The 112,225-nt window shown below is 67.7% G+C and carries 100 protein-coding genes and 1 tRNA gene (1 of these 101 cut by a window edge); 33 read left to right on the top strand and 68 right to left on the bottom strand.

The annotated features are described in order from the left end of the window. Together lolD and FHT32_RS28855 are read right to left on the bottom strand one after the other, a co-directional pair. Positions 1 to 488 carry the 5' portion of a lipoprotein-releasing ABC transporter ATP-binding protein LolD gene (gene lolD / locus FHT32_RS28860; protein ID WP_176667990.1) on the bottom strand. The gene continues 190 nt to the left of window position 1, outside the view, so 488 of the gene's 678 nt are visible here — the first part of the coding sequence; its start codon is at positions 486 to 488; its stop codon lies beyond the left edge, outside the window. After that, positions 481 to 1,737: a lipoprotein-releasing ABC transporter permease subunit gene (locus FHT32_RS28855; protein ID WP_176667989.1), complete on the bottom strand. Its 1,257-nt coding sequence runs from the start codon at positions 1,735 to 1,737 to the stop codon at positions 481 to 483. Before FHT32_RS28855 ends, lolD begins: the two co-directional genes overlap by 8 nt. 55 nt (positions 1,738 to 1,792) lie before the next feature. On the opposite strand from FHT32_RS28855, the gene FHT32_RS28850 reads away from it, so the two are divergent. The 10 genes from FHT32_RS28850 (at position 1,793) to FHT32_RS28805 (ending at position 19,208) form a co-directional block, all read left to right on the top strand. After that, positions 1,793 to 2,761: a hypothetical protein gene (locus FHT32_RS28850; RefSeq protein WP_176667988.1), complete on the top strand. Its 969-nt coding sequence runs from the start codon at positions 1,793 to 1,795 to the stop codon at positions 2,759 to 2,761. Then, the gene (gene recJ, locus FHT32_RS28845) at positions 2,758 to 4,479 is read left to right on the top strand and encodes a single-stranded-DNA-specific exonuclease RecJ (RefSeq protein ID WP_176667987.1); all 1,722 of its coding nucleotides are present in this window, start codon (positions 2,758 to 2,760) and stop codon (positions 4,477 to 4,479) included. Before FHT32_RS28850 ends, recJ begins: the two co-directional genes overlap by 4 nt. A gap of 189 nt (positions 4,480 to 4,668) precedes the next feature. Beyond that, positions 4,669 to 5,703: an SDR family oxidoreductase gene (locus tag FHT32_RS28840; RefSeq protein ID WP_176667986.1), complete on the top strand. Its 1,035-nt coding sequence runs from the start codon at positions 4,669 to 4,671 to the stop codon at positions 5,701 to 5,703. Between the two features lie 31 nt (positions 5,704 to 5,734). Beyond that, positions 5,735 to 6,562 carry an SDR family oxidoreductase gene (locus FHT32_RS28835; RefSeq protein ID WP_176667985.1) on the top strand — a complete coding sequence of 276 codons (828 nt, stop codon included), beginning with the start codon at positions 5,735 to 5,737 and terminating at the stop codon, positions 6,560 to 6,562. Positions 6,563 to 6,749: 187 nt separating this feature from the next. After that, positions 6,750 to 7,928 carry a GGDEF domain-containing protein gene (locus tag FHT32_RS28830; protein ID WP_176667984.1) on the top strand — a complete coding sequence of 393 codons (1,179 nt, stop codon included), beginning with the start codon at positions 6,750 to 6,752 and terminating at the stop codon, positions 7,926 to 7,928. Positions 7,929 to 8,112: 184 nt separating this feature from the next. Continuing rightward, on the top strand, positions 8,113 to 12,294 hold the full coding sequence (locus FHT32_RS28825) for a WGR and DUF4132 domain-containing protein (RefSeq protein ID WP_176667983.1): 4,182 nt from the start codon (positions 8,113 to 8,115) through the stop codon (positions 12,292 to 12,294). Between the two features lie 8 nt (positions 12,295 to 12,302). Continuing rightward, positions 12,303 to 13,460 carry an AAA family ATPase gene (locus tag FHT32_RS28820; protein WP_176667982.1) on the top strand — a complete coding sequence of 386 codons (1,158 nt, stop codon included), beginning with the start codon at positions 12,303 to 12,305 and terminating at the stop codon, positions 13,458 to 13,460. Continuing rightward, positions 13,460 to 15,916, top strand: a complete 2,457-nt coding sequence (locus FHT32_RS28815) for a DUF5682 family protein (RefSeq protein WP_176667981.1) — start codon at positions 13,460 to 13,462, stop codon at positions 15,914 to 15,916. Before FHT32_RS28820 ends, FHT32_RS28815 begins: the two co-directional genes overlap by 1 nt. Beyond that, positions 15,913 to 17,037 carry a VWA domain-containing protein gene (locus tag FHT32_RS28810; protein ID WP_176667980.1) on the top strand — a complete coding sequence of 375 codons (1,125 nt, stop codon included), beginning with the start codon at positions 15,913 to 15,915 and terminating at the stop codon, positions 17,035 to 17,037. Before FHT32_RS28815 ends, FHT32_RS28810 begins: the two co-directional genes overlap by 4 nt. Then, positions 17,034 to 19,208 carry an SWIM zinc finger family protein gene (locus FHT32_RS28805; RefSeq protein ID WP_176667979.1) on the top strand — a complete coding sequence of 725 codons (2,175 nt, stop codon included), beginning with the start codon at positions 17,034 to 17,036 and terminating at the stop codon, positions 19,206 to 19,208. The genes FHT32_RS28810 and FHT32_RS28805 overlap by 4 nt, the downstream gene beginning before the upstream one ends. 61 nt (positions 19,209 to 19,269) lie before the next feature. Here the strand turns inward: FHT32_RS28805 and FHT32_RS28800 are convergent. The 7 genes from FHT32_RS28800 to FHT32_RS28770 all read right to left on the bottom strand — a co-directional run bounded on the left by FHT32_RS28800 (position 19,270) and on the right by FHT32_RS28770 (position 24,581). After that, positions 19,270 to 19,345: transfer RNA gene (locus FHT32_RS28800), tRNA-Thr, on the bottom strand. 67 nt (positions 19,346 to 19,412) lie between these two features. Then, the gene (locus FHT32_RS28795; RefSeq protein WP_176667978.1) at positions 19,413 to 19,988 is read right to left on the bottom strand and encodes a ClpXP protease specificity-enhancing factor; all 576 of its coding nucleotides are present in this window, start codon (positions 19,986 to 19,988) and stop codon (positions 19,413 to 19,415) included. A gap of 41 nt (positions 19,989 to 20,029) precedes the next feature. Further along, entirely contained in the window at positions 20,030 to 20,641 is a 612-nt protein-coding gene (locus FHT32_RS28790) for a glutathione S-transferase N-terminal domain-containing protein (protein ID WP_007835362.1), read from the bottom strand. A gap of 96 nt (positions 20,642 to 20,737) precedes the next feature. Further along, positions 20,738 to 21,514, bottom strand: coding sequence for a cytochrome c1 (locus FHT32_RS28785; protein ID WP_176667977.1), 777 nt, complete (start codon positions 21,512 to 21,514; stop codon positions 20,738 to 20,740). Positions 21,515 to 21,550: 36 nt separating this feature from the next. Further along, on the bottom strand, positions 21,551 to 22,987 hold the full coding sequence (locus FHT32_RS28780) for a cytochrome bc complex cytochrome b subunit (RefSeq protein WP_176667976.1): 1,437 nt from the start codon (positions 22,985 to 22,987) through the stop codon (positions 21,551 to 21,553). Between the two features lie 14 nt (positions 22,988 to 23,001). Continuing rightward, positions 23,002 to 23,619 carry a ubiquinol-cytochrome c reductase iron-sulfur subunit gene (gene petA / locus FHT32_RS28775; protein WP_176667975.1) on the bottom strand — a complete coding sequence of 206 codons (618 nt, stop codon included), beginning with the start codon at positions 23,617 to 23,619 and terminating at the stop codon, positions 23,002 to 23,004. A gap of 170 nt (positions 23,620 to 23,789) precedes the next feature. Next, complete coding sequence (locus FHT32_RS28770) at positions 23,790 to 24,581, bottom strand: response regulator transcription factor (protein WP_176667974.1); 792 nt, start codon at positions 24,579 to 24,581, stop codon at positions 23,790 to 23,792. Positions 24,582 to 25,354: 773 nt separating this feature from the next. Here FHT32_RS28770 and FHT32_RS28765 point away from each other — a divergent pair. The 3 genes from FHT32_RS28765 (at position 25,355) to mscL (ending at position 30,887) form a co-directional block, all read left to right on the top strand. Continuing rightward, positions 25,355 to 27,742, top strand: a complete 2,388-nt coding sequence (locus FHT32_RS28765; RefSeq protein ID WP_371132270.1) for a beta strand repeat-containing protein — start codon at positions 25,355 to 25,357, stop codon at positions 27,740 to 27,742. Positions 27,743 to 27,906: 164 nt separating this feature from the next. Further along, positions 27,907 to 30,396 (top strand): tetratricopeptide repeat protein, encoded by a 2,490-nt coding sequence (locus tag FHT32_RS28760; protein WP_176667973.1) that lies wholly within the window; start codon positions 27,907 to 27,909, stop codon positions 30,394 to 30,396. 59 nt (positions 30,397 to 30,455) lie between these two features. After that, positions 30,456 to 30,887 carry a large conductance mechanosensitive channel protein MscL gene (gene mscL / locus FHT32_RS28755; protein WP_176667972.1) on the top strand — a complete coding sequence of 144 codons (432 nt, stop codon included), beginning with the start codon at positions 30,456 to 30,458 and terminating at the stop codon, positions 30,885 to 30,887. On the opposite strand, the gene pdxA is transcribed toward mscL, so the two are convergent. From pdxA to FHT32_RS28740, 3 genes are read right to left on the bottom strand one after another with little or no spacing between them, the layout of a single operon-like run. Further along, positions 30,888 to 31,928: a 4-hydroxythreonine-4-phosphate dehydrogenase PdxA gene (pdxA, locus tag FHT32_RS28750; protein ID WP_176667971.1), complete on the bottom strand. Its 1,041-nt coding sequence runs from the start codon at positions 31,926 to 31,928 to the stop codon at positions 30,888 to 30,890. It abuts the gene before it with no gap. Positions 31,929 to 31,959: 31 nt separating this feature from the next. Next, the gene (locus FHT32_RS28745; protein WP_176667970.1) at positions 31,960 to 32,733 is read right to left on the bottom strand and encodes a Nif3-like dinuclear metal center hexameric protein; all 774 of its coding nucleotides are present in this window, start codon (positions 32,731 to 32,733) and stop codon (positions 31,960 to 31,962) included. Continuing rightward, positions 32,730 to 34,085, bottom strand: a complete 1,356-nt coding sequence (locus FHT32_RS28740; protein ID WP_176667969.1) for an MFS transporter — start codon at positions 34,083 to 34,085, stop codon at positions 32,730 to 32,732. The genes FHT32_RS28745 and FHT32_RS28740 overlap by 4 nt, the downstream gene beginning before the upstream one ends. A 294-nt stretch (positions 34,086 to 34,379) precedes the next feature. Between FHT32_RS28740 and FHT32_RS28735 the strand changes: the two genes are divergently transcribed. Then, the gene (locus tag FHT32_RS28735; RefSeq protein ID WP_176667968.1) at positions 34,380 to 35,546 is read left to right on the top strand and encodes a trypsin-like peptidase domain-containing protein; all 1,167 of its coding nucleotides are present in this window, start codon (positions 34,380 to 34,382) and stop codon (positions 35,544 to 35,546) included. A gap of 54 nt (positions 35,547 to 35,600) precedes the next feature. Here FHT32_RS28735 and tatC read toward each other — a convergent pair whose 3' ends face one another. The 9 genes from tatC to FHT32_RS28690 form a co-directional block, all read right to left on the bottom strand. Next, the gene (gene tatC, locus FHT32_RS28730; protein ID WP_176667967.1) at positions 35,601 to 36,419 is read right to left on the bottom strand and encodes a twin-arginine translocase subunit TatC; all 819 of its coding nucleotides are present in this window, start codon (positions 36,417 to 36,419) and stop codon (positions 35,601 to 35,603) included. A gap of 70 nt (positions 36,420 to 36,489) precedes the next feature. Next, positions 36,490 to 36,951, bottom strand: coding sequence for a Sec-independent protein translocase protein TatB (tatB, locus tag FHT32_RS28725; RefSeq protein ID WP_176667966.1), 462 nt, complete (start codon positions 36,949 to 36,951; stop codon positions 36,490 to 36,492). A 16-nt stretch (positions 36,952 to 36,967) separates the two neighbouring features. Continuing rightward, complete coding sequence (tatA, locus tag FHT32_RS28720) at positions 36,968 to 37,216, bottom strand: Sec-independent protein translocase subunit TatA (protein ID WP_093196339.1); 249 nt, start codon at positions 37,214 to 37,216, stop codon at positions 36,968 to 36,970. 65 nt (positions 37,217 to 37,281) lie between these two features. Continuing rightward, positions 37,282 to 37,641: a histidine triad nucleotide-binding protein gene (locus FHT32_RS28715; RefSeq protein ID WP_176667965.1), complete on the bottom strand. Its 360-nt coding sequence runs from the start codon at positions 37,639 to 37,641 to the stop codon at positions 37,282 to 37,284. After that, on the bottom strand, positions 37,631 to 38,020 hold the full coding sequence (locus FHT32_RS28710; protein WP_176667964.1) for a hypothetical protein: 390 nt from the start codon (positions 38,018 to 38,020) through the stop codon (positions 37,631 to 37,633). Before FHT32_RS28710 ends, FHT32_RS28715 begins: the two co-directional genes overlap by 11 nt. A 13-nt stretch (positions 38,021 to 38,033) precedes the next feature. Beyond that, entirely contained in the window at positions 38,034 to 38,429 is a 396-nt protein-coding gene (locus FHT32_RS28705; RefSeq protein WP_126023016.1) for a phosphoribosyl-ATP diphosphatase, read from the bottom strand. After that, positions 38,426 to 38,824 (bottom strand): phosphoribosyl-AMP cyclohydrolase, encoded by a 399-nt coding sequence (gene hisI / locus FHT32_RS28700; protein ID WP_176668147.1) that lies wholly within the window; start codon positions 38,822 to 38,824, stop codon positions 38,426 to 38,428. The genes FHT32_RS28705 and hisI overlap by 4 nt, the downstream gene beginning before the upstream one ends. 58 nt (positions 38,825 to 38,882) lie before the next feature. Beyond that, positions 38,883 to 39,668, bottom strand: a complete 786-nt coding sequence (gene hisF, locus FHT32_RS28695) for an imidazole glycerol phosphate synthase subunit HisF (protein WP_019654398.1) — start codon at positions 39,666 to 39,668, stop codon at positions 38,883 to 38,885. A gap of 25 nt (positions 39,669 to 39,693) precedes the next feature. Continuing rightward, complete coding sequence (locus FHT32_RS28690; RefSeq protein ID WP_176667963.1) at positions 39,694 to 40,527, bottom strand: D-hexose-6-phosphate mutarotase; 834 nt, start codon at positions 40,525 to 40,527, stop codon at positions 39,694 to 39,696. Positions 40,528 to 40,696: 169 nt separating this feature from the next. Between FHT32_RS28690 and FHT32_RS28685 the strand changes: the two genes are divergently transcribed. Both FHT32_RS28685 and FHT32_RS28680 read left to right on the top strand, forming a co-directional pair. Further along, the gene (locus tag FHT32_RS28685; RefSeq protein ID WP_176667962.1) at positions 40,697 to 42,001 is read left to right on the top strand and encodes a dicarboxylate/amino acid:cation symporter; all 1,305 of its coding nucleotides are present in this window, start codon (positions 40,697 to 40,699) and stop codon (positions 41,999 to 42,001) included. Positions 42,002 to 42,035: 34 nt separating this feature from the next. Next, on the top strand, positions 42,036 to 42,944 hold the full coding sequence (locus tag FHT32_RS28680; RefSeq protein WP_176668146.1) for an amino acid ABC transporter substrate-binding protein: 909 nt from the start codon (positions 42,036 to 42,038) through the stop codon (positions 42,942 to 42,944). A 9-nt stretch (positions 42,945 to 42,953) separates the two neighbouring features. Here FHT32_RS28680 and FHT32_RS28675 read toward each other — a convergent pair whose 3' ends face one another. From FHT32_RS28675 to FHT32_RS28515, 33 genes are all read right to left on the bottom strand, one after another. Further along, positions 42,954 to 44,126, bottom strand: coding sequence for an AAA family ATPase (locus FHT32_RS28675; protein ID WP_176667961.1), 1,173 nt, complete (start codon positions 44,124 to 44,126; stop codon positions 42,954 to 42,956). A 19-nt stretch (positions 44,127 to 44,145) separates the two neighbouring features. Continuing rightward, the gene (gene hisA, locus FHT32_RS28670; protein WP_093196354.1) at positions 44,146 to 44,886 is read right to left on the bottom strand and encodes a 1-(5-phosphoribosyl)-5-[(5-phosphoribosylamino)methylideneamino]imidazole-4-carboxamide isomerase; all 741 of its coding nucleotides are present in this window, start codon (positions 44,884 to 44,886) and stop codon (positions 44,146 to 44,148) included. A 63-nt stretch (positions 44,887 to 44,949) separates the two neighbouring features. Then, positions 44,950 to 45,609, bottom strand: a complete 660-nt coding sequence (gene hisH / locus FHT32_RS28665; protein ID WP_176667960.1) for an imidazole glycerol phosphate synthase subunit HisH — start codon at positions 45,607 to 45,609, stop codon at positions 44,950 to 44,952. A gap of 19 nt (positions 45,610 to 45,628) precedes the next feature. After that, on the bottom strand, positions 45,629 to 46,255 hold the full coding sequence (gene hisB / locus FHT32_RS28660) for an imidazoleglycerol-phosphate dehydratase HisB (RefSeq protein WP_176667959.1): 627 nt from the start codon (positions 46,253 to 46,255) through the stop codon (positions 45,629 to 45,631). Next, positions 46,252 to 47,349 carry a histidinol-phosphate transaminase gene (gene hisC, locus FHT32_RS28655; RefSeq protein WP_176667958.1) on the bottom strand — a complete coding sequence of 366 codons (1,098 nt, stop codon included), beginning with the start codon at positions 47,347 to 47,349 and terminating at the stop codon, positions 46,252 to 46,254. The genes hisB and hisC overlap by 4 nt, the downstream gene beginning before the upstream one ends. Then, entirely contained in the window at positions 47,346 to 47,696 is a 351-nt protein-coding gene (locus FHT32_RS28650; RefSeq protein ID WP_256099205.1) for a hypothetical protein, read from the bottom strand. Before FHT32_RS28650 ends, hisC begins: the two co-directional genes overlap by 4 nt. 5 nt (positions 47,697 to 47,701) lie before the next feature. Continuing rightward, entirely contained in the window at positions 47,702 to 48,565 is an 864-nt protein-coding gene (locus FHT32_RS28645) for a hypothetical protein (protein ID WP_176667956.1), read from the bottom strand. A 38-nt stretch (positions 48,566 to 48,603) separates the two neighbouring features. Further along, complete coding sequence (gene hisD / locus FHT32_RS28640) at positions 48,604 to 49,974, bottom strand: histidinol dehydrogenase (RefSeq protein WP_176667955.1); 1,371 nt, start codon at positions 49,972 to 49,974, stop codon at positions 48,604 to 48,606. Positions 49,975 to 49,992: 18 nt separating this feature from the next. Next, a complete protein-coding gene (gene hisG, locus FHT32_RS28635; protein WP_019654410.1) occupies positions 49,993 to 50,634 on the bottom strand; it encodes an ATP phosphoribosyltransferase in 642 nt (213 codons plus the stop codon). Continuing rightward, positions 50,631 to 51,935, bottom strand: coding sequence for a UDP-N-acetylglucosamine 1-carboxyvinyltransferase (gene murA, locus FHT32_RS28630; RefSeq protein ID WP_176667954.1), 1,305 nt, complete (start codon positions 51,933 to 51,935; stop codon positions 50,631 to 50,633). Before murA ends, hisG begins: the two co-directional genes overlap by 4 nt. A 42-nt stretch (positions 51,936 to 51,977) precedes the next feature. After that, positions 51,978 to 52,220 (bottom strand): BolA family protein, encoded by a 243-nt coding sequence (locus FHT32_RS28625; RefSeq protein ID WP_019654412.1) that lies wholly within the window; start codon positions 52,218 to 52,220, stop codon positions 51,978 to 51,980. A 21-nt stretch (positions 52,221 to 52,241) separates the two neighbouring features. Continuing rightward, positions 52,242 to 53,006, bottom strand: coding sequence for an ABC transporter permease (locus FHT32_RS28620; protein ID WP_176667953.1), 765 nt, complete (start codon positions 53,004 to 53,006; stop codon positions 52,242 to 52,244). After that, the gene (locus tag FHT32_RS28615; RefSeq protein ID WP_019654414.1) at positions 53,003 to 53,950 is read right to left on the bottom strand and encodes an ABC transporter ATP-binding protein; all 948 of its coding nucleotides are present in this window, start codon (positions 53,948 to 53,950) and stop codon (positions 53,003 to 53,005) included. Before FHT32_RS28615 ends, FHT32_RS28620 begins: the two co-directional genes overlap by 4 nt. Before the next feature lie 86 nt (positions 53,951 to 54,036). After that, a complete protein-coding gene (locus FHT32_RS28610; protein WP_126182675.1) occupies positions 54,037 to 54,312 on the bottom strand; it encodes a lipid asymmetry maintenance protein MlaB in 276 nt (91 codons plus the stop codon). 16 nt (positions 54,313 to 54,328) lie between these two features. Continuing rightward, complete coding sequence (locus FHT32_RS28605) at positions 54,329 to 54,985, bottom strand: phospholipid-binding protein MlaC (protein ID WP_176667952.1); 657 nt, start codon at positions 54,983 to 54,985, stop codon at positions 54,329 to 54,331. 161 nt (positions 54,986 to 55,146) lie between these two features. Next, positions 55,147 to 55,881: a VacJ family lipoprotein gene (locus FHT32_RS28600; protein ID WP_176667951.1), complete on the bottom strand. Its 735-nt coding sequence runs from the start codon at positions 55,879 to 55,881 to the stop codon at positions 55,147 to 55,149. Positions 55,882 to 55,907: 26 nt separating this feature from the next. Beyond that, positions 55,908 to 56,396 (bottom strand): outer membrane lipid asymmetry maintenance protein MlaD, encoded by a 489-nt coding sequence (gene mlaD / locus FHT32_RS28595; RefSeq protein WP_093196378.1) that lies wholly within the window; start codon positions 56,394 to 56,396, stop codon positions 55,908 to 55,910. 136 nt (positions 56,397 to 56,532) lie between these two features. After that, a complete protein-coding gene (gene mlaE, locus FHT32_RS28590) occupies positions 56,533 to 57,315 on the bottom strand; it encodes a lipid asymmetry maintenance ABC transporter permease subunit MlaE (RefSeq protein WP_093196380.1) in 783 nt (260 codons plus the stop codon). Beyond that, positions 57,312 to 58,142 carry an ABC transporter ATP-binding protein gene (locus tag FHT32_RS28585; RefSeq protein WP_176667950.1) on the bottom strand — a complete coding sequence of 277 codons (831 nt, stop codon included), beginning with the start codon at positions 58,140 to 58,142 and terminating at the stop codon, positions 57,312 to 57,314. Before FHT32_RS28585 ends, mlaE begins: the two co-directional genes overlap by 4 nt. A 163-nt stretch (positions 58,143 to 58,305) precedes the next feature. Next, complete coding sequence (locus tag FHT32_RS28580) at positions 58,306 to 59,784, bottom strand: glutamate synthase subunit beta (protein WP_176667949.1); 1,479 nt, start codon at positions 59,782 to 59,784, stop codon at positions 58,306 to 58,308. 170 nt (positions 59,785 to 59,954) lie between these two features. Next, positions 59,955 to 64,721: a glutamate synthase-related protein gene (locus FHT32_RS28575; protein ID WP_176667948.1), complete on the bottom strand. Its 4,767-nt coding sequence runs from the start codon at positions 64,719 to 64,721 to the stop codon at positions 59,955 to 59,957. A 186-nt stretch (positions 64,722 to 64,907) separates the two neighbouring features. Next, positions 64,908 to 65,603, bottom strand: a complete 696-nt coding sequence (locus FHT32_RS28570) for a transposase (RefSeq protein WP_176667947.1) — start codon at positions 65,601 to 65,603, stop codon at positions 64,908 to 64,910. 41 nt (positions 65,604 to 65,644) lie between these two features. Continuing rightward, a complete protein-coding gene (locus FHT32_RS28565; protein ID WP_176667946.1) occupies positions 65,645 to 66,523 on the bottom strand; it encodes an SAM-dependent methyltransferase in 879 nt (292 codons plus the stop codon). Continuing rightward, a complete protein-coding gene (locus FHT32_RS28560; RefSeq protein ID WP_176667945.1) occupies positions 66,520 to 67,095 on the bottom strand; it encodes a DUF1415 domain-containing protein in 576 nt (191 codons plus the stop codon). The genes FHT32_RS28565 and FHT32_RS28560 overlap by 4 nt, the downstream gene beginning before the upstream one ends. Continuing rightward, positions 67,092 to 68,354 (bottom strand): CynX/NimT family MFS transporter, encoded by a 1,263-nt coding sequence (locus tag FHT32_RS28555; RefSeq protein ID WP_176667944.1) that lies wholly within the window; start codon positions 68,352 to 68,354, stop codon positions 67,092 to 67,094. The genes FHT32_RS28560 and FHT32_RS28555 overlap by 4 nt, the downstream gene beginning before the upstream one ends. Next, a complete protein-coding gene (locus FHT32_RS28550) occupies positions 68,351 to 69,481 on the bottom strand; it encodes a deoxyguanosinetriphosphate triphosphohydrolase (protein WP_176667943.1) in 1,131 nt (376 codons plus the stop codon). The genes FHT32_RS28555 and FHT32_RS28550 overlap by 4 nt, the downstream gene beginning before the upstream one ends. Next, entirely contained in the window at positions 69,478 to 70,590 is a 1,113-nt protein-coding gene (aroB, locus tag FHT32_RS28545) for a 3-dehydroquinate synthase (RefSeq protein ID WP_176667942.1), read from the bottom strand. Before aroB ends, FHT32_RS28550 begins: the two co-directional genes overlap by 4 nt. A 35-nt stretch (positions 70,591 to 70,625) precedes the next feature. Continuing rightward, positions 70,626 to 71,174, bottom strand: coding sequence for a shikimate kinase (locus FHT32_RS28540; protein WP_176667941.1), 549 nt, complete (start codon positions 71,172 to 71,174; stop codon positions 70,626 to 70,628). A 23-nt stretch (positions 71,175 to 71,197) separates the two neighbouring features. After that, entirely contained in the window at positions 71,198 to 73,351 is a 2,154-nt protein-coding gene (gene pilQ / locus FHT32_RS28535; RefSeq protein ID WP_176667940.1) for a type IV pilus secretin PilQ, read from the bottom strand. Then, positions 73,348 to 73,887 (bottom strand): pilus assembly protein PilP, encoded by a 540-nt coding sequence (locus FHT32_RS28530; RefSeq protein ID WP_093196402.1) that lies wholly within the window; start codon positions 73,885 to 73,887, stop codon positions 73,348 to 73,350. Before FHT32_RS28530 ends, pilQ begins: the two co-directional genes overlap by 4 nt. Continuing rightward, positions 73,884 to 74,561, bottom strand: a complete 678-nt coding sequence (locus tag FHT32_RS28525) for a type 4a pilus biogenesis protein PilO (protein ID WP_176667939.1) — start codon at positions 74,559 to 74,561, stop codon at positions 73,884 to 73,886. Before FHT32_RS28525 ends, FHT32_RS28530 begins: the two co-directional genes overlap by 4 nt. Before the next feature lie 6 nt (positions 74,562 to 74,567). Beyond that, the gene (locus FHT32_RS28520) at positions 74,568 to 75,188 is read right to left on the bottom strand and encodes a PilN domain-containing protein (RefSeq protein ID WP_176667938.1); all 621 of its coding nucleotides are present in this window, start codon (positions 75,186 to 75,188) and stop codon (positions 74,568 to 74,570) included. Beyond that, positions 75,185 to 76,264, bottom strand: coding sequence for a pilus assembly protein PilM (locus FHT32_RS28515; RefSeq protein WP_093196407.1), 1,080 nt, complete (start codon positions 76,262 to 76,264; stop codon positions 75,185 to 75,187). The genes FHT32_RS28520 and FHT32_RS28515 overlap by 4 nt, the downstream gene beginning before the upstream one ends. A gap of 241 nt (positions 76,265 to 76,505) precedes the next feature. Here FHT32_RS28515 and FHT32_RS28510 point away from each other — a divergent pair, with 241 nt between their 5' ends. Next, positions 76,506 to 78,914 (top strand): penicillin-binding protein 1A, encoded by a 2,409-nt coding sequence (locus tag FHT32_RS28510; protein ID WP_176667937.1) that lies wholly within the window; start codon positions 76,506 to 76,508, stop codon positions 78,912 to 78,914. Between the two features lie 28 nt (positions 78,915 to 78,942). Here FHT32_RS28510 and cyaY read toward each other — a convergent pair whose 3' ends face one another. Continuing rightward, complete coding sequence (cyaY, locus tag FHT32_RS28505) at positions 78,943 to 79,275, bottom strand: iron donor protein CyaY (RefSeq protein ID WP_176667936.1); 333 nt, start codon at positions 79,273 to 79,275, stop codon at positions 78,943 to 78,945. 12 nt (positions 79,276 to 79,287) lie between these two features. Between cyaY and FHT32_RS28500 the strand changes: the two genes are divergently transcribed. Beyond that, positions 79,288 to 79,590, top strand: coding sequence for a lipoprotein (locus tag FHT32_RS28500; RefSeq protein ID WP_176667935.1), 303 nt, complete (start codon positions 79,288 to 79,290; stop codon positions 79,588 to 79,590). Beyond that, entirely contained in the window at positions 79,587 to 80,867 is a 1,281-nt protein-coding gene (gene lysA, locus FHT32_RS28495) for a diaminopimelate decarboxylase (protein WP_176667934.1), read from the top strand. Before FHT32_RS28500 ends, lysA begins: the two co-directional genes overlap by 4 nt. Positions 80,868 to 80,882: 15 nt before the next feature. On the opposite strand, the gene FHT32_RS28490 is transcribed toward lysA, so the two are convergent. The 5 genes from FHT32_RS28490 to FHT32_RS28470 form a co-directional block, all read right to left on the bottom strand. Beyond that, positions 80,883 to 81,527: a protein-methionine-sulfoxide reductase heme-binding subunit MsrQ gene (locus tag FHT32_RS28490; protein ID WP_176667933.1), complete on the bottom strand. Its 645-nt coding sequence runs from the start codon at positions 81,525 to 81,527 to the stop codon at positions 80,883 to 80,885. A 139-nt stretch (positions 81,528 to 81,666) separates the two neighbouring features. Beyond that, a complete protein-coding gene (msrP, locus tag FHT32_RS28485) occupies positions 81,667 to 82,692 on the bottom strand; it encodes a protein-methionine-sulfoxide reductase catalytic subunit MsrP (RefSeq protein WP_176667932.1) in 1,026 nt (341 codons plus the stop codon). A 118-nt stretch (positions 82,693 to 82,810) separates the two neighbouring features. Next, entirely contained in the window at positions 82,811 to 84,127 is a 1,317-nt protein-coding gene (gene ccsB / locus FHT32_RS28480; RefSeq protein ID WP_176667931.1) for a c-type cytochrome biogenesis protein CcsB, read from the bottom strand. Between the two features lie 14 nt (positions 84,128 to 84,141). Further along, positions 84,142 to 86,304: a cytochrome c biogenesis protein ResB gene (locus FHT32_RS28475; protein WP_176667930.1), complete on the bottom strand. Its 2,163-nt coding sequence runs from the start codon at positions 86,302 to 86,304 to the stop codon at positions 84,142 to 84,144. Positions 86,305 to 86,427: 123 nt separating this feature from the next. Continuing rightward, positions 86,428 to 87,102, bottom strand: a complete 675-nt coding sequence (locus FHT32_RS28470; protein WP_176667929.1) for a cytochrome c — start codon at positions 87,100 to 87,102, stop codon at positions 86,428 to 86,430. Positions 87,103 to 87,174: 72 nt separating this feature from the next. On the opposite strand from FHT32_RS28470, the gene yihA reads away from it, so the two are divergent. Continuing rightward, on the top strand, positions 87,175 to 87,924 hold the full coding sequence (gene yihA, locus FHT32_RS28465) for a ribosome biogenesis GTP-binding protein YihA/YsxC (RefSeq protein ID WP_176667928.1): 750 nt from the start codon (positions 87,175 to 87,177) through the stop codon (positions 87,922 to 87,924). Between the two features lie 88 nt (positions 87,925 to 88,012). Then, on the top strand, positions 88,013 to 88,927 hold the full coding sequence (locus tag FHT32_RS28460; protein ID WP_176667927.1) for an alpha/beta fold hydrolase: 915 nt from the start codon (positions 88,013 to 88,015) through the stop codon (positions 88,925 to 88,927). A 12-nt stretch (positions 88,928 to 88,939) separates the two neighbouring features. Here the strand turns inward: FHT32_RS28460 and FHT32_RS28455 are convergent, their stop codons facing one another. Then, on the bottom strand, positions 88,940 to 89,824 hold the full coding sequence (locus FHT32_RS28455) for a lipid A biosynthesis acyltransferase (RefSeq protein WP_176667926.1): 885 nt from the start codon (positions 89,822 to 89,824) through the stop codon (positions 88,940 to 88,942). After that, a complete protein-coding gene (locus FHT32_RS28450; protein WP_176667925.1) occupies positions 89,821 to 90,711 on the bottom strand; it encodes a lysophospholipid acyltransferase family protein in 891 nt (296 codons plus the stop codon). The genes FHT32_RS28455 and FHT32_RS28450 overlap by 4 nt, the downstream gene beginning before the upstream one ends. Positions 90,712 to 90,929: 218 nt before the next feature. On the opposite strand from FHT32_RS28450, the gene metK reads away from it, so the two are divergent. Further along, positions 90,930 to 92,114, top strand: a complete 1,185-nt coding sequence (metK, locus tag FHT32_RS28445) for a methionine adenosyltransferase (protein ID WP_176667924.1) — start codon at positions 90,930 to 90,932, stop codon at positions 92,112 to 92,114. Positions 92,115 to 92,137: 23 nt separating this feature from the next. Here the strand turns inward: metK and FHT32_RS28440 are convergent, their stop codons facing one another. The 4 genes from FHT32_RS28440 to FHT32_RS28425 form a co-directional block, all read right to left on the bottom strand. After that, positions 92,138 to 94,300 (bottom strand): TonB-dependent receptor, encoded by a 2,163-nt coding sequence (locus FHT32_RS28440; RefSeq protein WP_176667923.1) that lies wholly within the window; start codon positions 94,298 to 94,300, stop codon positions 92,138 to 92,140. Positions 94,301 to 94,363: 63 nt separating this feature from the next. After that, positions 94,364 to 94,570 (bottom strand): hypothetical protein, encoded by a 207-nt coding sequence (locus tag FHT32_RS28435; protein WP_176667922.1) that lies wholly within the window; start codon positions 94,568 to 94,570, stop codon positions 94,364 to 94,366. Further along, entirely contained in the window at positions 94,567 to 95,769 is a 1,203-nt protein-coding gene (locus FHT32_RS28430; RefSeq protein ID WP_176667921.1) for a PepSY domain-containing protein, read from the bottom strand. Before FHT32_RS28430 ends, FHT32_RS28435 begins: the two co-directional genes overlap by 4 nt. Before the next feature lie 30 nt (positions 95,770 to 95,799). After that, positions 95,800 to 97,914, bottom strand: coding sequence for a TonB-dependent siderophore receptor (locus tag FHT32_RS28425; RefSeq protein WP_176667920.1), 2,115 nt, complete (start codon positions 97,912 to 97,914; stop codon positions 95,800 to 95,802). A 177-nt stretch (positions 97,915 to 98,091) separates the two neighbouring features. Between FHT32_RS28425 and FHT32_RS28420 the strand changes: the two genes are divergently transcribed. Next, positions 98,092 to 99,693 carry a phospholipase D family protein gene (locus FHT32_RS28420; protein ID WP_176667919.1) on the top strand — a complete coding sequence of 534 codons (1,602 nt, stop codon included), beginning with the start codon at positions 98,092 to 98,094 and terminating at the stop codon, positions 99,691 to 99,693. Between the two features lie 13 nt (positions 99,694 to 99,706). Here the strand turns inward: FHT32_RS28420 and FHT32_RS28415 are convergent, their stop codons facing one another. After that, positions 99,707 to 100,648, bottom strand: coding sequence for a LysR family transcriptional regulator (locus FHT32_RS28415; RefSeq protein ID WP_176667918.1), 942 nt, complete (start codon positions 100,646 to 100,648; stop codon positions 99,707 to 99,709). A 135-nt stretch (positions 100,649 to 100,783) separates the two neighbouring features. Between FHT32_RS28415 and FHT32_RS28410 the strand changes: the two genes are divergently transcribed. From FHT32_RS28410 to FHT32_RS28395, 4 genes are read left to right on the top strand one after another with little or no spacing between them, the layout of a single operon-like run. Beyond that, positions 100,784 to 102,049 (top strand): aromatic ring-hydroxylating dioxygenase subunit alpha, encoded by a 1,266-nt coding sequence (locus FHT32_RS28410; RefSeq protein WP_176667917.1) that lies wholly within the window; start codon positions 100,784 to 100,786, stop codon positions 102,047 to 102,049. A 1-nt stretch (position 102,050) separates the two neighbouring features. Beyond that, a complete protein-coding gene (locus FHT32_RS28405) occupies positions 102,051 to 102,521 on the top strand; it encodes an aromatic-ring-hydroxylating dioxygenase subunit beta (RefSeq protein ID WP_176667916.1) in 471 nt (156 codons plus the stop codon). Between the two features lie 8 nt (positions 102,522 to 102,529). Then, positions 102,530 to 102,847: a non-heme iron oxygenase ferredoxin subunit gene (locus FHT32_RS28400; RefSeq protein ID WP_176667915.1), complete on the top strand. Its 318-nt coding sequence runs from the start codon at positions 102,530 to 102,532 to the stop codon at positions 102,845 to 102,847. 22 nt (positions 102,848 to 102,869) lie between these two features. Then, complete coding sequence (locus tag FHT32_RS28395; RefSeq protein WP_176668145.1) at positions 102,870 to 104,090, top strand: NAD(P)/FAD-dependent oxidoreductase; 1,221 nt, start codon at positions 102,870 to 102,872, stop codon at positions 104,088 to 104,090. Positions 104,091 to 104,411: 321 nt separating this feature from the next. Here the strand turns inward: FHT32_RS28395 and FHT32_RS35155 are convergent, their stop codons facing one another. Continuing rightward, a complete protein-coding gene (locus FHT32_RS35155) occupies positions 104,412 to 104,648 on the bottom strand; it encodes a hypothetical protein (protein ID WP_256099204.1) in 237 nt (78 codons plus the stop codon). Between the two features lie 157 nt (positions 104,649 to 104,805). On the opposite strand from FHT32_RS35155, the gene FHT32_RS28390 reads away from it, so the two are divergent. From FHT32_RS28390 to FHT32_RS28365, 6 genes are all read left to right on the top strand, one after another. Beyond that, entirely contained in the window at positions 104,806 to 106,665 is a 1,860-nt protein-coding gene (locus FHT32_RS28390; RefSeq protein ID WP_256099203.1) for a LamG-like jellyroll fold domain-containing protein, read from the top strand. Between the two features lie 190 nt (positions 106,666 to 106,855). Beyond that, positions 106,856 to 108,322, top strand: a complete 1,467-nt coding sequence (locus tag FHT32_RS28385) for a HAMP domain-containing sensor histidine kinase (protein WP_176667914.1) — start codon at positions 106,856 to 106,858, stop codon at positions 108,320 to 108,322. Beyond that, positions 108,307 to 109,653, top strand: a complete 1,347-nt coding sequence (locus tag FHT32_RS28380; RefSeq protein WP_176667913.1) for a sigma-54 dependent transcriptional regulator — start codon at positions 108,307 to 108,309, stop codon at positions 109,651 to 109,653. Before FHT32_RS28385 ends, FHT32_RS28380 begins: the two co-directional genes overlap by 16 nt. A gap of 149 nt (positions 109,654 to 109,802) precedes the next feature. Further along, positions 109,803 to 110,615 (top strand): hypothetical protein, encoded by an 813-nt coding sequence (locus FHT32_RS28375; RefSeq protein WP_176667912.1) that lies wholly within the window; start codon positions 109,803 to 109,805, stop codon positions 110,613 to 110,615. Positions 110,616 to 110,625: 10 nt separating this feature from the next. Then, on the top strand, positions 110,626 to 111,879 hold the full coding sequence (locus tag FHT32_RS28370; protein ID WP_176667911.1) for an MFS transporter: 1,254 nt from the start codon (positions 110,626 to 110,628) through the stop codon (positions 111,877 to 111,879). Further along, on the top strand, positions 111,876 to 112,225 hold a 350-nt coding region (locus tag FHT32_RS28365), incomplete at its 3' end, for an SLC13 family permease (RefSeq protein ID WP_256099202.1). The genes FHT32_RS28370 and FHT32_RS28365, both read left to right, overlap by 4 nt.

The following is a 112,225-nucleotide window of genomic DNA, read 5'->3' as shown; positions in this document are numbered from 1 at the left end:
TGCGTGACCAGCGCGCGCGCTATCGCCACGCGCTGGCGCTCGCCGCCCGAGAGCTCGGCCGGGCGGTGGTGCAGGCGCTGGCCGAGGCCCACGCTCTCGAGGATCTTCGCGGCCGACTGCGCGGCTGCCTGCTTCTCCACGCGGCGGATCTTCAGCGGCATGGCCACGTTGTCCAGCGCGCTGAATTCGGGCAGCAGGTGGTGGAACTGGTAGACGAAGCCCAGGTGCTGGTTGCGCAGGCGCCCCTGCTCGGCCGGATCGGCGTGCGCGATGTCCTTGCCCAGCAGTTCGACCTTGCCGGTGGTGGGCTCGTCGAGCCCGCCCATGAGGTGCAGCAGCGTGCTCTTGCCGGAGCCGGAGGCGCCGACGATGGCCAGCGTTTCGCCGGCATGTACGTCGAGGTCGACGCCGTGCAGCACGGTCAGGTCGAGCCTGCCCTCGTGGAACCGCTTGGTCAGTCCACGGGCTTTCAGAACTACTTCACTCATAGCGCAGGGCTTCGGCGGGGTTCACGCGGCTGGCGCGCCAGCTCGGATACAGCGTGGCGACGAAGGCCAGCACCAGGGAAATGATCGCAATCGGCACGATGTCGCTTTGCTGCGGATCGCTGGGCATCTTGCTGATCAGGTAGATGTCCTTCGGCAGGAAGCTCGCGTGGAAGAGCTGCTCCAGGAAGGGCACGATCACGTCGATGTTGTAGGCGATGCCCAGGCCCAGCAGCAGGCCGGCCACGGTGCCGATCACGCCCACCATCGCGCCCTGCACCACGAAGATGCCCATGATGCTGCGCGGCGAGCTGCCCAGCGTGCGCAGGATGGCGATGTCGGCGCGCTTGTCGGTCACGGTCATCACGAGCGTGGAGACCAGGTTGAAGGCCGCCACCGCCACGATCAGCGTGAGGATGATGAACATCATGCGTTTCTCGACCTGCACCGCCGCGAACCAGGTCTTGTTCTGGCGCGTCCAGTCGCGGATGAGGAACTCGCCCGGCAGGCTCACGGCCAGCTGGTCGGCCACGTCGCGCGCCTCGTTGAGGTTCTTGAGCTTCAGGCGGATGCCGGTGGGGCCTTCCAGGCGGAACACCTTGGCGGCGTCCTGCTCGTGCACCATGGCCAGCGCGGAGTCGTATTCGTAGTGGCCCGAATCGAAGGTGCCGACCACGGTGAACTGCTTGAGCCGGGGCACCACGCCCGCCGGCGTGACCTGCCCGCCCGGCGCCACCAGCGTGACCTGGTCGCCCGGCTGCACGAAGAGCGAACGCGCCAGCTCGGCGCCGAGCACGATGCCGAACTGGCCCGGCACGAGCTTGTCGAAGGTGCCGCGCGAGGCGATGCCGTTGATGTCGGTGACTTCGGGTTCGAGCTTGGGGTCGATGCCGCGCACCAGCGTGCCCTTCATGTCCTCGCCGCGCGCGATGAGCGCCTGGGTGTTGATGAAGGGCGCCGCGCCGACCACCTCGGGGTGCTTGCGCGCGGCCGCCATGATCTGGTCGAGGCTCTGCAGCGCCTGCCCGTCGCGCGAGAAGATCTCGATGTGCGACACCACGCCGAGCATGCGGTCGCGCACTTCCTTCTGGAAGCCGTTCATCACACTGAGCACAATGATCAGCGCCGCCACGCCCAGCGCGATGCCGAGCATCGAGACACCGGAGATGAAGGAGATGAAGCCGTTGCGCCGCGTCGCCCGGCCTGCGCGCGTATAGCGCCAGCCAAGCTGCAGTTCATAGGGAAATCGCATAGGGTCGGAATTGTGGCATTCCGGATGCCCCTGAGGCTTCCCGGACAATAAGGGGATGGCCGAAACCTCCCCACGCCAACTACTGATTCCCTTCGCCGGCCGCGGTTCCCCGTCATGCCGCGCGGCGCTGCCCGCTCTGCGGCTCCCCAATCTGGAGAGCCTGCTCTCCCGCCTCACCCTAGCCGACACCGATACGCAGGACGAAAGCACGCGCTCGCCTCCGCACGAACGCGCGCTGGCGCAGGCGCTCGGCATCGACGCGCCCGACGGCTGCATCCCCTGGGCCGCGCTCGAAGCGCGCCGGCTGGGCATCGCGGAACCCGGCGACACCGGGGGCTGGGGCCTGGTCACGCTGTGCAACTGGCAGGTCGGCATCGACGACGTGGTGCTGGGCGACCCGGGCTCCATCGAGATCGACGCCGCCGAATCGGCCGCCCTGCTGGAAGCCGCGCGCCCCTTCTTCGAGGAGGACGGCATCGCGCTGCACCCCTCGCCCGTGCCCGGCCGCTGGCTGGCGCGCGCGCCCATCTTCGAAGGGCTGGCCACCGCCTCCATCGACCGCGCGGTGGGTTACCCCATCTCGCAGTGGTCGCCGCTGGCCGACGCCGCGCGGCCGCTGCGCCGGCTGCAGAACGAGATGCAGATGCTGCTGTACACCCAGCGCGTGAACGACGAGCGCGCCGCGCGCGGCGTGCCGCCGATCAATTCCTTCTGGCTGGCCGGCACCGGCGCCCTGAAGAAGGAAGCTGCGGAACCAGCGGTGGTGCCGACCGTGAACGACAGCCTGCGCATTGCCGCGCTGCGCGACGACGGCATCGGCTGGGCCGCCGCCTGGCAGGCGATCGACGCCGGCCCGCTCGCCGCCCTGCTGGCCGAGTACACGCGCGGCGCGGCCGACGTGTCGCTCACGCTGTGCGGTGACCGCGCCTCGCAGCGCTACACCGTGCAGCCGCGCGGCCTGGCGCGCTGGGCGAAGAGCCTCTTCGAGCGCAAGCAGGCGGCCACCGTGCTGGAGGCGCTATGAAAATCGTAGCCCGCGAGATACCGCCGCGCACCGTCTGGGCGCTGGAACAGGCCGGCGTGCATCCGCTGCTGGCGAGGCTCTTCGCCGCGCGCGGCGTGCGTGCCAAGGAAGAGCTGGACGACGGCCTCGCGCTGCTGCTGCCGCCCGACACCCTGCACGGCACCCGCGAAGCCGCCGTGCTGCTGGCCGACGCCATCGCGCAGGACAAGCGCCTGTGCATCGTCGCCGACTACGACTGCGACGGCGCCACCGCCTGCGCGGTCGGCGTGCGCGGCCTGCGCCTCTTGGGCGCGAAGAACGTGAGCTACCTCGTGCCCGACCGCGTGGTCGACGGCTACGGCCTCACGCCGCCCATTGCCGAGCGCGTGGCCGCGAGCGGCGCCGACATGCTCATCACCGTCGACAACGGCATCGCCAGCGTCGAGGGCGTGGCCGCGGCCAAGGCGCGCGGCCTGCAAGTGCTGGTGACCGACCATCACCTGCCCGGGCCCGAGCTGCCCTCGGCCGACGTGCTGGTCAACCCCAACCAGCCCGGCTGCGGCTTCGAGAGCAAGAGCATCGCCGGCGTGGGCGTGATGTTCTATGTGCTGCTGGCGCTGCGCTCGGAGCTGCGCAGGCGCGGCGTGTTCGACACGGCCACGCAACCCAAGCTCGATGCGCTGCTGCCGCTCGTCGCGCTCGGTACGGTCGCCGACGTGGTGCGGCTCGATGCCAACAACCGCCGCCTCGTGGCGCAGGGCCTGCGCCGCATCCGCGCGGGCGCGATGCCGGCGGGCGTTGCGGCGCTGTTCAAAGCGGCGGGGCGCAACGCGTCGGTGGCCACCACCTTCGACTTCGGCTTCGCGCTCGGCCCGCGCATCAACGCCGCGGGCCGGCTTTCGGACATGACGCTGGGCATCGAATGCCTGCTGACCGACGACGCGGGCCGCGCCGAGGAACTCGCGCGCATGCTCGACGGCATCAACCGCGAGCGGCGCGACATCGAGGGCGGCATGCGCGACCAGGCGCTGCTGCTGGCCGAGTCGCTGTTCGCCGCCGACGGCGACGGCATCGAAGCGCCGCCGCCGGCCATCAGCGTGTTCGACGCGGGCTTCCACGAAGGCGTGGTCGGCATCGTGGCCTCGCGCATCAAGGACCGCTTCCACCGCCCGACTTTCGTCTTCGCCGCGAGCGGCGCGCCGGGCAAGGAGCAGGAGCTGAAGGGCTCGGGCCGCTCGATCCCGGGCTTCCACCTGCGCGATGCGCTCGACCTCGTGGCCAAGCGCCATCCGGGCGTGCTGCTGCGCTTCGGCGGCCACGCGATGGCCGCCGGCTGCACCGTGGCGCGCGAGCACTTCGACACTTTCGAGAAGGGCTTCGCGCAGGTCGCGCGCGAGCTGCTGGCCGAATCCGCGCTCACGCGCCAGATCGAGACCGACGGCCCCATCGCACGCGAGTACATGCGTATCGACCTCGTCGACACGCTGCACCGCGAGGTGTGGGGCCAGGGCTTCGCGCCGCCCACCTTCAGCGAGGAGGTGGAAGTGGTGTCGCAGCGGCTGGTGGGCGAGAAGCACCTGTCGCTCAAGCTCAGGCACCAGGGCCAGCCCATCGATGCGATCTGGTTCAGCCACACCGAGCCGCTGCCGCCGAAGGTCAAGCTGGCCTTCCGGCTCGATGCCGACGAGTGGCAGGGCGTGCGGCGACTGCGCTTCCTGGTCGAGGGCGCGGAGTTCTAGCGAGGCAGTTCCAGCAGAGCCTTGGCGCCGGCGACGCGGCGGTGCGTCGCCGGCGTTACCCTTTGAAAGAAAAACCGCCACCGCATGCTCCATGACGGGCGTGTGGTCGGGACGGATTCCTACGCATGCGGCAGGCGGGCGTTCTACGGTGGAACTTCCATCGCAGGAAATGCCAAGGAGATGCCACCCATGAAATCCGTCGACAGCAAGAGCAGAAGCAACAACCACGGCGCCGCCGCGCGAGTCGTTTCGCGGCAGCGCGAGGTCCAGCGCGCGCAGGACGCAAAGGACCAGGCGGACGCAGTCTCGCTGAAGAAGACGAAGAAAGAAAAAGAAGAACAAGAAACACCCGTGCAGGCCGGCCACCGGCCGCAGCCTGCCAACCCGATGCCGGCGCAGCACCTGCGCAAGCCCGGCAACGAAGCCGACATGGCCCTGCGCCCGCGCTTCGAAGCCCCCGACTACAAGGGCAGCGGCAAGCTCGAGGGCATGACCGCGCTCATCACCGGCGGCGACTCCGGCATCGGCCGCGCGGTGGCCGTGCTCTATGCCCGCGAGGGCGCGGACGTCGCGATCGCCTACCTCTCGGAGGACGAGGATGCCGACGAGACCCGCCGCCACGTCGAGGCCGAGGGCGCGCGCTGCGTGCTCCTCAAGGGCGACGTGCGCGATCCGGCCTTCTGCCAGAAGGCGGTCGACGAAACGGTCAAGGCATTCGGCAAGCTCGACATCCTCGTGAACAACGCGGCCTTCCAGCTGCACGCGGCCTCCATCGGCGACATCACCGACGAACGGCTCGACCTCACGCTGCGCACCAACGTCTACGGCTATTTCCAGATGGCGCGCGCCGCGGTGCCGCACCTGCGCGAGGGCAGTTCGATCATCAACACCGGCTCGGTCACCGGGCTCGAGGGCAGCGCGCACCTGCTCGACTACTCGACCACCAAGGGCGCGATCCACGCCTTCACCAAGGCGCTGGCGAGCAACCTGCAGGACAAGGGCATCCGCGTGAACGCGGTGGCGCCGGGGCCGGTCTGGACGCCGCTGAACCCCGCGGACAGCCCGGCGGAGAAAGTGCAGGACTTCGGCAAACAGACCGGCATGAAGCGCCCGGCCCAGCCGGAGGAGCTGTCGCCGGCCTACGTGTTCCTCGCCGCTCCCTGCTGCGCCAGCTACATCACGGGCATCGTGCTGCCGGTGACGGGCAGCGTGGGCGCGGCATGAACCTCGTCGCCAACGACTACAGGAGATCGACATGCAGACCACAGACATCCGTCCTCTTGCCGTTGTGACCGGGGCCTCTTCCGGCATCGGCTTCCAGCTCGCGCTGCTGGCGGCGCGCAAGGGCTACGACCTGCTGATCGGCGCCGACGAGCCGCTGGCGCAGGCCGAGACCGAGCTGCGCATGCTCGGCGCCAACGTGTTCTCGGTGCGCGCCGACTTCGCCACGCGCGACGGCGTGGACGCGCTGCTCGCGGCCACCGAAGGCCGGCCGGTGCACGCGCTGTTCGCCAACGCGGGACACGGCCTGGGCCACGGCTTTCTCGACCAGGACTTCCACGACGTGCAGCACGTCATCAACACCAACATCACCGGCACCATCTACCTCGTGCAGTGCGTGGGCCGGCAGATGCGCGAGGCGGGCCGCGGGCGCATCCTCATCACCGGCTCCATCGCGGGGTTCCAGCCGGGCAGCTTCCAGGCGGTCTACAACGGCAGCAAGGCTTTCATCGATTCCTTCGCCATGGCACTGCGCGACGAGCTCAAGGGCACGGGCGTGTCGGTCACCTGCCTGATGCCGGGCGTGACCGACACCCACTTCTTCGCGCGCGCCGACATGCTCGACACGCGCGTCGGCCGGCAGGGCGACAAGGCCGATCCGGCGGAGGTCGCGAGGATCGGCTTCGAGGCGATGATGCGCGACGAGAGCGGCGTGATCGCGGGCTGGCGCAACAAGATGCAGGTGGCGCTGTCGCGCGTGATGTCGGCCTCCAGGCTGGCCGAGCAGCACCGGCGCATCGCCGAGCCCGGCAGCGGCGAGACGCCGCAGAGGCAGGAGCAGCAGGCCCGGCCCTTCGTCTGATTCTTGATCCGGCCCCCGGTCGGATCCTTCGCGGGTTCTCTCGCACTGCTTTCTTTCCCGCCGGCTACGGGGCGGGCGCCGCTTCGAGGCTACGATCGGCCACCCTCGCCCACCCGCCCAGAACCGACCGGATGCCAGCCAGTTACCGCCCCGTTCCAGCCGCCCGCCGCAGCACATGGCGGGCAGCGTGAGCCACGGCCTGCTGGCCGGCCTGATGGTCTGCGGCCTCGTGCTGCTGGTGGCGTCCGGCGCGCGCCTGCACGGCTGGTATCTGCTGGCCTGCGGCTTCGCGCTCGCGGCCTTCGCGGCACTCGAACGCCTCGCACCCGGTGACCCGCTCGCGCACTGGGCGGCGCTCGCGCTGGTTCTGTGGGCGGGCTGCCGGCTGCAGTTCGCACGGCAGTTGCTGGAGCTGCGCCGGTTCATGCCGCGCCTGGACAAGGCGGCCCTGGTGCTGCTCGCCGCGCTGGCTCTCGCGGCGCTTCATGCCGCAATCGAAACCCGGCTTCCATCGATATTGCGCGTGCTGCAGGCACTGGTGATCGCCTCCACCGTGATCCTCGCTGCGGGCGCGCTGGCGGTGCGGCGCCGGATGAACTGGACCGCCCTGCTGGTCTGTGCAGGCGCGGTGCTGCTGCTGGCGGGCATCTCTGCCGCGCACCTCTCCGGCTGGAGCGAACGGCCGTTGGCGCCGGGCCAGGTGAACCCGGCACAGGCCGCGGTGATCGCCGAACTGGCGGCACTCGCGCTGGCCGCCGCCGCCCGCCTGCGAGCCGATCGGGCCATGGAAATGCGCGCGCATGCGCTCATGGCCTCCCCCGGCATCGACGCGCTCACCGGCGCCGCGAGCCGCACCGGCTTCGAGCGCCGTGGCGAGGAATGGCTGCGCGACGGCCGGCAGTTCTCGCTGATGCTGATCGACCTGAACGGTTTCGCGGCGGTGAGCGAGCGGCACGGCCGCGCGGCCAGCAACACGGTCCTGGCCGCCATCGCGCAGCGCCTGCGCGAGCAGGTGCGCGCCGACGACCTCGTGGCCCGGCTGGAGGGCGATGCACCTGGCGAGGACCGCGAAGGCAGCGACCACAGCTCGTTCGCGATCCTCCTGGTCGGCAACCCGCCGCGGCAGAAGCTCGCGGAGATGGCGATCCGCATCGAGACCGCCGGAGCGCGCCCGGTGGCCCACGAAGGCCGGCTGCTCGCGGGCGGAGAACTCAGCATCGGCATTGCCTGCCACCCTGCCGACGGCGACACGCTGGCCGGCCTGCTCGAATCGGCCGGCCGCGCGCTGCAGCACTGCAAGCGCCAGCGCATGGGGCCCGCCTATGCGTTCGCCGGGGAGATTTCGGGCGAGGCGGCGCGCGCCTGAATGATTTCTTCGTACGCATCGGCGCACGAGACCTCATCTTCCTGCCGCGGGCAGGCCAAGCCTTCACGCCGGGCCCTTATCCTCGGCGGCGAGCAAGCGAGGGAGCAAACCGCCGGCCCGCCATGCAGGCCGCAGCGCGCGACCGCCAGCCGCATTTCATCGATTCACAGGAGAACGTTTTTCCATGCGCCGTTTTGAGCTGATCGAAGGAACCGCCAGCAAATTCTGGGAGGTCGAGCAGGTCGATGCCGAACTCAACATCCGCTGGGGCCGCATCGGCACCGCGGGCCAGAGCCAGACCAAGTCGTTCGCCGACGCCGCCAAGGCCGGCACCGCGCTGACCAAGCTGGTGACCGAGAAGACCGGCAAGGGCTACAGCGAAGTGGGCGTGGCGGCCGGTGCGGCCATCGGCAAGAGCGAGGCGAAGCCCAAGGCCGAGGCGGCACCCAAGGCGCAGACGGCCGCGCCGGCAGCATCGGCTGCGGCACAGGAGCCCGCCGCGGCACCGGCAGTTCCCACAGCTCCCACAACTCCCACAGCCCCCGCCGAGAGCATCGATGCGCAGGCCGACCGCGCGTTCGAAGCGGTGCGCGCCCAGATGGAAGCCAACCAGATCGCGTCCACGGAGTTGATCACCGTGGCGGTCCTCAAGCGCCAGCACGGCGTGAGCGAACAAGGCGCCGCGCTCGCCTTCAAGCGGCTGCGAAACAGCGGCCTGCTGTACGGCTGGGGCAACAACTGCACGCCCGCGAAGAACGCGCAGGCCCTCGCGAAGGAGCTGGGCACCGCGTCGGCAGCGGCGCAAGACGCCGCGCCAGCACCGGCCGGCGTCGAGCCCCTGGCCGTGAGCGCCGACACGCCGCCGTGGCTCGCGGCCGGCACGCCCGTGCGGCTCTCGCCCGAGATGCAGCGCGAAGCCTTTCCCTCGCGCCGCTTTCCGGCCAAGCCCTTCGATGAACTGCCGAGCGCCGGCGCGGCCTGGCTGCCGGTGCGCCGCAAGCTGGATCTCAACGTCGACATGACGGGCACCGATGCCGCCCTGCGCGCAGCCACCCAGCGCATGATCGACCGCAGCACGCAGCCCATTCCCGCGCCCGATGCCGAGGCCGACACCGTGCTGCTGGCGCTCGCGCTGGGCACCGGCGGCAACTACAACACGAGCGAGATGGGCGAGGCGGTGGTGAACTACCTCGTCAAGCAATACGGGCTGCCGGACACCGTCGACATGGTGCTCGCCGCGCAGCAGATCGAGGTGCAGTCCGCCTACGACCGGGCAACGAAGAAGCACCAGTACGGCTTCACCGCCACCGTCACGCGGCAGATGGGCAGCTCCTACTACGGCCCGCTGGGAGCCGGCGAACAGGCGCTGCGCGCGCACCTGTCGCTGGCCGCGCCCGAGGTCTGGCAGGACTGCCGCGACCGCATCGAGGCCGGCCTGCCCAAGGTGCACCCGACGCGCCAGCCGGCGCTCGCCATGCTGCTGCCCGACGCGCCCGAAATCTCGAACGCCCTCGTGCACACGCTGGCGGCCGACAAGTCCACGCCAGAGAACATGCACTGGCTGCAGCTCACGGCCACCGACCCCGACGCCATCGCGCTGGCCGCGAAGGTGCGCCTGAGCTATTCGGCCGGCTTCTGGGGCAGCGGCTCCATGACGAGCACGACGGTGCAGGAGCGCGGCGTGGACGCCGTGCCGGTGCTGGAGCGCGGCGCCGCGAACGACCATGCGGGCGACGCGCTGGCCTGCATCGGCACGCCCGAGGCCGTGCTGGCGCTGGCGCGCGCCGCGGGCAGCTCGAAGCAGGCCTTGGCGCGGCTCGCGCTGGCCGTCGATCGCTGGCCGATGGCGGCGATTCCGGCGCTCGCGAGGCTGGTCGCGGCGGGCGGCAAGGACGCCAACCTCGTCACGCCCAGCCTCACGCGCCTGCTGCGCGCGCATGGCGCCGCGTTGCCGGCATTGCGGCCGTGGCTCGACGCAGGCGCGCAGGCGGTGATCGACAAGCAGCTCGCGCTGCTCGCCGGCCCCACCGATGTGGCCGACGCGAGCGAGCTCCCCGGCGTCCTGGCCGCGCCGCCCTGGCTCGCCAAGGTGCAGAAGAAGGCCGCCGGCGCGCTGGTGCTGGAGCCGCTGGCCGTGGCGCCGGTGGAGCAATGGGACGAAGGCAAGCGCGAAAGCGCGCTGCGCCTGAACTCGTGGCAGACCGGCCGGCATGACGCCGCCGCGAAGAACGTCGAGACGCTGCTCGACGAACTGGGCTTCGACAAGCGCCGCCAGAGCCTCACGCCGTTCGCCAAGACCGCCGCAGCCGCCATCGCGGCCGGCAACGCCGAGGGGCTCGTCACGAGCTGGCGCGAGATGGTGGCCGAGCGCAAGAAGGACCGCTACTACTGGTTCAGCTTCTACGCGAGCTTCGTGCCGCTGCTGCCGGCGCCGATCGGCATCGCGTTCTGGAACGCCGTGGCGGGCGAGGCCGAGAGCGACGACATCGGCCGCATCCTCGCCACCCACGGCCTCGCGGTGCTGCCCGGCCTGGTGGCGATGGTGCGCTCCAAGCCCACCGACAACCTCTCGTACGCGCTGTACTACGGCGCGGCCGAACTGGCCCTGCCGGCCGCGCGCGCCTTCGCCAAGCTCAAGACGCTTCGCGCCGAAGGCCGCGCGTGGCTGTTGCAGTACCCCGAGCACACCGCCTGCGGCCTGATCGCGCCCGCGCTGGGCAAGGCCGGCGAGGCGCGCGACTGCGCGGGCTCGGCGCTGCGCCTGCTGCATGCCAACGGCCACGAGGCGCTGCTGCTCGAAGTCGCCGGCCGCTACGGCAGGCCCGAGGTGGTGGAGGCGCTGCGCGCCGTGCTCGACGAGAGCCCGCTCGACCGCTTCCCCACCAAGCGCGCGAAGCTGCCCCAGTTCTGGCAGCCGCGCGGCTGGCGCCGGCCCGTGCTGAAGAACGGCAAGGCGCTGCCCGACGACGCGCTGGAGCATCTGGGCCAGATGCTGACCTTCCCGACCAACGAGGAGGTCTACGGAGGCATCGCCGTGGTCAAGGAAGCCTGCGACGCCGCCTCGCTCGCCGACTTCGCCTGGGACGCCTTCACCGCCTGGCTCGAAGCCGGCGGCCCGAGCAAGGAAGGCTGGGCCCTCACCAGCCTGGGTCACCTGGGCAACGACGACACCGCGCGCAGGCTCACGCCCTTCATCCGCGCCTGGCCCGGCGAGGCGGCGCATGCGCGCGCCGTCACCGGCCTGGACGTGCTCGCCAACATCGGCAGCGACGTGGCGCTGATGCTGCTCAACGGCATCGCGCAGAAGGTCAAGTTCAAGGGCCTGCAGGACAAGGCGCGCGAGAAGATCGACGCCATCGCCGAGGCGCGCGGCCTGAGCACCGAGGAACTCGAGGACCGGCTCGCGCCCGACCTCGGCCTCGACGAGCAGGGCACCATGCGGCTGGACTTCGGCCCGCGCGCCTTCAAGGTGGGCTTCGACGAGACGCTCAAGCCCTACGTGCGCGAGATCGGCGCAGACGGCGCGGCCGGCGCGCGCCTGCCCGACCTGCCCAAGCCCAAGAAGACCGACGACGCCGAGCTGGGCAAGGATGCGGTCGAACGCTTCAAGCTGCTCAAGAAGGACGCGCGCACCGTCGCGAGCCAGCAGCTGCTGCGCCTCGAAGTCGCGATGTGCGCGCGCCGGCGCTGGACGCCCGAGGTGTTCCGCACCTTCCTGGTCGAGCACCCGCTGGTGCGCCACATCGTGCAGCGGCTGATCTGGGGCGTGTACGAGGTGCCGGGCGGCGGCAGCTACGGCGGCACGCTCAAGGCCTGCTTCCGCGTGGCGGAGGACGGCAGCTACACCACGGCGGAAGACGACGCCTTCGAACTGCCCACGGGCGACAACCTGCGAATCGGCGTGCCGCACGCGCTCGACCTTCCGGCCGCCGACGCCGCGGCCTTCGGCCAGGTGTTCGCCGACTACGAGCTGCTGCAGCCCTTCGCGCAGATCGGCCGCGACGTCTACACGCTCACCGACGAAGAAAAGGGCAGCAACAAGCTCGAACGCTGGAAGAAGGCGAAGGTGCCCACCGGCCGCGTGCTCGGCCTGGTCAACAAGGGCTGGCGCCGCGGCGAGGCGCAGGACGGCGGCGGCATCTGGTACTTCACCAAGCCGCTGGGCACCGACCGCGTGATCGAGCTGTACCTCGACCCGGGCATCATCGTCGGCATGGTCGACGAGTACCCCGAACAGGAACTCGGCGAAGTGCAGGTCGGCAAGCCTTCGGGCTGGGGCAACATGCAGGACGCGGAGACGCTGAACCAGCTCGATCCGATTTCCGCGAGCGAACTCATTCGTGACATGGAAGGCCTTCGCGCCTGAACGACCAGATGGCCACCACAAGCAAGACAACCAGGGACACCACCTCCGCTTCGGCACCCGCCGCGCTGCAGCGCCCGCCGGCCGAGATCCTCTACGCCGACCAGCTCGCCCGCCTGCGCGCGCAGGACAAGGACCCGCGCCCGCCCGGCTGGGCGCTGAGCCTGAAGGCCGCGCGCTCTTTCATCCTGGGCGACGCGGCGCTCGACATCGCGCCCAAGATCGTCGCGCCCGTGGCCAGCATCGAGCGCATGCTGGTCACGCTGGCCACCGGGCGCGGGCTGATGCTGGTGGGCGAGCCGGGCACGGCGAAGTCGATGCTGTCGGAGCTGCTGGCAACGGCCATCTCGGGCATCTCGACGCTCACCATCCAGGGCGGCGCCTCGATCACCGAGGACCAGATCAAGTACGGCTGGAACTACGCGCTGCTCATCAACGAGGGCCCGAGCCCCCGCGCGATGGTGCCTGCGCCGCTGTACCTGGGCATGCAGCAGGGCCAGGTGGTGCGCTTCGAGGAAATCACGCGCGCGCCGCTCGAAGTGCAGGACTGCCTGCTGGGCATGCTCTCCGACCGCGTGATGGCGGTGCCCGAGCTCTCGGGCGAGCACGGCATGCTGTACGCGCGCGAGGGCTTCAACATCATCGCCACCGCCAACACGCGCGACCGCGGCGTGAACGAGATGAGCGCGGCGCTCAAGCGCCGCTTCGACTTCGAGACCGTGTTCCCCATCCTCGACTTCGACCGCGAGCTGGCGCTGGTGCAGGAATCGTCGGCGCGGCTGCTCGCGCAGAGCGGCATTCCGAAGACGGTGCCCGCGCCCGTGCTGGAGCTGCTGGTGTCGACCTTCCGCGACCTGCGCGGCGCACCCGCGAAGGGCGATGGCGGCAACGCAGGCAATGGCGGCGGCGATGCGGCCATGGACCGGCTCACCGCCGTGATGTCCACCGCGGAAGCCGTGAACGTGGCGCACGCGGTGGGCGTGCGCGCGTGGTTCCTCGAACAGCGCGAAGGCTCGCCGGCCGACCTGGTCGACTGCATCGCCGGCACGGTGGTGAAGGACAACGCGGACGACCGGGCGAAGCTGCGGCGCTACTTCGAGCAGAAGGCGGCAAAACGCAGCGGCAGCCACTGGCGCGCCTACTACGAGGCACGCCACCGTCTCCCCTGATGACACAGCCCCACATCGTCGGCGTGCGCCACCACAGCCCGGCCTGCGCTCGGCTGGTGGCCGAGCGCATCCGTGCGCTGCGGCCCATGTACGTGCTCATCGAAGGCCCGGCAGACTTCAACGAGCGGCTCGACGAGCTGTACCTGCCGCACCGGCTGCCGGTGGCGATCTACAGCTATCTGTCGAGCGACCGCACGCACCGCGGCTCGTGGTCGCCCTTCGCCGAACACTCGCCCGAATGGCAGGCGCTTCAGGTCGCTCGCGAGGTCGGCGCGGCCGTGCGCTTCATCGACCTGCCGGCCTGGCACGACGCCTTCTCGCGCATGGAGAACCGCTACGCCGACGTGGCCGACCACGAGCACGAGGAGCGCGCCGAAGCCTACGAGCGCGCGCTGACCGAGAAGCTCTCCGTGCAGGGCCGCGATGCGCTGTGGGACCACCTGTTCGAGGACGGCTGCGACGAAGCCGAGCTCGCGCAGCGCCTGGCCACCTACTTCGACAACCTGCGCGGCCAGGACCCCGGCTCGCAGGGCAACCAGGCGCGCGAAGCCATGATGGCGCGCTGGATCGCCTGGGCGATGGCGCAGCCGGGCGAACCCGGACGCGCGCAGGCGCTGGTGGTCTGCGGCGGCTTTCACGCGCCTGCGCTGGCGCGGCTGTGGCGGGGCCTGCCGGGCACGTTGCCCGAGACGCCGCAGCCTTCGGCAGAGATCCGCGACGACGATGACGAGGAAGAAAGCCGGGCCGATGGCCCCCAGGCCCCGCTTCGCTTCGGCTCCTACCTCGTGCCCTACACCTTCAAGCGCCTCGACGCCTTCGCCGGCTATGCCTCGGGCATGCCGTCGCCGGCTTACTACCAGTGGATGTGGGAGCACGGCCCCGAGGGCGCCGCGCACCGCGCGCTGCAGCAGGTGATGCAGCGCCTGCGCGACAAGAAGCTGCCCGCCTCCACCGCCGACCTGATGGCCGTGCACCTGCGCGCCCAGGGGCTCGCGCGGCTGCGCGGGCACGACAAGCCGCTGCGCTCCGACTGGCTCGACGCGCTGGCCGGCGCGCTAGTGAAAGACGCGCTGGACGCGCCGCTGCCCTGGACGTACCGCGGCGCCATGCGCCCCGGCACCGACCCCGTGCTGGTGCAGGCCATGGACGTGCTGGCCGGCGACACCGCCGGCCGTCTCGCGCCCGGCACGCCGCAGCCGCCCCTCGTGGCCGCCGTGCAGGCCGAACTCGCTTCGCACGGCATTGCGCTGCGCGGCCAGCTCAAGCTCGACCTGCTCACCGAAACCGATCGCGCGAGGAGCCGCGTGCTGCACCGGCTCGCGATCCTGCGGCTGCCCGGCATGCGCCGCACGCAGGGGCCGAAGCTCGCGATGTCGGGCGAGCGCACCGAGCAGTGGTCGCTCTCAGAGCCGCTGGAGCAGCAGGCCGCGCTGATCGAGGCCGGCGCCTGGGGCGCGAGCCTGCACGACGCGGCGCGCGCCCGGCTCGAAGACGACCTGCGCCAGGCCCAGGGCCGCATCGGCCCGCTGGCCGAAGGCCTCAACCAGGCCGCGTGGGCAGGGCTCTCCGCGCTGAGCGACACGCTGCTGCGCGAGCTGCGCGCCGCGATCGCTGCCGAGCCGCGCTTCGAGGCGCTGGGCACTGCCCTGTCGGTGCTGCACACGCTGCTGCGCCACGGACAGATGCTGGGCATGGCCGACGCGCCGGTGCTGCGCGTGGTGATCGAGTCGGGCTTCGACCGCGCGCTGTGGCTGCTGGAGCCGCCCGCGGCCATCGCGCCGGCCGACATGCAGTCGCACCTCGAAGGGCATCTGGCACTGCGCCGCATCGTGGCCGACGTGCTGGCGCATGCGCAGGATCATCCAGACGCCCAGCCGCTGCTCGACCTGGAGCCAGCCCGCGCGCTCGCCGTGTGGCAGCGCAAGGCCGCCGACTCCGCCGCGGCTCCCGTGAGCCGCGGTGCGGCGCTGGGCGCCACGCTGAGCCTGGCCGGCCGCATCGACGACCCTCACGCGCAGGGTGAAAGCGGCGTCGCCGAGGCCATGCAGTTGCTGCATTCCCTGCCCGCCCCGGTGCTCGGCGATGCGCTCACCGGGCTGCTGGCGCTCGCGCGCGAGCAGCTGGCCTCCGAACCCGCCTTCGTCGCCGGCATGGACCGCACCGTGCAGGCCCTGGACAACGCCGATTTCGTGCGCGCCATGCCCAGCCTGCGCGCCGCCTTCGCCTGGCTGCCGCCGCAGGAGCGCGGCCTGCTCGCCGACCAGGTGCTCACGCTGCACGACGCCACGCACCTCTCGCGCCGCACCCTCACCGCCCACCGCAGCGGAGAGGCCCCGCCCGAGCAGCTGGCCGAAGCCCGCCGGGTGGAAGACGCGGTGTTCGCGCGCCTGGCAGCCTGGGGTGTGACGCTGGAAGAAGAAAAAGAAAAAGACACCGAGAAAGCCCCTCGCCCATGAGCCTCGACATTCCCGATCCGCTGCAGCGCTGGCGCCTGCTGCTGGGCGATCCGGCCGAATCGGCCTGCGGCGGGCTGAGCGCGGAGGCGCAGGCCGCCGATGCGGCGCTCGACTGGCTCTACGGCCGCGACTCCGACCGCGCGAGCCGCGGCGAGCGCAGCGCGGGCCTGGGACCGTCGTCGCTGAGCACGCCGGACTGGATCAACACCATCCACACGCTCTTTCCGAAGGAAGTGATCGAGCGGCTGGAGCAGGACGCCGTGGAGCGCTACGGCATCGACGAGGTGGTGACCAACCTCGAAGTGCTGGAACGCATCGAGCCTTCTGAATCGCTGCTGCGCGCGGTGCTCCACACCAAGCACCTGATGAACCCCGAGGTGCTGGCGGCCGCGCGCAAGCTGGTGGCCGAGGTGGTGCGGCGCATCATGGAAAAGCTCGCCACCGAAGTGCGCCAGGCCTTCAGCGGCAGCCGCGACCGGCGCCGACGTTCGCGCATGAAGGTGGCGCGCAACTTCGACTTCCGGCAGACGCTGGCCGCCAACCTGCACCGCTACGATCCGCAGCGCCGCAAGCTCTACGTGGAGCGGCCGGTGTTCATCAGCCGCACGAAGCGGCATGCGGAGCCTTGGGACATCGTGCTGCTGATCGACCAGAGCGGCTCGATGGTCGACTCGGTGATCCACAGCGCGGTGATGGCCGCCTGCCTCTGGCAACTGCCCGGCATGCGCACGCGGCTCGTTGCCTTCGACACGGCGGTGGTCGACCTGACGGCCGACGTCTCCGACCCCGTGGAACTGCTGATGAAGGTGCAGCTCGGCGGCGGCACCGACATCGCGAAGGCAGTGGCCTATGCGCAGTCGCTGGTCGCCAACCCGTCGAAGAGCATCGTGGTGCTGGTGAGCGACTTCTACGAAGGCGGCAGCGAATACGAACTGGTGCGCCGCGTGAAGGCGCTGGTGGAGTCCGGCGCCAAAGTGCTCGGGCTGGCCGCGCTCGACTCGAAAGCCGAGCCCAACTACGACCGCGAGATGGCGGCCCGGCTGGTGCGAGAAGGCGCGCAGATCGGCGCAATGACGCCGGGCCAGCTCGCCGGCTGGCTGGCCGAGAAGGTGCAGGGATGAGCGGCGACAACATCGCATCGTTGCGCGCCGATCTGCTCGAGCTGACGCCCGAGGCGCTGACGGCGCTGGCCAATGCCGGCTTCGTCAAGCGCGCGCAGAAGGACGTGGCGGCCGGCCTGCTGCCCGCGCTCGAAACCGGCGCGGACGGCACGGTGCTGGCGCAGTTCGACGACGGCGTGCGCACCAGCCTGCCGCCGGGCCGCACGCTGCGCGACGCGCAGTGCAGTTGCCCCGCGAGCGGCATGTGCCGGCATCGGGTGATGCTGGTGCTGGCCTATCAGGCCCGGGCCGCATCGGCAAAGGCCGACGCACCGCCCGCCTCGGCCGAAGAAGCCTCGGCCGAACCGGAAGGCGCCTGGAGCCCCGCTCAGTTCGATGACGCCGTGCTGGCCGCGAGCCTCGCGCCCTCGGTGCTGGAACAGGCGAACAAGCTCGCCGCCGCGCGCCCGGTGGTCGGCGTGCAGGCATGGCGCAGCGCCAGCGCGCCGCCGGTGGCTCGGCTGCCGATGTGCAGCGTGCGCTTCTTCTCGCGCAGCTCGCTGGTTCATGCGCGCTGCGACTGCAAGCAGGGCAGCGGCTGCGCGCACGTCGTGATCGCGGTGTGGGCGTTCCGGCAGGCCGGAGCGCTGGCGCCGGGTTCGGCGGAGGTGATGGTCGAGGTCCAGCCGAACACGCCGGCGAGCGAGAACACGGGCGACGCCATGCCGCCGCCCTCACCCTCTTCCGCGATGCAGGGCGAGGCCGCGCTCGCATTGCGCGCGCAGATCGACGCCCTGCTGCTGTCGCTGTGGCTCGACGGATCGAGCCAGCCCGCGATCGCGCTGGCCGCCCGCTTCGAGGCCGTGCGGGACCAGGTCCGCGCGCAGGGCTGGAGCTGGGTGGACGATGCGCTCGACGAACTCTGGCAGCTGCTCCAGGCGCAACAGGCCCGCAGCAGCCGCTTCGAGCCGCTGCGGCTGCTGCGCGTGCTCACCGAGCTGTGGGCACGGCTGCAGGCCGCGGCGCATGCCGGACGGCCGCAGCAACCGGGCTCCGCGCGGGCCGCGCTGCCGGCAAGCCAGATCCTCGGCATCGGCGTGAAGGGCGAGGTTGCGCTCGACCATCTGCGGCTGGTGTCGCTCGGCGCCGAACTCTGGTCCGACGAGAGCGCCGAGGGCGCGAGCATCCTGTTCGCCGACCCCGACACCCAGAACGTGACGGTGCTGGAGCGCCAGTGGACGCGCGCCGCCGATGCCGCGGCCGGCGGCGCCGCGCCCAGCCTCATGAACCGGCGCGTCGCGGGCTTTCCGCTGCGGCAGCTGGCGGGCGGGCAGGTCATCACCAAGACCGCGACGCGGCGCGCCAACGGGCTGGTCGACATCGCGGCCGGCGCGCGGCAGACGGGCGTGCTGCCGCTGTCGCCCAAGTCGTGGGACGACCTTGTCGCGCCGCTGAAGCAGCACAGCGTGGCCGCGCTGGTGGCTCATCTGCGCGAGGCGCAGCCGGATTTCGTGAAGCCCAGGCAGGCTGCGAGCGGCGCCTCGGGCCAGCTGCACGTGGTGGCTTTCGAGCGCATGGAAGTGGCTTCGTGCTACTGGGACGCGGCTGCTCAGGTGCTGCATGCACGGCTCGGCCAGGCGGCGCCGGACGACGCCGCGACGGACGAATCCAGCGCGGACGACGACCACGCATGCCTGCACCTGGCATTGCCGCATCGCGCGGTCTCGCCCGGCGCGGTCGACGCGCTGGCCCGCGCGCTTGCCGGCGAACACGGCCCGCTGCGCGCCGTTGCGGGCACGGTGCACCTGCAGGGCGACCAGGCCGTCATGCAGCCCCTGGCGCTGCTGACGGCGCAGCGCGCGGTGGTACTCCAGGTCGAGGCGGCCGCGCCGCAGCCGCTGGATCTGCGCAGCGACACCGAGGAAGCGCCCCCCTTGAACGCGCTCGCCGACGACACGCTGGAGCTGCTGGCGCTCTGGCTCAGGCAGGGCCTGCGGCACCAGGGCGGCGGCGCGCTGTCACGGGCGCAGGCCCAGGTGCTGCGGCTAAAGCAGGCGGGGCTGGGGAAGAGCTCGGCGCTGCTGGCTGCCGTGCTGGAAAACGTGCGCTCGTCGCAGCGGCAGGCGCTGGTGGCGCAACTGGCGATGCTGGGGCTGCTGATGCAGGGCGTCGCTCAATCGGCCTCAGCATGAGCCGAAAGACAGAAAAAGAAAAACCCCTGAGCCGTTTCGGAACTCAGGGGTTCTTTTTTTGTGGTGCCGCTTGTCGGAATCGAACTGACGACCTTCCGCTTACAAGGCGGGTGCTCTACCAATTGAGCTAAAGCGGCGAATTCCAGTCAGTGCGTGATTCTAGTGGTGCCGGCCGGCATGCTCCCGGCCGCCCACTGCCATCCGCTACTTGATTCGCTTGAGCGAAGGCCTCGCGCCGCCACCCGCGGGCGGGCGCGGTGGCTCGTCGGCCGGATCGGTGGGCGCGCCGGCATCGACTGTCTCGCTGCCGTCCTCGCCCGTCACCAAGTGGACGATCTTGCCGGCATCGCCCTCGGAGCCGCTGCCGCCGCGCGATGCGTCGCGCAGCGGCGCGCGTGCGGGAGCCTGGACAGGCACCGGAGCGCCGGTGTCGTCATCCTGCGAAACAGCCGCCGGAGCCGGTGCGGGAAACGCCATGCCCTGCCCGTTCTCGCGCGCGTAGATGGCGATCACGCGCCCCACCGGCACGCTGATTTCACGCGCCGTGCCCGCGAAGCGGGCCTTGAACTCGATGAAGTCGTTGCCGAGCTTGAGCGAGCTGGTCGCGTCGAAGCTGATGTTGAGCACGATTTCGCCGTTCTTCACGTACTCGCGCGGAACCTGCACGGTTTCGTCGACCTGCACCGCGACATAGGGCGTGAACCCGTTGTCGGTGCACCATTCGTACAGCGCCCGGATAAGGTACGGGCGGGTGGAGGACGACTCGAGCGCGTTGATCATGAAAGACAGCGAAAAGCGATGGAAGCAGGCACGAAGCTTACTTACTTTCGCATGACCTTTTCGGACGGCGTGAGCGCTTCGATGTACGCGGGGCGCGAGAAGATGCGCTCGGCGTACTTCAGCAGCGGCGCGGCGTTCTTGCTCAGGTCGATGCCGTAGTAGTCGAGGCGCCACAGCAGCGGCGCGATGGCCACGTCGAGCATCGAGAAGTTGTCGCCCAGCATGTACTTGTTCTTGAGGAACACGGGTGCAAGCTGCGTGAGGCGGTCGCGGATGTGCGAGCGGGCCTTTTCGAGCGCCTTCTCGTTGCCCTTGGTGGTGCGGTTCTCGAGGGTGGAGACGTGCACGAAGAGTTCCTTCTCGAAGTTGAGCAGGAACAGGCGCACGCGGGCGCGGTCGACCGGGTCGCCGGGCATCAGCTGCGGGTGCGGGAAGCGCTCGTCGATGTACTCGTTGATGATGTTCGACTCGTACAGGATCAGGTCGCGCTCGACCAGGATCGGCACCTGGCCGTACGGATTCATCACGCTGATGTCTTCGGGCTTGTTGTAGAGATCGACGTCGCGGATCTCGAAGTCCATGCCCTTTTCGAACAACACGAAGCGGCAACGGTGGGAAAAGGGGCAGGTCGTTCCTGAATACAAGACCATCATGGCGAGAGACTCCTAAAAATCAAAAAGAGTGGGTCGCGTTGGCAACCCACTCTGCGGGGCCGGATGCCCGAGGGTATCCGGCCGGCGTGGACGGAACTACTTGACGTCTTTCCAGTACGAGGCGTTCAGCCGCCACACGAACACCACCGACATGGCCAGGAACAGCAGCACCCACACGCCGATGCGCACGCGGGTGTTCTGTGCCGGTTCGGCCATCCATTGCAGGTAGCCCACCAGGTCGCCGACGGCCGCATCGAATTGCACGGGTGTCAGGGTGCCGGGAGCGACTTGCTCCCATTTGCCCGTGAACACCTCGGCTTCATGGCCGTGCTGCTCCACCTTGGCATACACCGGGCGGCGCTCGCCTTGCAGTTCCCACAGGGGGTTCGGCATGGCGACGCTCGGGAACACGAGGTTGTTCCAGCCGGTGGCCTTGGTTTCGTCGCGGTAGTAGGTGCGGAGGTACGTGTAGAGGTAGTCGGCGCCGGTGCCGCCATGGCCGGCGCGCGAACGGGCGACCAGCGTCAGGTCGGGCGGCGTGGTGCCGAACCATTCCTTGGCCTGGCGCGCGTCGATGTTGGCCTTCATGGTCTCGCCGACCTTGTCGGTCGTGAACAGAAGGTTGTCCTTGATCTGCTGCTCGCTGATGCCGATGTCCTGCAGGCGGTTGTAGCGCATGAAGGCGGCCGAGTGGCAGTTCAGGCAGTAGTTGACAAACAGCTTGGCACCGTTCTGCAGCGATGCGAGATCGGTCGTCTTGTTGGGAGCCTTGTCCCACGCGATGCCCTCGGACTCGGCCGATGCCGCCGCGGAGAAGGTCAGGCCCAGAGCGAGCCCCAGGACCGCGAGCCAGCCGGAAATGCTTTTCTTCATCGTGTTTCTCTCAGCTCTCTTGCGCTTCTGGTTGTCTCAATGGGCGGCGAAGACCACGCGCTCGGGCACGGTCTTGAATTCGCCCTTGCGGCTCCACCACGGCATCAGGAGGAAGAAGCCGAAGTACACGAGGGTGCCGATCTGCGAGATGGTCTGCGCGATGTCCAGCTTGAACGAGCCGATGGCGAGTTCGCCCCAGACGCCGGGAGGCTGGATGCCCAGGTAGCCCAGGATCAGGAAGAAGAAAACGAAGAGGCCGTACACGTACTTGTGCCAGCCCGGACGGTAGCGGATCGACTTGACTTCGCTGTGGTCGAGCCACGGCAGGAAGAACAGGATGATGACCGAGCCGCCCATGACGACCACGCCCCAGAACTTGGCGTCGAAGGTCTTGAGCAGGAAGATCACCACGGCAGCCACGACGACGCCCGCGATCTTCAGGCCCATGCCCGACTTGCCCTTGACGAAGTTCCAGATCGCGGCCGCAGCGATGATCAGCGAGAACACGTTGACCATGTCGTCGGTGGTCGCGCGCAGCATCGAATAGAACGGCGTGAAGTACCACACCGGGGCGATGTGGTTCGGCGTCTTCAGCGAGTCGGCCGGGATGAAGTTGTTGTATTCGAGGAAGTAGCCGCCAGCCTCGGGGGCGAAGAAGATCACCGCCGAGAAGATCGTGAGGAACACCACCACGCCGAAGATGTCGTGCACGGTGTAGTACGGATGCGACGGAATGCCGTCCAGCGGATGGCCGTCGGGGCCGCGCTTGGCCTTGATCTCGATGCCGTCGGGGTTGTTCGAGCCCACTTCGTGCAGGGCGATCAGGTGGGCCACCACCAGGCCGAGCAGCACCAGGGGCACCGCGATCACGTGGAAGCTGAAGAAGCGGTTCAGCGTGGCGTCGCTCACCACATAGTCGCCGCGGATCAGCAGGGCCAGGTCGGGACCGATGAAGGGGATGGCGGCGAACAGGTTCACGATCACCTGGGCGCCCCAGTAGGACATCTGGCCCCAAGGCAGCAGGTAGCCCATGAAGGCTTCGGCCATCAGGCACAGGAAGATCGCGCAGCCGAACACCCAGATCAGCTCGCGCGGCTTGCGGTAGCTGCCGTACATGAGGCCGCGGAACATGTGCAGGTACACCACGATGAAGAACGCCGAGGCGCCCGTCGAGTGGATGTAGCGGATCAGCCAGCCCCACGGCACGTCGCGCATGATGTACTCGACCGATGCGAACGCTTGGTTCGCGTCGGGCTTGTAGTGCATGACGAGGAAGATGCCGGTGACGATCTGGATCACGAGAACCAGCATCGCCAGCGAGCCGAAGATGTACCAGAAGTTGAAGTTCTTCGGCGCGTAGTACTTGCCCCACTGGTCGTTCCACAGCTTGCTCAGCGGGAAACGGTTGTCGACCCAGTTCAGCAGTTTCTCGCCGGCCGGTGCATTGGGGGAAATCTCGTGGAATTCAGCCATGTTCTTCTTCCGCCTCAGGCCTTCTTGGAGTCTTCACCGATCAGGAGCTTGGTGTCCGACAGGTACATGTGCGGCGGCACCGGCAGGTTGTCGGGCGCAGGCTTGTTCTTGAAGACCCGGCCGGCCAGGTCGAAAGTGGAACCGTGGCAGGGGCAGAGGAAGCCGCCTTCCCAGTCGTTCGGCAGCGAAGGCTGCGGGCCGGCCTGGAAGCGGTCGGTCGGCGAGCAGCCCAGGTGGGTGCAGATGCCGACCACGACGAGCACGTCGGGCTTGATGGAGCGGTGCTCGTTCTGTGCGTACTTGGGGGTGAATTCGTCGGGGTGACGCTTGGAGAGAGGGTCGGCGAGCTGGCCGTCCAGCTTGGGGAGTTCAGCGATCTGCTGGGGGGAGCGCTTGAGGATCCAGACCGGCTTGCCCCGCCATTCGACGGTGATCTTCTCGCCGACCTTGAGTGCCGAGATATCGACCTCGACCGCGGCACCCGCAGCCTTGGCCTTCTCGGACGGCTGGAAAGTGCTCACGAACGGGATGGCGGTGGCCACACCGCCCGCCACGCCGGCACAGCCTGATGCAATCAGCCAAGTCCGCTTGCTGGTGTCGATCCGGGTCGAGCCGGAATTCATGTCACTCATGGGGGGATCCTCTTGTCTTCTTCGCTGGAGCAGGAGTCAACCCGCGATTGTAGCGGGGCGCCAAAGGGATATTCAATGGCCGCCAGGCGCGTGGCCGGCGAACGACGGCGAGGCGCGCCGCGCATGCGGGCGCCCGCCTGGGGCGACAGGAGCCTGTCGCCGCGGGGACTTCAGTTCAGGAGGCCGTGCTGCATCGCCTCGTGGACCGCCTGGGTCCGCGACTTGACGGAGAGTTTGCGATAGATGCTCTTGGCGTGGAACTCGATGGTATTGACCGACAGGTACACCGCCTCGGCGATCTGCCTGTTGCTCCAGCCCTGCGCGATCAGGCGCAGCACCTTGAGCTCGCGCGGCGACAGCAGGTCCTGCGGCAGCCTGGAATCGGGAGCCTCCTGCCGTTGTGGCGGCTGCTGCCGCTGCGATGGCTGGCCCTGCACGCGGATGGCCTCGATCGTGCGCGCCTTCGCGGATGCGGCGATCGAGCCGAGGATGCGCCGCGCGATGCGCGAGTCCATCGGCGATCCCCCACGCTCGATCGAACGCAGCAGATAGGCAAGCTCCGCATCGTCGGATTCCGTCAGGAGATAGCCGATGGCGCCAGCGGCGATGGCTGCGTTCACCTGCTGCTGGTCATCGGCCGCCGACATCCCGACGCTCTCGATGCGCGGATAGGTCTGGCGCACGTGGTGGAGCACAGCAACGCCGTCGTCGCCCGGCAGCCCCATGTCGACCAGCACGAGGTCATAAGGCAAGGCCGCCAGCAGATTGAAGGCTTCGGCACGGCCCGAGGCGACCACCACGCGGCGATGCGGCGCGAGGTCGCAGAGGATGCGCCGCATGCGATCGGCGGATGCGGCGGCGTCCGCAACGATCAGCGCGGCATGGAACACGCCGCCGTAAAGCTGCGCGACCGTCGGCGCCGGCCTCGCGGAGGCGGTGGTGTAGGGGAAGTTCATTTCCATGTCCGCTCTCCTGCCCCCGCGCACCGGACTTCGGCCGTGCCGAATGCGCCGTCAATGCCCAAGAAAAAATTGATCACGCGACTTCCTCTGGCTCTGTGGCTACCCAGTGGGCAGCATCGAAATGTTGTCTTTCGTTTCAGATACCGCAGGAACGATGCCCACTCGGGCGAACGTCGGCGCACGCGACGCTTCGGTGCGTGTAGTACTTTGATTTCGTTGAAGAAATTGCTCGCAACGAGCTGAAAAACGAGGGCCGGCAAAGCCCTTCGGAAGGCCGTTTTCAGGCCGTTGTTACGTGCGAGTTACCGCGCGTGTTACGTAGCACCGCGACACGCGGAACGCGTGCGCGATCGCACCTCCAAACATCGGCAAGCGATTCGTGCGATGCGTGCTAAGCCGCATGTACGTTGGCTTCGCGGGCCATGCATGCATTCGTCGATGCCGTATCGGTCGACATGCATACATCCATAACTACGGATCCCGGTGATGTTCATCGAAGACCTCGATTCCTAGCATCGGTTGCATTGGGTAACTCGATGAAACCCAACCCTGCTTCCACGCGACGAGGGCGTGTGGAAGACCAGAAATGGCAACTGATTTCTTCAAGGAAGAAAGTCCAAATGACTACATCCCAGCGTCCCAGTGTTCGCTCTTTCATTGTTCGCCGTCCGGGCGTGAGCCAGCTTCTCGCTTCGGTGCTTCTTAGCGCAGGCTATGTCCTGACTTTGCCGGTGGCACATGCCCAGGTTCGCGTCGGCGGCAACAATGTCAACGTGACCGGGGGTCCCAACAACGGGCTACTGACTTCCGACGATGGCATCTCCACGCCCAACCTGACGGCAACGGACCTCACCGCGGGCACCATCACCTCGACCAACGGCACGATCAATACCCTGAGTTCGGGCAGCATCACGTCCGGCACGGTAGCGGCAGGCAGCATCACCGCAACGCGCGTCACCACCACCAGCCTGAGCACAACTTCGGCCACGGCCACCAGCCTGACCTCCACCAGCATCAGCACGGCCACCCTCACAGCGGGCACTGTGTCTGCAGGCAGCATCTCTGCAGGCACCGTGTCTGCGGGCAGCATCACCTCCGGCACGGTGTCCTCGACCAACGTCACCACGACGAACCTTTCCGCCACCAGCGGCACCGTCGGCAACCTGACCTCCACAAGCATCAGCACGGGCACGCTCACCGCAGGCACCGTGTCCGCAGGCAGCATCACTGCCGGCACCGTGTCCTCGACCAACGTCACTACGACGAACGTCTCGGCGACCAGCGGCACGATCAATACGCTGAGCTCCGCCAGCATCACGGCCAGCACAGTCAGTGCCGGCAGCGTGACCACCGGCAGCGTGTCATCGAGCAACGGCACGATCCAGTCGCTGACCTCGACCAACATCGTGGCAACCGGCGTCACCTCGACGAATGTGCTGGCGACCGGCATCACCTCGACCAACATCGATGCCACCAACCTGACGTCGAACACCGGCAGCATCGCCACGCTGACCTCCACCAACGTCAGCACCACCAACGTGACGGCCTCAAATGGCACGATCAACACGGTGAGCTCGACGAACGTCAGCACCACCAATCTGACCGCATCGAACGGCACCATCAACACGTTGAGTTCGGCCAACGTGAGCACGACGAACCTGACGGCCAGCAACGGCACGATCAACACGCTGAGCTCGGCGAACGTCAGCACCACCAACCTGACGGCGTCGAACGGCACCATCAACACGTTGAGTGCCACCAACGTCAGCACCACGGATCTGACCGCCAGCAACGGCACGATCAACACGTTGAGCGCCACCAACGTCAGCACGACGGACCTGACTGCCAGCAACGGCACCATCAACACGCTGAGCGCCACCAACGTCAGCACCACGGACCTGACCGCCAGCAACGGCACCATCAACACGCTGAGCGCCACCAACGTCAGCACCACGGACCTGACCGCCAGCAATGGCACGATCAACACGTTGAGCGCCACCAACGTCAGCACCACGGACCTGACTGCCAACAACGGCACGATCAATACGCTGAGTGCGACCAACGTCAGCACCACCGACCTGACCGCCAACAACGGCACGATCAACACGCTGAGTGCGACCAACGTCAGCACCACGGACCTGACGGCCAACAGCGGCACGATCAACACGTTGAGTGCAACCAACGTCAGCACCACCGACCTGACCGCCAACAGCGGCACGATCAATACGTTGAGCGCGACCAACGTCAGCACCACGAACCTGACGGCCAGCAACGGCACGATCAACACGCTGAGCGCGACCAACGTCAGCACCACGAACCTGACGGCCAGCAACGGCACGATCAACACGTTGAGCTCGACCAACGTCAGCACGACGAACCTGACGGCCAGCAACGGCACGATCAATACGTTGAGCGCCACCAACGTCAGCACGACCAACCTGACGGCCAACGCCGGCACCATCAACACCCTGAGCGCCACCAACGTCAGCACCACCAACCTGACGGCGAGCCGCGGCACGATCAACACGCTGAGCGCCACGAACGTCAGCACCACCAACCTGTCGGCCGCCAGCGCCACGGTCAACGCACTGACCGCGGGCACGGTCTCCGCCACGACGGTGAACGCGAGCACGGTGAACGCCACCACCGGCAACTTCCAGACGATCACGGCCGCCAACGGCAACATCACGGTGCTGAACACGCAGACCGGCAACATCACCACGATCAACGCCGTGACCGGCAACGTCACCACGCTGAATGCCGGCACGGTCAACGTCACCGGCAACGTGACGGCGGGCGGCACCATCACGGCGGGCAACGGCGTGGTCGCCAACGGCCGGGTGCAGAACGTGGCTCCGGGCGTCCTGCCGACGGATGCGGCCAACATCTCGCAGTTGAACCAGGTCCGCTCCGAAGTGCAGGACATGCGCAAGACCAGCAGCACCGGCGCGGCGATCGCGCTGGCTGCCGCCTCAGTGCCGGCGCTCGAAGCGGGCAAGAGCTTCGGCGTCGGGGTCGGCGTGGGCTCCTACGACGGCCGCTCGGCCATCGCGGCTGCCGCCAGCTTCCGCATCGGCGAAGGCGCGCAGATCAAGGTGAACATCGGCAGCGGCAACAACGGCAAGGTCGGCGGCGGCATCGGCGCATCCTGGTCCTGGTAGTCCGGTCCGGCACTCCCGTGGCGCCTGCGCGCCGCGGGAATGCCAGCGGATGCAACCGAAAGGCTGGCTCCTATACTGGGTGACCGGCCTTTTTCACTTGTACAGAAACCGGCATCCAGGCAGGCGGCCTCCGCCCTCCTATGACCCGTCCATCACACGGCTTCATGAACTCATCTTCTCTCGCCCCCGCTCCCTCCTCGCCGGCCGCGGACGCCGGGCAACTCCTGGAGCAGGGTCTGGCGCTGCACCGGGTGGGCCGTTTCGCGGAAGCCATCCAGGTCTACGAGGCCCTGCTGTCGCGTTTTCCGGAACATGCCGACGCACTGCACCTGACGGGCGAGGCGTTGTACCGGCAGGGCCGGTCGAAGCTGGCGCTGAACTACGTGAACCGCGCGATCGCGCGGTCGCCGCACCACTTCTACTTCAACACCCGCGCGACGATCTTCATGCACATGGGCCTGCCGAACGAAGCGCAGCAGGACCTTCGCCGCGCGATCAAGACGCAGCCCCACTACCCCGAGGCCTACGTGAACCTCTCGGCGGTCTACCGGCAGCAGAAGAAGTTCCGGCAGGCGCGAGAAGCCGCCGCCGAGGCCACGCGGCTCGCGCCGCAGGCACCCGCGGCCTGGAACAACGCCGGCGCCATCGACATGGAGCAGGACCGCTTCGACGAGGCGATCGTGCAGTTCCGCCAGGCGCTGGCGCTGGACGGCAACTACGGCGCCGCGCACAAGAACATCGGCAAAATCCGCGCGCACCAGAAGGACTGGGCCGCCGCGCTCGACTCGTACGCGCACGCCGCCGCCGATCCGCTGGACTGCGAGGCCGCCTTCATGCTTTCCCGCGCGCTGCAGGCCTGCGGACGCATCGAGGAAGCCATCGAACCCATGCAGCGCGCCATGCGCAACTGGCCGGCCGAGGAGCGCCACAAGGCGCTGTCCGACCCCGAGGGCGTGGCCGCGCTCTACGGCGTGTGCGGCGCGCTCGAGGGCGTGTCGATGCGCTTCGCGGAATCGGCCGAGCTCTACAGGCTCGCGCTCGAGAGCCTGCCCGAGCACGAGTTGCTGCTGAACAACCTGGGCACGGCGAACTTCCGGCTCGGCCGCTTCGACACCGCCATCGAGGTGCTGAAGAAGGCGCTCGAAGTGCATCCGCGCCAGGTGCTCGCGCGCTGCAACCTGGGCGTGACCTACGTGATGGCGGGCCAGTCGAAGGAGGCCATTGCGGAGTTCGAACAGTGCCTGCGCGACGACCCCGACTTCATGCCCGCCATGGTGTGGATGCTGGGCGAGAAGGCGCACATCGCCGACTGGAACGGCGTGCCCGAACTGCGCGAGCGCATTGCGGCGCTGCTCGACAACCCGAGCAACGACCAGACGGTGTCGTCCTTCATCCTGATGTCGAACTACGACGACGCGCGCCGCCTCATGAACTGGACGCAGCGCTCCGCCCTGCTGGCCGACCGCAACGCGGCCATCAGGCCATTCGCCGACGCGGGCGCGCGCCGCACCTCGCCGCGCATCCGCGTGGGCTACTACTCGTTCGACTTCCGCAACCATCCCGTAGCGCACCTGACGGCCGAGCTCTACGGCCAGCACGACCGCAAGGACTTCGAAGTCTTCGTCTACTCCTACGGGCCGGACGACGGCCATCCGGCGCGGGCACGCATCGCCGCGTCGGCCGAGCATTTCGTCGACCTGCAGGGCCAGTCGATCCAGCAGATGGCCGAGCGCATCCGCGAGGACGAGATCGACATCCTGGTCGACCTCTCGGGCGACACGCGCGGCGCCAAGCCGCAGGTGATGGCCTACCACGCGGCGCCCGCGCAGCTCATGTGGCTGGGCTACATGGGCACCAGCGGCACGCCCAACTACGACTACTTGGTGTCCGACAACTTCCTCTCGCCGCCGGGCACGGAAGACTGCTACTCCGAGAAACTGCTGCGCCTGCCCGAGACCTTCCAGGTGATCGACACCAGGCGCCCAGTCAATCCGCACAGGCCCACGCGCGCCGAGCACGGCCTGCCCGAGGACGCCTTCGTGCTGTGCAACTTCTCGCAGTCCTTCAAGATCCAGCCCGAGACCTTCGAGGCCTGGGTGCGCATCGTGCAGGGCATTCCGAACTCGGTGCTGTGGCTGGCGCAGGGCCCGAACGGCTTCGAGCAGAACCTGCGTGCGCAATGGGAGAAGGCGGGCCTCGCGGCCGAGCGGCTGATCGTGTCGCCGCGCATGCCGGTCGACCAGCACCTCGCGCGCATTGGCCTGGCCGACCTGTTCATCGACACCTTCCCCTACAGCAGCGGCGCGACCGCGAACGACGTGCTGTGGTCGGGCGTGCCGCTGCTGGCGCTCACGGGCACGACGATGGTGTCGCGCATGGCGGGCAGCCTGCTGCGCGCCATCGGGCTGCCGGAACTTGTGGCCGCGAGCCACGAGGAATACGTGCACAAGGCCGTCCACTACGCCACGCACCCCGATGAACTGGCCGACCTGCGCGGCCGGCTCGCCGCGGCCAAGGACGCGCGCCGCGGCTACTTCGACACGCCGCGCTTCGTGCGCCACCTGGAAGACGGCTACCGGCAGATTGCCGCGCGCAGTCGTGAAGGTTTGCCGGCCGCGCATGTCGATGTGGCGCCGCGTGCGCTGGAGAAGTGAGCAATCGCGGGCATACTCGGCTCTCCTTCAACAGCAGAGCTCCAGCAGCCTTTTGAATCATGAGCATCCTCAGTGAATTCAAGGAATTTGCCGTCAAGGGCAACGTCATCGACCTCGCGGTCGGCGTGATCATCGGCGCCGCCTTCGGCAAGATCGTCGACTCGCTCGTGGCCGACATCATCATGCCGCTGGTGGGCGTGGTGTTCGGCAAGCTCGATTTCTCGAATCTCTACGTGGTGCTGGGCACCGTGCCGCCGGGCGTCGCGAACACGCTGGCAGACCTGAAGAAGGCAGGCGTTCCGGTGCTGGCGTACGGCAACTTCATCACCATCGCCGTCAACTTCGTGATCCTCGCCTTCATCATCTTCATGATGGTCAAGCAGATCAACCGCCTGAAGCGCACCGAAGAGCCGGCACCCGCCGCCGCGCCCGAGACACCCGAAGACGTGGTGCTGCTGCGCGAGATTCGCGACAGCCTCAAACGCTCCTGATCAAACGCCCCCGAGCACCCGGGCCATGCGCAGCGCCTCCACGAGGCTGGACGCATCGGCCCGCCCCGTTCCGGCAATGTCGAACGCGGTGCCGTGATCGGGGCTGGTGCGCACCAGCGGCAGCCCCAGCGTCACGTTCACGCCCTTCTCCACCCCCAGGTACTTGACCGGGATCAGCCCCTGGTCGTGGTACATCGCGACCACCACGTCGAATTCGCCGCTGGACGGCACGCCGTTCCTGGCGCGTGCGCGCATGAAGACTGTGTCGGGCGCGTGAGGCCCGCTGGCGTCGATGCCCTCGGCGCGCGCGGCCTCGATGGCCGGCGCGATGATCTCCCGCTCCTCCGAACCGAAGAGCCCGCCCTCGCCCGCATGCGGATTGAGGCCCGCCACGCCGATGCGCGGCGCGCGGCCCAGCGCATGGCTCAACGCGCGATGCGTGATGCGCAGCGTCTCCAGCACGCCCTCGAAGCGCACCGCGTCGATGGCCTTGCGCAGCGACATGTGGATGCTGACGAGCACTGTGCGCAGCTCGTCGTTGGCCAGCATCATGCGCACCGGCACGTCGGCCACTGTGCGGCCCAGGTGCGCGGCCGCCTCGGCCTGCAGCAGCTCGGTGTGACCGGGGTACGGAAAGCCGGCGGCCGACAGCGCCTCCTTGTGCAGCGGCGCGGTCACGATGGCGCCGATCTCGCCGCGCAGCGCGGCCCGCGCGGCCCAGACCACGCATTCGCCCGCCACGCGGCCGGCTTCGGCGCTGATGCGGCCCGTTTCGATGTGCGAAGGCGGCGCGATCACCTGCAGCACCGGAATGCAGCCCGGCGGCACGGTCGCGGCATCGGCGACGGATTCGATCTCCAGCACCGGCCAGCCCGGCCGGCCGTCTGCTGCCAGCGCCTGCGACGCCTTGCGCAGCGTGCCCACGTCACCGGCGACGAAAGCGCCACGCGTCGCTTCGGGTGCGTCGCGGAAGGCCTTGACGATGATCTCGGGGCCGATGCCGGCGGGGTCGCCCAGCGTGATGGCGATGGGGCCGCTCATAGGAAAGGCACCTCCGTGCTGCGCGCCGCGCTCATGCCGGGTTGTCGATGTCGATGAACTCGTGCTTCAGCCCGAGCTGCGCCGCCACATGCCCAGCCACCGCCGGTGCGCCGTAGCGCTCGGTGGCGTGGTGCCCGCAGGCCAGGAAGGCCACGCCCATCTCCCGCGCGTAGTGGGCCTGCGGCTCCGAGATCTCGCCGGTGATGAAGGCATCGGCGCCGGCCGCGATGGCGGCCTCGAAGTAGCCCTGCGCGCCGCCCGTGCACCAGGCCACGTTCCGGATGGGACGATGCGCCGTGTCGACGAGGGTGACCGGCCGCTTCAGCACGCTCTCGACATGCGTGGCGAGCGCCTTGGCGCTGCCGAAGCTCTCGCCGCTTTCCTGCGCGCCGAGAAAGCCCAGCTCCTGCTCGCCGAAGCGCCCGGCCGAGCCGGCATGCGCCACGAGCCCCAGCTTCAGGCCGAGCTGGGCGTTATTGCCGAGTTCGGGGTGCGCATCGAGCGGCAGGTGGTAGGCGAAGAGGTTGACGTCGTCGCCCAGAAGCAGGCCCAGGCGCTGCTTCATCCAGCCGGTGACGCAGCCGTCCTGGCCGCGCCAGAACAGGCCGTGGTGGACGAAGATGGCGTCGGCTTCGGCGCTGATCGCGGCCTCGATCAGCGCGCGGCTGGCGGTCACGCCCGAGACGATCTTGCGAACCACAGTGCGCCCTTCGACCTGCAGGCCGTTGGGTCCGTAGTCCTTGAAGCGCCCGGGGGCCAGCAGCAGGTCGAATGCGTGAAGCAGTTCGTGGCGGGTGGTGCTCATCGCGCCATTGTCGCGCCGCGCGCGGGGGCCACGCCACCGTCGCGCATCGCATGGCCGCGCGCGGCCATGGGCAGCAGGGCCAGCAGGAAGCCCAGCGCGGCCAGCGCCGCCACGTAGTGGGCCGGCGCCATCGTGTCGCGCTGCAGCCAGAGCGTAAGGATCACCGGCGTGAGCCCGCCGAACACCGCGTACGACATGTTGTAGGCGAACGAGAGCCCGGTGAAGCGCACCGGCGCCGGGAAAGCGCGCACGCCGGCGATCGGCACGGTGGCGATGGTGCCCACGAACAGGCCCACCAGCCCGTAGTGCCAGAAGAGCGTGGCCGGGGTGCCGGGCAGGCCGCTGTAGAACAGGTAGGCGGTGACGAACAGCCCGCCCCAGCCGATCAGCATCACGGTGCGGGTGCCGATGCGGTCGCTCGCCCAGCCGGCCAGCACGCAGCCCAGCGTCAGGGTGAGCGTGGCGAGCGCGTTGGCCTCCAGCGCCATCGCGGCGGGAATGTGGTGCACCTTCTGCAGGTAGGTGGGCGTGTAGAGCACCACGACCACGATGGCGGCCGACAGCACCCAGGTCAGCAGCGCGACGTAGACGCAGGCCAGCCGATGCTCGCGCAGCACGGTGCGCAGCGGCAGCTCGCGCGCGGAGCTGCGGCGGCCGGCGAGTTCCTTGAATACCGGGGTCTCATGCAGGAAGCGGCGCAGGTACACCGACACCAGCCCGAACACGCCGCCCAGGATGAACGGAATGCGCCAGGCGAAGTCGCTCACCTGCTCGGGCGAATAGTGGCGGTTGATGGCCACCGCGATCAGCGAGCCCAGCAGGATGCCGCCGGTGATGCCCGAAGTCAGCACGCCGATGCCCAGGCCGTAGCGCTTTTCCGGCACGTGCTCGCCCACGAACACCCAGGCCCCAGGCATCTCGCCGCCGATGGCCGCGCCCTGCAGCACGCGCATCGCCAGGAGCAGCAGCGGCGCCGCCACGCCGATGCTCGCGTAGGTCGGCAGCAGGCCGATCACCAGCGTGGGCGCCGCCATCAGGAAGATCGACAGCGTGAACATGCGCTTGCGGCCGAAGACGTCGCCGAAGTGCGCGATGACGATGCCGCCCACCGGACGCGCCAGGTAGCCGGCGGCGAAGATGCCGAAGGTCTGCAGCTGGCGCAGCCAGTCGGGCATGTCCGTGGGGAAGAACAGCGCTCCCAGCACGGTGGCGAAGAACACGTAGATGACGAAATCGTAGAACTCCAGGGTGCCGCCGAGGGCGGACAGGCCGAGGGTCTTGTAGTCGCTCGAACCGAGCGTGCGCGCCGGTGCCGGCTGCGCGCCGTCCGGGAAGTTTGCTTCTGAAGTCATGGCTGGCAGGGAGGTCTTGGCCGCGCGCCAGCCGCAAGGCCGGGTGAGAAGACGAAGAATGGCGCGCTGCGGGCGAAATGCCTGCCGCTTCCACCGGGTGGGCAGCGCGGGAGGCCGGAAAAGCCCGGACCGGATGGGTCCGACCCGCAATGCTAGGTGTTAACCCGGGTTTACGTACACAGTAAGTCTTAATCTCGACCTCGGCGAGCGGTTTCTGGTCCATGCGGTTGAGGGACAATTGACAACATTGCCGCGTTGCACTGCGGCTTCCAACGTCTTTTTCACCAATCTTTCATGAAACGCACCTGGCTGCTCTTCGCCCAAGCCGTGACCGTCCTGCTGGCGGCCTACTTCGTCGTCGCGACGCTCAAGCCCGAATGGCTCAACAAGCGCGCGACCTCGCTGGGCGGCGTGGTGTCGATCGTCGAAGCCCCGGCCGGCAACAACCCGGGCGTGGCGGCGCCCGGCAGCCTGAGCGTGCCGGCCAAGAAGGCCTCGCCGGCCGTGGTGAGCATCAACACGAGCAAGGCTGCGCAGCGCCACCCGCGCAGCAACGACCCGTGGTTCCGCTTCTTCTTCGGCGACCAGGACGACCAGCCCCAGGTGGGCCTGGGCAGCGGCGTGATCGTGAGCCCCGACGGCTACATCCTCACCAACAACCACGTGGTGGAAGGCGCCGACGAAATCGAGGTGACGCTCAACGACAGCCGCCACGCGCGCGGCAAGGTGATCGGCACCGACCCCGACACCGACCTGGCCGTGCTGAAGATCGAGCTCGACAAGCTGCCGGTGATCGTGCTGGGCGACTCCGACGCGCTGCAGGTGGGCGACCAGGTGCTGGCCATCGGCAACCCCTTCGGCGTGGGCCAGACCGTGACCAGCGGCATCGTCTCGGCCCTGGGCCGCAACCAGCTGGGCATCAACAACTTCGAAAACTTCATCCAGACCGACGCGGCCATCAACCCCGGCAACTCGGGCGGCGCGCTGATCGACGTCAACGGCAACCTGCAGGGCATCAACACCGCGATCTACTCCCGCTCGGGCGGCAGCATGGGTATCGGCTTCGCCATTCCGGTGTCGATGGCCAAGATCGTGCTCGAAGGCATCGTCAAGGAAGGCCAGGTGCGCCGCGGCTGGATCGGCGTGGAGCCGAGCGACCTGTCGCCCGAACTGGCCGAGACCTTCGGCGTGAAGGCCGACTCCGGCGTGATCATCACCGGCGTGCTGCAGAACGGCCCCGCCGCCAAGGCCGGCATCCGCCCGGGCGACGTGATCACCTCGGTGGGCGAGAAGAAGACGGACAACGTGCAGGCGCTGCTGACGGCAGTGGCCGGCCTGAAGCCGGGCAGCACCTCGCGCTTCGCGCTGCAGCGCGGCAGCGACAAGATGGAACTCGACGTGACGCCGGGCCTGCGGCCGAAGAGCCCGGTGCGGCAGGTGCCCCCGAATCAGCAGGAATAAAAAAGAAAAAGCCCGGGTGCAAGGCCCGGGCTGGCTGAACGATCGGCGCCCGGGTCAGCTGCTCGAAGCCGAGTCGGTGCCGCTGCTCTCTTCGTCTTCCGGCTTCCTGCCGGTGCTCGCGAAATACTTGGCGCCGATGATGCCCACCTCGTAAAGCAGGCACATCGGCACCGCCAGCGCCAGCTGCGACACCACGTCGGGCGGCGTGAGCACCGCGGCGACGACGAACGCGACCACGATGAAGTAGCCTCGGAACGAGCGCAGCTTCTCGATGGTCACCATCTCGAAGCGCACCAGCAGCATGACCACGATCGGCACCTGGAACGCCACGCCGAAGGCGATGTAGAGCGACAGGATCGCCTCGACGTACGAGGAGATGTCGGGCGTAGCCTGCACCGCCGCCGGCGCGAATCGCTGGATGAAGCTGAACATCTTGTCCAGCACGAACAGCTGCACGAAGGCGATGCCCGCATAAGCGAGCAGGCTGCCGAAGAAGATCAGCGGCAGCGCGAAGCGCTTTTCATGGCTGTAGAGGCCCGGCGCGATGAACATCCAGGCCTGGTACATGAGCCAGGGCAGCGCCAGCAGCACGGCCGCCATCATCAGCACCTTGAGCGGCACGAAGAACGGCGAGAAGACGCCGATGGCGATCAGCTTCGCATCGTGCGGCATGTGCGCCTTGATCGGCATCGCGATCAGGTCGATCAACCCGCCGGGGCCGGGCCAGATGGCCAGCAGGATGCCCGCGACCACGAGGCCGTAGACGCAATAGAGCAGTCGGTCGCGAAGCTCGACCAGGTGCGCGACGAATGGCTGTTCGGTGCCCGCGAGTTCGTCTTCTTTGTCTTTGCTCTTGCTGTCGGAATCGGCCATTGGGGAAAGAAGAAGAAGATAGCGTGTCGCCGGCCGACGCTCGAAGAGCGCGGGGATGGGAGCCCGGCCGTTAGTTGATCTTGTGCGGGCGGAAGCGCGCGACGCGCGCGGCGCCCGAGAGCGCCTTGGTGCGCACGCCGTTGCGCGCCTTGTACCACTGCGGCGTGGCGCCCTGCTTCAGGCGCCAGTTCTTGCGGGGATGCTTGTACTCGGGCGGCGGAGGCGGCTCGGGTTCGGCCAGCGCCGAGAGGGTTTCGCCCGAACCGCTGAACTGCTTTTCGAACTCGCTCGCGCCCGTGTGGATGCTGTGCTCCACGTCGCGCGCCGCATCCTCGACCGTGGTCTTCATCTTGCGGAGCTCGTCGAGCTCCATCGAGCGGTTGACTTCGGCCTTGACGTCGTTCACGTAGCGCTGCGCCTTGCCCAGCAGCGTACCGACGGTGCGGGCCACGCGCGGCAGCTTCTCCGGGCCGATGACGATCAGCGCCACGACGCCGATCAGCGCCAGCTTCTCAATGCCGAGGTCGAGCACGTGCTGCTGCCCGTGCTCAGGACTTCTGACGCGCTTCGACGTCGATCGCCGACTTGTCGCTGTTGGCCGGCTGGCCGGTCACCTGCTGGGCGGGGGCCGACGAGGCGGCCGGGGCATCGGACGACGCGCCGTCCTTCATGCCGTCCTTGAAGCCCTTGACGGCGCCGCCAAGGTCCGAACCCATGTTCCGCAGCTTCTTGGTGCCGAAGATCATGACCACGACGAGCAGCACGATCAGCCAGTGCCAGATGGAAAAAGAACCCATGGAGAACTCCTAAGAATGTGTCCGATTTTAGTCGGGCGGAATGTGACAGTTTGGCTTAATGCCGCTCAGCCGCGAAGCCACGGCCGGGGGCCACCCATGACATGGACATGGAGATGGTGGACCTCCTGCCCGCCCTCGGCGCCAGTATTGACCACGACGCGGTAGCCGCCTTCCGGATAGGGCCTGCAGCCCTGCTCCAGCGCCAGCTTGGGCGCCAGGGTCATGATCTTGCCCATGAGCGCCGAATCCTCGGGCGTCAGCTGGGCCATCGAGGGAATGTGCTTCTTGGGCACCAGCATGAAATGCACCGGCGCCCAGGGCGCGATGTCGTGGAAGCCGAACAGGTCTTCGTCCTCGTAGACCTTGCGGGAGGGGATCTTGCCCTCGATGATTTTGCAGAAGACGCAGTTCGGATCAGATGACATCTTTGGGTTCCATGGGACGGCTGTCGTTCATCCGGATCATGCCCTTCACGATCCGGTAGAGGAACCACAGCGAGATCAGGCTCCAGGCGATCCAGCCCGGCACGAAGAGCAGCAGCCAGAGCCACGAGGTGAGGATGTACAGCAGCCCGGCCCACAGCACCGAGCGGATGCGCCAGCTGAAATGCGAGGCCTGCCAGGTGCCGGCCGCGTCGTCGCGCTTGACGAAGTCGATCACCAGGGCGATCAGCAGCAGCAGCACGGAGGCCTGCGCCCCCGGTACGACGGCGCCGATGGCCACGATCAGGTGCAGGATGTAACTGACCCAGCCCCAGGTCTTGAGGGAGTCGTCGGGTTCCACGTTCACGATGTCGTTGGCCATGGCTGGTGTCCTTTCAATCGTTGGGGGCTTCGGCTTCCCGCGCCTTCACCTTGCGAAGCGCCTTTTCCTCGATGCCGCTGGTGCCTTCGCGGCGCTCCAGTTCGGCCGTGACGTCGGACGGGGAAAAACCGTAGTGCGCCAGCGCCACCATGGTGTGGAACCACAGGTCGGCCACTTCGTTCACTATTTTCGAGCGGTCGCCGCCGTGGTCGGCGTCCTTGGCGGCCATCACGACCTCGGTGGCCTCCTCGCCGATCTTTTTGAGGAAGGCGTCGGGGCCCTTGTGCAGCAGGCGCGCGACATAGCTTTTCTCGGGGTCGCCGCCACGTGCCGGCAGGCGGCTTTCGATGACCGCGGCCAGGCGGGCGAGCGCGTCGGAGGTGCTGTCGTTGTTCACTGTGGCCGTCACTTGTAGATCGATTCCGGGTCTTTCAAGACGGGTTCGACCGCCGTCCACTGGCCCTTTTCGTACTTGTTGAAGAAGCAGCTGTGGCGCCCGGTGTGGCAGGCGATGCCGGGCTCGTGGCCGAGCTGGGTGACCTTGAGCAGCACCACGTCGTTGTCGCAGTCCAGGCGGATCTCGTGCACGGTCTGCACGTGGCCCGACTCCTCGCCCTTGAACCACAGCTTGTTGCGCGAGCGGCTGAAATACACCGCGCGGCCCAGCTCGGCGGTCTTTTCGAGCGCCTCGCGGTTCATCCAGGCGAACATCAGCACGTCGTTGCTGCCCTGTTCCTGCGCGATCACGGGCACAAGGCCGTTCGCGTCCCACTTCACTTCATCGAGCCAGTTCATGGACGGTATTGTCAGGGATGGCCAAAGACCCTCGAACAGCCGTTCGGCGGGCCTCCGGCAGGGTCATTCAGCGGTCGATGCGCACGGGAATGCCCCGCGCGGCCATGCGGGCCTTGGCTTCGCCCACCGTGTGCTCGCCGTAGTGGAAGATGCTCGCGGCCAGCACCGCGTCGGCGCCGCCGGTCTGGATGCCGTCGGCCAGGTCGTCCAGGCTGCCCACGCCGCCCGAGGCGATCACGGGCACGTTCACGGCGTTGCTCACCGCGCGGGTCAGCTCCAGGTCGAAGCCGCTCTTGGTGCCGTCGCGGTCCATGCTGGTCAAGAGGATCTCGCCGGCGCCGCGGCGCGCCATCTCGGCGGCCCATTCGACGGCGTCCAGGCCGGTGTTCTTGCGCCCGCCGTGGCTGTACACGTCCCAGCCCGCGCCGCGCGTGGCGGCTTCCTCGGGGCTGCGGCGCTTGGCGTCGATGGCGACCACGATGCACTGCGAGCCGTATTTCTGCGACGCGTCGCTGATCACCTGCGGATCGGCGATGGCGGCCGAGTTGAAGCTGGTCTTGTCGGCACCGGCGTTGAGCAGCCGCCGCACGTCGGCCACGGTGCGCACGCCGCCGCCCACAGTCAGCGGAATGAAGACCTGCGAGGCCACCGCCTCGATGATCGGCAGGATCAGGTCGCGGCCGTCGCTGGTGGCCGTGATGTCGAGGAAGGTGAGTTCGTCGGCGCCCTGCGCGTTGTAGCGCGCGGCGATCTCGACCGGATCGCCCGCATCGCGCAGTTCGACGAAGTTGACGCCCTTGACGACACGGCCGCCGGTGACGTCGAGGCAGGGAATGATGCGTTTGGCAAGCATGATGTGTAAGTAACCGGTGGGGTAATCAGAGAACGCGCAGCTGCTGCCAGCCGAGCCATTGGGCGCCGGGCGCGAGCAGCACGGGCTCGTCGATGCGGGCCGCCTCGACGCAGAGCATGTGGCGATAGCCGTCTTCGGACATGTCGGCGAGTTTCGCACCGAGCACGGCGCCGGGGTTCCAGACCACGGTTTCGGTGCAGGTGGGGCTCTGGGCGATTTCGACCGTGCCGCCGGGCTGCGCCAACTGCAGCGGCCGGGCCGGCGCGCCGTAGACGCTGTCGAATTCGGCATCGAAGCGCAGCGACTCCGCCTTTTCGGCATAGCGCTCGTCGGTCAGCGAATCCCAGCGATTGGCGCCCTGGAGGCCCTTCAGGCGCGCATCGGCGATGTCGTCGACGCGCAGGTAGGTGTGCAGCGCCGCGGTGAAGGACCAGGGCGCGGCGTCGGTGTTGACGAGCGTGAGCGCCGTGCGCAGTCCGCCGGGGCTCAGCGTTGCATCCAGCCGTGCCTCGAAAGAGTGCGGCCAGAGCTTGCGCGTGGCTTCGTTGTCGCGCAGCGCCAGGCGCAGGGTCTGGGGAGCATCGGAAGGGGCGTTTTCCCAAGGCAAATTGCGCATGAAGCCATGCTTGGGCAGCATGCCGCGCTGGTTAAACTGCGGGCAGCAAATGGGTATGCCGCCGCGGATGGCGGCCTGTCCGTCGAACACCGCGCGCGGGCTCAGGTAGAGCCTTTCCACGGCGTCGGCCGTGGTCCACGACAGCACATGGGCGCCATGCAATGCGACGGTGAGGGTGCTTCCGTCCGCGCCCGTGGCGCGCATGGCGGGCTGGCCGCGGAACTCGATCAGGCTGGTTTCCATGTGAGGAATTGTAGGCAGCGCCTGTGCGGTGGCACGGAACTGGCATCCCGGGCCATTGCGCGGCCGGGGCCTTCTTGGATACCCTGTGGCGGCTTGCATCGGGAGACAAGGTGCAACTCGGTCCCGCGTACCCGAAAGAATCACTCTCACACGACAAAAGGGGATACGAATGAAGAAGCTGCCGATGGCCGCATGGATCCTGATCGCGATGGTGCTGGGCATCATCGTCGGCTACATGATCTTCACCAGCTTTCCGGACAAGAAAGCCGCCAAGGAAATCGCAGACTACGTCTCCATCGTCTCGGACGTCTTCCTGCGCCTCATCAAGATGCTGATCGGCCCGCTGGTGTTCTCCACGCTGGTGGTGGGCATCGCGCACATGGGCGACGCCAAGTCGGTGGGCCGCGTGTTCGGCAAGGCCATCGGCTGGTTCCTCACCGCGTCGCTGATCTCGCTGGTCATCGGCCTGGTCATGGCCAACCTGCTCAAGCCCGGCGAGAACCTCGGGCTGCCATTGCCCGACATCGGCGCCTCGGCCAACCTGGCCACCTCGAAATTCACGCTGAAGGATTTCGTGAGCCACACGGTGCCCAAGTCCTTCGTGGAGGCCATGGCCAACAACGAGATCCTGCAGATCGTGGTGTTCTCGATGTTCTTCGGCGTGGCACTGGCCTCGCTGGGCGACAAGGCGAAGACGCTGGTCGCCGCCATCGAGGAGCTCTCGCACGCGATGCTCAAGATCACCGGCTACGTGATGAAGCTCGCGCCGCTCGCCGTGCTGGCCGCCATGGCCGCCACCGTGGCCGTCAACGGCCTGGGCATTCTGCTGAAGTTCGCGGTGTTCATGGGCGACTTCTACCTGGGCCTGTTCGTGCTGTGGGGCGTGCTGATCCTGGCGGGCTTCCTGTTCCTCGGCCCGCGCGTGTTCAAGCTGCTGGTGCTCATCAAGGAGGCCTTCCTGCTGTCGTTCGCCACGGCCAGTTCGGAAGCTGCTTATCCGAAGATCCTGCAGGCGCTCGACCGTTTCGGCGTGAAGCGCAAGATCTCCAGCTTCGTGATGCCGATGGGCTATTCGTTCAACCTCGACGGCTCGATGATGTACTGCACCTTCGCCGTGCTCTTCATCGCGCAGGCCTACAACATCCACATGCCGATCAGCACGCAGATCACGATGCTGCTGATCCTCATGCTCACCTCCAAGGGCATGGCCGGCGTGCCGCGCGCCTCGCTGGTGGTGATTGCAGCCACGCTGAACCACTTCGACATTCCCGAAGCCGGCCTGCTGCTGATCCTGGGCGTGGACACCTTCCTCGACATGGGCCGCTCGGCCACCAACGCGGTGGGCAATTCCATCGCCACGGCGGTGGTGGCCAAGTGGGAGGGCGAGCTGCTTTCCGAGAGCGACGCCGAAGTCAACGCCAAGGCGCTCGACGAGGAGGCCAACGCCACCCTCGCCCACCCGGCGCACGCCTGAGCGGAAGCGAAGAAACGCCATGAAGCGCATCGGCATGCTGCCATCCGCTTTCCCCTCCCTCTTCGCCGCGCTGCTGGCGGCCGTGGTCCTCGCGGTCCTGCCGGCAGGTCCGGCCCAGGCGCAGGAACTCACCGGCACGCTGGCCAAGGCCCGCGAGAGCGGCACCATCGCCATCGGCTACCGCGAGTCGTCGGTGCCGTTCTCGTACCTCAATGCGCGCAACGAGCCCATCGGCTACTCAATTGAGCTGTGCCGCGCGCTGGTGACGGCCATCGAGGACGCGGTGAACAGGAGCCTCACGATCAAGTGGGTGCCCGTCACTTCCGATTCGCGCATCGACGCAGTCGTGAGCGGCAAGGTCGACCTGGAGTGCGGCTCCACCACCAACAACCTCGAGCGCCAGAAGCGCGTGAGCTTCTCGCCCACGATGTTCGTCTCCGGCACCAAGGTGCTGGTGAAGAAGGGCTCGCCGATCAAGTCCTTCCGCGACCTCGCCAACCGAAAGGTGGCCGTGACCGCGGGCACCACCAACGAGAAGACGCTGCGCGAGCTCTCGCAGAAGTTCAAGCTGAACATCGACCTGCAGGTGACACGCGACCATGCGGAGTCGTTCGGGCTCGTGAAGAGCGGCCAGGCCGACGCCTTCGCCACCGACGACGTGCTGCTCTACGGCCTGATCGCCAAGGACGCAGCCAAGGCCGACTACGAGGTGGTCGGCGACTTCCTCTCCTACGACCCCTACGGGATCATGTACCGCAAGGGCGATCCGCAGCTCAACAAGGTGGTCGTCGACACCTTCCAGGTGCTGGCGGAGGACGGCGAGATCGAGCGCCAGTACAAGCGCTGGTTCCTGCGCAAGCTGCCGTCGGGGGAAAGCATCAACCTGCCGATGAGCGCCCAGCTGGAGACCATCATCCAGACGATGTCGGTGAAGGCCGAGTAGCCAGGCTCGCTATCTTGCGGGCCACTCCCATCGCGGAATCTCGCTCATGTCGAGGTTCGCGATGCGGGTCTCGCCGAAGCGCTTCTCCAGCACCACCGGCTGCATGCCGTCGCTGTCGTCCAGCGCCGAAATGAGCCGCGCCGCGTGCGACACCACGATCACCTGCGAATGCCGCGCGGCCTGGGCGATGAGGCGGCCCAGCGCGGGCAGCAGGTCGGGGTGCAGGCTGGTTTCGGGCTCGTTGAGCACCAGCAGCGCGGGCGGGCGCGGCGTGAGCAGCGCAGCGATCCACAGCAGGTAGCGCAAAGTGCCGTCGGAGAGCTCGGCGGCCGTCAGAGGCCTCAGCAGGCCGTGCTGGTGCATCAGCGTCTCGAAGCGGTCGCCGGCCGCCTGGACTTCGACGCGTGCACCGGGAAAGGCGTCGTCCACGGCGCGGTCGAGCGCTTCGCCGTCGCCGATCTCCCGGATGGTCTGCAGCGCGGCGGCCAGGTCGGCGCCGTCGTTGGCCAGCACCGGCGTGTAGGTGCCCAGCTGCGGCTGGCGCGCAGGCGCCTCGGCGTCGGAGCGGAAGTGGTCGTAGAAGCGCCAGGAGCGCATCTGCTCGCGCAGCGTGAGCATCTCGGGCGCGTCGCGCGGGTCGGCGTGCTCGGTCATCATGCTGGCGAAGGCGGGAATCGGCCGGCCGACGGCCTGCCAGACCTTGCCCTCGCGCAGCCGCAGGGCCGCGCCCTTGCGGTCGACCAGCTGCGTGGACGGCCGCAGCAGCGGGCCGCTCCAGATGGCCTCGTGCTTGATCTGCGGGTCGTGCGAAAAGGCGGTGGGGGGAACGGGCGGCGGCAGGCCGATGTCGATGGCGTAGCCGAAGTCTTCCGCCTCGGCACCGGCAAAGCCCAGCTTGAGCGCCACGGGCTCGCTGCGCGTGGTGCCCTGCACCGGCACGTCGCCGCGCAGCATGGCGGCCGAGAAACGCTCGGGACCGGCCCACAGGGTGGATGAAAGCCCGCCCTCGCGCACCAGCGAGCGGATCACGCCGCCGTTGGCGATGTCGGCCAGCAGGCGCATCGCGCGGTACACGCTCGACTTGCCGCTGCCGTTGGGCCCGGTCACGACCGTGAGCCGCCCCAGCGGCACTGTCAGCTGCCGCAGCGATCGGTAGTTGGCGATGGCGAGCGCGGAGAGCACGCGCTGCGCAGCGGGAGCGTCAGGCGGCCAGTTCGTCCGCGCGGGCCTGCGCGGCGGCGAAGTCGAGGTCGCCCGAGTAGATGGCGCGGCCGCAGATCACGCCCTCGACGCCGTCGGACTCGACCGCGCAGAGCTGGTCGATGTCGGCCATGTTCGAAAGGCCGCCCGAGGCGATCACCGGGATGGTCAGCGCCTGGGCCAGCTTGACGGTGGCCTCGATGTTGATGCCCGAGAGCATGCCGTCGCGGCCGATGTCGGTGTAGATGATCGACTCGACGCCGTAGTCCTCGAACTTCTTGCCCAGGTCGGCCACCTCGTGGCCCGTGAGCTTGCTCCAGCCGTCGGTGGCGACCTTGCCGTCCTTGGCGTCCAGGCCCACGATGATGTGGCCGCCGAAGGCGCTGCAGGCGTCCTTCAGGAAGCCGGGGTTCTTGACCGCGGCGGTGCCGATGATCACGTAGCGCAGGCCGTCGTCGATGTAGCGCTCGATGGTGTCGAGGTCGCGGATGCCGCCGCCGAGCTGCACCGGAATGTCGTCGCCCACCTCCTTCAGGATCGCCTTGATCGCCGCGTGGTTCTGCGGCTTGCCGGCGAAGGCGCCGTTCAGGTCGACCAGGTGCAGCCGCCTCGCGCCGGCGTCGACCCACTTGCGCGCCATGGCGGCGGGGTCTTCGCTGAAGATGGTGGACTGATCCATGTCGCCCTGCTTGAGGCGAACGCAGTGGCCGTCTTTGAGATCAATGGCGGGAATGAGGAGCATGGAAGTGACGCGAGTGTGCGGAAACCGGGCTGTGAGAGGTTCGGCCCGGTCGGAAAAATAGGTTCAGGGTTTCCAGTGGAGGAAATTGCGATAGAGCTGCAACCCATGGTCCGCACTCTTCTCCGGGTGGAACTGGGTTGCAAAAATGTTATCGCGTGCGATGGCCGCGGTAAAGCTCGCGCCGTATTCCGCCTCGCCCACACTGTGTTTGGGGTCGGCCGGACGGGCAAAGAAGCTGTGCACGAAATAGAAATAGCTCAGGTCGGGCACCCCCGCCCACACCGCGTGCGGCTGGGCCTGCCGAACCTGGTTCCAGCCCATCTGCGGCACCTTGAAGCGGCTGCCGTCGGGCTGCAGGCGGCCGGCCAGATCGAACTTGACCACCTCGCCGGGAATGAGCCCGAGGCCGTCGGTCGGGCCCTCGTCGCTGCGCGACAGCATCATCTGCATGCCCACGCACACGCCGAAGAGCGGCTTGCTCGCCGCCGCCTCAAGCACCGATTCCTGCAGGCCGGAGTCGCGCAGCTCGCGCATGCAGTCGGGCATCGCGCCCTGCCCCGGCAGAACCACGCGGGTGGCCTTGCGGACCACGTCCGGGTCGGAAGTGACGAACACCTCCACGCCGACCTGGTCGGCCGCATGGCGCACGGCCTGCGACACGGAGTGCAGGTTGCCCATGCCGTAGTCGACGACCGCGACGGTGTTTGCTGCTACAGATTTCATAGCTTTCAGGCCGCCGTCCTCAGAGCGAGCCCTTGGTCGAAGGGATCACCCCCGCCGAGCGCGGATCGAGTTCGAGAGCGCCGCGCAAGGCGCGCGCGAAGGCCTTGAACACCGTTTCGCACTGGTGGTGCGCGTTGACGCCCTTGAGGTTGTCGATGTGCAGCGTGACGAAGGCGTGGTTCACGAAGCCCTGGAAGAACTCGTAGGTGAGCTGGCTGTCGAAGGCGCCGATCATTCCGCTGGTGAAGGGCACGTGCATCACCAGGCCCGGGCGGCCCGAGAAGTCGATGACGACGCGGCTCAGGGCTTCGTCGAGCGGCACGTAGGCGTGGCCGTAGCGGCGGATGCCCTTCTTGTCGCCCACGGCCTTGGCCACGGCCTGGCCCAGCGTGATGCCGACGTCTTCCACCGTGTGGTGGCCGTCGATGTGCAGGTCGCCCTGGCAGTCGATCTCGAGGTCGATCAGCCCGTGGCGGGCGATCTGGTCGAGCATGTGGTCGAAGAAGCCGATGCCGGTGGAGAGCTTGGCCTTGCCGGTGCCGTCGAGGTTGACGCTGACGGTGATCTTCGTCTCGGCGGTGTTGCGGGTGACCGTCGCGATGCGATCGGCGGCACCCGCGAGGGCCGTGGTGGTGGGGGTGGTCATAGTGAGGCTTCGAGTGCCGCGAGCATCCGCGCATTCTCGTCGGCCGTTCCGACGGTCAGGCGCAGGCAGTTTGCGAGCAGTTCGTGCATTTTAGAAACGTTCTTCACCAGCACCCCGTGCGCCTTCATGCCCGCGAAGGTCTTGGCGGCATCGGGTACGCGCAGCAGGATCATGTTGGCGTCGCTCGGCCAGATCTTCACGCCGGGCAGGCGGCCCAGGCCCATCATCAGGCGCTCGCGCTCCTCGCGGATCTGGCGGGCCTGCGCCTCGAACACGTCGGCGTGCTCCAGCGCGAAGAGCGCGCACTCGCAGTTGAGCACGCTCACGTTGTAGGGCGGTCGCACCTTGTCGATCTCGGCGACCAGCGCGGCCGGGCCCATCAGGTAGCCCAGGCGGATGCCGGCCAGGCCGAACTTGCTGAGCGTGCGCATCAGCAGCACGTGGCCGTGCTTCGCGAGGCGGTCGATGTAGCTGCGCGCGGCGAAGGGCTGGTAGGCCTCGTCGATGGCGACCAGGCCGCCCTGCGCGCCCTGGGCCTCGACGATGCGCTCGAGCACCGCGTCGTTCCAGAGGTTGGCCGTGGGGTTATTGGGGTACGCGAGATAGACGATGGCCGGCTTCTCGCGCTCGATGGCGGCCAGCATGGCGGCCTCGTCGAGCTCGAAGTCGGCCGTGAGCGGCACGCCGACGAACTTCAGCCCCTGCAGCTTCGCGCTCATGGCGTACATGACGAAGCCCGGCACCGGCGCCAGCACCGTGGCGCCGGGCTTGTCGCAGGCGATGGCCAGCAGCGAGATCAGCTCGTCCGAGCCGTTGCCCAGCATCAGCTCGAAGCCCTCGGGCATCTGCGCATGCGCGGCCAGCGCGCGGCGCAGGTCGGCGCCTCGCTCGCCTGGATAGCGGTTGAGCGCCAGCGCACCGAGCCGTGCGCCGAGTTCGGCCTGCAGCGCCGGCGGCAGGCCGAAGGGGTTCTCCATCGCGTCGAGCTTGATGAAGCCGGTGGCGTCCTGCACCGCGTAGCCATGCATGGAGCGCACGTCGTCTCGGATGCGTTCGAGCGAAGGGCGGGCGGAGTCGGAGGCAGGTGCGGTCATCGGGTGCAGCGGTAGCTGTTTCGGAGGGCGCCGATCATGACCAGTTGCACGGGCATGTCGGCTTCGTAACTGTCGGAATTGCGGCTCAGCTCCGTTTGATAGAGCGAGCGCGCCATGGAGGGCTCGAGGCGGCGGCCCTCGACGCAGAACAGGGGCTTCTGCCCGTTGCGCTGCGAGGCCTCGACGCCTTCGCGCAAGCCTTCGAGCACGCCGACGAGGTAGTAGCTGGCGTAGGCCTTGCCGTCCTTCTCGCCGGCCTCGAGCGTGCGCAGTTCGCGGATGCTCATGGCCTGCGCGCCGGTAGCGGCCGCCGCCAGCGCGAACAGCAGGAAGGCGGCACGCTTCATGGACATCACTTGCGGTAGCGCGGCGGCGGCGCGTAGGCACCGTCGGCGGGGAAGGCGCTGGGCTGCTGCGGCGCGGCGTCGCGGCGCTGGCGGCGGGGCGCGTTGCGCTCCTCGAGTTCGAACAGCGCGGCGCCGATCACGCCGATGTTGCGCACGTCGCCGGCCTCGGTGTTCGCGGCATAGGCGCGGCCGGGCGCGGAGAAGCGGAAGGCCGCCACCTCGTTCTGGCTCTTGCGGAAGCCCTCGACGGTCAGCGACTGCAGCGGCTGCAGCACGTAGCCGCCGTTGCGCAGGCTGCCGGGCTTGCCGCTGAGCACGTCCAGGCCGTCGACCGTGGCGATCACTTCATAGCTGCGCTCGCTCAGGTTGCGAAAACGCAGCGTGTAGCGCGCCCCCTCGACGCCGGCCAGGCGGAACATGTCGTCGCCACCGGCACCGCGGCGGGCGCGCTGCAGCGGCAGCGGCCGGCCGTCCTCGTCGAGCACCGACCATTCGACATCGCCGTCGGCCAGCATCAGGCTCAGGCGCCGCTCGGGGTTGCCGCCCACCGCGCGGCGCACGGCGGAAGCTTCGTTGTAGCCCAGCGAGGCCACGTCGTCGGGCCGGTCGGAAAGGCGCTTGGTGACGACCGTGCGGGTCTTCGACTCGATGCCCTCGCCCCACTGCGTGCCGAGCTGCGGCGCGGGCGCCGCGGGTGCGGCGCTGGGCGTAGCCGTGGCGGCCACCGATTCGCGCGGTGCCTGCGGCATCTGGCTGCAGGCCGCCAGCAGCGCGGCACCGGCGATGGCCGTGGCGGCGAACCTGAACAGGCGCGAACCGAAGAAACCGACGAAACCGGTGAAATGCGAACCGAAAGGACGATCGATCATCAGGCGTGCTCCTCCCGCATGCGGGTTGTTGTTGGACTTCAGATCTTACGCAGCCGCATCCGCGCGGCTTCTGCGTGCGCCTGCAGGCCTTCGCCCTCGGCCAGCGTCACGGCGATGGGGCCCAGCACCTGGGCACCGGCGTCGCTGACCTCGATCAGGCTGGAGCGCTTCTGGAAGTCGTACACACCCAGCGGGCTCGAGAAGCGCGCCGTGCCGCTGGTGGGTAGCACGTGGTTCGGTCCCGCGCAGTAGTCGCCCAGGCTCTCGCTGGTGAAGGCGCCCAGGAAGATCGCGCCGGCGTGGCGCAGCAGCGGCTCCCAGCGGTTCGGCTCGCTGCTGCTCACCTCCAGGTGCTCGGGGGCGATGCGGTTGCTGATCTCGCAGGCCTCTTCCATGCTCCTCGTGTGGATCAGCGCGCCGCGGCCGTTGAGCGAGGCGGCGATGATCTCCGCGCGCGGCATCGTGGGCAGCAGGCGGTCGATCTCGGCCTGCACGCGGTCGATGTAGGCGGCGTCGGGGCACAGCAGGATGCTCTGGGCCAGCTCGTCGTGCTCGGCCTGGCTGAACAGGTCCATCGCCACCCACTCGGGCGGCGTGGAGCCGTCGGCCAGCACCAGGATCTCGCTGGGGCCCGCAATCATGTCGATGCCCACGGTGCCGAACACGCGGCGCTTGGCGGCGGCCACGTAGGCGTTGCCGGGGCCGGTGATCTTGTCGACGGCGGGGATGGTGGCGGTGCCGTAGGCCAGCGCGGCCACGGCCTGGGCGCCGCCGATGGTGAACGCGCGGGTCACGCCGGCCACGTAGGCGGCGGCAAGCACCAGCACATTGCGCTCGCCCTTCGTGGACGACTGCCCGCCCGCGCCGCCCGTCGCCACGCTGCCCTTCACGGGCGTCGGGACCACCATGATGATTTCGCCGACGCCGGCCACGTGGGCCGGGATCGCATTCATCAGCAGGCTCGACGGATAGGCCGCCTTGCCGCCCGGCACGTAGATGCCCACGCGGTCGAGCGGCGTGACCTTCTGGCCCAGCAGCGTGCCGTCCGCGTCGCGGTAGCTCCAGCTCTCGCCGCAGGCCTTCTTCTGGGCCTCGTGATAGCTGCGCACGCGATCAGCGGCGGCCTGCAGCGCATCGCGCTGTGCGGCGGGCAGCGAATCGAAGGCTTCCTTGAAATCGGCCTGCGTCAGTTCGAGCTCGGACATGGCGGCTGCGCCGAGGCCGTCGAAGCGGCGGGTGTATTCGAGCACCGCCTCGTCGCCGCGTTTTTGCACATCGGCGAGGATGTCCGCCACCACCTTCTCGATGGCCGCGTCGGCGTCCGCCGACCAATGCAGCCGCGCCTTGAATTCAGCATCGAAGCTGGCTGAAGTCGTGGACAGGCGGAGGGGGGCTGCTTTCGAGGTCATGGGACGGAACGGAAGGTTTCAGGCGGAAGGAATTGCGGTCGCGAAGGCGTCGATGATGTGGCGGATCGGCTCGCGCTTGAGCTTCAGCGCGGCCTGGTTCACCACCAGGCGGGCGCTGATGTCCATGATGCGCTCCACCTCGACGAGGTGGTTGGCCTTGAGCGTGTTGCCGGTGGAGACCAGGTCGACGATGGCGTCGGCAAGGCCCGTGAGCGGCGCCAGCTCCATGCTGCCGTAGAGCTTGATCAGGTCGACGTGCACGCCCTTGCTGGCGAAGAAGTCGCGCGCCAGGCCCACGTACTTGGTGGCCACGCGCAGGCGCGAGCCCTGCTTCACGGCCGAGGCGTAGTCGTAGTCGGCGCGCACGGCCACGCTCAGGCGGCAGGCGGCGATGCGCAAATCGAGCGGCTGGTAGAGGCCCTGGTTGCCGTGCTCGAGCAAAACGTCGAGGCCGGTCACGCCGAGGTCGGCGCCGCCGTACTGCACGTAGGTCGGCACGTCGGAGGCGCGCACCAGCACCACGCGCACGTCGGGACGGGTGGTGCCGAGGATGAGCTTGCGCGACTTCTCGGGGTCTTCGGTGACCTCGATGCCGGCGGCGGCCAGCAGGGGCATCGTCTCCTCGAAGATGCGGCCTTTGGAAAGCGCCAAAGTAATCATGCGGCTGCGGCTCCGGTCAGTCGTTCGATGTCGGCGCCGAGGCCGCGCAGTTTGGCTTCCATGCGGTCGTAGCCCCGGTCGAGGTGGTAGATGCGGTCGACCAGCGTCTCGCCCTCGGCCACGAGGCCGGCGATGACGAGGCTGGCGGACGCGCGAAGGTCGGTGGCCATCACGGTGGCGCCCGAGAGCTGCTGCACGCCCTCGACCATCGCCACCTTGCCTTCGACGTGGATGTGGGCGCCCAGGCGCACCATCTCGTTCACGTGCATGAAGCGGTTCTCGAAGATGGTCTCCGTGACCATCGAGGCGCCGCGCGCGATCACGTTCAGCGCCATGAACTGGGCCTGCATGTCGGTCGGGAAGCCCGGGTATTCGGTGGTGCTGAAGCTCTGCGCCTTCAGGTGCTCGTAGGCCGGGCCCCTGGAGGCGATGCGCACGCCGTCCTTCTCGGACGTGACCTTGCAGCCGGCGTCGCGCAGCTTGTCGATCACCGCGTCCAGATGGTCGCCGCGCGCGTGGCGCAGGAAGGCCTCGCCGCCCGTAGCCGCCACGGCGCACATGAAGGTGCCGGCCTCGATGCGGTCGGCCACCACGGCGTGTTCGCAGCCGTGCAGCTTCTCGACGCCCTGGATGCGGATGTGGCTGGTGCCGTGGCCTTCGATCTTGGCGCCCATGCGGATCAGCATCTCGGCCAGGTCGACGATCTCGGGCTCCTGCGCGGCGTTCTCCAGCAGCGTCTCGCCCTCGGCCAGCGCGGCGGCCATGAGGAAGTTCTCGGTGCCGGTGACGGTGACCATGTCGGTCAGGATGCGCGCGCCCTTCAGCCGCGTGCGCCCGGCCGGCAGGCGCGCGACCATGTAGCCGTGGTCAACCACGATCTCGGCGCCCATGGCCTGCAGGCCCTTGATGTGCTGGTCGACCGGCCGCGAGCCGATGGCACAGCCGCCGGGCAGCGAAACCTTGGCATGGCCGAAGCGCGCCAGCAGCGGGCCCAGCGCCAGCACGGAGGCGCGCATGGTCTTGACCAGCTCGTAGGGCGCCTCCGGCTTGGTGAGTTCGGCCGCATTGAGCCGCACCGTGCCGCCATCTTTCTCGTTGGCGTCGCGCTCGGCCGAAACGCCCATGTTGCGCACCAGCTTGAGCATGGTCGACACGTCCTGCAGGCGCGGCACGTTGTGCAGCACCACGGGCTGGTCGGTCAGCAGGGCCGCGCACAGTTCGGGCAGCGCTGCGTTCTTGGCGCCGGAAATGAGTACTTCGCCGCGGAGCTCTCGCCCGCCGCGAATCAGAAGTTTGTCCATCGAAGTTCCAGCGAAATCAGGAGGCCGCCTGGGGCCGGGGAGTTATTTTTCCACCGCCGCCCATTCGGCCGGCGTGTATGTCTTCATCGAAAGCGCATGCACCTCGTCGGTGTGCATTTTCGCACCCAGGGTGGCGTAGACCCGCTGGTGGCGCTGGATCGAGCGCTTGCCCTCGAATTCGGCCGAGACGATGGTCGCGTACCAATGTCGGCCATCGCCCTCCAGCGAGATGTGCTCGCACGGCAGGTGGGCGGTGATGATGGCTTGGAGCTGGTCAGCGGTCATGGGGATCGTGGAAGGAGGCGTTCAGCCTCTAATTTTGTAGCCGATGCGGAGAAGATGGATGGCAATGGCGCTCACCACCAGCCACGCGGTGCCGACGATACCCAGGCTGAGCCAGGGCGAGGCGTCGCTCACGCCGAAGAAGCCGTAGCGGAAACCGTCGATCATGTAGAAGAACGGGTTCAGGTGGCTGACGCTCTGCCAGAACGGCGGCAGCGAGCCGATCGAATAGAACACGCCCGACAGGAAGGTCATGGGCATGATCAGGAAGTTCTGGAACACCGCCATCTGGTCGAACTTCTCGGCCCAGAGCCCGGCAATGAGCCCCAGCGTGCCCAGCATGGCCGAACCCAGCAGCGCGAACACCAGGATCCACACCGGCGCGACGAAGCTCGGCTGTGCGAACAGCACCGTCACCACGAACACGCCCAGCCCCACGGCCAGCCCGCGGATGACCGAGGAGCCCACGTAGGCGAAGAACCAGCCCCAGTGCGACAGCGGCGTGAGCAGCACGAAGACCAGGTTGCCCATGATCTTGCTCTGGATGATGGACGACGAGCTGTTGGCGAAGGCGTTCTGCAGCACGCTCATCATCACCAGGCCCGGAACGAGGAAGGCGGTGTAGCCGACGGTGCCGTAGACCTTCACGTGGTCTTCGAGCACGTGGCCGAACACCATCAGGTACAGCAGCGCGGTGAGCACCGGCGCACCCACGGTCTGGAAGCCGACCTTCCAGAAGCGCAGCGTCTCCTTGTAGAGCAGCGCGCGCCAACCGGTGACGGCGATCATCGCGCCACCTCCAGCGGAGTCTGCTCGCCGGCCATCAGGTCGATGAACACGTCTTCCAGGTCGGCCTTGCGCATTTCCACGTCTTCCACCGTGACGCCGGCTTCGCGAATGGCGGCCAGCAGTTGTTCGACTTCATGGGCGTTCTGCGCCGGCAGCTGCACGATGCGCCCGGTGATGCGCGCGTGCTGCGCGATCGCCCAGGGCAGCATGGCGTCGGTCTTGAAGCGCAGCACGTTGCTCGCGGCCGATTTCAGCAGCTCGCTGGTGCGGTCGAGCGCGATCACCTTGCCGAGCTTGAGCATCGCGATGCGGCTGCACAGCGCCTCGGCCTCTTCGAGGTAATGGGTGGTGAGCAGCACGGTGCTGCCCTGCTTGTTGAGTCTGGCGACGAACTGCCAGAGCGTCTGGCGCAGCTCGACGTCGACGCCGGCGGTGGGCTCGTCGAGCACGATCACCGGCGGCTTGTGCACCAGTGCCTGCGCCACCAGCACGCGGCGCTTCATGCCGCCCGAGAGCTGGCGCATGTTGGCCGTGGCCTTGTCGGCCAGGCCCAGGCTCTGCAGCAGCTCGTCGATCCAGGCCTCGTTGTTGGTGATGCCGAAGTAGCCCGACTGGATGCGCAGCGACTCGCGCACGTTGAAGAAGGGGTCGAACACCAGCTCCTGCGGCACGATGCCGAGCTGCCGGCGCGCCTGCGCGTACTCGCGCTGCACGTCGAATCCATGGACGCTGATGGCGCCCGCCGTGGGCCGCGAAAGGCCGGCGAGCATGCTGATCAGGGTGGTCTTTCCCGCGCCGTTCGGGCCGAGCAGGCCGAAGAACTCGCCCTCCTCGATCTGGAAGCTGACCTCATCGACCGCCTTGAGCCCGGACTTGCCCTGGGCTTTCTGCTGTCTGGAAGGGGGATAGGTCTTGGAGACCGACTGGAATGAGATCGCGGGCATGGGAGCCCGCGATTTTAAGGTGCCGCTCTACAAGCTGCCTTGCAGCGGCCCGATACCCTCATGCGGCCCCAGCCGCGGCCAACGGGTCAGGGCGCGGCGGGCAGCAGGCCGGCAATGCCGTACAGGGCCGCCAGTTCGCGCAGCCGGGGCGAGAGCCCCTTGACGGAGAACCCACGCCCCAGTGCGCTCGATTCGCGCCGGCATTCGAGCAGCACGGCCAGCGCCGAGGAGTCGAAATGGGTCAGCGCCGTAGCGTCGACCACGGTCGACGACGAGTCGGCCTGGCCCTTGAGTCCCTGCTGCAGCATGCGCATGCAGGCGGGGGCCTCGTCATGGGTCAGTCGGGCGGGCAGGACCAGCATTGCGCGCGGCTCCGGCTCAGCCCTTGCCGTTGCCCTTGTTGCGCGCGGCCAGCGCGGCGATCAGGCCGTCGATGCCGCTCTTGTTGATTTCCTGCGCGAACTGGGTGCGGTAGGTATCGACCAGCCAGACGCCCAGCACGTTCAGGTTGTAGACCTTCCAGCCGGCGCCCTGGCCGGGGGTCTTCTCGAGGCGGTAGTCGAGCTGGACCGGATCGCCGCGGCCCTTGACCTCGGTGCGCACCAGCACGTCCTTGTCGTCGGGCGAACCGCGGAACGGACGCACGGTGACGGTCTGGTCGGTCACCTGGTCGAGCGCGCCGGCGTAGGTGCGAACCAGCAGAGCCTTGAACTCGTCCTGCAGGCGCTTCTGCTGCTCGGGAGTGGCGGTACGCCAGGCCGGGCCGACGGCCGAGGCGGTCATGCGCTGGAAGTTGACGTTCGGCATGATCTTGCTGTCGACCAGCACCATGATCTTGTTGACGTCGCCCGACTTGATGGACGAGTCGGCCTTGATCGTTTCGAGCACGTCGGTCGACAGGCGCTTGACCAGTGCATCGGGCGCCTCGTCGGCGGCACGCGCGGGCTGGACGAAGGCAACGGCGGCACTGAACAGCAGTGCGCCGGCCAGAGCCAGGCGACCGAGATCGCGACGTTGCAGGGTCTTGTTGTTCATGGAGAGTCCCTCATTCAAGTTTGAAAATCCGCAGGCACCCGGAAAAACCGGCTGCTGAGACAGGAACGGATTCGAGCCCCACCGGGCCGACGGGGTTCCTGTCCGGGAGGTGAAGCCTTGCAACCGGATGCAAGCGGCCTGCCCTCCCTGCGTGGTCTTTATTATTTGTCGGCGCCCTTGTCCATGCCGCCGCCGTCGTCGGGCGGGTTGCCGTCGTAGACCTGGCTGCGGCGGCGCTGCAGGTACGCATCGCGCGTGAACGAATACTTGTCGAGCGCCGCGTCGCCGAGCAGGCGGCTCGCACGCAGGTACTGCGAGCGCGTGTCGACGACGCGCAGCACCGTCAGCGAATTGCGCCAGGGGATGTCTTCCACATGGCCCAGCGGGTCGCCCCACATATCGAGCGGCTTGGCGGCGGTGTCGCGCAGCGTGGAGGAGCCCAGCAGCGGCAGCACCACGTACGGGCCGGAGCCCACGCCCCAGTAGCCCAGGGTCTGGCCGAAGTCTTCCTCGTGACGGGGGATGCCCGCCTCGGTTGCCACGTCCAGCACGCCGCCGAGGCCGAAGATGGTGTTGACGTTCAGCCGCATGAAGGTCTCGGCACTGTTCTGCAGCTTGAGCTGGGCCACGTTGTTGGCCAGATTCCAGACGTCGCCGATGTTGCTGAAGAAGTTGTTCACGCCGGTGCGCACCATGGAGGGCAGCGCGTTCTGGTAAGCCGTGGCCGCGGGGACCAGCACGGCATCGTCGACGGCGTCGTTGAAGCGCGAGACGCCGCGGTTGAACGGCTCGAAGGGGTCGGCGGGATTGGCGCTGGGGCCGGTCGCGCAACCGGCGGCCAGGGCGAGTACTGCGCCGGCGCCAATCCAGCGGGCGCAATTTGCTACGTTATTCATAGCAAAAGACAAAGAAGATCGTGTTTTCATTTCTTGTTGGCTGTTCCAGACGTGGAATTTCCCTCCGCCGCCTTGCTGTACAGGAACTGGCTGATCAGGTTTTCCAGCACCACGGCCGACTGGGTCGCGGTGATGGTGTCGCCGGCTTGCAGGTTCTTGTCCTCGGCGCCCGCCTCGATTCCGATGTACTGCTCGCCGAGCAAGCCACTGGTCAGGATCTTGAGCGAGCTGTCCTTGGGAAAACTGTAACGGTTTTGCAAAGCCAGCGTGACGTCTGCCTGAAAGGTCTTGTCGTTGAAGGAGATGGATTCCACACGGCCGACCACCACGCCGGCGCTCTTCACCGCGGTCTGCGGCTTCAGGCCGCCGATGTTGTCGAAGCGCGCCGTGACCGAATAGGTCTTCTGGAAGTTCAGGCTCAGCAGGTTGGCCGACTGCAGCGCGAGGAACAGCAGCGCAGCAGCGCCGATCAGGACGAACAGGCCGACCCAGATGTCGTTGTTGGAACGTTGCATATCGACTCTTCCTAAATTCCAGCGGTTTGGCTCATTCGGGGAACACCGCAGAACCGGCTTTGCCGGGCTGCAGGTGTTGCCCCCTGCAAGGGGGTTGGCGGCCACACGAAGTGGGCAAGCCTGGGGGTGTGCCTGGTCATATGCTGAACATCATGGCGGTGAGCAGGAAGTCCAGCCCCAGCACCGCCAGCGACGCCGACACCACGGTCCGCGTGGTCGCGCGCGACACGCCCTCGGGCGTGGGCTGGGCCTCGTAGCCCTGCAGCAGCGCGATGAAGGTCACGGTGAAGCCGAAGACGATGCTCTTGATGACGCCGTTGCCGACGTCGCGCCACACGTCGACGCCGCCCTGCATCTGACCCCAGAACGCGCCCGGGTCCACGCCCAGCATCATCACGCCCACCACGTAGCCGCCCAGGATGCCGACCGCGCTGAACACGGCCGCCAGCAGCGGCATGGTGATGACGCCGGCCCAGAAGCGCGGCGCGAGCACGCGCTGCACCGGGTCGATCGCCATCATCTCCATGGCGCTCAGTTGCTCGTCGGCCTTCATGAGGCCGATCTCGGCCGTCAGCGAAGTGCCGGCGCGGCCGGTGAAAAGCAATGCCGCCACCACCGGGCCGAGCTCGCGCACCAGGCTCAGCGCGACCAGCAGGCCGAGCGCTTCCGAGGAGCCATACCGCTGCAGCGCGTAGTACATCTGCAGCCCGAGCACGAAGCCCACGAACAGGCCCGACACGCCGATGATCGCCAGCGAGTAGTTGCCCAGGAAATGGATCTGGTCGCGCACCAGCCCGAAGCGGCGCATGATCCGCGCGCCCGGACCGACCAGCCGCATGAAGAGCTTCGCGCCGTAGCCCAGGTTGGCCAGGTGGCGGCGCGTGGCAAAGCCGGCGTCGGATGGCTTCCACCAGGTCATGAGCGCCCTCCTTCGACGTTGCCGAAGTCGTCCTCGATGCTGACGCCCGGGTAATGGAAATGCACCGGCCCGTCGGGCAGCGCATTGACGAACTGATGAACCAGCGGATCGGCGCTTTCGCGCACCTCGGCGGGCGTGCCCTGCGCGGCGATGCCGCCGTTGGCCAGGATGATCACGTGATCGGCGATGCGGAAGGTTTCCTCCAGGTCGTGCGACACGATGATGCTGGTGAGCCCGAGCGCGTCGTTGAGCTGGCGGATCAGGCGCGCGGCCGTGCCGAGCGAGATCGGGTCGAGGCCGGCGAAGGGCTCGTCGTACATCACGAGGTCAGGGTCGAGCGCAATGGCACGCGCCAGCGCCACGCGCCGCGCCATGCCGCCCGACACCTCGCTGGGCATCAGGTCGCGCGCGCCGCGCAGGCCGACGGCGTCGAGCTTCATGAGCACCACGTCGCGCACCAGTGCCTCGGAAAGCTGCGTGTGCTCGCGCAGCGGGAACGCCACGTTGTCGAACACGCTCATGTCGGTGAAGAGCGCACCGAACTGGAACAGCATGCCCATGCGCCGCCGCGCTGCGTAGAGGGTGCTCGCATCCATCTTGCCGACATCGCTGCCGTCGAAGAGCACCTCGCCGCGCTGCGCCTTCTGCTGCCCGCCGATCAGGCGCAGCACCGTGGTCTTGCCGCCGCCGGAGGCGCCCATCAGCGCCGTCACCTTGCCGCGCGGCACGGCGAACGAAACGCCGTCGAGGATGGCGCGTGCGCCATAGCCGAATCTGACGTCGCGAAACTCTACGAAGGGATGTGGCAGTGGTGCGGCTGGGTCCATCTCAATAAAAATGCCGGGGCGCTCTTTCAAGCATCCCGGCATGCGGTTTGACGCGGATGATAACGGGGCCGTGGCCGCCCCCGCGAAACTGAAACAAAATTCAGCGCGGCGGCCGTCAGACCCTCGTCAGGAACTCGCTCTCGCCGAACGCGATCCGCGCGGATCAGCGAGGCAGGTCGCTGAAACCCATCAGGAATTCGTCCACCGATCGCGCGGCCTGGCGGCCTTCGCGAATCGCCCACACCACCAGCGACTGTCCGCGGCGGATGTCGCCCGCGGCAAAGACCTTCGGAACGTTGGTTGCATAGCCGCCGATGAAATCGACCGTTGCGCGGGCGTTGCCGCGTGCGTCCTTCTCCACGCCGAAGGCGTCGAGCACGTTGGCCACCGGGCTCACGAAACCCATGGCGAGCAGCACCAAGTCGGCCTTGAGCACCTGTTCGCTGCCGGGCACTTCCTGCATCCTGCCGTCCTTCCACTCGACGCGAACGGTCTTCAGGCCGGTGACCTTGCCCTTTTCGCCGATGAACTCCTTGGTGGAGATCGCGAACTCGCGCTCGCAGCCCTCTTCATGGCTGGAGCTGGTGCGCAGCTTGATCGGCCAGTAGGGCCAAGTCAGCGGGCGGTTCTCTTCCTCGGGCGGCTGCGGCATCAGCTCGAACTGCGTGACGCTGACGGCGCCGTGGCGGTTGCTGGTGCCCACGCAGTCGGAGCCGGTGTCGCCACCGCCGATGACGATCACGTGCTTGCCGTCGGCGCGCAGCTGTCCCTTGACCTTATCGCCCGCGTTGACGCGGTTCTGCTGCGGCAGGAACTCCATCGCGAAGTGGATGCCGTCGAGGTCGCGCCCGGGCACGGGCAGGTCGCGCGACTGCTCGGCGCCGCCGGTGAGCAGCACGGCATCGAATTCTTTCTGCAGCTGCTCGGGCGTGACGGTTTCCTTGGCCAGGTTCGTGACCTTGGAGCCCTTGCCCAGCGGATCCTTCGCGGCGCCGACGATCACGCCGGTGCGGAACACCACGCCTTCGGCCTTCATCTGCTCGACGCGGCGGTCGATGTGCGACTTCTCCATCTTGAAGTCGGGAATGCCGTAGCGCAGCAGGCCGCCGATGCGGTCGTTCTTCTCGAAGAGCGTCACGTCGTGGCCGGCGCGTGCCAGCTGCTGGGCCGCCGCCATGCCGGCCGGGCCCGAACCCACCACCGCCACCTTCTTGCCGGTCTTGTGCTTGGCGACGCGCGGCGCCACCCAGCCTTCGTCCCAGGCGCGGTCGATGATCGCGTGCTCCAGCGACTTGATGCCGACAGCGTCGTCGTTCACGTTGAGCACGCAGGCTGCCTCGCAGGGCGCGGGGCAGATGCGGCCGGTGAACTCGGGGAAGTTGTTGGTCGAGTCGAGCACCGCGAAGGCGTTCTGCCAGTCGTTGCGGTACACGAGGTCGTTGAAGTCCGGAATGATGTTGTTGACCGGGCAGCCGCTGTTGCAGAACGGCGTGCCGCAGTCCATGCAGCGCGCGCCCTGCACCTTGGCCTGTTCGGTGTTCAGGCCGACGACGAATTCCTTGTAGTGCTTGACGCGTTCGTCGACGGGCTTGTAGCCCTCTTCGATGCGCTCATGCTCCATGAAGCCGGTGATCTTTCCCATCGTGGTTCCTTTTCACACCCCCGTCGCTTGCTCACTGCGTGTAGCCGCCTCCCCCCTCGAGGGGGCAACACCGGCGGCCCGGCAAAGCCGGTTCCGCGGTGTTCCCCGAAGGGGTCGAGACAGTTTCACGCGCTGCATGCGATGCGGGGGCTCGTTGTGTTGGTTGATCTTCAAGCGGCGGCGGGAGCCGACTGCGGTGCGGGGGCGGCCAGCGCGTGCGGCTCCAGGCCGATGTGCGCGTTGTTGCCGCTGCTCGTGAGCTCGACCTTGCGGTCGTGCAACTCGGCGAGCGCGCGCTTGTATTCGTTGGGGAAGACCTTCACGAACTTCGTGCGCGACACGGACCAGTTGTCGAGCAGCTCGCGCGCGCGCTTGCTGCCGGTCCAGCGGTGGTGCTCCTCGAGCAGCTTCTTCAGTTGGGCCTCGTCGGTCTCGCCGCCGTGCCAGATCTTGCGGTGCACGCTGGCGGTCTGCTCGGCCGAAGTCAGCACCTTTTCGAGCGAGACCATCGACAGGTTGCAGCGCGATGCGAACTGGCCGTCCTCGTCGTAGACGAAGGCGACGCCGCCGCTCATGCCCGCGGCGAAGTTGCGGCCGGTCTTGCCCAGCACCGCCACCGTGCCGCCGGTCATGTATTCGCAGCCGTGGTCGCCGGTGCCTTCGATGACCGCCGTGGCGCCCGACAGGCGCACCGCGAAGCGTTCGCCGGCCACGCCGCACAGGTAGGCCTCGCCGGTGGTCGCGCCGTACAGCGCGGTGTTGCCGACGATGGTGTTGCGCGCCGCTTCGCCGCGGAAGTCGAGGCTGGGGCGAACCACCACGCGGCCGCCCGAGAGGCCCTTGCCGGTGTAGTCGTTGGCGTCGCCGATCAGGTACAGCGTGATGCCTCGCGCCAGGAAGGCGCCGAACGACTGGCCGCCCGTGCCTTCGAGCTGGATGCGGATCGAGTCGTCGGGCAGGCCCTGCGGATGCACCTTGGTCAGCGCGCCCGAGAGCATCGCGCCCACCGAACGGTTGACGTTGCGCGCCACCTCGATGAACTGCACCTTCTCGCCCTTGTCGATGGCGGGACGCGACTTCTCGATGAGCTTGACGTCAAGCGCCTTGTCGAGGCCGTGGTCCTGGTTCTCGACATGGAAGCGCGGCACCTCGGCCGGCACGTTCGGCAGCGCGAACAGACGGCTGAAGTCCAGGCCGGCAGCCTTCCAGTGCTCGATGCCCTTGCGCATGTCGAGCAGGTCGGCGCGGCCGATCAGGTCGTCGAACTTGCGGATGCCCAGCTGGGCCATGATCTGGCGCACTTCTTCCGCGACGAAGAAGAAGTAGTTGACGACGTGCTCGGGCTTGCCAGAGAACTTCTTGCGCAGCACCGGGTCCTGCGTGGCCACGCCCACCGGGCAGGTGTTCAGGTGGCACTTGCGCATCATGATGCAGCCCTCGACCACCAGCGGCGCCGTGGCAAAGCCGAACTCGTCGGCGCCCAGCAGCGCGCCGATGGCGACGTCGCGGCCGGTCTTCATCTGGCCGTCGGCCTGCACGCGGATGCGGCTGCGCAGGCGGTTGAGCACCAGCGTCTGCTGCGTCTCGGCCAGGCCGATCTCCCACGGGCTGCCCGCATGCTTGATCGACGACCAGGGCGAGGCGCCCGTGCCGCCGTCATGGCCGGCGATCACGACGTGGTCGCTCTTGCACTTGGCGACGCCTGCAGCGATCGTGCCCACACCGATCTCGCTCACCAGCTTCACGCTGATGCTGGCGTGCGGGGCGGTGTTCTTCAGGTCGTGGATCAGCTGCGCCAGGTCTTCGATCGAGTAGATGTCGTGGTGCGGCGGGGGGCTGATGAGGCCCACGCCCGGCACGGCATAGCGCTGCTTGCCGATGTACTGCGTGACCTTGCCGCCCGGCAGCTGACCGCCCTCGCCGGGCTTGGCGCCCTGCGCCATCTTGATCTGGATCTGGTCGGCCGAGTGCAGGTACTCGGCCGTGACGCCGAAGCGGCCCGACGCGACCTGCTTGATGCGCGAACGCAGGGAGTCGCCGTCCTTCAGCGGAAGGTCGACCTCGACGTTCTCGGCGCCGACGATGCTGCGCAGCGTGTCGCCCTGCTTGATCGGGATGCCCTTGAGCTCGTTGCGGTAGCGCGCGGGGTCTTCACCGCCTTCGCCGGTGTTGCTCTTGCCGCCGATGCGGTTCATGGCCACGGCCAGCACCGAGTGCGCCTCGGTGCTGATGGAACCCAGCGACATCGCGCCGGTGGCAAAGCGCTTGACGATCTCGGCCGCGGGCTCGACCTCGTCCACCGGAATGGCCTTGGCCGGGTCGATCTTGAACTCGAACAGGCCGCGCAGCGTGAGGTGGCGACGGTTCTGGTCGTTGATGAGCTGCGCGTATTCCTTGTACGTGTTCCAGTTGTTGGAGCGCGTGCTGTGCTGCAGCTTGGCGATGGCGTCGGGCGTCCACATGTGCTCCTCGCCGCGCGTACGCCAGGCGTATTCGCCGCCGGCGTCGAGCATGTTGGCGAGCACCGGGTCGTTGCCGAAGGCAGCCTTGTGCATGCGGATGGCTTCCTCGGCGATCTCGAAGACGCCGATGCCTTCCACGCGGCTGGCGGTGCCGGTGAAGTACTTGTTCACCGTCTCGCTGTTCAGGCCGATGGCCTCGAACAGCTGCGCGCCGCAATAGCTCATGTAGGTGCTGACGCCCATCTTCGACATGATCTTCGACAGACCCTTGCCGATGGCCTTGACGTAGTTGTAGACCGCCTTCTCGGCGCTCAGCTCGCCGGGCAGGTCGGCGTGCATGGCCACCAGCGTTTCCATGGCGAGGTAGGGGTGCACGGCTTCCGCGCCGTAGCCCGCCAGCACGCCGAAGTGATGCACCTCGCGCGCCGAACCGGTCTCGACCACCAGGCCGGCCGTGGTGCGCAGGCCCTCGCGCACCAGGTACTGGTGCACGGCCGACAGCGCCAGCACGGCGGGAATGGCCACCTGCGTGGGGCTCACGCCGCGGTCGCTCACGATCAGGATGTTGTTGCCACCCTTGATGGCGTCCACAGCCTCGGCGCACAGCGAGGCCAGTTTGGCCTCGACGCCCTCGTCGCCCCAGGCGAGCGGGTAGGTGATGTCGAGCACGTAGCTCTTGAACTTGCCCTGCGTGTACTTGCCGATGTCGCGCAGCTTCGCCATGTCGTCGAAGTCGAGGATCGGCTGGCTCACTTCGAGCCGCATCGGCGGGTTGACCTGGTTGATGTCAAGCAGGTTCGGCTTGGGGCCGATGAAGGACACCAGCGACATCACGATCGCTTCGCGGATCGGGTCGATCGGCGGGTTCGTGACCTGCGCGAACAGCTGCTTGAAGTAGTTGTACAGCGGCTTGTTCTTGCTCGAGAGCACGGCCAGCGGGCTGTCGTTGCCCATGGAGCCGATGCCTTCTTCACCAGCTTGCGCCATCGGGCTCATCAGGAACTTGATGTCTTCCTGCGTGTAGCCGAAGGCCTGCTGGCGGTCGAGCAGCGGCACCTGCGACAGCGGTGCCTTGACCGCCTCGGCGGCCTCCGCCTTCACGCTGTCGAGCTTGATGCGCAGGTTCTCGATCCACTGCTTGTAGGGCTTGCTGTTGGCGAGGTTGGCCTTGACCTCCTCGTCGTCGATCAGGCGGCCCTGCTCCAGGTCGATCAGGAACATCTTGCCGGGCTGCAGGCGCCACTTGCGCACGATCTTCTGCTCGGGCACGGGCAGAACGCCCGATTCGGAGGCCATGATGACCAGGTCGTCGTCGGTCACGCAGTAGCGCGAGGGGCGCAGGCCGTTGCGGTCGAGCGTGGCGCCGATCTGGCGGCCGTCGGTGAACACGATGGAGGCCGGGCCGTCCCACGGTTCGAGCATGGCGGCGTGGTACTCATAGAACGCGCGGCGGCGCGGGTCCATGGTGGCGTGCTGTTCCCAGGGTTCGGGAATCATCATCATCACGGCCTGGCTGATGGGGTAGCCGGCCATCGTCAGCAGCTCGAGGCAGTTGTCGAAGGTGGCGGTGTCGGATTGGCCGGCGAAGCTGATCGGGTAGAGCTTCTGCAGGTCGGCGCCCAGCACGGGCGACGACATCACGCCTTCGCGCGCCTTCATCCAGTTGTAGTTGCCCTTGACCGTGTTGATTTCGCCGTTGTGGGCGACGTAGCGGTACGGGTGGGCCAGCGGCCACTCGGGGAAGGTGTTGGTCGAGAAGCGCTGGTGCACCAGGCCCAGGGCCGAGACGCAGCGCTTGTCCTGCAGGTCGAGGTAGTAGGTACCGACCTGATCGGCCAGCAGCAGGCCCTTGTAGACCACGGTGCGGCTCGACATGCTGGGAACGTAGTATTCCTTGCTGTGCTTGAGCTTCAGGCGCTGGATGTTGGCGCTGGCGGTCTTGCGGATCACGTAGAGCTTGCGTTCCAGCGCGTCCTGCACGATGACGTCGTTGCCGCGGCCGATGAAGACCTGGCGCAGCAGCGGTTCCTTTTCGCGCACGGTGGGCGACATGGGCATGTCGCGGTTGACCGGCACGTCGCGCCAGCCGAGCAGCACCTGGCCTTCGGCCTTGATGGCGCGTTCCATCTCCTGCTCGCAGGCTTCGCGGGAGGCGTGCTCCTTCGGCAGGAAGATCATGCCGACGCCGTATTCGCCCGGCGGGGGCAGCGTGACGCCCTGCTTGGCCATTTCCTCGCGGTAGAGGTGGTCGGGCAGCTGGATCAGGATGCCGGCGCCGTCGCCCATCAGCTTGTCAGCGCCCACTGCGCCGCGATGGTCGAGGTTTTCGAGGATCTTCAGGCCCTGCAGCACGATGGCGTGGCTTTTCTCGCCCTTGATGTGTGCAACGAAGCCGACGCCGCAGGCGTCGTGCTCGTCGGCAGCGGAATAAAGACCGTGTTCTTGGAGATGCTTGATCTCGGCAGCCGTCGTCATGGCGCGCTCCTTCAGTTTTCGCAGGGAATCGGAGCATATTGCGTTGCACAAAGAATGCCAAACACTTTAATAGGGGTCAGATTCCATTTAAATGTTGAGTTTTTCGATAGGAATAAAATCAGGGACACATCAAAATAAGGAGCAAAAGAATCAACCCATGCAGCACATGGAGACTGTTTTTCCGGATCAGGACTGGGAGTTCGAAGGCGGCCGTCCGGCCTTTGCCTTGACCACGCGGCGCTCCGTGGACTTCTGCAGGCTTTCCAGAAAGTCGTCGTCGCCGGCTGCCCAGCCCCGCAGGGTGGCTTCGGTCAGAGCCTTCTGATCGGCCGCGCGCACCCCGGCGCGCACCAGTTCGACATACGCCGCCTCGCGCGCGAACGGCGTGTTGCCGAGTTCCCAATACAGCGGATGCGGCGTCAGCAGCTTGTCGTGCCGCAGGCCGGCGTAGTGGCCGTGGCTGGACCACGGGAAGTCGCGCGCGTCGGCCACCATGCCCGCCCGCACCGGGTTGAGGTCGATGTAGGCCATGCAGGTCAGCAGGTAGCGGTCGGTCTGGATCAGCGTCGACCTGTAGCGCCCTTCCCACAGCGTGCCGCTGCGGCCATGGCGGTCGTTGAAGTAGCGCACGTAGCTGCGCCCCACCGACTGCATGAGCTGCGGCAGGCCGGTGGTGCTGTCCGGCGTGGCCAGCAGGTGGAAATGGTTGTCCATCAGCACGTAGGCATGCACCGCGACGCCGAAGCGCGTGGCGTTCTCCGCCAGCAGAGCGAGCAGCTTCTCGTGGTCCGCGCGGTCCATGAAGATCGGCTGGCGGTTGTTGCCGCGCTGGATCACGTGGTGCGGCATGTCGGCCAGCGTGAGGCGCGGAAGACGGGCCATGGATGAATTCGATCCGGCTGACGCGGGTTGCGCGCCCGCGCTCAGGCGAGCCGGAAGCGCGTGTCGCCGAGCTTGTCGAGCCCGAACTGCGCCAGCAGCTCGCGCAGCCGAGCCGCCGCGCTCGCCTTTCGCTGGCCGGTGTAGCGCGCCAGGATCAGCTCGTTCTTCATGCTGTGCTCCCAGCCGACCAGTTCCGTCACCGTGACGCTGTAGCCGTTGGCTTCGAGATACAGGCAGCGCAGCACGTTGGTGAGCTGGCTGCCGATCTCGCGCGTGTGCAGCGGATGGCGCCACAGTTCGGCCAGCGGCGTGCGCGACAGCGCCAGCGCCTTGGTCTCGCGCAGGCAGGCGGCCACCTCGGCCTGGCAGCAGGGCACCAGCACTATGCAGCGCGCCTTCTTGGCCAGGCCGAAGGCGATGGCGTCGTCGGTGGCGGTGTCGCAGGCATGCAGCGCCGTCACCACATCGATCTGCTCCGGCAGCTCGCTCGCCTGGGCCGACTCGGCCACCGTGAGGTTCAGGAACGACATACGCTCGAAGCCCAGGCGCTTTGCGAGCTCGCGCGAACGCTCGACCAGCTCGCCGCGCGTCTCGATGCCGTAGACATGCCCGTCGCCCGATCTCGCCCGGAAGAACAGGTCGTAGATGATGAAGCCCAGGTACGACTTGCCCGCTCCATGGTCGGCCAGCGTGGCGCCCGCGCCCTCTTCCGGCAGCTCGCGCAGCAGCTGCTCGATGAACTGGAACAGGTGGTAGACCTGCTTGAGCTTGCGCCGCGAGTCCTGGTTGAGCCGGCCCTCGCGGGTCAGGATGTGCAGTTCCTTGAGCAGCTCGACCGACTGGCCGGGGCGCAGCACCTCGGCCAGTTCGGCGTCGGCCTTGGCGGCCTTGTTCGTCTTCGGTGCGGTCTTGGTGTTCATGGCTTGGCGCTCCCCGGGCCGACGTCGAGCTTTGCCCAGCCTTCGGCACCCAGCACCTCGAGCCTCTCGATGTTGCGCTCGAAGATCTCCTCCGCCTCCGGAAAGGCCTCGACCGCGCGGCTCACGCTGTCCTCTCGAAGCAGGTGCAGCGTGGGGTACGGCGCGCGATTGGTCGCGTTGCCGATGTCCTCGGCTTCGGTGCCGGCGAACTGGAACCGCGGATGGAAGCTCGCGAGCTGCAGCACACCGTCGAATCCGGCGCGGGCGAGACGGCGTTCGGCGCGCGCCGTGAAGTCGTTGAAATCCAGGAAGTCGGGCAAGGCGTTCGGTGCAATCAGAAGGGTTGTGTCGCGCACTGCGGCGTCCAGCGCCACGAGTTCTTCGGCCTGGGCAAGCAGCGCGTCCATCAGGTCGGGCTCTTCGGCGGGCTCGTACACGGCGTAGTGGATCTGCTCCTTCACGTGCACGGCTTTCGCGAAGGGACACAGGTTGAGGCCGATCACCGCGCGTTCGAGCCAGCGCCGCGTGTCGGCTTCGGCCTGGGGGGCTGCGATTGTCGCCGGTAGCGTCATGCCATCTCCGCAGCGGGGCGAATACGCCCCAGGCGGCGAGCGACCGCCATGCCGACCAGCGAACAGGCCAGCGTGGCCGCCCAGGTCCAGTGCCAGCCGCCGACGCGATGCGCCAGCCACGCCACCGCGGGCGGCGCCAGGAACTGGCCCAGCGCCGAGGCCTGCTGCATGAGCCCGATGGTCGTCGAAACGGTGGCAGGCCCGGGCGCAAGCCTCACGCCCAGCAGGAAGAGCGTGGCGGGCACCATGCCGCCTCCCAGCGAGAAGGCGCAGACGGCGATGTAGCGCAGCACCGGCGGCAGGCCCAGCGCGTCGGCGCCCTGCCCCATCTGCGCGAAAGCGGCCAAGCCCGCCAGCGCCATGGTGAGAAAGCCGAGCTGCAGCAGGCGCTGCGGAGCCACGCCACGCTGCAGCCAGCGTCCGCCGGCGACATTGCCGACGATGTTCATCGCGGCCGCCAGCGCGGTGAGCACCGCGCTCCACGCAGCCGGCACGCCCGCGCCCGCGTAGATGGCCGGCAGGAAGCCGATCACCGCGATCCATTGCGACGAGTACACGGCGAAGCTCAGCGCGACCAGCCAGGGCGCGCGGGCGCCGACGGTGGCGCGCAGCCGTGCCCCCCAACCGCCGGAAGCCGAACCCGTGGCGGCCGGGCGCAGCCGGTCCGCCGGCACCACGAGCCAAAGCCCCAGCGCCGCCACGGCCGACACGGCCGACAGCGCCCACCACCAATCCACCCAGCCGCCCCAGCCGATGAACGCCGGCCCGACCAGCAGGGCCAGGGCCACGCCCAGCGGCATGTAGGCACCCCACAGGCCCAGCACCGCCTTGTCTGCCCCCGCAGGGGTCAGGGCGCGGATCAGCCCGGGCCCGGGCATCACCGCCAGCAGGAAGCCGACGCCTTCCACGGCGCGCAGCACCAACAGCCATTGCACGGCGTGCGCACCGTCGCCACCGAGTCCGGTACCGGCTGCGCCGCCGAGAAGACTGGCAAGCGTCAGCACGATCAGCCCGGTCAACATGCTGCGGCGAAGCCCGATGGTGTCCGCCGCCAGCCCGACCAGCAGCCCCAGCGTCATGCTGGCGACCTGGACCAGCGCGAGCAGGAAACCCGCCTCCACCAGCCCGATGCCGAGCGATGCCTGCAGCGCCGGCACGGCGGGCGGCAGCTTGCCCAGATGCAGGGAGCCGCTGACGCCGCCCAGCAGGACGGCCAGCGCGGCAATCGGAACGCGCGGTTTGCCGGCCTGCCCGCTCATGCGATGGCCCGCCTGCCGGTCAGCCGCTCATGCTCGCGCACGGCGAAGCGGTCGGTCATGCCGGCGATGTAGTCGGCGACGGCACGGGGCCTGTCCTGGCGTTCGCCGTAGGAGGCCGGCATCTCTGCGCCGCGTTCCAGGTAGGCCGCGAACAGCTCCCGCACCACTTCCCGCGCCTGGTCCGTGGTCTGCGTGACCTGCGGGTGCCGGTAGAGGTTGCGGAAGAGAAAGCGCTTCAGGTCTTCCGACTGGGCCTGCATGGTGCTGCTGAACGCCACGACGGGCGGCGCCTTGCGCACGGCATCGGCGTCGGTCGGCGCGAGAGCCTCCAGCGCCGCCAGGGTCGCATCGATCACGTCGTAGACCTGCGCGCTCAGCATGCGCCGGATGGCCTCGTAGAGCACGCGGCGCCCCTGCAGCTGCGGATGCTCGGCCAGCGCCTCGCGGCGATGGCGCTCGAACAGCTCGACATCGGACAGCTGCTCGACCGTGATGAGCCCCGAGCGCACGCCGTCGTCGATGTCGTGGGCGTTGTAGGCGATGGCATCGGCCAGGTTGCACAGCTGCGCCTCCAGCCCCGGCTGGGTGCGGTCGAGAAAGCGCCGCGCCACGCCGTTGGGCTCCGCTGCCTCGAGCCGCTCTGCGTTCGCGCGCGAGCAGTGCTTGAGGATGCCTTCGCGCGTCTCGAAGCTGAGGTTCAGGCCGTCGTACTGCGGATAGCGATGCTCCAGCGCATCGACCACGCGCAGGCTCTGCAGGTTGTGCTCGAAGCCGCCGTGGCCGGCCATGCAGTCGTCGAGCGCGTCCTGGCCGGCGTGACCGAAGGGCGTGTGGCCCAGGTCGTGCGCCAGCGCGATCGCCTCGACCAGGTCCTCGTTGATGCGCAGCGCCCGCGCGATCGAACGGCCCAGCTGGGCGACTTCGAGCGAATGCGTGAGCCGGGTGCGGAAGAGGTCGCCCTCGTGGTTCAGAAAAACCTGCGTCTTGTAGACCAGCCGGCGGAAGGCGGTGGAATGCACGATCCGGTCGCGGTCGCGCTGGAAGGCATCGCGCGTGGGCGCGGGCGGCTCCGCATGCCGACGGCCGCGCGAACGCGCGGGCAGGCAGGCATAGGCCGCGAGGCTCATTGCTGCGCGCAGCTCTGCGCGAGCACTTCGCGCACGAGCGCGTCGGGCGCGCTGCGGACCACCGCGGAGCCGGGCCGGTCGATCACCACGAAGCGGATCTCGCCGGCCTCCGATTTCTTGTCGACGCGCATCAGCTCCAGGTAGCGGTCCGCGCCCAGCGCCGGGCCGACGATCGGCAGGCCGGCCCGGTCGATCAGCCGCGTGAGCCGTTCGACGAAGGCGGCATCGACGCCGCCGAGCCGCTGCGACAGCCGTGCCGCCATGACCATGCCGCAGCCGACGGCCTCGCCATGCAGCCATTCGCCATAGCCGAGCCCCGATTCGATCGCGTGGCCGAAGGTATGGCCGAAATTGAGGATGGCGCGCAGGCCGTTTTCGCGCTCGTCCTGCCCCACCACCAGCGCCTTGATCTCGCAGCTGCGCCTGACGGCATGGGCCAGCGCGGCCGGCTCCCGCGCGACGAGCGCATCGATGTTCGCCTCGATCCAGTCGAGAAAGGCCATGTCGTGGATCGGGCCGTACTTGATGACTTCGGCCAGGCCGGCGCTGAGTTCGCGCGGCGGCAGCGTCTGCAGCGTACCCAGGTCGCAGACCACGAGCTGCGGCTGATAGAACGCGCCGATCATGTTCTTGCCCAGCGGGTGGTTGATGGCCGTCTTGCCGCCCACAGAGGAGTCGACCTGCGCCAGCAGCGTGGTCGGCACCTGCACGAAGGGCACGCCGCGCATGTAGCTGGCGGCCGCGAAGCCGGTCATGTCGCCGACCACGCCGCCGCCGAGCGCGAAAAGCACCGTCTTGCGGTCGCTGCCGCGGCCCAGCAGCTCGTCGAAGATCAGGTTCAGCGTCTGCAGGTTCTTGTAGGCCTCGCCATCGGGCAGCTCGAGCAGGTGGACCGCCCTGAAACGGCCTGCCAGGGCGGATTGCAGCGCCTTGGCATAGAGCGGCGCCACCGTGGTGTTGCTGACGATGAGGGCCGTGGCCGAGGTGGGCACGGCATCGAAGCTCCGCGGGTCGTCCAGCAGGCCGGCGCCGATCAGGATCGGATAGCTGCGGTCGCCGAGCTGGATGTCGACGCGTTCTGGCGGGGCGGAGAGTTCGGACAGGGACATGGGCAGCGAGTTTAGGCGCTGCGCGGCCCGGGGGCTCAGGCGGGGGGATCCTCGGGATGCGCGCCCGGCTCGATGACGCCCGCCAGCTCGAGCTGCATCACGATGATGTTCACCAGCATGGCGATCGTCGGGCGTCCGGTGTCGACCACGTCGTGGGCGGTTTCCCGATAGAACGGGTCGCGCGCGTCATGCAGCTCCCGCAGCCGCCCCAGCGGATCGGCCACCTGGAGCAGGGGGCGCTTGACGTCGTGGCGAAGGCGCCGGAACAGGTCTTCGGGGGAGGAACGCAGGTAAATCACGTGGAAGTGATCGCGCAGCTGCGTGCGGTTGGCTTCCCGCAGCACAGCGCCGCCTCCGGTAGCCAGCACGCCCTGGGCATTGGCCGCGAGGTCGGCGATCACGGTCTGTTCGAGATCGCGGAAGGCGATTTCGCCCTCGCGCTCGAAGTAATCACGGATCGAGCAGCCGATGCGCTGCTCGATCACGTGATCGGTGTCCACGAAAGGAAGGTCCAGCCGCATCCCCAGGCGCCGGCCCACTGCGGATTTTCCGGCGCCGGGCAAGCCGACGAGTGCGACCGCCACGCGGTGGCTGCTACGCCCGCGCGTCAGCGCGCGGCGTTGCGGTCGGTAATCATCTTCGGGGTGATAAAGACGAGCATTTCAGTCTTGTTGGCAACGCGTTCGCGCTTGCGGAACAGTGCTCCCAGATAGGGCACTTCACCCAGCACCGGCACGCGCGATTCGTCATTGGTTTCGGTGAGCTCGAAGATACCACCGATGACGACCGTGCCGCCGTTCTCCACCAGCACCTCGGTCTGCACGTGCTTGGTGTTGATCGCAGGGCCTGCCGAGGTGTTCACGCCGCGGGCGTCCTTGCTCACGTCCAGCGTCAGGATGATGTTGCCTTCCGGCGTGATCTGCGGCGTGACTTCCAGCTTCAGCACCGCCTTGCGGAACGAGATCGAGGTCGCACCGCTGGAGGTGGCCTGCTGGTACGGGATTTCCTCGCCCTGCTCGATCAGCGCCTTGGTCTGGTCGGCCGTGATGACGCGGGGGCTGGACACCAGCTTGCCCTTGCCGTCTGCTTCGAGCGCCGAGATCTCGAGGTTCAGCATGCGCGAGAAGCTCGAATTGAAGAGCGAGATCGCGAAGGTGCCTGCCGCGTTGCCGGTGCCGCCGGCATCGCCTGCGGGAAGGTTGATGAAGTTGGAGTTGGTGAACGTGCTCGTGGCCGTGGTGGCACCGCCATTGGTGCCCGGCGTGGTGATCGGCATGACGCCGAGATTCCCGAACGCCCGGTTTCCGCCGGAAGACGCGAAGCGTTCGCCTGCGATACCGCCGCCCAGACGCACGCCCAGCGACTTGCCGAAGGTGTCCGACGCCTCGACGATGCGGGCCTCGATCAGAACCTGACGCACAGGAACGTCCAGTTTCTGGATCAGCTCTGCCACCTGCGCCAGCCGCGAAGGAACATCCGACACGAAAAGCTGGTTGGTACGCGACTCCGCGATGACGCTGCCGCGCGGGCTCAGGATACGCGTCGTCGTGCCGCCGCCACCGCCACCACCGCCGCCAGCTCCTGTGCCGGTCAGCCCCTGCGCAATGGCGATCGCCTTGGTGTAGTTGAGCTGGAACGACTGGGTGCGCAGCGGCTCCAGATTCTCAATCGCGGCCTTCGCCTCGAACTCGAGCTTTTCCTTGGCGTTGATCTCATCCTTGGGCGCGATCCACAGCACGCTGCCGTTCTTGCGCATGCCCAGGTTCTTCGCCTGCATGATGATGTCGAGCGCCTGATCCCAGGGCACGTCCTTCAGGCGCAGCGTCAGGGCGCCGCTCACCGAATCCGAAGTCACGATGTTGAAGTTCGTGAAGTCGGCGATCACCTGCAGCAGCGAACGGATCTCGATGTTCTGGAAGTTCAGCGACAGCTTCTCGCCGTTGTAGCCCACGCCCTGGGTCAGCTTGGTCGGATCGACCTTGCGGGCACGGACTTCGACCACGAACTGGTTCTCGCTCTGGTAGGCGCTGTGCTCCCAGTCGCCCTTGGCGTCGATCGTCATGCGGACGCGGTCGCCAGTCTGCTGCGAGGTGATCAGCTGTACCGGGGTGCCGAAATCGGCCACGTCGAGGCGGCGGCGCAGGCCCTCGGGCAACGTCGACTTGGTGAATTCCACGACGAGGCTCTTGCCCTGCTGCTTGACGTCGACACCCACCTGGTTGTTGGGAAGATCGACGATGACCCGGCCCGTGCTGTCCGAGCCGAGGCGGAAATCGACGTCCTTCAGCGGCAGCATGTCGCGGTTGCGGTTTTCCGCGAAGGCCGTGCTGGCGGGCGATGCGGCAAGCGCCGGCCCGGCCACCGGGTCCAGCACCACCAGCAGCGACTTGCCCTGGATCTCGGCCTTGTAGGCGGTCGCCTGCTTCAGGTTCAGCACCACGCGGCTGCGTTCACCGGCCTGCACCACGTTCACCGAGCGCAGGTTGCCCTGGTTCACTTCGATGGCGGAACGGCCGATGGCGTTGGTAACGCCCGGGAAGTCGAGCGCGATGCGCGCCGGCGTCTGGACGGTGAATCCGGCGGGCACCGCGGCGAGCGGTTGCGCAAGATCGATGCGGATCACTTCCGAACCGGACTGCGTGGAGCTGGTCACGGCTTCGATGGCATTTTGCGCATGGGCCACGGCCAATGCACCGAAGGCCAGCAGACCCAGGCCGGCAGCGCGCAGCCACTGTGCCATCGTTGATTTCTTATGGTTCATTTCGCACTCTCTTGCAACTGCAGCGTCGCGACGCGTTCGATCCATTCACCGGCGGCGTCCTGCACGATCTCACGCAGGGCGACTTCGGTTTCGTTGATTCGGGTGATACGCCCGTAATTGAGTCCCAGGTATTCGCCGACGCGAACCTTGTAGAGCAGCTTGTCGACACGAACCAGCGCCACCGGCTGGCCGTTGCGGTTCATGCTGCCGACCATGGCCATCGAGTCGAGCGGGAAGGCCTCGAGCGCCTCCTTGCGACGCGCCAGCTCGGGCGCGATCAGCTCGGAAGTGCTCGGCTGGTTCGATTCGCGGCGCAGCGCCTGGGTCAGCTTCAGGATGTTGAAAGGCTCGAAGGCCGAGGCTTCGGTGTATGCCTGCGGGGTGAACTTCTTCGGCTCGGAGATGGGCGGCACCGAGGGCTTCACCTGGGCGCGCTGCTCGGCCATCCACCGTTGCAGGTCTTCCTGGTCGGAATCGCAGGCGCTCAGTGCCGACGCCGCCAGCGTCAGCCACAGTACTTTGGCGACGATCTTCATTTCTTCGCCTTCGGCGCGGAAGCACGCTTCTGCGCGGCCCGCTCGTCGTCATCGAGGTAACGGTAGGTACGCGCGGTGGCATCCATCGTCAGCACGTCCTTGTCCTTTTGCGGGGTGACGGAAATGTTGTTCAGCGTCACGATGCGCGAGAGGCCCGCCACGTCGGCGGCGAAGGCACCCATGTCGTGGTAGCGCCCGGTCACGCGCACGGCGATCGGGAGCTCGGCGTAGTAGTCCTTCACCGACACCTGCCCCGGACGGAACAGTTCGAACTGGAGGCTGCGGCCCAGGCCCGCCTGGTTGATGTCCGACAGCAGGGCGTCCATTTCGGCCTTGCTGGGCAGCTGCTTCTCGAGCAGGGTCACGTACTGCTGCACCTGCTCGCGCTGCTTCTTCAGCAGTTCGAGGTTGGCGGCCTGTGCCACCTTCTTCTGGTAGTCGGTCTTGAGCGCGATCTCCTTGGAGCGTTCGCTCTCGAGCTCGTCGTTCGAATTGGTCAGCCAGGCGAACCAGAGCGCAACGAGTACCAGCGCCGTGACGGCCAGGCAGAGCGCGTAGCGGGGCACTGCCGGCCATGTCGACGGATCGTTCGGATTGAGCCCGCGGAACTGGTCGCCGACGCGCTGCAGCGCAGCGGCGACGTCGACTTTCTGGGAGGGGCGATTGCTTGCCATGATCGGTTACCCCTTGGACTGCGCCGTTGCGGCCAGCGCCTTTTCGGCTGCGGCCTTCTGAGCATCGGTGGGGCGTTTCAGGCCGATGCGCATCGTGAAGTTCGCCACGCGACGCTGGTCGCGCGGATTCAGGTTCACATTCGCCGACGTGATTTCGACCAGCTCGGGCTTCACCAGCCACGGACTGTTGTTGCCCAGGTTGCGCAGCAGTTCCGAGACGCGCTCGTTCGACTGCGCCATGCCTTGCAGCGTGACAGTCTGGTTGTCCTGCTTCATGTTGGTCAGGTAGACGCCGTCGGGCAGTTGCCGGACCAGTTCGTTGAGCAGGTGGACGGGAAGATTGCGGTCGCCCTGCAGGTCTTCGACCGCCTGCTGGCGCGCGCGCAGCGCGGCGATTTCTTCCTGCAGGGTCGAGATTTCCTTGATCTCGACTTCGAGCTTCTTGATCTCGGCCTGGAGAAAGCTGTTCTTCGATTGCTGCGCCGAGATCTGGGCCTCGAACCAGAGGTAGCCCAGGACCGCGATCAGGCCGCCCAGAAGCGCCGCGGCGCCCAGGGTGCCATAGAAGGCCTCGCGCCTGCGCTTGCGTGCAGCTTCGCGGTGCGGAAGCAGGTTGATGAGGATCACTGCAGGAACCTCCGCATGGCCAGCCCGCAGGAGGTCAGATAGGACGGCGCCTCGCGGCGGACCTTCTTCTCCCTGACGTTCGAGCTGATTTCCATCCCTTCGAAGGGATTGAGCAGCGAGCAGGCGAACGACGTCTGCCGCGTGACCGCATTGGTCAGGCCCGGCAGCGAAGCCGATCCACCTGCCAGCAGGACGTAGTCGACGCGGTTGTGCGGCGTGCTGGTGAAGAAGAACTGGAGCGCACGCGCGATTTCCTGCGCGATGCTTTCGACGAAGGGCTTGAGCACGCCGGAGCCGTAGTCGTCGGGCAGATCGCCGCTGCGCTTCTTGGCTTCGGCCTCTTCCGCGGAAAAACCGTACTGGCGCACGATCAGCTGCGTGAGCTGGGCGCCGCCGAAGGCCTGGTCGCGGTCGTACAGCACTTCCTGGTTGCGCAGGACCTGCATGCTGGTGGTGAAGGCACCCACCTCGAACAGCGCCACGATCGAATCGACGCCCTTGCCGGGCAGCTGCTCGATCAGGCGGGCGGTCGCGAGGCGCGAGGCATAGGACTCGACGTCGAGGATCATCGCCTTCAGGCCGGCGGCTTCCGCCAGGCCTTCGCGGTCCTGGACCTTTTCCTTGCGCGATGCGGCGATCAGCACTTCCACGTCGCCGGCCGAAGTGGTGCTCGGCCCTGTCACGCAGAAGTCGAGGCTGACTTCGTCCAGCGAGAACGGGATGTACTGATTGGCCTCGGATTCGACCTGGATCTCGAGCTCCTGCTCGCTCATGCCGCCGGGAAGAATGATCTTCTTGGTGATGACCGCCGAAGGCGGCAGCGCGAGCGCCACGTTGCGGGTGCGCGTGCCGCTCTTGCGGATGACGCGTCGCACGGCTTCGGCCACCTCGTCGAACTTTTCGACGTTTCCGTCGGTGATCCAGCCACGTTCGAGGGGCTCGATGGCGCAGCGCTCCAGGACCAGCTTGCCGCTGGCCTCACGGCCGAGCTCGACCAGCTTGACGCTGGACGAACTTACGTCCAGCCCCAGCAGGGGAGCGTTCTGACGACGAAACAATGATCCAAGAGCAGCCAAGGCAGGTTCCTCTTCCCCTGTATTTGTAACCAATAGAAAAAATTGAATTCGGTTGCATGCTAGCAGCAGGCGTAGCGGCAACCAAGCAACGCCGGAGGGCAAAACCCTGAAGCGTTGTCAAAACCTGACGTCAAAACCGCATTTTGTAACTTTTGAATTAGGGCAATGCAAGCCCCACAAAGATCGGATCGTGTGGAGAGGCCGGCTTTTTATAATGTCGGGTGACTCTGTGCGGCCCCTCATGCAAGAAACTTCCAGCCCCAAAGGGCCAGCCAAGACCCCTCCCCCCACGCGCCCGACCTGGCTGAAATGGCTGTTGCGCTTTTTCTTCTGGTGCTTCGGCATCGCGCTGGCCGGCGTGCTCGCGGTGCTGTGCGTGGTGGCCGTGGCCCTCGCGGTCGCTTATCCGAACCTGCCTGACATCAGCGAACTCTCCGACTACCGGCCCAAGCTGCCGCTGCGGGTGTTCTCGGCCGAAGGCATCCTGATCGGCGAGTTCGGCGAGGAGCGCCGCAACCTCACCCCGATCTCGGCGATTCCGAAGGTCGTGAAGGACGCCGTCCTGGCCGCCGAAGACGCCCGCTTCTACGACCACGGCGGGGTCGACTACAAGGGCATGGTGCGCGCCGGTCTGGCCAACATGAACCGCGTGAAGAGCCAGGGCGCATCCACCATCACCATGCAGGTGGCGCGCAACGTCTACCTGAGCTCCGAGAAAACGCTCACCCGCAAGATCTACGAGGTGCTGCTGACCTTCAAGCTGGAGCACCTGCTCACCAAGGACCAGATCTTCGAGATCTACCTGAACCAGATCTACCTCGGCAACCGCGCCTACGGCTTCGCCGCCGCTTCCGAAGCCTATTTCGGCAAGCCCCTGCAGGAGCTCACCATCGCTCAGGCCGCCATGCTGGCTGGCCTGCCGAAGGCGCCAGGCGCGAACAACCCGGTCAACAACCCGCAGCGCGCGCGCGGCCGCCAGTTCTACGTGATCGACCGCATGCAGGAAGCCGGCTTCATCACCGCCGAGCAGGCCGCGGAAGCCAAGAAGGAAGAGCTGCACCTGCGTGACGCGGCCGACCCGAACCGCCTGCACGCCGAATACGTCGCCGAAACGGTGCGCCAGCTGATGTATGCCCAGTACGGCGACAGCACCTACACGCGCGGCCTGAAGGTCTACACCTCGCTGGTCGCTGCCGACCAGGCCGCGGCCTACAAGTCGCTGCGCAAGGGCATCATGGATTACGAGCGCCGCCAGATCTACCGCGGCCCCGAGAAGTTCGTCGACCTGCCGAACGACCCCAAGGACCTCGACGAAGCGGTCGACGATGCGCTCAGCGACCACCCCGACAACGGCGACGTGATGGCGGCAGTGGTGCTCAAGGCCACGCCCAAGCAGATCGACGCCGTGCGCGGCAACGGCGACCCGGTGCAGATCACCGGCGACGGCCTCAAGCCCGCGCAGTCCGGCCTCTCCGACAAGGCCCCGCCGAACATCAAGATCCGCCGCGGCGCGGTCATCCGCGTGGTGAAGACGCCCAAGAACACCTGGGAGATCACGCAACTGCCCGAGGTCGAGGGCGCTTTCGTCGCCATGGACCCGCGCGATGGCGCCATCAAGGCGCTGGTGGGCGGCTTCGACTTCGGCAAGAACAAGTTCAACCATGTGACGCAGGCATGGCGCCAGCCGGGGTCGAGCTTCAAGCCGTTCATCTATTCCGCGGCGCTCGAAAAGGGCTTCACGCCGGCAACGGTCATCAACGACGGCCCGCTCTTCTTCGACGCCGGCACCACCGGCGGCCAGCCCTGGGAGCCCAAGAACTACGGCGGCGGCTACGACGGCCCGATGTCGATGCGCACCGCGCTGATGAAGTCGAAGAACCTCGTGTCGATCCGCATCCTGCAGTCCATCGGCACGCGCTACGCGCAGGAGTGGATCACCAACTTCGGCTTCGACAAGGAAAAGCACCCGGCCTACCTGCCGATGGCGCTGGGCGCGGGCTCGGTCACGCCGATGCAGATGGCGGTGGGCTATTCGGTGTTCGCCAATGGCGGCTATCGCGTCAATCCGTACCTCGTGACCCGCATCACCGACCACAAGGACAAGGTGCTGGTCGACAAGCAGCCTCCCCTGCTGAACGAATCGCTGCGCGTCATTCCGCAGCGCAACGCCTTCATCATGGACACGCTGCTGAACTCCGTGGCCCGTGGCGGCACCGCCGCGAAGGCGCAGGCGATGCTCAAGCGTCCCGACCTGTACGGCAAGACCGGCACCACCAACGACTCGCTGGACGCATGGTTCGCCGGCTTCCAGCCCACCATGACGGCCATCTCGTGGATCGGCTACGACACGCCGCGCAACCTGGGCGACCGCGAGACCGGCGGCGGCCTGAGCCTGCCGATCTGGATCACCTACATGGAAACCGCCATCAAGGGCGTGCCGGTGACCGAGCTGTCGGCCAACCCGCCCGCGGGCATCGTGAACGTCGGCGGCGAGTGGTACTACGACGACTACGCGCCGGGACGCGGCGTTGCGAGCCTGGGCGTGGAATCCGCGCCCGTGGCGCCGGTGGAGGCCCTGACCGGCGCCCCTGTGAGCGCGCCGGCCCCGCCCGAGGAGCGCAACCGCATCCTCGACCTGTTCCGCAACTGAAGACGGCGGACGCGAGCAAAGAAAAGGATCAGGCGGCCGCGAAGGTCAGCTGCTGCCCGGCCTGAAGAGTCGCTTCGCGCGAGAGGTTTCCGAAGAACTCCTCGCCGGTCTTGGTGTCGACCCAGGCCTTGCCGTCATGGCGGTAGTGGTAACCGCCGGAACGCGCGGCGAGCCAGATTTCCTGCAGGGGCTTCTGCAGGTTCACGATCAGCTGGCTGCCGTTGCGGAATGAAATCGTGATCATCCCGCCCACCCTCTGGTTGTCGATGTCCGCGTCGGTCGTTTCGTTGATGCGATCGCAGCCCAGCTCGATGGCTGCAAGGGCAGCCTCGGCGCGATCCATGTACTCGGTGTCGGTCATTACAATTTCGCCATGTTGAACGTTCACCAAATTCTAGTGAGCGCCCGCGTCCGCGCTGCGCTCATGGTCTGCCTCGCCGTGGGCGCCGCCGGGCTCGTTGCGGCCTGCGGGCAGCGCGGTCCGCTGTACCTGCCGACCGATCCTGCCGCTGCCGGGCGCGCCACGCTGCCGGAGCTCATGACGCCCGAGAGCCTGCGGCCTTCGTCGTCAACCACCTCCTCCACACCTTCCAACCAGGCTGCGCCCGCGCCGGCCGCAGCCGCCAGCGCACCGGCGGGTAACAGCAACAACACCGGCACGGAGCAACGCAAGTGAGCGCAACCGCCAACTCCCTGCCCGGCCAGCCGCACATCGCGGAGCGCGATGGCGCGCTGCACGTCGAAGGCGTGGCGCTCGATGCGCTGGCCCGCGAACATGGCACCCCCCTCTTCGTCTACTCGCAGCAATGGATGCTGGACGCGCTGGCCGCCTACCAGCGCGGCTTCGAAGGACGCGACGCCCTCATCTGCTATGCGATGAAGGCCAACTCCTCGCTCGGCGTGCTGCGCGTGTTCGCGGAAGCCGGCTGCGGCTTCGACATCGTCTCCGGCGGCGAGCTGTCGCGCGTGCTGGCGGTCGGTGCCGATCCTAAGAAGATCATCTTCTCGGGCGTGGGCAAGACCCGCGCCGAAATGCGCCAGGCCCTTGCCGCCGGCATCGCCTGCTTCAACGTGGAGAGCGAAGCCGAACTCGACGTGCTCAACGAGGTGGCGGTGGCCGAAGGCAAGCGCGCGCCGATCAGCATCCGGATCAATCCGAACGTCGACCCGAAGACGCATCCCTACATTTCCACCGGCCTGAAGGGCAACAAGTTCGGCATTGCGCACGACCGCGCCGTCGAGGCTTACAAGCATGCCGCGCGCCTGCCGGGGCTGGAGGTGGTGGGCATCGACTGCCACATCGGCTCGCAGATCACCGAAGCCTCGCCCTACCTCGACGCCTGCGACCGCGTGCTCGACCTGGTGGAGGCCATCGAGGCGGCCGGCGTGCCGATCCATCACCTCGACTTCGGCGGCGGCCTGGGCATTGACTACAACGGCGAAGTGCCACCCAAGGCCGATGCGCTGTGGCAGCAGCTGCTCGCCAAGCTCGACGCGCGCGGCTTCGGCAAGCGCAAGCTGGTGATCGAGCCGGGCCGTTCGCTGGTCGGCAACGCCGGCGTGTGCGTTACCGAAGTGCTCTACACCAAGCCCGGCGAGGACAAGAACTTCTGCATCGTCGACGCGGCCATGAACGACCTGCCCCGCCCCGCGATGTACCAGGCCTTCCAGCGCATCGTGCCGGTGCGTGCCCGCACCGGCGATGCCACGACCTACGACGTGGTCGGCCCGGTCTGCGAAAGCGGCGACTGGCTCGGCCGCGACCGCGCGCTCAACGTGCTGTCGGGCGACCTGCTGGCCGTGCTGTCGGCGGGCGCGTACTGCATGAGCATGTCCAGCAACTACAACACGCGCGGCCGCGCCGCCGAAGTGCTGGTGAGCGGCGCGAGCGCAAAGCTGATCCGCCGGCGCGAGACGATGGAAGACCAGCTGCGCAGTGAGATCGACGGCTGATCGCCTTTTCCCGCATCAGCCGGTGCGCACCGCACCTGCTGATGCCGGCTTTCCCTTGCCGCGCTTGCTCGCGAAGTAGTTCCACACGCGCCAGGCGAGCAGCACCGCGATGATCGCGGCATAGACGAACACTTCCGCGAAGTTGTTCTTGCCCGCGCGCATCCAGAAGAAGTGCAGCAGGCCCAGCCCCGCGATCAGGTAGACCAGCTTGTGCAGCATCTGCCAGCGCTTCGCGCCCATCGCCTTGATCGCGCGGTTGAACGACGTGGCCGCCAGCGGCGTCAGCAGCACGAAGGCCGAGAAGCCCACCAGGATGAACGGCCGCTTGGCGATGTCCTTGGCGATGTCGGCCCACTCGAAGCCCATGTCGAACCAGCTGTAGCAAAGCAGGTGCAGCACCACGTAGAAGTACGCGAACAGGCCCAGCATGCGGCGGTAGCGCGCGAGCGCGTTCCACTTGCTCATCACGCGCAGCGGCGTCACCGCCAGCACGATGCAGATGAAGCGCAGCGTCCAGTCGCCGGTGGCGCGGATCAGGAACTCGGCGGGGTTGGCACCCAGCCCGTCCGTGAACGCACCATAGGCCAGCCGCGCGAAAGGCAGCAGGCACAGCAGGAAGACGACCGGCTTGGTCGCAGGATGCATGAGCAGCTTGTTCACAAGACACTCCATGAAAAAAGAGACGTCGCACCTTCGAGAAACACCGCGGAACCGGCTTTGCCGGGCCGCAGGTGTTGCCCCCGGTAGGGGGAAGGCGCGCGCGACACGAAGTGCGCGCAGCCTGGGGGCGAGCCCCATTTCAGTAGTTCTTCTTGAGGTCCATGCCCGCATAAAGCTGGCCGACCTGCGCTTCATAGCCGTTGAACATCTCCGTCTTGCGCCGCTTGGCGAACAGCCCGCCGCCGTCGCCGATGCGGCGTTCGGTGGCCTGGCTCCAGCGCGGGTGGTCGACGTTGGGGTTCACGTTCGAATAAAAGCCGTACTCGTTGGCCGCGGCCTTGTTCCAGGCGGTGCTCGGCTCCTTCTCGACGAAGCGGATCTTCACGATCGACTTGGCCGACTTGAAGCCGTACTTCCACGGCACCACCAGCCGCACCGGCGCGCCGTTCTGGTTGGGCAGCACCTCGCCGTACATGCCGAAGGCCAGCAGCGTGAGCGGATGCATCGCCTCGTCCATGCGCAGGCCCTCGGTGTAGGGCCAGTCGAGCACGCGCGAGCCCACGAAGGGCATGGTCTTGGGGTCGGCCAGGGTCACGAACTCGACGAACTTGGCGTTGCCCTGCGGCTCGACCTTCTTGATGAGCTCGGCCAGCGAGTAGCCGACCCACGGAATGACCATCGACCAGCCCTCGACGCAGCGCAGGCGGTAGATGCGCTCTTCCTGCGCGCTGAGCTTGAGCAGGTCCTCGATGCCGTACTTGCCCGGTTTCTTGACCAGCCCTTCCACCTCCACCGTCCACGGCCGCGTCTTCAGCGTGCCGGCGTTCTTGGCAGGGTCTGCCTTGTCGGTGCCGAACTCGTAGAAGTTGTTGTAGGTGGAAGCGTCCTTGTAGTCGGTGACCTTTTCCATCGAGACGGCGCCAGGAACCGCCGATTTCGCGCCGGGCAGCGGCGCCAGTTTGTTGGGGCGCTCGACCTGGGCCAGGGCTTCACGCGACGCGAACGCCGCCAGCGCGGCTCCCGCAGCGCCGCCGGCCATGAGCTTCAGCATGTCGCGGCGGCCTTCGTAGACCCCCCGGGGCGTGATCTCGCTGGACAGCGGATGGATGAAACCGTTGCCGCCACTGTTGCTGCTGCGGCGGATCGGACGGGATTGGAACGACATGACGGGCCTTTCGCGGAATCGTTGTGCTCAGGGTAGTTCGTGGCCGACCCTGATCCGGTTACGCGCCGCCGAGGCGCGCGGTTTCAATAATTCTTCGCGAAAGCCCGCAGACCTGCATTCACAGGGTGCCGTAGCTGTGCAACCCGCTCAGGAACATGTTCACGCCCAGGAAGGCGAAGGTCGTGACCGCCAGCCCGCCCAGCGCCCACCAGGCCGCCACGGTGCCGCGCAGGCCCTTCACCAGCCGCATGTGCAGCCAGGCCGCGTAGTTGAGCCAGACGATCAGCGCCCAGGTCTCCTTCGGGTCCCAGCTCCAGTAGCCGCCCCAGGCGTCGGCCGCCCACAGGGCACCCAGCACGGTGGCGATGGTGAAGAAGGCGAAGCCGACGGTGATCGACTTGTACATGACGTCGTCGAGCACCTCGTTGGCCGGCAGGCGCGCGGCGATGCGCTTGCGGCCCAGCAGGATGCCCGCGGCGATCAGCGCCGAGATACCCGCATAGATCACCCAGTAGCTGCCGCCGGCCTCCTGCACGCGCTGGCGGAACGCCACCGGCACGAAGCACAGCGCCACGCCCAGCAGCCAGATCGGCGTGAGCTTGTACCAGCGCTTCTCGTCCGCCTGTTCCTTGATGAGGTAGGCGAAGGCGACCATGGCTGCGAGCGCGAAGGTGCCGTAGCCGATGAAGTTGGCCGGCACGTGCAGCTTCATCCACCAGCTCTGCAGCGCGGGCACCAGCGGCTGGATCTCGTGCGCCTCGCGCACGATCGTGTACCAGAGCAGAAAGCCCACCGCCGCGCTGACCACCAGCATCACGAAGGCGCCGAGCGCACGCGTGCCGTAGCGTTCCTCGAAGTACAGGTAGAAGGCCGCCGTCAGCCAGCAGAACAGCACGAACACCTCGTACAGGTTGCTCACGGGGATGTGGCCGATGTCCGGGCCGAGCTGGTGGCTTTCGTACCAGCGAACCATGGTGCCGATCAGCGCCATCGTCACCGCCGCCCACGCCAGGCGCGAGCCGATAGCATCGAAGGTGTCCGCCTGCTTTCCGCCGAAGAAGCCCAGCCAGTAGAACAGTGTGCTCATGAAGAAAAGCACGCTCATCCAGAGGATGGCCGACTGGCTCGACAGGAAATATTTGAGCCAGAACACCGTGTCGGCGCGCGCCAGGTCGCCCTGGTACGAGGCGATGGCCAGCAGCGAGGCCGCAGCCACCACGATCGCCAGCACCCGCAGCGGCCGCCAGAACCAGCCGATGGCGATGGTCGCGATCACCGCCGCGATGAGGATCGGCTTCTCGTAGTAATCCATCGACCCCGCATAGCGCGTGAAGGCGAAGAGCCCGCCGGCCACCACCAGCGCCGCGAACACCCAGTCGAACAGGTTGCGGCGCGAGAGCCAGCTTTCATTGAGCGTGAGGGTCGTGGTGTTCATGTCGTCTCGTGGTCTTATGCGTTCAGAGCGAGCAGCTTGCGTTTGAGATGCTCGAATTCGCGGTCGCTGTCGATGGTCTTGCGATTCACCGAGAAAGCCATCGTGGCCGCCGTCGTCGGGGGTGCGTCGCCTTCGGAAGCCGTGCCGTCGGGTGCCAGCCACACCCACAGGCGGCGCTCGCGCACGTACAGCATGGCAAAAATGCCGACGATCAGCAACAGGCAGCCCAGGTAGACGATGTTCTTGCCGGGGGCGCGCGCCACCTGGAACACGCTGGCCTGAACCTGGGTGAAGTCGGTCATCATCATCGCGACCGGGGCCGGGTAGAAGTGCGCGTCGCTGATGGCCAGCACGGATTGCGTCAGGTAGGCCTGCGATTTCTCGTCGTTGGGCAGCGCGGCCAGGCCGGCGCCCTCGCGGCTCAGGTTGAGCACCTCGAACAGCACGTCGTTGAGTATGCGCACCAGCACGCCGCCGGCGCGCTCGCGCTCGGCCTCGGGCACGTTGGTTTCCATGAACTCGGCAATCGCCTGCCAGCCGCCCGCGGTGGTGGCGTCGGCCTTGGCGCGCTCGCTGCCCGCGAAAAGCGCCAGCGCGCGCGTGGCCGACACGCGCAGCTGCTCGGCCATTTCCGGACGCTTGGGATCGGTGGCCTTGGCGATGTAGCGCTCGACGGCGCGCTCGCGCGTGGCGGCATCGCCGAGCGCGGCGCGCATGCGCACGAAGCCGTCCATGGAGCCCTGCTCGTCGGCCGGCACGCGCAGGTAGCGGAATGGCTCCTCGGGCTTCTCGCGCATGCCCAGCAGGAACACCGGCTGGCCGTCGCCGGTGTCGACCGGCACCATGTAGTTCTGGTATTCGCGCGCCTGGCCGGCAGCGTCGCGCAGCTTGTAACCGATGCTCGGGCCGATGTTGCGCAGCACCTTCGGCTTGTTGGTCTTGTTGGCGGCACCCAGGCGCGATTCGATGTCGTGGCGCAGGTCGACCTTTCGCACGTCGGCGCCGCTGCCCATGGCGTTGGCGTCGGCGAAGTTCTCGACGTTGATCACGCGCAGCGCGGCGTATTCGAGCGTGAGCTTGTCCTTGCCATTGGTGATCTCGGTACTCGGGCCACCGATGACGCCCTCCACCTCGAAGGGCTTGGCCGCGGCAGCCATCGGCACGGCCTTGAGCTTCACCTTGGAGCCGCCGTCATCGAAGCTCGACTGGTAGATCTCCACGCCCTTGTAGCTGGCCGGGTGGTTGACCTCGATGCGCGCGGGCACCTGCTCGCCGGTCTCGCGGTCGTGCAGCACGACTTCGCTCGCGAAGAGCTTGGGCATGCCGGTCGAGTAGTAGTCGACGATGAACTTCTTCAGCTCTATGGAGAACGGCAGCTCCTGCAGCAGCACGCCGTCGGACTGGTTCAGGATGGCCACGCTGCCCTGCCCGCCCTCGGGCACGAGGATGTTGCCGCGGAAGGTCGGGTTGCTCGCCGACAGCCGGTGCTGGGGCGGCACGTCGGCGATCATGCCGCCGCCGGTGAACACGCTCTTGCCGTTGAACCAGGTCTGCGCGCGCACCACCAGGTCGCCGTCGAACAGGCCGCCGATGCACACCAGCACGATCGCGCTGTGGGCCGCGATGTAGCCGAGCTTGTGGGCGCCGCCGGCGCGCGCCGCGACCATCCAGCCCGCGTCGTTCTTGCCATTGGCGCTGGCCTCGCGCCGCTGCAGCTTGACCTTCCATCCCCCGCTCACCAGCAATTGCCCGATGCGGTTGGCCGCTGCCTCGGGGGCTTCACCCAGTTTGCTCTCCGCACGCTGGCCGAAAGCCTTCAGGCTCTGCGCGCGGATGTCTTCCTTGAAGGTCTTGAGGTCGACCAGGATGCGCGGCGTGTTGCGCACGATGCACAGCGTGGTGCTGACCACCAGGAACAGCAGGATCAGCAGGAACCACCAGGCGCTGTAGATGGAGTCGAGCCGCGCCGCGCGGAACAGCTCGGCCCAGAAAGGCCCGAACTGGTTGATGTAGTTGTTGATCGGCTCGTGCTGCTTGAGCACCGTGCCGATGATCGACGCAATGCAGATGATGGTGAGCAGCGCGATCGCGAAACGCATCGACGACAGCAGCTCCACCGCGGCGCGAAGCACCTGCGGGCCGCGATGAACGCGAAGGCCATGGGTGGAGACGGACATCGGGCGAAGGTAGGAAGGAAGAGAAGGAGAAAAACAAAAAAGGGCGGGCCATCCTGCTGGATCGGCCCGCCCTTTGTCTGGGATTGTTATCGGCGGCTGGTCACGCTCCAGGGAGCGCCATCATCAACGCAAACCGGCAATGTAGTCGGCGACCGCCTTGATTTCCCTGTCGTTGAGCTTGGCGGCGACGCCGGTCATGGGCAGGCTGTTCAGGCGGACGTTGTCGCGGAAGGCGGTGAGCTGGGCCACGGTGTAGTCGGCGTTCTGGCCACCCAGGCGCGGGTACTGGGCCGGAATGCCGGCGCCGTTGGGGCTGTGGCAGCCGGCGCAGGCGGGGATCTGGCGATCGCCGATGCCGCCGCGGTAGATCTTCTCGCCCAGCGCGATGGTGTCCTTGTCCTTCGAGAAGCCCGGCTTGACCTTCTTCGAGCCCACGAACCAGGCGATGTTGCGCATGTCTTCTTCCGACAGCGCCGAGGCCAGCGGCTTCATGATCGCGCTCTTGCGGGCGCCGGACTTGAAGTCCTGCAGCTGCTTGAGGATGTATTCGGGATGCTGCTGCGCCAGCTTGGGGTTGGCGGCGATGGCGGAGTTGCCGTCGGCGTTGTGGCAGGAGGCGCAGCTCTGGCTGTTTGCCGGCGTTGCGTTGAAGAGCGCATCCCCCTTGGCGGGGTCCGGCTTGGCCGGTTTGGCGGCCGCCGGGGCGGCAGGAGCAGCCGCGTGTTCATCGGCTGCAAAACTCACGCTGGATGCGATGCCCACGAGGGCCGCAAGCACAATATTGGCAAACAACTTCATATCGGGGGCTTCGAATTTATGGCGCAAAACCTCACGATTCTACAATGTGGGCCCTGTTTCGAAAGTCCGTAGATGCCCTCCCCGCGCGCCAAGCCCGCAGCCTATCCTCCCCGCGCGGCGCCCGCCGCGGACCCCCAGGTCGCCGAGCGCGAACGTGCGGCGCTGGGCTGGCTCCACACTGCCCACTTCCTCACCAGCGCCCCGCAGCTGGAGCACCTGCCTCCCCTGGATCTGCCCGAGATCGCCTTCGTCGGCCGCTCCAACGCGGGCAAGTCGACCGCCATCAACACCCTCACGCAGCAGACGCGCCTGGCCTTCGCCTCCAAGACGCCCGGCCGCACGCAGCACATCAACCTGTTCGGCATCGGCAAGCAGAAGGTCGATGACGCGGTATTGGCCGACCTGCCCGGCTACGGCTATGCGGCCGTGCCGCGCGAGGCCAAGCTGCGCTGGCAGCGCGTGATGGGCAACTACCTCATGACGCGCGAGAGCCTGCGCGGCGTGGTGCTCATGTGCGATCCGCGCCACGGCCTGACCGAGCTCGACGAGATCCTGCTCGACGTGATCCGTCCGCGCGTGCAGCAAGGCCTGAAGTTCCTCGTGCTGCTGACCAAGGCCGACAAGCTCACGCGCAGCGAGGGCGCCAAGGTGCTGTCCATTACGCGACTGCAGGCCGGCGGCGGCGAGGTGAAACTGTTCTCGGCCCTCAAGAAGCAAGGCGTGGGCGAGGCGGCGGAGCTGCTGTGGCGCTGGGTGCACCCGGACGACGCCGACGCACCGGCCGCCGCGCCCCAGCCACCGCCGCCACCGGAAGGCGCCTGACGATCCGGCAGGCTGCACCGACCGTCCCATCTGCGTAGTTCACTATCAAAACAATAGCGACACAGTCAACCCGAAGGAGACAAGAAGCATGATCGAGACATTCCAACGCAGCCTGCCCAACGGCACCACACTGAGCTGCCGCGCCGCCGGCCAGCCGGGCCGGCCGCTGATGGTGTTCCTCCACGGGTTCCCCGAGGCCGCCTTCATCTGGGACGAACTGCTCGAATACTTCTCCGACCCGGCCCATGGCGGCTACCGCTGCGTGGCGCCCAACCTGCGCGGCTTCGAGAAGTCGAGCTCGCCGACCGACGTGGCCGCCTACAAGCCCCATCTGCTGATCCAGGACATCCAGCAGCTCGCCGCCACCGAGAGAGCCGACGGCACCATGGCCGCGCTGGTCGCCCACGACTGGGGCGGCGCCTTTGGCTGGGGATATGCCAATGCCTTCCCGCAGCAGGTCGGACGGCTGGTCATCATCAATTCGCCGCACCCCGGCACCTTCACCCGCGAGCTTCGCAACAACCCGGCGCAGCAGCAGGCAAGCGCCTACATGAACTTCCTCGCGCGCCCCGACGCCGAGGCGCTGCTCGCGGCCGACGACTTCAAGCGCATGTGGCCCTTCTTCCTGCTGATGAAGGCCGGCCCCGACGGCTTCGGCTGGCTCACCGAGGAAGTGAAGCAGCAATACCGCGAGGTCTGGGGCGCGGGCCTCACGGGCGCCTGCAACCTCTACCGCGTGACGCCCATGAAGCCGCCGCTGCCGGGCCAGACCGTCGACGGCATCCCCGTGCTGCCGCGCGAGCGGCTCGTGGTGGAAGTGCCGACCTTCGTGTTCTGGGCGCTCGACGACGCGGCCCTGCTGCCCGGCCTGCTCGAAGGGCTCGACGAATACGTGCCCAAGCTCGAGATCAAGAAAGTGCCGAACGCGACCCACTGGATCGTGCACGAGCAGCCGCAGCTGGTCGCGCGCGAGATCGAGGGCTTCCTGCAGCGCAACCCCTGAGGGCCGCGTCGATCAGTAGATGGGAGGCTCGCCTTCGGGGCGGGTCTTGAAGCGCCGGTGCACCCAGTAGTACTGCGAAGGCATCGTGTCGATATACCCCTGCAGCCGCTCGTTCATGAGCGCCGTGTCGGCCTCGACGTCGTCCGTCGGAAAGTTCTGCCAGGTCGGCAGGATTTCGATCTCGTAGCCCTCGCGCGTGAGCTTCGCCACCACCGGCACCACCTTCGCCTTGCCCAGCCGCGCGAAGCGCGACAGCGACGGCACGGTGGCCGCCTGCACGCCGTAGAACGGCACGAAGATGGTCTGGTCGCGGCCGAAGTCCATGTCGGGCAGCAGGTACAGCAGGCCGCCCTTGCGCAGGCCCTGCAGCACAGGCTTGATGCCGTCCACCCGGTTGAGCGCCGCCACGTCGCCGAAGCGCGTGCGGCCCTCGCGGATCCAGGCGTCGATCATGGGGTCGCGCTGGGTCGTGTAGATGGTGGCCGAGGGGCGCGCCGTGTGCATCGTGAGCGCGGTGGCTGCCGCGTCGAGGCCGTAGAAATGCGGCGCGAAGAGGATCATGGGCTCGTCGCCGTGGGCGATCTCGCTGATCTCCGAGGCCGCGCCGACGATCTTCAGCCGGCTGGCCACCGTCTTCTCGGGCGCATGCCAGAGCCAGCCGCGGTCCAGCCACGACTGCGCCACGTAGACGAAGGTCTCTTTCGCGATCGCGCGGCGCTCGGCTTCCGACTTCTCGGGGAAGCAGACCGCCAGGTTGGTGTCGACCACGCGCCGCCGAGGCACCGCGACGCTGTGCAGGATGCGGCCCAGGAATGCACCGAAACCGCGCACCACGGGCAGCGGCAGCGGCGCGATCACCCGCATGAAGCCGATGCCGAGTCGGGAACCGAGGCTCATGCGGCCTCCCCGGCAGCGGCAACCACGCGCTCGGCGCGCGGCTCCTTGTAGCGGGCGTAGTCCCAGACGTACTGGCCCGGCAGGCTGTGGATGAGGCGGCCGATGGCATCGTTCATCGCGGCAGCGGCATCCTCGATGGGTGCGGACGGGTCGGTCAGCGCGGTTCCCACGATGGGTTCGAAGCGGATCACGTAGCCGGCCGCATTCGGCAGGCGTTCGCACACGCTGAGGAAGCAGGCCGCGCCGGTCTGTTGCGCGAGTCGGGGAAGCAGGGTCATGGTGTAGGCCGGGCGGCCCAGGAAAGGCGCCCATACGCCCTGGCCGAGCGGCGGGACCTGGTCGGGCAGGATGCCGGTGTAGCCGCCGCTGCGCAGCGTGCGGATCAGGCCGCGCACGCCGGTGTTGTTGGTGGGCAGGGTCTGCAGGCCGGGCCTGTCGCGCGAGCCGGCGGCGATAAGGTCGGCCATCCATTTCTTGCGCGCGGGTCGGAAAAGCGCGGTGATCGGCCCGTAGGTCGAGAGAAAACGCTCGCCGATGGCCTGGCCGCACATCTCCCAGCTGCCGAGATGCGGCGCGACCAGGATCACGCCCTTCTTCGCCTGCATGGCCGCCTCGAAGGCCTCCACGCCCTCCCAGCGCACCACGCGATGCAGCACGGTTTCCCCTTGGGGCCGCAGCCACAGCCAGGGCAGTTCGGACGCCATCTTGCCGGCGGCGGCGATGGCGGGACGGTATTGCTCGGGGCCGAAGCCCGCGCTCTCGGCGTTGGCCTTGAAGCGGCGACGGTAACCGGGCGCGCTCCACCAGACCAGCCAGCCCAGCAATGCACCGAGTCGATGCATCAGCGGCATCGGCACGCAGGCAAGCAGGCGAAACAGGGTGATCATCGAATACGGGAGGGAGTCAAAACACGGACGCGCGCGCATGGTATTGCGCGGCTCGAATAGAATGCAAATTGTCGCCGAGTTACGGAACAACTTGCAGGGCGACAAACACAAGCGCAGCAGTGCGATTGTGCCGGGTCGAGAAATCGGCATCTGCTAAAGCGTTCGCCAGAGCTCCGCAGAGTTGGCAACGCGCCAGTCATTCAAGGAGTTTTGAACAAATGGCGAACGACTTCCTCTTCACGTCCGAATCCGTCTCCGAAGGCCATCCCGACAAGGTCGCCGACCAGATCTCGGATGCCATCCTCGACGCGATCTTCGAGCAGGACCCCCGAAGCCGCGTGGCAGCCGAGACGCTGACCAACACCGGCCTCGTGGTGCTGGCGGGCGAAATCACCACCAACGCGCACGTCGACTACATCCAGGTCGCGCGCGACACCATCAAGCGCATCGGCTACGACAACACCGAGTACGGCATCGACTACAAGGGCTGCGCGGTGATGGTCTGCTACGACAAGCAGTCCAACGACATCGCCCAGGGCGTCGACCACGCATCGGACGACCACCTGAACACCGGCGCTGGCGACCAGGGCCTGATGTTCGGCTACGCCTGCGACGAAACGCCAGAGCTGATGCCCGCGCCCATCTACTACGCGCACCGCCTCGTCGAGCGCCAGGCCCAGCTGCGCAAGGACGGCCGCCTGCCCTTCCTGCGCCCCGACGCCAAGAGCCAGGTGACGATGCGCTACGTGGACGGCAAGCCCCACAGCATCGACACCGTGGTGCTCTCCACCCAGCACAGCCCCGACCAGAGCGAGACGCCCACCAAGATGAAGGCTTCGTTCAACGAAGCCATCATCGAGGAGATCATCAAGCCGGTGCTGCCCAAGGAGTGGCTGCAGAACACGCGCTACCTGATCAACCCGACCGGCCGCTTCGTCATCGGCGGCCCGCAGGGCGACTGCGGCCTCACCGGCCGCAAGATCATCGTCGACACCTACGGCGGCGCCTGCCCGCACGGCGGCGGCGCGTTCTCGGGCAAGGACCCGTCGAAGGTCGACCGCTCGGCCGCCTACGCCGCACGCTACGTCGCCAAGAACATCGTGGCCGCCGGCCTGGCGCGCCAGTGCCAGATCCAGGTGGCGTACGCCATCGGCGTGGCACAGCCGATGAACATCACCGTGTACACCGAAGGCACGGGCGTGATCCCCGACGACAAGATCGCGGAACTGGTGCGCGAGCACTTCGACCTGCGTCCGAAGGGCATCATCCAGATGCTCGACCTGCTGCGCCCGATCTACCAGAAGACCGCCGCCTACGGCCACTTCGGCCGCGAGGAGCCCGAGTTCACCTGGGAAGCGACCACGCAGGCCGCCGCACTGCGCGCGGCAGCCGGCCTCAAGTAATCAAGAGAAAAGATGGTGGGGCTTCAGAAGCGGTAAGCACCGCTCAGCCCCACCGTCCAGTTGCGGCCCGGCGCAGGCTCGTAATAGCGCGCATTGCCTTCGTTGACGATCACCGAGCCCACGTAGCGCCGGTCGAACAAGTTGTCGACGCGCGCGAAGGCGTTGAATTCCCAGCGCTCCCACTTCTTCAGATAGCCTCCATACACCGCCGCGACGGCATAGCCCGGCGCGCTCGCGGTGTTGGCGTCGTTGGCCTGGATGCGGCCGAGGGCGCGCATCTCGATGCCGGCGCGCCAGCCTTCGGGCGGCACCCAGCCCAGCGACGCGAACAGCGACTGCCGCGCGATGCCTGGAATGCGGTTGCCCGCCGCCACCCTGTTCGCAGCGGCGCACGGTGACGGCGAGCAGAAGGCGTCGCGGTAGGTGGCGTCCAGCCATGTGTAGGCCAGTTGAGTGCGCCAGTGGTTCGCGGTCTCGTGCTGCCAGCCGAGCTCGAAGCCGTTGCGCTTGGTGCGGCCCGCGTTCTGGAAGGTGGCGCGGCCTCCGACGTTGGTGTCCGTCACGATCTCGTCGCGCGTGCGGGTCTGGAACAGCGCGGCCGTGAGCAGTCCTCCGGCGAGCCGCGCCTTGGCACCGATCTCGATGCTGTCGTTCACGGATGGCCGCAGCGCGAAGTTGAGGCCGCTCGCGCCGTTGGCTCGGTAGGAGAGTTCGTTCAGCGTCGGAGTCTCGAAGCCGCGGCCGATCGAGCCGTAGAGCGCGAGGTCCTGAGTCGCCTGGTAGCGCAGCGAAGCCACGGGCAGGGTCTTGCTGTAGCGCGCGCTACCGCTGTCGTCGCGGTTCGTGCCGACGATGTAGCGGTCCTGCGAATCGAAGTGCACGCTGCTGCGGCGCACGCCGGCCTCCAGCGTCCAGCGGTCGGTGAGCCGCCAGGTGGCCTGCGCGTAGGGGTCGAGATTCCAGGCCTCGTTGAGCTCGTTGCGCCGCAGCCGACCTTGCACGCCGAGCACGGGCGCCGAAACCGGCCCCAGGTAGTTTTCGTAGCCCCGGCGCTTCTCGCGCAGGCTGTCGTAGCCCAGGCCGGCCACGATGTCGAAGGGCCGGCCCGCCAGCGTGAGCGCGGCGTTCCAGCGCAGGTCGATGCCGCCGTACTGGCGCGAAAGGTCGATCACGCCGCCCGCGTGCAACGGGTTCTGCTGCGCCGACGGCGGGATCGACTGGAACTGCGTGGTCTTGCGCTGGCCGCCATAGACCATGAACCGCAGTCCCTGCGTGGCATCGATGCGATGTTCGTAGAGCAGGCCGGCCTGCGTCTGCTCGACCGTCTTGCGGGTGTCGTACTGCGTGGCCAGCGGCGCGTTGCGCGGCGCCAGGGCGTACTGGTCGGCGGTGAGGCCCAGCGGGTCTTGCGCGTCGATGCGCACGCTGTTGAACACCAGCGTGAGCTTGTCGCCGTTGTCCAGCGCGATGCCGAGCTTGCCGTTGGCGATGTCGCGCTTCGCGGCGCTGTGCTCGCGCCAGCCGTCGGTGTGGAAGCGGCTCGCGTCGAACAGATAGTCCACCGCGCCCTGCGATCCGCTGAGCTGCAGCGACTGCCGCCAGGTGCCGAAGCTGCCGCCCGCGAGCGAATACGACAGACGCGGCGGCCCGTCGCCCGAAGCGGTGAAGGCCTGCACCACGCCGCCGGACGAATTGCCGTAGAGCGCAGAGAACGGCCCGCGCAGCACTTCGACGCGATCCAGTGAACCGATGTCGATGTTCGAGGTCTGGCCCTGCCCGTCGGGCAGGGTCGCGGGGATGCCGTCGACATAGAGGCGCACGCCCCGCACGCCGAAGGTCGAGCGCGCGCCGAAGCCGCGGATGGACAGTTGCAGGTCCTGCGCGTAGTTCAGCCGGTTCTGCACCTGCAGCCCCGGCACCGCGCCGAGGCCTTCGGACAGGTTCACCTGCAGGCGGCTGTCGCGCATCTCGCTGCCGTCGACGCGGTCGACCGAGCCGGGCACGTTGAATGGCGTCACCTCGCCGCGGGGCACGGTCACGGTGATCTCGCGCAGGCTCGCGCCGTTGCTGCTGCCTGCACCCGGGTCGGTCGAAGGCTGGTCCTGCTGCGCCCGTGCGGCCGGCGGCGCAGCGATCAGGAGGAGAAAGCCGGCGGCGGTGAATGCGACGGGCGCGAGATTCTTCATCGCGCCGATTCTGCTTTGGCGCGCCAGCCGCGCGTGTCGCAGTGGCGCGACTCTCAGGGAAAACTAGGACTCGCCGGGCTTGTCGGCCGGCTTCCTGCACCAGCCGTACCAGATGCACACCAGGCACGGAATGCCCAGCGCGATCCAGGCCAGGATGTCGCCCAGGCCGCCATCGCTGAAGAGTGCCGAGATCAGCCCGAAGGTGGTGAGCACGCCCAGCAAAACGGGCCAGCCCCACATGTGCCAGAAACCGTGATGCTGCTGCTTCATGCCTGGCCCTTCAGTGCCGCGGCCGGCTCTGGCTGCGCGACGCCGACGGGCTCGGCCGGCTGCCGCTCATCGTGCTCCTTCGCCTTCCTGGAGGCCGAAGGCACTGTGTTGCCCCGCTTGAGCCAGAGATACAGGCCGCTGCCCAGCACGATGATGGTCGCGATGTCGAGCAGCGCCCAGATGATCTGCATCGGCATGCCGCCGTAGTCGCCGAAGTGCAGCGGCTGCGACACCAGCAGCGCCCACAGATACCAGGGCAGCTTGGGCGAGGCGGTCACCTCGGCCGTCTTGGCGTCGACCAGCACGGGCTGCAGCAGCTTCGACGTAAAGGGCTCGTTGCCGCGCAGGAAGAAGGTCGTGTGGTGCGGGCTCGAGAACGAGGTGCCGGGGAATGCGATGAAGGACAGCTTCATGCCGGGCGCGGCCTGCAGCGCGACTTCCATCGAGCGCTGCACCGAGGCGCGCTCGTTCACCGCCACGACGGGCTCGTTCTTGTAGGGCGTGAGCAGCGCGCTGAGCTGGTCGTACTGCCAGTACTTGATGACCAGGTCGGCCCAGGTGTTGATCATGCCGGTGGCGCCCACCACGAACACCCACACCAGCGTGACGATGCCCAGCAGGTTGTGCAGGTCGAGCCACTTCAGGCGCGGACGCTTCTCGCGCCGCACCGTGCCGAATTCGAGTTTGCGCATGAAGGGCGAATACAGCACCACGCCCGAGACCACGGCCACCAGCAGCAGCAGCCCCATGAAGCCGAGGAACAGCTTGCCCGGCAGCCCCGCGAAGAGGTCGACGTGGAGCTTGAACATCACGTACATGAAGCCCTCGTCGAACTTCGGCTGCGCGAGCACCGCGCCCGTGCGCGCATCCACCGCGACCGACTTGAAGTCGTCCGTGGGCGCCGGCGTGGGCGTGAGCGTGACGAACCACAGGCCGTCGTCGTCCTCGGGCTGCGAGGCGAACTGCACCACCCGGTCGGGGTGCCTGGCCTTCGCCACCTCGAGCACGCGGTCGAGGCTGACGCGCGGCGTGTCCGCCGGCATCTTCGGCGCCTCGACCTCGGTGCCCAGCAGGTGTCCGATCTCGTGGTGGAAGATCAGCGGCAGGCCGGTGATGCACAGCAGCAGCATGAACACCGTGCACACGAGGCTGCTCCACTTGTGCACCCAGGCCCAGGTCTTGATCTTTCGGCTGTTCATGTCGTGGCTGCTCTGTCGAAGAAAAGGTTTCTAGAAGCGGTAGGTCGCGCTGGCGACGATGTTGCGGCGCGCGCCGTACCAGCAGTCGCCGCGCGCGAGGCAGGTGCTGAAGTAGGTCTTGTCGGTCGCGTTGTTGATGTTCAGGGCATAGCGCCACTTGGCCGACTCGTAGGCCAGCATCAGGTCGAGCAGGGCGACCGACGAGACGTACGGCCCTGCGCTGGCACCGTCCACGTCGCGGAAGCCGCTCATGTAGCGCACGCCGGCGCCGGCCGAGAAGCCGGGCACGCCCGCGATCGAGAAGCGGTACTTGCCCCACACCGACACCTGGTTGCGCGGCGTGTCGGTGAGCTTGTGATCGACGTCGATGTAGGTGTAGTTGGCGATGAGGTCGAAGTCGCGCGCCAGGGTGGTCTTGAGCTCGAGTTCGACGCCCTTGTTCTTCGTCGCGTCGACCTGCCGGCCGTAGTCCGGGTTGGTGCGGTCGAACACCGTGCGGTTCTTTTCCTTCAGCGAGTACACGGAGGCCGTGAAGCTCGTGGGCGAGCCCTGGGGCTGGTACTTGACGCCGGCTTCCACCTGCTCGCCGCGCAGCGGCTTGAATAGCTTGCCGTCGACGTCGGTGCCCGCCTGGGGGGTGAAGGATTCGGTGTAGCTCAGGTAGGGCGACCAGCCAGAAGGCAGCGTGTACATCACGCCCAGGCGGCGCGAGGTGGCGCTGGTCGTCTCCGATGCGCTGCCCGCCGTGCCAGCCGTGCTGCGGTCATGGCGCAATCCGGCCACGAAGATCCAGTTGTTCCACTTCATCTGGTCCTGCACGTAGATGCCGGCATTGCGCTGCGTGGTGCGGGGCTTGCGCGCCAGTTCGGTGACCGGCACGTAGCCGATGCCGTAGACCGGCGCATAGGCATCGATGGCGCTGTACACCGAGCCTTCGGTCTTGTCCTGGCGCTGGCGGGAGTACTCGGCGCCCACGAGCAGCGTGTGGCGCACCGCGCCGGTGTCGAAGTGGCCCTCGACGTGGTTGTCGATGCCCGACATGCTGGTCCAGGCCAGAGACTTGTCGTTGTAGCGCCCGAGCATGCGCTGGCCCACCGGGTCGAGCGACCAGCCGCCAGGCACCGAGAAGGAATCGGCGTAGTGGTAGTGCGAGTCGTTGAAGGTGCGCGACGCGCGGAAGTTCTGCCGGAAGGTCCACCGGTCGTCGAACTTGTGCTCGAACAGCCAGCCGAAGGTCTTGCGCTCCGTGTCGTACCCGTCGCCAGGCTCGCCGATGAACCGGCTCGACGGCAGCGGGCCGTTGATGTTCGGCAGGATCGTGCCCTGCCACGGGAAGAACTGCGCGGTGCTGCCGGTCTTGTCCTTCTGCCACAGGGCCTGCAGCGTCAGCGAGGTAGCGGCGTTCGGCCGCCAGGTGAGCGACGGCATGATGAGCGAGCGGTCGTCCGGAACGTAGTCGACCTGGGTGTCGGCCTTGCGTTGCAGCGCCACCAGCCGGTACGACCAGTCGCCGTCCGCCGTCAGCGGGCCGGTGAAATCGGCCTGCACCTGCTTGCGGCCGAAGGAGCCGAGTTGCACGCCCACTTCGCGGTACGCCTCCTGCTGGGGCCGCTTGCTGACCATGTTGACCACGCCGCCGGCATTGCCCGCGCCGAAGAGCATGCCCGCGGGCCCGCGCAGCACCTCGAGGCGCTCCAGGGTGTAGGGGTCGGGCCGGGCGGTGGCGGTGTACCAGCCGGAGGAGTAGGTCTGCAGTCCGTCGAGGTAGATCGTCGGCTCGCTGCCGCGTATCAGGAAGCCGTCCGAGCGGGAGTCGATGCCGTAGGCGTCGGAGCGCACGCCGGCGGCGTAGGTGAGCGCATCCTGCAGGTTGGTCGCGCCCTGGTCGACCATCTGGTCCCGGGTGACCACCGTGACGGACTGCGGCGTCTCCGCGAGCGGCGTGTCGGTCTTGGTGGCGGTGACCGCATTCTTCGCGCGGTAGCCGATCACCGGCGTGGTCGCCGTCTCGGCCCCGGCATCGACCCGCACTTCCGGCAGCGAGGCCTCGTTCGTCGCCTGGGCCAGCACCTGTTGCTGTGTATAGATCGCCAGGCATCCCGCCAGCACCGATGCAGCCTTGCGCCGCGCCACCAACCTCTTCATCCCGCTCCGCTCCTCTACAAATTAATAAGAACGATTCGCATTTTAGGCGTGACAAATTTCCGCTTCCCCGAATCACCGCCCTGAGCGAAGGGCGTTGCGTTGCGAAATTGCGTCTTCTGCGCGAAGGCGAAGCGGCTACGATGCCGCCCGCACGCTCCCCGTGCGTCGGCAGCCCTCATGCTCAAGCTCATCGCCCTTCTGTTTCCCGCTCTGCGTGGTCCGGCTCTGCGGCTGATGGCCTTCCTGGCTGCCGCTGCGCTCACCGGCTGCGCCGGCCTTCCTCCGCGCACGCCCGAACCGCCCACGCTGGCCATCGCGGCCTCGCCGGCCACCGACCTGGGCCGAGCGGCCATTGACCTCAACACCCCGCCCGACGGCCTGAGCAGCATGCGGCCACTGATCGAGGCCTCATTCGCGCTCGATGCCCGGCTGGAGCTGATGCGCCGCGCCAGGTCGTCGCTCGACATCCAGACCTACCAGCTCGGCAACGACAAGACCGGCCGCCTGCTGCTGCGCGAGATGCGCAACGCCGCCCGCCGCGGCGTGCGCGTGCGGCTGCTGCTCGACGACTTCTACACGGCCGGCATGGACCGCCTGCTGCTCGGCCTGGCCGCCGAGCCCAATGCCGAGGTGCGGCTCTTCAATCCCTTCGTGAACGCCCGCGACCACTCCTCCGGGCGCTGGCTGGAGTTCTTCACCGACTTCCGCCGGCTCAACCACCGCATGCACAACAAGCTGTTCGTGGCCGACGGCGCCATGGCCATCGCGGGCGGACGCAACCTTGCCGACGAATACTTCCTGCGCAGCGACAGCGCGAACTTCATCGATTTCGAACTGCTCCTGGCAGGCCCCGTGGTGCCCGAATCCGCCGCCATCTTCGACACCTACTGGAACAGCGACGTGGTCTACCCCCTGCAGCGGGTGGCCGGCACCAGCCGCACGCCGCAGGCGCTGAAGGACGACTTCGAGGAAGCCACCTCCCCCGCCCACGCCCCGCCGCCCGATGCGTTGCCGGTCTCCGACGTGCTCGGCGACCCGCCCCTGGGCACCCAGCTCGCCAACATCGGCGAGGCCAAGTGGATGCGCGCCGAGGCCCACGCCTCCGCCGACAGCCCCAACAAGGCGCTGGGCGTGATGGCCCACCCCGTCGAACCGCTCGCGCAGCGCTTCCACGAGATGCTGGCGACGGCCCGCTCGAGCGTGGTGGTGATCTCGCCCTACTTCATTCCGGGCGACGAGGGCATGGAGCGCATCCGCATGGGCCGCGAGCTCGGCGTGAGCATCACCGTCATCACCAATTCGCTGGCCGACAGCGACGAGCCGCTGGTCAACATCAACTACAACCGCTACCGCGTCGACATGCTCAAGCTGGGCGTGAACCTCTACGAGGTGAGCACGCAGCAGCTCAAGCGCAGCGACCAGTTCCGCACGCTGCTCAAGAAGGCGCGCGGGCGGCTGCACGCCAAGCTGGCGCTGGTCGACAGGCAGTGGGTGCTGCTCGGTTCCATGAACCTCGACCCGCGCTCCGCCCGGCTGAACACCGAGTTCGGCGTGCGCGTGCGCAGCTTCGACCTGACCCAGGCCCTGCTTTTCGCCTACCAGCTCGACGACATCGAGGGCGTCTACCGCGTCACCCTCAAGCCCGACGGCCAGAACGTGCAGTGGGTGGGCACCGGCGACATCGACAACGAGGTGCTCGACAGCGAACCCGATTCGAGCATGCTGACGCGGCTGCAGCTGCTGCTGTTCTCGTGGTTCGTGCCGACGGACCAGCTGTAGATCGGCTGCGGGATCAGCCGTCCCTGCTGCCCGGCCCCCGCGCCGCGGCACCTTCCCCGTGCAGCCCGACGATCAGCGAGCGCAGCCAGCCGATCGCCGGGTCCTTGTGGAAGCGGCCGTGCCAGAACAGGTTGATCGCGATCTCCGGCAGCTTCGCCGGATGGCGCACGTAGGAGAGGCCGAAGGGCCCGGCCAACGCCTGCGCGAGCTTCTCGGGCACCGTCGCGACGAGGTCCGAGTCGTGCAGGATGTGGCCGACCGCCACGTAGTGCGGCACCGTCAGCACCACCTTGCGCACGATCTTCTTGCGGTCCAGGAACTCGTCCGCGTTGCCGTGGCCGGTGCCCGCCGAGATCACCACCACGTGCTCGGCGGCCGAGAAGTCATCGAGCGACACCTTCCTGCGGCCGTCCAGCGGATGGCCGCGCCTGAACACGCACACGTAGTCCTGCTTGAAGAGCCTGCGCTGGAAGTAGCCTGCCTTCAGCTGCGGCAGCAGGCCGATCGCGAGGTTGACGTGGCCCGCCTCCATCTCGTCCTGCAGGTTGACCGCCGTGTTGCGCACGGTGCTGAGCGACACGTGGGGCGCGACCCTCGCGATCTCCTTCATCAGCCTGGGCAGGAAGTAGATCTCGCCGATGTCCGTCATGCCGACGGTGAAGGCGCGCTTCGAGGTGGCCGGATCGAAGGAGGCCTTGCTGTTGATCGCCGCGTGGATCACCTGCAGCGCACGCGCCGTGGGTTCGGCGAGCTGCTGCGCGTAGGGCGTGGGCTCCATGCCGCCGGGCGTGCGCAGGAAGAGCGGGTCGTCGGTGAGCTTGCGCAGCCGCGCGAGCGCGTTGCTCACGCCCGGCTGCGAGAGGCCCAGGCTGCTCGCCACCTTCGAGACCCTGCGGTCGACGAGCAGCTGCTGGAAGACGACCAGCAGGTTGAGATCGATGTCCTTGAGCTCCATGCGCGTCGTCTTACATTCTCGAAATCAATATGAACTATTGATCACATTCTATTGAGCGATGACGCCCGAATGGGGATCATCGACGCACCCACGAGACGCTGCCTCACCCAAAGGGGCAGCACAGGAGACAAGAACATGGACGACACATCGGCGGTCTTCCCCCGGAAGATCCATTGGGAAAGCCAGGGCACCAGCCGCATTCCCTTCATGGCCTACACCGAGGCCGACCAGCACCGCCAGGAGCTGGAGCGCTTCTTCTACCGCGGCCACTGGAGCTACGTGGGCCTCGAGGCCGAGATCCCGCAGGTCGGCGACTTCAAGCGAACCGTGGTGGGCGAGCGCTCGGTGATCATGGTGCGCGACGCGGAAGACTCCATCAGCGTCGTCGAGAACGTGTGCGCCCATCGCGGCATGCAGTTCTGCCGCGAGCGGCACGGCAACCGCAAGGAAGGCGGCTTCACCTGCCCCTATCACCAGTGGAACTACACGCTCACGGGCGACCTGCAGGGCGTGCCCTTCCGCCGCGGCGTGAAGCAGGACGGCAAGGTCAACGGCGGCATGCCCGCCGACTTCAAGACCGCCGACCACGGACTCAACAAGCTGAAGGTGGCGCGGCGCGGCGGCGTGGTCTTCGCGGCCTTCGACCCCGAGGTCGAGTCGCTCGAGGACTTCATGGGCCCCGAGATCCTGGGCTACTTCGACCGGCTCTTCAACGGCCGCAAGCTCACCATCCTGGGCTACAACCGCCAGCGCATTCCGGGCAACTGGAAGCTCATGCAGGAGAACATCAAGGACCCGTACCACCCGGGCCTGCTGCACACCTGGTTCGTGACCTTCGGCCTCTGGCGCGCGGACAACAAGTCGGAGCTGAAGATGGACCGGCACCACCGCCACGCGGCCATGATCTCCACGCGCGGCGCGAGCGGCAAGGCGGACCAGGTGACCCAGGTGTCGAGCTTCAAGGAAAGCATGCAGCTCAACGACCCCCGCTTCCTCGACATCGTGCCCGAGCCCTGGTGGGGCGGCCCGACGGCGGTGATGATGACGCTCTTCCCGAGCGTGATCCTGCAGCAGCAGGTCAACAGCGTCTCGACGCGGCACATCCAGCCCAGCGGCCCCGGCGCCTTCGACTTCGTGTGGACGCACTTCGGCTTCGAGGACGACACCGAGGCAATGACGCAGCGCCGGCTGCGGCAGGCCAACCTCTTCGGCCCCGCGGGCTTCGTCTCGGCCGACGACGGCGAGGTAATCGAGCTCTCGCAGAAGGGTTTCGAGCAGAAGCCCTTCCACCGCACGCTGGCCGAGCTCGGCGGCCGCGAGGTCGGCGACACGGACCACATGGTCACCGAGACGCTGATCCGCGGCATGTACGAGTACTGGCGCAAGGTGATGGAGGCTTGAGATGGACTTCCAAGAATACTTCGAGCTCTCGCAGCTCTATGCCGGCTATGCCCATGCGGTGAGTTCCAGCCAGTGGGAGCTGTGGCCCGAGTTCTTCACCGAAGACTGCAGCTACCGCCTGCAGCCGCGCGAGAACCACGAACGCGGCTTTCCGCTCGCCACGCTGTCCTTCGAGAGCAAGGGCATGCTGAAGGACCGCGTCTACGGCATCCGCGAGACCCTCTTCCACGACCCGTACTACCAGCGCCACGTGGTGGGCGCGCCGGTGGTGCTGAAGGCCGAGCCGGGGCGCATCGAGTCGGAGGCCAACTATGCGGTCTTCCGCACCAAGCTCTCGGAGCTCTCGACGGTGTTCAGCGTGGGCCGCTACATCGACGTCGTCGTGCGAACGGAACAGGGCCTGAAGTTCGCCTCGCGCCAGGTCATTTACGACAGCGAGATGATCCCCAACTCCGTCATCTACCCGATCTGAGGACTGCCATGAGTGATCTGCAATGGACCGATGCCGCCGCACTCGACGACGTGCCGGCGGACGACGTGATCGGCGTCTCCGTGGCCGGCAGGGAGGTCGCGCTCTACAGCGTCGAGGGCAGCGTCTACGCCACCGACAACATCTGCACGCACGGCCATGCCCGCTTGTGCGAAGGCTTTCTCGAAGGCCACGAGATCGAGTGCCCGCTGCACCAGGGCAGGTTCGACGTGCGCACCGGCGCGCCCGCCTGCGCGCCGGTGACCGAGGCGATCCGCTCCTACCCGGTGAAGATCGAGGGCGGACGGGTGTTCCTCTCGCTGGGCTGAGCCGCAGCGCAAAGCCATGCACATGCAAGACGGCACGATCGCGATCGTCGGCGCCGGCCAGGCCGGCGGATGGGCGGCGCAGACGCTGCGCGCCGAGGGCTTCGGCGGCAGGATCGTGCTGGTCGGCAACGAACGCCATCGCCCGTACGAGCGCCCGCCGCTGTCGAAGTCGGTGCTCGCCGGAGAAGCACCGGCCGATACCACGCACCTGCAGAAGCCCGAAGCCTTCGATGCGCTGAACCTCGACTGGCGGCCAGGCGTGAGTGCGACGCGCATCGACCGGACGACGAAGCAACTGCACCTGAGCGACGGCGAGACCGTGCGGTACGACAAGCTGATCCTGTGCACCGGCGGCCGGGCGCGGCGGCTGGCCATTCCCGGCGCGGGCCTGCCCGGCGTGTTCACGCTGCGCAGCATCGACGACGCCGCCGCGCTGGGTGCGGCGCTCGTCTCGGGCAAGCGGCTGCTGGTCGTCGGCGGCGGATGGATCGGCCTGGAAGTCGCGGCGACAGCCCGCGGCAAAGGGCTCGATGTCACGGTCGTGGAGGCCATGGAGCGCCTGTGCGAGCGCACCGTGCCGCCGGAAGTCTCCGGCTACCTGCTTCGGCTCCACGCCTCGCGCGGCGTTCGCGTCGAGCTGGGCACGGGCATGGAGCGGCTGGAACAAGGTGCGGATGGCGAGAGCCTGAGGGCGACGCTGAGCGACGGGCGAACGCTGGCCTGCGACCTGGTGCTGGCCGGCATCGGCCTGGTCGCCAACGACGAGCTGGCGCGAGAAGCGGGGCTCGCGTGCGAAGGCGGCGTCCTGGTCGATTCGCAGTGCCGGTCTTCCGACCCCGACATCCTCGCGGCGGGCGACGTGGCCGTCTGGCATTGCGAACGCGCCGGCCGCCGGATGCGGCTCGAATCGTGGCAGAACGCCCAGGAGCAGGGCATTGCGGCGGCGCGGTCCGCCCTCGGCATCGAGGTGAACCACCAGCCGCTTCCGTGGTTCTGGTCCGACCAGTACGGCATCAACCTCCAGATATTCGGCATGCCGGCGCCGCAACACCAGGCGGTGATGCGCGGCGACCCGCAGGGCGACAGCTTCGTCATGTTCTTCATCGACGGCTGCAAGGTCGCCGCCGCGCTCGGCCCGAATTCGGCGCGCGACCTGCGCTTTGCGCGGCGGCTGATCGAACGCGGCACCAGCGTCGATCCGCAGCAGCTCGCCGACATGCAGCTGCCGCTTTCCAGGCTCTGAGCAGCCTGCGGGAAAGCTTCGCAAACGTGGCGGCGGCGCGCCGAAGTCCGCCGAATTGCTCCGCCGCGGGCCGTCCGGTCAGCCGCTCGTCAGCTCAATTCCAGGTCGCCGGAATTGCATTGCGCGATTACCCCGAATATTGAGGCAATAGCGCCCGAATATTCGAATTTGCGCGGCAATCAATTCACAAAAGCATCATATTCGGTCAATAAAGTTCATATTTTCCGGCAGCTCGAATGCCGGAAAAAGAATTTGATGAATTCCGAATTCAGATGCCATGAAAAAACATATTCCCCTCGACAACGAAAATATCGATCTCCATCAATTGGCGTGCGTCCCGGAAAACAGGCGCCGCGAATTGCTGAAACTGATGCTGGCAGGCTCCTTCACGGGCGTGGCGGCGGCCGCGCTGCCCGGCTGCGGCGGTGGCGGCAGCAATGGCGCCGGCGCATTTCCATTTCCAGCCACGGGAACGGGCGGCACACCGGCGGGCTCGCCCGCCAGCGCACCGCCGCCCGCGGCATCCGGCACTCCAGCCCAGAAAATATCCAGCTTCACGATTTCCGTGCTCCCGGACACCCAGTTCTATCCCCGGTATGCCTCGGAAAAAATGCATGGGCTTTATCAGAAGCTGTATGCGAGCATCGATCCCAGATTCGACAATCCATTCAAATCCCAGACGCAATGGATCGCGCAAAATGCCGGCCAGCTGAAAATGCCGTTCACGATCCACCTGGGCGATATCGTCGACCAGTCGTGGTACTACACGGCTGAAAACTCGACGCCCTGGAGCCCCACCACCGACCTCGTGGGCAACGGCCAGCTCGGCAACGGCCAGGTCACGAAGGAATGGGAGCTTGCGAGCCAGGCGATGCAGGTGCTCGAGGCCGCCAAGCAGCCCTACTCCATCTGCGCCGGGAACCATGACGTGGGCGCCATCGGTTCCGACATGCAGTGGGGCCCCGACTGGGGCGTCGGCGTCACGGGCTTCGCGAATGACGACGGCTACCAGGATGGCGGCAGCCACCGTGTCGGCCTGTTCGAGCCCTACCTTCAGGTGTTTCCCGCCGACCGCGCGAAGCAGCAGGCCACCTTCGGAGGAAGGCACTCTTCCGGCTTCCACGAATACCACGTCTTCCAGGCCGAGGGAAACAAGTTCCTGGTGCTCTCGATGTCGTGGCGCGCGTCCGACGACGCGATCACCTGGGCCAACCAGGTCATCCAGGCCAACAAGACGATCCCGGTCATCCTCGTCAATCACCAGCTGGTGGGCATCGGCAGCGACGGCAAGACCGCCGCGGACACCGCCTACTCGAACTACATGTGGGACAAGCTGATCAAGGACAACGACCAGATCTTCATGGCCATCAGCGGCCACTACCACGGCTCGTGCATCAGCACGAAGAAGAACTCCCGCGGCAACGACGTGCACCTGATGGTGGTGGACTACCAGATGGCCTACATGGGCGGCAACGGCCTCATGCGCATGTTCGAGTTCGACCTGACCAACAAGAAGATCGTCGCCAGCTCGTTCTCGCCGTGGGTGCCCCTGAAGCCGGCCGCGACGCTCAACGAGTTCGACGCCGCGTGGCTGTCGGATTCGAACCAGTCGTTCACGCTGGACATCGACTTCGCCCAGCGCTTTTCATCCTTCAATCCCGGCTTCTCCGTGCCCACCGGGTCGGCGGACGGCAGCCTGACTGAGGCGGCGAAGAAGCTCATCCTGACCAACTACAGCCAGCCCCCGCAGAAGGCGGCCGCCCTTCCGACGGGCCCCGACGACTACCCGAAGGTCGACGACACGCTCGCGCACTGGCGCTTCTTCAATCCGTCGGCGGTGGAGGGGCAGCTTTTTCCCTATCAGCCCGGGCAGCAGATCGCGGACGTCGCACCCGGCGGCAAGAACCCGATCTCGGTGAACACGTGGGCGGGACAGTCCGGCGACCTGGCCTGGTCGAAAAGCCACCATCCGCTGTCGGCCGCGCCCGGCAGCCTGCGCTTCCTGAACGCCACCAAAACCAGGTTCACCTACTTCACCACGGACCAGGCCTCGGCGCTGAACGTGGAGACCTTCCCCAAGGGCTACACCATCGAGGCCTTCGTGTACATCGACCCCGGTTTCGACGCGACGAAGAACGGCTGGATGGGCATCCTCTATCGCCTGGGCGCGCGATCGAACCTGCCCGGCTTCGCATCGGACGATGGCGACTGCGCGCTGATGTTCGCGTTCTCGAACCTCATGGAATTCCAGTGGGAGGTCGCGCCGACAAGCCAGGCGACCAACCTCACCTGCTGGTCAGGCGGCGTATCGGCCGGCCAGTGGCTGCACGTCGCCATCGTCAACGATCCGGCAGCGTCGTACGCGACCACGATGTACGTGGAGGGAGCGCCTGTGCTGCGGAACAACACGAACATGCAGGGCATCCAGTTCGTCGCGCCCACGCAGCAGCTGGCCATCGGCTGCGGCCAGTGGGCCGGCAACATGTCGACAGGTTTCCTTGGAAGCATCGGCGAGATGCGCATCGTCGGTGCGCCCCTCGCATCCGACAAGTGGCTGACGGCCCGCGCATCCTGACCTGAGCGCCCGATCCCTGCCGAGGCCGGCCTGCTCGCTGCGAGCACGCCGGCCTTGCCGCATTCAGCAGCGGCATCGCATCGGCATCCGCGTTCCAGACCGCGAGGCATACTCGACCCGTGTCTTGTGCCAGCCGCGCCTGCGCCCGCTCGCACTTTCGAGGAACCCATGTCCACGCGTCGCCGGACGAATGAAGTCATTACGCAGCCAACTTGTCTTCTTCTGGGTATTGCTGTTCAGCGTCTGCGCCGCACTGGCGGTGGTGATGCTCACGCTCTACCGCGCGAGCGCCGGTGCCCAGGTCGCAGCGGGCCGGGCCGCCACCGAGCAGTCCTGCCAGGCGATTGCGGCGCGCTATGCCAAGGCCGCCACCGGCGCCGCCGAGCCGAAGGTCGATCTGCTGCAGGTGCTGCTGCAGCTCGTGCTCATCGAGGCTCCGCACGTCGAAGGCGGCGTATGGCAGGCTGGCGCGGGCACGAATTCAGGGCTCCTGGCCTACGCCTACCCCACCTATGAAGGCAGCAGCGTCAAGCGCGACGTGCCCGCTGCCGAGCAGCCGCTCATCGTCGAGCTCTCCCAGCTCGCCGCACGCACCCAGGCACCGCAGACCGACGTGGTGCGCGGCAGCCGCGAGGCGCTGATCGTCTCGGCCTGCCCGCTGGCGTCGCCGGCCGGGAATCTCGTGGCATGGACCATGACGCGCACCAACGGCGGCGCCCTGGCCGCCCAGGGCAGCCTGCGCGTGGGGCTGGGCGTATTGCTGGCCGCGGTGCTCGCCTCCGGACTGTGGCTGGGGCTCATCCTGTTTCGCGGACTGCGCCAGGTGCAGCGGCTGGAGACGCGGCTCGCGGAAGCCGACGTCAGCGGCGGCGCCATGCCCGAGCTGCCGCGCACCGGCGTGCGCGAGCTCGACCGCATCGTCGACGGATTCAACCACTATCGCCTGCGTTTCGACGAAGCCCGCGTCCACCTGCGCGAGGCCGCGCAGCAGCGCAACCGCGACCAGCGCCTGGCCGCGCTGGGCCGCATGACCGGCGGCATCGCGCACGAGATCCGCAACCCCATCGCCACGATGCGGCTGAAGGCCGAGAACGCACTGGCCGCCGCGCCCGAGAAGCAGGGCGACGCGCTGCGGGTGATCGTCGGGCAGATCGACCGGCTCGACGGGCTGGTGCAGAGCCTGCTCGCGCTCGTGCAGCCGGTGACGCTGGCACCGGCGAAGGTCGATCTGCATTCCTGGCTCGCGGAGCGCCTCGCGACCATCGGCGACAAGGCCCTCGCGGCGGGCGTGCACACCGCCTTGCAGCACACCGACCCCGCGCAGGCCGTCTTCGACCCCGTGCATCTCGCCCGTGCCGTCGACAACCTGCTCGACAACGCCGTGCGCCATGCGCCCCGGGACGGACACGTCACGCTGTCGGCCTCGACGAACGACGCGCAGATGCTTTGCATCCGGGTGGACGACGACGGCAGCGGCGTGCCCGAAGCCTTGCAGTCCAGCCTCTTCGAGCCATTCGCCACCGGGCGCGCCGACGGCACCGGCCTGGGCCTGGCCCTCGCGCGCGAAGTGGCGCTGGCGCACGGCGGCGACCTGCGCCACGTGGCGCTGGAGAGCGGCACGCGCTTCGAACTGGAGCTTCCATGGCGCACCTCCTGATCATCGACGACGACGACGCGTTCCGCGACACGCTGGCCGAGACGCTGCAGGGCCTGGGCCACGAGGCGACAGGCGTCGCGAGCGGCGACGAGGCGCTCGACACCATGGCGCGCACGCGCTTCGACGCCGTCTTCCTCGACCATCGCATGCCCGGCATGGACGGGCTGCAGACGCTCGAAGCCATGAGCGCAAGGCTCGCGCGCGTGCCGCCGGTGATCGTGCTCACGGCCTTCGCGAGTGCCGGCAACACCATCGAGGCGATGCGGCTCGGCGCCTTCGACCATCTCGCCAAGCCGATCAGCAGGGACGGCGTGCGCGAGGTCCTCGACCGGGCGCTGCAACGCCAACAGGGCACGGCAATGGCTTCCACGGGCACGGATGGCGACGACGACCTGATCGGCGCCAGCCACGCGATGCGCGAAGTGCAGAAGCGCATCGGCCTCGCTTCGGCGAACGCGATGCCGGTGCTGGTGCTCGGCGAGACGGGCACCGGCAAGGAAATGGTGGCGCGTGCACTGCATCGGCATTCGGCGCGCGCGGACAAGCCCTTTGTCGCGATCAACTGTGCGGCGATCCCGAAGGAGCTTCTCGAAAGCGAACTCTTCGGCCACGTGCGCGGCGCCTTCACCGGCGCGACCACCGAGCGCGCAGGCTGCTTTCGCGCGGCCGACGGCGGCGTGCTGCTGCTCGACGAGATCGGCGACATGGCGCTTGCCGTGCAGGCCAAGATCCTGCGCGTGCTGCAGGAGGGCGAGGTCACGCCGCTGGGCAGCCACAAGACAGTGAAGGTCGATGTGCGCGTGGTCGCCGCCACGCACCGGGACCTGGCCGCATCCGTGCGCGAGGGAAGTTTTCGCGAAGACCTGATGTACCGGCTCGACGTGCTGTCGATCCGGCTGCCGCCGCTGCGCGAGAGGCTCGCCGACGTCATTCCGCTGGCCGAGCATTTCCTGCGGCGCGCGGCCTCGCCCGATGCGCCCAAGGTTCTCTCCGCGGAGGCTGCGCAATCGCTGCTGAGCCAGCCGTGGCCCGGCAATGTGCGCGAGTTGCGCAACGTGATGGAGCGTTGCCAGGCGCTGGTACGGCACCGCGTGATCGGCAGTGCGGACCTGAGCCTGGTCCTGGGGCAGGCCCGGCCGGCAGAGCCCGCGCAGGCCTTGCCGGCAGACTGGTTCCAGGAGGATCTGCCCGGCGCGGTCGAGCGGCTCGAACGCCTGCTCATCGAGAACGCGCTCGCGCAGGCGCAGGGCAATCGCACCGAGGCCGCGCGGCGTCTTGGCATCCACCGCCAGCTGCTGTATCGCAAGCTGACGCAGTACGGCATCGAATAGGCCGGGTGTCCGCAAAGCGGACGCCCCTTGTCCCCGGACCGTACGGTCCGGCACCGCCTGCTTCACGCAAGTCGTTGATTTCAAAGGAAACGCGGGCTGGCACGTTGTGTGGTTTGTCTTAGGCACCTGACACTTCAAAGGAGCCTTTCATGACGCCACGTTTCTCCCTGATCGCCACCGCCGGCCTGGTCACCGGCCTGCTCACCGGCGGCGCCGCGTTCGCGCAGATGCCACCGCCCCCTCCCGCGGGCGCGTTCCCCCCGCCCCATCCGGCCCTGGCGCCCGAGGCCGGCATGACGGTGCAAGGCCGCGTCGCGCAATGGCTCCTCAACCCCAACGGCGAGGCCGACGGCCTGCTCCTGACCGACGGCACGCAGGTCGCCTTCCCCCCGCACCTGTCGACAAGCGTGATGCAGATCTTCAAGCCTGGAGACACGGTGCGCATCGCCGGCTGGCGCGCGCCCAACGTTCCGGTCATGCGTGCGCTCACGCTCGAAGCCGGCGGCCGCACCGTGGTCGACCAGCCGCCCGCCCCGGGCATGTTCCCCCCGGGTCCGCGCGACCTGGCCGCGCTGTCGGCGATGTCCGTCGGCGGGCGCATCGAGCGGCTGCTCTACACCGACCGCGGCGACGTGCACGGCGTGATCCTGGCCGACAGGTCCATCGTGCGCTTCCCGCCGCACATCGGCGCCGTCTATGGATCGATCCTCCAGCCGGGCGCGCAGCTCTTCGCGCAAGGCTGGGGAACGCGCGGCCCCAACGGCAGCGCCGTCGAGGCGACGAGCCTGGGCCAGAGCGCGGACAGCGTGCGCGAACTGGTTGGCGGGCCTGTCGGGCCTGTCGGGCCGCGCGGTCCCCACCACCGCCACCTCATGGCTCCGATGGGCCCGATGACCCCGATGGCACCCGTGCCGCCGGTGCCCGCTCCCGTGTTCGCCCCGCAGCCTGCCGCCAACTCCTGAGTCCGCCGCGATGACCGCTCCCGTTCCCACCGCGCGCAGCGTGCGCGCGCTCGATGCCCTCGCCTTCTTCGCTCCCGACATCCAGGGAGGCGTGGGGCCATTCCTCGTGATCTTCATGACCGGCACGCTGGCATGGGACCCGCAGCGCATCGGCAGCGTGATGTTCGTGTCGGCGCTGGTGGGGCTGGCGGCGCAGGCACCCGCCGGCGCCCTGATCGACAGCGCGCGCCACAAGCCGCGCTGGATCGCGGGAGCGATCGCGCTCATCGCGCTGACGCTGGTGGCAATGGCGAACTGGCCGGGCTATGGAGTGATCCTCGCGGGGCAGTCGCTGATCGGAGCCGCGGGCACGCTGGTGGCGCCGGCCCTCGCGGCCATCAGCCTGGGCATGGTGGGCCGCGCCGGGCTGGAAGGCCGCATCGGCCGCAACGCCGCCATCACGGCCGCGGGAACGGTGCTGTGGGCGCTGGGCACGGGGGCAGTGGGTCACTTCTACGGCGCGCACGCGATGTTCTTCTATGCAACGGCAATGGCCGTGCCGACGATTGCGGCGGCACTGCTCATCCGCAACCGCGACGTCGATCCCCGGCTTGCGCGCGGCGCCGACGCGGTGGATGCCGCCGCGATGCCGGGCGAACATGCCGGGCGCTGGTACGACCGCCGCCTGGTCGTCCTGCTGCTGTGCTGCTTTCTCTTTCACCTGGCCAACGCCGCAATGCTCACGCTGGTGGCGCAGAAAGTAAGTTCGCGCGCCGACGCATCCGGCGCGCTTTGGATGTCGGCGGGCGTCATCGTCACGCAGCTCGTCACCATTCCCATCGGCCTGGCGGTAGGCCGATGGGCGCCACGGCTCGCGCGCAAGCCGATCTTTCTCGTGGGCTTCGCGGTCCTGCCGGTGCGCGGGCTGCTCTACCTGCTCGCGGACAGCCCCGCCGCGCTCCTGGCGCTGCAGGTGCTCGACGGCGTGGGCGCGGGCATCTTCGGCGTGATGCTCACGCTGATGATCAGCGACCTCACGCGCGGCAGCGGGCATTTCAACTTCGCGCTGGGCATTGCAGCGGCTTGCGTGGGCCTAGGCGCGGCGCTCAGCAACCTTGTGGCGGGTGCGGTCGCCCACACGTCGGGCTACGGCACGGCCTTCGTGCTGCTGGCGGGCATTGCGGCCATCGCACTGATCCTGTTCGCGCTGGCGATGCCCGAGACTCGCCGCCCCGTGAAGGCCGTTGCATCCGGTGCTTCCACGTTCGGGGGAGCAGCCGCATGAACAAGGAGCATGTTTCGGTGACGCTCCAGGCGCCGCTGTCCGGCGATGCTCCCGCACCCGGCAAAGGAGAAAGCAGCGGCAACGGCCTGCTGTGGGTGCTGGTCGCCGTGGCGGTGCTGTTCGCCTTCCTGCACCCGCGCGCGCCCATGGACTGGCTGCGCCTGGTCGACTGGCAGACCGTCGGCGCGCTCGCCGGCCTGCTGGCCATCACCCAGGGCGTGGAACGCAGCGGCATGCTGCAGGCCACCGCACAGCGCCTTCTGGCGCGCACGCACAACCAGCGCAGCCTCGCGATGCTGCTGACGGCCAGCGCGGCTTTTCTCTCGGCACTGGTCACCAACGACGT

Origin of the sequence: Variovorax sp. SG517, from assembly GCF_013376045.1 — a bacterium.
Taxonomy (GTDB): Bacteria; Pseudomonadota; Gammaproteobacteria; order Burkholderiales; family Burkholderiaceae_C; genus Variovorax.
This window is presented reverse-complemented; position numbering and strand designations above follow the sequence as displayed.

What these genes read in the sequence shown, in the direction of transcription:
- FHT32_RS28855 (WP_176667989.1), bottom strand. Translation starts at nt 1,737, where the DNA reads ATGCGATTTCCCTATGAACTGCAGCTTGGCTGGCGCTATACGCGCGCA.
- FHT32_RS28850 (WP_176667988.1), top strand. Translation starts at nt 1,793, where the DNA reads ATGGCCGAAACCTCCCCACGCCAACTACTGATTCCCTTCGCCGGCCGC.
- recJ (WP_176667987.1), top strand. Translation starts at nt 2,758, where the DNA reads ATGAAAATCGTAGCCCGCGAGATACCGCCGCGCACCGTCTGGGCGCTG.
- FHT32_RS28840 (WP_176667986.1), top strand. Translation starts at nt 4,669, where the DNA reads ATGAAATCCGTCGACAGCAAGAGCAGAAGCAACAACCACGGCGCCGCC.
- FHT32_RS28835 (WP_176667985.1), top strand. Translation starts at nt 5,735, where the DNA reads ATGCAGACCACAGACATCCGTCCTCTTGCCGTTGTGACCGGGGCCTCT.
- FHT32_RS28825 (WP_176667983.1), top strand. Translation starts at nt 8,113, where the DNA reads ATGCGCCGTTTTGAGCTGATCGAAGGAACCGCCAGCAAATTCTGGGAG.
- FHT32_RS28820 (WP_176667982.1), top strand. Translation starts at nt 12,303, where the DNA reads ATGGCCACCACAAGCAAGACAACCAGGGACACCACCTCCGCTTCGGCA.
- FHT32_RS28815 (WP_176667981.1), top strand. Translation starts at nt 13,460, where the DNA reads ATGACACAGCCCCACATCGTCGGCGTGCGCCACCACAGCCCGGCCTGC.
- FHT32_RS28810 (WP_176667980.1), top strand. Translation starts at nt 15,913, where the DNA reads ATGAGCCTCGACATTCCCGATCCGCTGCAGCGCTGGCGCCTGCTGCTG.
- FHT32_RS28805 (WP_176667979.1), top strand. Translation starts at nt 17,034, where the DNA reads ATGAGCGGCGACAACATCGCATCGTTGCGCGCCGATCTGCTCGAGCTG.
- FHT32_RS28795 (WP_176667978.1), bottom strand. Translation starts at nt 19,988, where the DNA reads ATGATCAACGCGCTCGAGTCGTCCTCCACCCGCCCGTACCTTATCCGG.
- FHT32_RS28790 (WP_007835362.1), bottom strand. Translation starts at nt 20,641, where the DNA reads ATGATGGTCTTGTATTCAGGAACGACCTGCCCCTTTTCCCACCGTTGC.
- FHT32_RS28785 (WP_176667977.1), bottom strand. Translation starts at nt 21,514, where the DNA reads ATGAAGAAAAGCATTTCCGGCTGGCTCGCGGTCCTGGGGCTCGCTCTG.
- FHT32_RS28780 (WP_176667976.1), bottom strand. Translation starts at nt 22,987, where the DNA reads ATGGCTGAATTCCACGAGATTTCCCCCAATGCACCGGCCGGCGAGAAA.
- petA (WP_176667975.1), bottom strand. Translation starts at nt 23,619, where the DNA reads ATGAGTGACATGAATTCCGGCTCGACCCGGATCGACACCAGCAAGCGG.
- FHT32_RS28770 (WP_176667974.1), bottom strand. Translation starts at nt 24,581, where the DNA reads ATGGAAATGAACTTCCCCTACACCACCGCCTCCGCGAGGCCGGCGCCG.
- FHT32_RS28760 (WP_176667973.1), top strand. Translation starts at nt 27,907, where the DNA reads ATGAACTCATCTTCTCTCGCCCCCGCTCCCTCCTCGCCGGCCGCGGAC.
- mscL (WP_176667972.1), top strand. Translation starts at nt 30,456, where the DNA reads ATGAGCATCCTCAGTGAATTCAAGGAATTTGCCGTCAAGGGCAACGTC.
- pdxA (WP_176667971.1), bottom strand. Translation starts at nt 31,928, where the DNA reads ATGAGCGGCCCCATCGCCATCACGCTGGGCGACCCCGCCGGCATCGGC.
- FHT32_RS28745 (WP_176667970.1), bottom strand. Translation starts at nt 32,733, where the DNA reads ATGAGCACCACCCGCCACGAACTGCTTCACGCATTCGACCTGCTGCTG.
- FHT32_RS28740 (WP_176667969.1), bottom strand. Translation starts at nt 34,085, where the DNA reads ATGACTTCAGAAGCAAACTTCCCGGACGGCGCGCAGCCGGCACCGGCG.
- FHT32_RS28735 (WP_176667968.1), top strand. Translation starts at nt 34,380, where the DNA reads ATGAAACGCACCTGGCTGCTCTTCGCCCAAGCCGTGACCGTCCTGCTG.
- tatC (WP_176667967.1), bottom strand. Translation starts at nt 36,419, where the DNA reads ATGGCCGATTCCGACAGCAAGAGCAAAGACAAAGAAGACGAACTCGCG.
- tatA (WP_093196339.1), bottom strand. Translation starts at nt 37,216, where the DNA reads ATGGGTTCTTTTTCCATCTGGCACTGGCTGATCGTGCTGCTCGTCGTG.
- FHT32_RS28715 (WP_176667965.1), bottom strand. Translation starts at nt 37,641, where the DNA reads ATGTCATCTGATCCGAACTGCGTCTTCTGCAAAATCATCGAGGGCAAG.
- FHT32_RS28710 (WP_176667964.1), bottom strand. Translation starts at nt 38,020, where the DNA reads ATGGCCAACGACATCGTGAACGTGGAACCCGACGACTCCCTCAAGACC.
- hisF (WP_019654398.1), bottom strand. Translation starts at nt 39,668, where the DNA reads ATGCTTGCCAAACGCATCATTCCCTGCCTCGACGTCACCGGCGGCCGT.
- FHT32_RS28690 (WP_176667963.1), bottom strand. Translation starts at nt 40,527, where the DNA reads ATGGAAACCAGCCTGATCGAGTTCCGCGGCCAGCCCGCCATGCGCGCC.
- FHT32_RS28685 (WP_176667962.1), top strand. Translation starts at nt 40,697, where the DNA reads ATGAAGAAGCTGCCGATGGCCGCATGGATCCTGATCGCGATGGTGCTG.
- FHT32_RS28680 (WP_176668146.1), top strand. Translation starts at nt 42,036, where the DNA reads ATGCTGCCATCCGCTTTCCCCTCCCTCTTCGCCGCGCTGCTGGCGGCC.
- hisA (WP_093196354.1), bottom strand. Translation starts at nt 44,886, where the DNA reads ATGCTCCTCATTCCCGCCATTGATCTCAAAGACGGCCACTGCGTTCGC.
- hisH (WP_176667960.1), bottom strand. Translation starts at nt 45,609, where the DNA reads ATGAAATCTGTAGCAGCAAACACCGTCGCGGTCGTCGACTACGGCATG.
- hisB (WP_176667959.1), bottom strand. Translation starts at nt 46,255, where the DNA reads ATGACCACCCCCACCACCACGGCCCTCGCGGGTGCCGCCGATCGCATC.
- hisC (WP_176667958.1), bottom strand. Translation starts at nt 47,349, where the DNA reads ATGACCGCACCTGCCTCCGACTCCGCCCGCCCTTCGCTCGAACGCATC.
- FHT32_RS28650 (WP_256099205.1), bottom strand. Translation starts at nt 47,696, where the DNA reads ATGAAGCGTGCCGCCTTCCTGCTGTTCGCGCTGGCGGCGGCCGCTACC.
- FHT32_RS28645 (WP_176667956.1), bottom strand. Translation starts at nt 48,565, where the DNA reads ATGATCGATCGTCCTTTCGGTTCGCATTTCACCGGTTTCGTCGGTTTC.
- hisD (WP_176667955.1), bottom strand. Translation starts at nt 49,974, where the DNA reads ATGACCTCGAAAGCAGCCCCCCTCCGCCTGTCCACGACTTCAGCCAGC.
- hisG (WP_019654410.1), bottom strand. Translation starts at nt 50,634, where the DNA reads ATGATTACTTTGGCGCTTTCCAAAGGCCGCATCTTCGAGGAGACGATG.
- murA (WP_176667954.1), bottom strand. Translation starts at nt 51,935, where the DNA reads ATGGACAAACTTCTGATTCGCGGCGGGCGAGAGCTCCGCGGCGAAGTA.
- FHT32_RS28625 (WP_019654412.1), bottom strand. Translation starts at nt 52,220, where the DNA reads ATGACCGCTGACCAGCTCCAAGCCATCATCACCGCCCACCTGCCGTGC.
- FHT32_RS28620 (WP_176667953.1), bottom strand. Translation starts at nt 53,006, where the DNA reads ATGATCGCCGTCACCGGTTGGCGCGCGCTGCTCTACAAGGAGACGCTG.
- FHT32_RS28615 (WP_019654414.1), bottom strand. Translation starts at nt 53,950, where the DNA reads ATGCCCGCGATCTCATTCCAGTCGGTCTCCAAGACCTATCCCCCTTCC.
- FHT32_RS28610 (WP_126182675.1), bottom strand. Translation starts at nt 54,312, where the DNA reads ATGCTGGTCCTGCCCGCCCGACTGACCCATGACGAGGCCCCCGCCTGC.
- FHT32_RS28605 (WP_176667952.1), bottom strand. Translation starts at nt 54,985, where the DNA reads ATGAACAACAAGACCCTGCAACGTCGCGATCTCGGTCGCCTGGCTCTG.
- FHT32_RS28600 (WP_176667951.1), bottom strand. Translation starts at nt 55,881, where the DNA reads ATGAATAACGTAGCAAATTGCGCCCGCTGGATTGGCGCCGGCGCAGTA.
- mlaD (WP_093196378.1), bottom strand. Translation starts at nt 56,396, where the DNA reads ATGCAACGTTCCAACAACGACATCTGGGTCGGCCTGTTCGTCCTGATC.
- mlaE (WP_093196380.1), bottom strand. Translation starts at nt 57,315, where the DNA reads ATGACCTGGTGGAAGCCATCCGACGCCGGCTTTGCCACGCGCCGCCAC.
- FHT32_RS28585 (WP_176667950.1), bottom strand. Translation starts at nt 58,142, where the DNA reads ATGGACCCAGCCGCACCACTGCCACATCCCTTCGTAGAGTTTCGCGAC.
- FHT32_RS28580 (WP_176667949.1), bottom strand. Translation starts at nt 59,784, where the DNA reads ATGGGAAAGATCACCGGCTTCATGGAGCATGAGCGCATCGAAGAGGGC.
- FHT32_RS28575 (WP_176667948.1), bottom strand. Translation starts at nt 64,721, where the DNA reads ATGACGACGGCTGCCGAGATCAAGCATCTCCAAGAACACGGTCTTTAT.
- FHT32_RS28570 (WP_176667947.1), bottom strand. Translation starts at nt 65,603, where the DNA reads ATGGCCCGTCTTCCGCGCCTCACGCTGGCCGACATGCCGCACCACGTG.
- FHT32_RS28565 (WP_176667946.1), bottom strand. Translation starts at nt 66,523, where the DNA reads ATGAACACCAAGACCGCACCGAAGACGAACAAGGCCGCCAAGGCCGAC.
- FHT32_RS28560 (WP_176667945.1), bottom strand. Translation starts at nt 67,095, where the DNA reads ATGACGCTACCGGCGACAATCGCAGCCCCCCAGGCCGAAGCCGACACG.
- FHT32_RS28555 (WP_176667944.1), bottom strand. Translation starts at nt 68,354, where the DNA reads ATGAGCGGGCAGGCCGGCAAACCGCGCGTTCCGATTGCCGCGCTGGCC.
- FHT32_RS28550 (WP_176667943.1), bottom strand. Translation starts at nt 69,481, where the DNA reads ATGAGCCTCGCGGCCTATGCCTGCCTGCCCGCGCGTTCGCGCGGCCGT.
- aroB (WP_176667942.1), bottom strand. Translation starts at nt 70,590, where the DNA reads ATGTCCCTGTCCGAACTCTCCGCCCCGCCAGAACGCGTCGACATCCAG.
- pilQ (WP_176667940.1), bottom strand. Translation starts at nt 73,351, where the DNA reads ATGAACCATAAGAAATCAACGATGGCACAGTGGCTGCGCGCTGCCGGC.
- FHT32_RS28530 (WP_093196402.1), bottom strand. Translation starts at nt 73,887, where the DNA reads ATGAAGATCGTCGCCAAAGTACTGTGGCTGACGCTGGCGGCGTCGGCA.
- FHT32_RS28525 (WP_176667939.1), bottom strand. Translation starts at nt 74,561, where the DNA reads ATGGCAAGCAATCGCCCCTCCCAGAAAGTCGACGTCGCCGCTGCGCTG.
- FHT32_RS28510 (WP_176667937.1), top strand. Translation starts at nt 76,506, where the DNA reads ATGCAAGAAACTTCCAGCCCCAAAGGGCCAGCCAAGACCCCTCCCCCC.
- cyaY (WP_176667936.1), bottom strand. Translation starts at nt 79,275, where the DNA reads ATGACCGACACCGAGTACATGGATCGCGCCGAGGCTGCCCTTGCAGCC.
- FHT32_RS28500 (WP_176667935.1), top strand. Translation starts at nt 79,288, where the DNA reads ATGTTGAACGTTCACCAAATTCTAGTGAGCGCCCGCGTCCGCGCTGCG.
- msrP (WP_176667932.1), bottom strand. Translation starts at nt 82,692, where the DNA reads ATGTCGTTCCAATCCCGTCCGATCCGCCGCAGCAGCAACAGTGGCGGC.
- ccsB (WP_176667931.1), bottom strand. Translation starts at nt 84,127, where the DNA reads ATGAACACCACGACCCTCACGCTCAATGAAAGCTGGCTCTCGCGCCGC.
- FHT32_RS28475 (WP_176667930.1), bottom strand. Translation starts at nt 86,304, where the DNA reads ATGTCCGTCTCCACCCATGGCCTTCGCGTTCATCGCGGCCCGCAGGTG.
- FHT32_RS28470 (WP_176667929.1), bottom strand. Translation starts at nt 87,102, where the DNA reads ATGAAGTTGTTTGCCAATATTGTGCTTGCGGCCCTCGTGGGCATCGCA.
- yihA (WP_176667928.1), top strand. Translation starts at nt 87,175, where the DNA reads ATGCCCTCCCCGCGCGCCAAGCCCGCAGCCTATCCTCCCCGCGCGGCG.
- FHT32_RS28460 (WP_176667927.1), top strand. Translation starts at nt 88,013, where the DNA reads ATGATCGAGACATTCCAACGCAGCCTGCCCAACGGCACCACACTGAGC.
- FHT32_RS28455 (WP_176667926.1), bottom strand. Translation starts at nt 89,824, where the DNA reads ATGAGCCTCGGTTCCCGACTCGGCATCGGCTTCATGCGGGTGATCGCG.
- FHT32_RS28450 (WP_176667925.1), bottom strand. Translation starts at nt 90,711, where the DNA reads ATGATCACCCTGTTTCGCCTGCTTGCCTGCGTGCCGATGCCGCTGATG.
- metK (WP_176667924.1), top strand. Translation starts at nt 90,930, where the DNA reads ATGGCGAACGACTTCCTCTTCACGTCCGAATCCGTCTCCGAAGGCCAT.
- FHT32_RS28440 (WP_176667923.1), bottom strand. Translation starts at nt 94,300, where the DNA reads ATGAAGAATCTCGCGCCCGTCGCATTCACCGCCGCCGGCTTTCTCCTC.
- FHT32_RS28435 (WP_176667922.1), bottom strand. Translation starts at nt 94,570, where the DNA reads ATGAAGCAGCAGCATCACGGTTTCTGGCACATGTGGGGCTGGCCCGTT.
- FHT32_RS28430 (WP_176667921.1), bottom strand. Translation starts at nt 95,769, where the DNA reads ATGAACAGCCGAAAGATCAAGACCTGGGCCTGGGTGCACAAGTGGAGC.
- FHT32_RS28425 (WP_176667920.1), bottom strand. Translation starts at nt 97,914, where the DNA reads ATGAAGAGGTTGGTGGCGCGGCGCAAGGCTGCATCGGTGCTGGCGGGA.
- FHT32_RS28420 (WP_176667919.1), top strand. Translation starts at nt 98,092, where the DNA reads ATGCTCAAGCTCATCGCCCTTCTGTTTCCCGCTCTGCGTGGTCCGGCT.
- FHT32_RS28415 (WP_176667918.1), bottom strand. Translation starts at nt 100,648, where the DNA reads ATGGAGCTCAAGGACATCGATCTCAACCTGCTGGTCGTCTTCCAGCAG.
- FHT32_RS28410 (WP_176667917.1), top strand. Translation starts at nt 100,784, where the DNA reads ATGGACGACACATCGGCGGTCTTCCCCCGGAAGATCCATTGGGAAAGC.
- FHT32_RS28405 (WP_176667916.1), top strand. Translation starts at nt 102,051, where the DNA reads ATGGACTTCCAAGAATACTTCGAGCTCTCGCAGCTCTATGCCGGCTAT.
- FHT32_RS28400 (WP_176667915.1), top strand. Translation starts at nt 102,530, where the DNA reads ATGAGTGATCTGCAATGGACCGATGCCGCCGCACTCGACGACGTGCCG.
- FHT32_RS28395 (WP_176668145.1), top strand. Translation starts at nt 102,870, where the DNA reads ATGCAAGACGGCACGATCGCGATCGTCGGCGCCGGCCAGGCCGGCGGA.
- FHT32_RS28390 (WP_256099203.1), top strand. Translation starts at nt 104,806, where the DNA reads ATGCCGTTCACGATCCACCTGGGCGATATCGTCGACCAGTCGTGGTAC.
- FHT32_RS28385 (WP_176667914.1), top strand. Translation starts at nt 106,856, where the DNA reads ATGAAGTCATTACGCAGCCAACTTGTCTTCTTCTGGGTATTGCTGTTC.
- FHT32_RS28380 (WP_176667913.1), top strand. Translation starts at nt 108,307, where the DNA reads ATGGCGCACCTCCTGATCATCGACGACGACGACGCGTTCCGCGACACG.
- FHT32_RS28375 (WP_176667912.1), top strand. Translation starts at nt 109,803, where the DNA reads ATGACGCCACGTTTCTCCCTGATCGCCACCGCCGGCCTGGTCACCGGC.
- FHT32_RS28370 (WP_176667911.1), top strand. Translation starts at nt 110,626, where the DNA reads ATGACCGCTCCCGTTCCCACCGCGCGCAGCGTGCGCGCGCTCGATGCC.